Raw genomic sequence first — 109,817 nt, 5'->3', positions numbered from 1 at the left:
GAGAACGACGACGGCGTGGTAGAGCGATTCGTCGGCGTCACCCAGCGCGAGGAACTCGAATCGGCGCTCGAAGAAGCCGGCGCGTAGAAGCGTACTTCTGGCGTATTCGGTTCCGTGCCGGGATTTTTTCGGAGTGGCTTCGCTCGTTGTTAGCGTTCATCAGCCTCCGCCAGTCGCTGGTACCGTATTCATTTCGAATAGGGTTCATCGGCGTGAAGCTAGCTACTCCCGGTACCTAGGAATTGAAGCCCTCAGTCGTTGCTCGCTCCCTGTCGGTCGCTCGCGCCTCCCTCGCCCTTCATCCGCCAGGAATCCCCACACCTCCCCACTCGCGCGCCTCTGCCGGAGGCGCGCGAGTGCTTCCTGACCGCAGGGGCCCGGACAAGTCTGGCGTTTCGGAGGCTACGCAGACCACGGGACGCGCCGCGAGCGCCTCGTGCGCGAGCAGGCGGGGAGGCACGGGGCGCGGTGCGGTCGCGGTGCTGTGCGGTCCTCATAGGTACCGGGAGTAGCTAGCTTCTCGTGTCAAACACCCCTTTTCCCGCTGAGCACACGTCTCACCGCCAAACACGTCTACGAAATAAAATACGGAGGATCCCCGGTTCACTCCAGTCCCACCTTCTCGGCGTACTCCTCGAAGACCTCCCACGAGGGGTCCACCTCCGGGGGTTCGACGCGCTCGCCGTCCAGATACGCCCCCTCGCCCTCCCGAACCTCGCCGATTTCGGCCGCCGGAATGCCCTCGGCTTCCAGCGCCGACAGGACCGCCTCGACGCCCGACGCCTCGACAGTCAGCAGGAGCGTCCCCTCGCTGGTCGCGGTCCACGGGTCCACCTCGAAGAAGTCGCACGCTTCGCGAACGCCCGGCAGGAACGGCACCGCCGACGAGTCCACGTCGAGTCTGACCCCTCCGGCCCGCGCGAGTTCGACCAGCGCGCCGCGAAGGCCGCCCTCGGTCGCGTCGTGCATCGCCGTGACGGGTCCGGCGGCCGCCGCGGTCAGCGCGTCCCGGACCGGACTCAGGTCCCAGAACCGCTCCTTGGCGTCCGAAATCGTCTGTTCGGGGAGATCCACCGCGTCCTCGAACAGCGTCACCAGAAAGCCCGCGACTTCGAGACCCGGTCCCTTCGTGACGAGCAGTCGGTCGCCCGGAGTCGCGCCGTCGGGCCGCACGAGGTCGTCGGGGTCGCCCACCGCGAGCGCGGTCGCGCCGCCGACCCACGGGTACGAACATCCGCCGTATCGGGCGGTGTGGCCGGTCACGATGCTCACGCCGAGGTCGGTGGCCTCGCGGTCGAACGTCTCCCAGACGGTCCGGAACTCCGCGTCGGTCATCTCGGGCGGGAGGGTGAACGTGACCGCGAGGTGCGAGGGGGGAATCCCCGACACCGCGGCGTCCGAGAGCGCGACGTGGACCGCGAACCACGCCGCCTTCTCGAAGCCGAGCGCGGGCGTCAGCGAGAGCGGGTCGGCGGCGAGGACGACCGCCTGCCCGCCCACGTCGATGACGCCGAAGTCCACGCCGTGTCGCGGTCCGAGGGTCACGTCCCCGCGGTCGGCCCCGAGATTCGGGTAGATGTGCGAGTCGAAGAACTCCCGGTCCACCTTTCCGAGGTCGGTCATTGGCGGCGATTTCGGCGGCCGGGACAAATACGGTGGTGGTTCGCCCGAGCGTCGGAAGCGTCGCCTCGCGATACCCCGAGACGCCTCTCATCTCGGGACACCTCTCACCCCGCGACACTCGCGACCCACCACGCCAGCGTCCCGACGACGAGCAACGCTCCTTCGGGCCGGGAGAGTCGCCACCCGGTCCGGAACAGAACCACGACGACCACCATCTGTCCGCAGAGCCACAGCAGACCGGTCCACGCGTCGGGTGTCACGGAGACCGGACGAATCGCCGCCGTCGCGCCGAGCGCCGCGAGCAGATTGAACACGTTCGACCCGACGAAGTTCCCGGCCGAGACACCGTGTCGCCCGCGGGCCGACGCCGCGAGCGAGGTCGCCAGCTCCGGCGTCGAGGTGCCGACCGCGACGACCGTCGCGCCGATGACCCACTCGGAGACGCCGACGAGACGGGCGAGGTCGGCCGCCGACTCCACCAGCAGGTGCGCACCGACCACGAGGACCGCGAGTCCCGCGACCGCCCGGAGGAGGTCGTGCGACTCGAACGTCCGGTCGGCCACCACGGTCGCCGAGGACGTTTCGGGGCTGCCGTCGGCTTCCGCGCTCGAACTCCCGCCGTCCCACCGAATCAGCACCGCGACGTACCCGGCGTAGAGCGCGACGAGCGCGAGTCCTTCGAGTCTCCCGAGGCGTCCGTCGGCGACCAGCGCGGTCGTCAGAAGGGTCGCACCGACCAGCGCGGTGCCATCTCGAACAACGAACGTCCGGGTGGTCGGTAGTGGCGCGACGAGCGCAACGACGCCCACCAGCAGGCCGAGGTTGAACACGTTCGACCCGACGACGTTTCCGACGGCGATGTCGGTCCGGCCGACGACGGCGGCGTCGAGGGTCACGAGGAGTTCGGGCGTGGAGGTCCCGGCCGCGACCACGGTGAGACCGACCACGAGGTCGGAGACGCCGACACCGCGAGCGAGTCGCGCGGCCGACTCCACGAACGCGGACGCGCCGTACCACAGCGCGAGGACGCTCCCCGCGACGAGGAGCAGGTCGAACGAGAGACTGGGCACGCGCCGTCGTACGGTGCGCGCCCGGAAATCGGTACGGGTGGGTTGGGCATGTCCGTAACGCGGCGGCGCGATGTCCGATTCTTGCGGTCGGTTTTGCGCGCGAACGTCCCCCCGCCTACAATCGACTCAGTCCGCGGTCGAGGTCCGCGAGCAGGTCGTCAGTGCTCTCGATGCCGATGGGCGCTCGGACGAGACCGTCGGTGATGCCCGCGGCTTCGCGCTCGTCCTCGGGGACGTACGACGCCGACATGCTCGCAGGGTGTTCGACGAGGCTCTCGACGCCGCCGAGGCTGACCGCGAGCGTGAACACGTCGAGCGACTCGACGAACGCCCGCGCCTCCGCGCCGTCGCCGTCGATTTCGAACGAGACCACGCCGCCGTAGCCGTCCATCTGCTCGTCGGCGAGGTCGCGCTGGGGGTGGGAGTCGAGTCCGGGGTAGTGGACCCGTTCGACCGCCTCGTGGTCGGCCAGAAACTCCGCGACCGCCTGGGCGTTGCGCTCGTGGTGCGCCATTCGGGCCGGGAGCGTCTTCACGCCGCGAAGCACCAGATAGCAGTCGAACGGAGCCAGCATCGACCCGAGCGCGTACCCCTGCACGAATCGGAACTGCTCGGCGAGGTCGTCGTCGTCCGTGACGAGTGCGCCGCCGATGGAGTCGGTGTGGCCGTTGAGGTACTTCGTCGTGCTGTACGCGACGAGGTCCGCGCCGAGGTCGAGGGGGCGCTGGAAGTAGGGACTCGCGAAGGTGTTGTCCACCGCGAGCGGACAGTCGTATTCGTGTGCAATCTCGGCGATGGCGGCGAGGTCGCAGAGTTTGAGCAGGGGGTTGGTCGGCGTCTCCATCCAGACGAGCGCGGTGTCGTCGGTCATCGCTCGGGCGACGTTCGCGGGGTCGGTCGCATCGACGTACTCGACGCCGACGCCGAACCGGTCGAGGAACTCCGAGAGGAACACCCGCGTCCCGCCGTAGAGCGAGTCGAACGCCACGACGCGGTCGCCGGGCGAGACCAGTCCGAGGCACGCGGTGGCGATGGCGGCCATCCCCGACCCGAACGCCATGCCGTGGGTCGCGTCGTGGAGCGCGCCGAGTCGGCGTTCGAGCGCGTCTCGCGTCGGGTTTCCTAAGCGAGAGTACTTGTAGCCGTGGCTCGGGTCGCCCGCCCGGTCCATCGCGAACGTCGAGGCGAGGTGAATCGGCGAGACGAGGTCGCCGGTGCCGCCGGGTTCGAGATTCGGTTCCTCCCCGGCGTGAATCGCCGCGGTTTCGAAGCCGAGACGGTTGTCGTCGTGAGTCACGGGCCTACCTCGGTGGAAGTCCGGATATTCGTTTGGGTCCCGGAACGCCGGTAGCGAGTGCCGGGCGAACTCTCGTCACACCGTCACGGCCGCCTATTTCCTATCGCGATTATCCATTTATCACTGGGAAAATGCCGGTATCGGCAACGTCGCGACTCGGCGCGAACGCTTTTCGGGTCGGTCGCGACCGCGACCGACCCGAAAATCACGCGCCAACGGAGGTCCGCACGTAGATTTAAGTCCGAAGCCGGGACCAACCCTCCCCGGATGGGACACCGCGCACTCCTCGCGTACCGCCGCGACGACATTAGCTGTCGAAACGACACGGACCACCGCGACGACACGGATTCCAGCGACAGCGCCGACGCCGGAACCGACACCGAACCGAACTCTGACCCGACCTTCGACCTCCACCGCTCGCACTGGGGCGGAGCGAGTTTCGGCCTCGCCCGGCGCATCTCGGCCGAGACGCCGTTCGCGTCCGACACGTCGTTCGGCGTGACCCCCGACCCCGTCGCGACCGACCTCTCTCTCGCCGAAATAGTCGCCGAGCGCCTCGATTTCCTCCACCACGAGGCGTTCTTCCGGGTGGGCGACGACTACGAGACGACGCCGTTCCACGTCCTGTGGTTCGGTCTCGAAACCGACAGCGACCGAGTCGAGCGAAGCGAGACGGTCGGTCACGGCGCGCTACTCGAAGCCAGACCGTGGGGCGTCGAACCGCAACCGAACGCGGGCGACGACTACCTCCGAGGGTGGTTCCGCGGCACGAAGGCCGCAGTCGGTGAGATGGTAGACCACGGGGCCGTGACCCCCGAGGAAGCGACCGACTACCTCTCGGCGCGTGTCGAGTCGTGGGGTGACGACCGGGAGGTGATACTGCCGGAGTGAGTCAAGTGGGTGCGCGGCGGGGGGGGGGGGGCGGCCCCCCCCCCCCCCCCGCCGCGCACCGCTTTAGTGGGTTCGTCGCCTACCTCCGGCAGTGACAACTGCAGACGGCGACCCCGCCGACGGACTCGGAGACGCCGAATCCACAGCGCGGCCGACGCTCAACCGGCCGAACCCCGAGACGGCCCGCGACCGGGTAGCCACGGCCATCGCTACGGGCGACATGATAACCGTATTCGGGCGGTGTACCGTCGAGTACGACGGCCGGGCGTCGAGCCACCTCGGTCCCGGCGACCGACTCGTCGTTCTCAAGCCCGACGGCACGGCGCTGGTCCACACCGACGAGGGCCAACAGCCCGTGAACTGGCAACCGCCGGGCTGTACCCACGAGTCGAGCGTCGTCGAGGGGGAGTTTCGAATCCGGAGCCACCGGGAATCACCCGAGGAGGAACTGCTGGTCGCGTTCGACCGGATTCAGCAGGTCACGACGTTCGACGTGACCGACGCCGAGGACCGCTCGCTCTCGGGCACCGAGGAGGACCTCCGCCAGCGCATCCTCGACGACCCGGACCTCGTGGAGCGGGGATTCCGACCGCTCGCCACCGAGCGCGAGACGCCCGCCGGAGCGGTGGACATCTACGGACGGGACGCCGACGGCGCGACGGTCGTGGTCGAACTCAAGCGCAGGCGGGTCGGCCCCGATGCGGTGGGTCAGCTCTCGCGGTACGTCGAGGCGCTGGGCCGAGAGCTACACGCCGACGCCGAGATTCGCGGGGTTCTGGTGGCCCCCTCGGTGACCGAGCGCGCGAGGGGACTGCTGGCCGAGAAGGGCTTGGAGTTCGTTTCGCTGGGACCGCCGGAATGAATACTTTACCTTCGAGTAGTCGGATTTGACCGGAAGAGCATCGAAGGTATTCGATGGAAGACGCGGTAGAAAGCCCCCGGGCGCTGGACTCGAGGGCCTCGCTGCGCGCTTCAGTCGGTCGCTTCGCTCCCTCCTTGCAGTGCTTACTTCGGCCGCCTTCGTCCAGCGCCCGGCCCCTTTCAGTCCCACCAAAGAGGAGTGTCACCGGGCGTCCGACGTGGACTACTCCACGTCGCGCTTCAATTCCGCGAGCGCGTTCATCGCCTCCAGCGGCGTCATCGTCGCCACATCCACCTCGCGTAGCCGGGCCGCGAGTTCGTCTCTCGCGCCGTCCGTGACGGCTTTCGGGGCGGGTTCGGCGTCCGAGTCGTCGGACTGGTCGCTGGATTCCACGTCCGTCGCGTCGCTCTCGGCCAGCAGTCTCTTCGAGCGCTCGACCACCGGGTCGGGAACACCCGCCGAGCGGGCGACCTGCACGCCGTAGGAGGCGGTGGCCGCGCCGGGGCGAACGTCGTGGTCGAACGAGACTTCGTCGCCGGTCTGGTCCGCGGCGAAGTGGAGATTGAACGCGCCCGGGAGTTCGTCGGCGGTCTCGGTGAGTTCGTGGTGGTGGGTCGCAAAGAGGGTGAGCGCGCCGATTTCGTCGTGGAGGTACTCCGTGACCGCGCGGGCGATGGCGAGACCGTCGGTGGTGCTGGTGCCTCGACCCACCTCGTCGAGAAGGACCAGCGAGCTATCGGTGGCGCTCCGGAGAATGGCCGCGAGTTCGGTCATCTCGACCATGAACGTCGAGCGACCGCCCGCGATGTCGTCGCTCGCACCGACCCGGGTGAAGATGCGGTCCACGGGCGCGATGCGGGCGCTCGCGGCCGGAACGAAGCTTCCGGTCTGAGCGAGGACGGTTATCAGCGCGACCTGCCGCATGTACGTCGATTTCCCCGACATGTTCGGGCCGGTGACGACCGCGAAGCGGTCACCCGAATCGAGGTGGGTGTCGTTCGGCACGAACGAGCGCTGGGTGCGCTCGACCACGGGGTGGCGTCCGCCCTCGACGTGAGTCCCCTCACCGCCGATTTCGGGGCGGGCGTAGTCGCGCGTGGCGGCGACCTCGGCGAGGCCTGCCAGTACGTCGAGCTCCGCGAGCGCGTCGGCGACGGCTTGGACGCGCTCCGATTCCGCGGCGACCTCCCGCCGGACCTCGCGGAACAGTTCGTGTTCGAGGTCGTCGGCCCGGTTCTCGGCCCGGAGAATCTCGTCCTCGCGCTGTTTGAGTTCGGGGGTGTAGAACCGTTCGGAGTTTTTGAGCGTCTGTCTGCGGTTGTAGTCGTCGGGCACCGCGTCGAGGTTGGGGTTCGTGACCTCGATGTAGTAGCCGTGGACCGAGTTGTGCCCCACCTTGAGCGAGTCGATGCCGGTGCGCTCGCGCTCGGTGGCTTCGAGGTCGTCTATCCACGCCTTCCCCTCGCGCTCGGTCGCGCGGAGGCGGTCGAGTTCGTCGTCGTAGCCCGACTTGATGACGTTTCCCTCGGTGATTTCGCGTGCCGGGTCCGCTCGGATGGCGCGCCCGACGAGGTCCCGAACGTCGGCGAGTTCGTCGAGATTTTCGCGGAGTTCGGCCAGTTTCTCGGCCTCGAAGTCGGCCAGCGTCTCTCTGAGGTCGGGCACCACGTCGAGCGTGGCCTTGAGCGCCCGCAAATCGCGGGCGTTGGCTCGACCTCGCGAGATGCGCGCGACGAGTCGCTCGATGTCGTACACGTCCCGGAGATGGTCGCGCGCACGCTCGCGCTCGCGGACCCGGCCGGTCCACTCGTCGATGGCGTCGAGGCGGGCGTCGATTCGGTCGGCGTCGAGCAGGGGCCGCCGGAGCCAGTCCTTGAGCTTTCGGCTCCCGAGCGCACAGGAAGTCTCGTCGAGCACCCCGAGCAGGGTCACGTCGGCGTTCCCGTGGACGGTTCGGCGCTCGAACAGTTCGAGGCTGGAGACCGCCACCCGGTCGAGGAGCATGTACTCGCGGGGTTCGTAGCGCGTGAGGCGGTTCAGGTAGTCGAGGCGGCTGTCAGCGTCTCCGTCGTCATCGCTGTCATCGCAGGTCGTTTCCGCGCCGCCGCGGGTGTACTCGGCGTAGGCGAGCAGGGCACCGCACGCCCGGATTTCGGCGTCCTCGGCGAGCAGTTCGTCGGGCGACCCGAAGTAGGCGTTCACCCGGTCGGTCGCCCCCTCGGCGTCGAACGCCTCGGAGTCGTAGGGAGTCACCATGCAGTCCGCATCGAAGGGGTCGGCGGAGGCGTCGGGTTCCACGATGGCCTCGGCGGGCGCGAACCGACTCACCTCGTCCGCGATTGCCTCCTCACGCCGGGCGCTCGTGGCGTAGAAGTCGCCGGTCGAAACGTCGAGGAACGCGAGTCCGTACCGGCCGGGGTCCTCGGTCAGGCACGCCACGAAGTTGTTGTCGTCGGTGTCGAGGAGTTCGTCCTCGGTCAGCGTACCGGGCGTGACGATGCGCGTGACCGCGCGCTCGACCACGCCGGTCGCCTCGTCGGGGTCCTGCACCTGGTCGGCGACCGCGATTCGGTAGCCCGCGTCGAGGAGCGTCTCGATGTACGACTCGGCGCTGTCGATGGGGATGCCCGCCATCGGGTACGTGCCGGTCGAGTCCTCGCGCTGAGTGAGCGCGATTTCGAGCAGTCTGGCGGTGGTCTCGGCCGCTTCGCAAAATGTCTCGTAAAAATCCCCCACTTGAAACAGCACGAGCGAGTCGTCGTACTGCTTGCAGAGTTCGTAGTACTGGCTCAGCATCGGCGTGAGTTCGTCGCCGCGTTCGGCCATCTTCTCGGGTGGCCCCAGCGCCGCGTCCATGCGAGAAGTCACTCGCCGGAGGCGGTTATGCTCTCCGAATCGGCTCATGAAATCCGACGACAGGAACCACCGGCACAAACAAGTACGTGTACGTCCAGACGTACACGTATGGGAACGAAGAGCCTCACCATCACGGACGAAGCGTACGACCGGCTGAAGGAACACAAACAGGACGATGAGAGCTTCACGGACACGATTCTCCGACTCACCGGACGCGACCGAGACGTGATGAAGGGGTTCGGCGCAATGGGCGACATCGAGGGGTTCCGCGAGGCCGTCGGGAAAACGCGCGACGAACTCGACGCCGACCTCCGGGAGCGCGCCTGATGCTGGCGTTCGACACGTCGTTTCTGGTGGACTACCTCGACGGCGCGGACGCCGCCAGCGAGTTCCTCACCGCCCACGAGGACAAGCCGTTTTTCGCACCCACGCTCGCGCTCTTCGAAGTCTACCGGGGTGCGGCGCGAACCGGCGGACGCGAACAGGTCGAGCGAGTCGCGACCGGACTCGATTGGGTCGAACCGCTTCCATCGACCGACGCGGCCGCGCGAGAAGCCGCGCTCGTAGAGGCCGAACTCCTCGACACCGGGACGCCGATAAATCTCGGCGACGTTCTCATCGCGGGCGTCTGTCGGCAGAACGGAGCGAAAATCGTGACGCGCGACGGCGACTTCGACCGCATCAGCGGACTCGAAGTCGTCGAGTACTGACGGGCGAGTCGCATCGTCCAAGCATTTAGGTCACAGCATTCCGAGGAGCGGCAACAGCAGGCACAGCACCCAGAACACCGCGCCGAGCGCGACCAGCGGTGCTTCGCCCGCGCCGTCGCGTCGGGCACACCCCGCCGCGACGAGTCCGACCGAGACGAGGAGCGCCACCCGATGGACGGCGAGCCGAATCGACACCGAGTTCACGCCGAGCGCCGAGAAGTCGAGGACGAACGCCGCACCGAGACCCACGACCGCGAGCGTGAACGCCATCGTTCGGCCGAGCGGCCGGGACGCTCGGGCCGCGACGAGCGGGATTCCGAACGCCAGAACGGGATAGAGGACGCCCGCGAACACCTTCGGTGACGTGGTCGGCAACACCCCCTCCAGCGCGACGCCAGCGGTTCTGACACCGAGATACAGCGCCGCGAGCGAACCGGGGAGGAGTACCCGCTTGCCGTTCTTCGCGAAGACGGCTTCGGCCTCCGAGCGCGCCTGCTCGACGGAGTCGGGAAGCGCCCGCCCGAACGATAGGCCGACGACGATGCCCGCGAGCGCGAGTTCGACCGCGGTTATCCAGCCGTCGTTGCCGCCGCCGCGGTTGCCGTGGTACTCGCGGCGAACCTCGCTCACGTACGGTTCGTCGAGGAACTCCGACTCCACGATTCGGGCCGACCCCTGTACGCTCGTGACCGTGTGCCTGAGTCTGAACCAGTCCCAGTACTCGCCGTGGGCCTGCAGCGCGGTCCAGTCGTCGTCGGGGTTGGGCGCGTTGTACGCTCGGATATGCTGTCGCGTGCCCAGATAGTTCCCGGAGTGAAGCTGATAGTCCGGCGTCTTCCACATTCCGGGACCGCCGTGGGGCCCCGCGTCGATGTACGTGTAGCGAGTCGAACCGCGAGCGCTGCTCCACTCGAATCCGTCGTCGGTCACGACCACCGAGTGGGTGCTGGCGTCGGCCTCGGTCTCGTTGTCGTCAGTGCGGTTCCATTCGAGTCCCGTCTGGTCGGCCAGCGACCGCCGAACCTCGTCCTGGCCGCCGTGGATAACGAGATTAATCGCGAGCGTTCGGTCCTCGACCGACCGACTCTTGCTCGTGTAGGGCCAGAGCAGGCTCGCGTTCTCCCGCGGTTCGACGAGCGCGTCGGCAGGAGGTGAGGTCCCCGACTCGGTCGCCGACCCGAAGTGGTGAATCGAGCCGGGGAGTCCGACCACGAGACCGAAACCCACGAGCGCGAGCAGGGCGACTGCAGTTCGGACGGGGGTCATCGGTTCACGACCGGCTTCTCAGCCGGGTGTTAAGAATGTACCCCCGGAACTTCGAGGTCGATAACAGCGTTCCGCCCGCGTCCGTTCGGACGCGGGCGGAACGCCTAAATCGCGTCGTGAGCTACGGACGGTCGTGTCGGACGCTACATCGGAACCGTCGGAAACTCCGGACAGACCGGTCGGCCTCGAAGACAGCGACGAACTCGACGCCTTCGTCGCCGCCCACGACCTCGCCCTCGTGGAGTTCTACACGGAGGGCTGTACGCTGTGTCAAGCAATCGAACCGGTCCTCGGAAACGTCGCTCGCGCGACAGCGGCCGCGGTCGGGACGTGCAATCCGCGCGACGACACCGGACTCGTCGAGGCGTACGACGTGCGGAGCGTCCCGACGCTGTTGCTGTTCGAGGACGGCGACCTCGTGGACAGAATGGCGGCAGGGTTCCTCGGAGCCGAGGAAATCGTGGCGTTCGTGGAGAATCGGGGACGCGAGTGAGTATCGCGGGTCGGTACCGGTCGCCGTTTTTCGCCCGTCAGTTCCCATCGCGAATAGCCGACTCCACGGCCACCTCGGCGATGTTGCCGCCGTACTCCGCGGTTCGGACCAAACTGTCGAGGACGCGAGTCAGGAGGTAGGCGTCGGTCGGCGGTCGCTCGGACGCGGTCGCGCCGCGCTCGAACACCGCGCGCTCGATGGCTTCGAGGTCATCGACCGCCTCGTCGCGGCGGTCGAGGACGCCGTGAGCGTCCTCGACCGCGGAATCGCCGAGGACCGCCTCGGTGGCGTCCTCGACCACTCCTCTCGCGCTGTCGGCCGACTCCCGGATGCGCTCGGCTACCTCGTCGTCCACTGCCTCGTCGGCGTCGCGGTCGAGACGCCGGGCGACCGTCGCGATTCTGACGGCGTGGTCTGCCACGCGCTCCAGTTGGCGGGCGGCGAGATAGCAGTCGAACAGTTCCGAACGGCCCACGCCGAGGTGGTCGATTTCCTCGAAGTCGGTCAGCGACCGATTGAAGTGGCGCGCTAGCATCTCGAACAGGCGGTCGGCCTCGTCGTCGCGGCCCGCGACCTGCTCGGCCCCGCCCGCGGCGTCGGCGACCACCGCGTCGGTCGCGGTTCGGTGCATCGAGAGCGTGACGAACTGGAGTTGAATCACCGACTGTCTGACCGACACGTCGCCGGGGTCGAGGAGGTTTCTGACGACGATGCTGGCGTCGTCGGCCTCGACCACCTCGGTCCCGATGAGCGTCCGCGCGAGCGCGCTGGCGGTCCGGCGCTGGTCGTCGGTGAACGCCTCGACCGGGGTGAGCGCCACTTCGTCGAACCCGGCGGCGTACGTCGCTTTGAGCACGCGTTTGACGACTTCGGGGTCCGACTCCGCGATTTCGACCCGAGCGGTCGCGAGGTCGCCGCCGTCTGTCCGGGAACTCCGAACGACGAGCGAACCGTCGGTGTGGGTGTAGAGGTGGACCTCGCACCCGGCTTCGAGGTGGTGGGTCTCGGCCCATCGCTTCGGAATCGAGACCGTGTAGGTCGAACCGCCGACTTTCTGGAGTTTTCGGGTCTGCATCCCGGTGTCGCCCAGCACGGGAATCACCCGAACTTCCCGGTGATGTAGTCCTCGACGCGCTGGCTCCTGGGGTTCTCGAACACTTGGTCTGTGTCGCCGTACTCGACGAGGTGGCCCCCCGTGAGGAACACCGCGGTCTGGTCGGAGATGCGCGCGGCCTGCTGCATGTTGTGGGTCACGATGACCACGGTGTACTCCTGCGCGAGGTCGCCGATGAGGTCCTCGATTTTCGCGGTCGCGATGGGGTCGAGCGCCGAGGCGGGTTCGTCCATCAAGATGACTTCGGGGTCAACCGCGAGACACCGTGCGATGCAGAGGCGCTGTTGCTGGCCGCCCGACAGTCCGAGCGCGTTGTCGTCGAGTCGGTCGTTGACCTCCTCCCAGAGCGCGGCCTGCTTGAGCGACTCCTCCACGAGTTCTTCCTCGCGGGCCGCGTCGTCGCGTCCGGTGAGTTTCGCGAGCAGGCCCGTTCGAACGTCGCCGTGCTTGCGCGGTCCGTACGCGATGTTGTCGCGGATGGACTTCGGGAACGGGTTCGGCGACTGGAACACCATTCCGACTCGCTTTCTGAGTTCGACGAGGTCGATGTCGTCTTCGTAGATGTTCCGCCCTTCGAACGTGACGTCCCCGCTGACCGTCGCGGCTCGAATCCGGTCGTTCATCCGGTTCAGACACCGGAGGAACGTAGATTTCCCGCATCCGGACGGCCCGATGAGCGCGGTGACGCTTCGCTCGGGAATCTCGATGGAGATGTCGTGTAGCGCCTGCTCGTCTCCGTAGTGGACGTCGAGGCCGTCCACCGACAGCTTCGGGTCGCCCTCGAAGTCGTAGGCCGTCCACTCGGCGCGAAGCTCTTCGTCGCTCTCGCCGGTCGTCGTCGTTCTCGGTTCGTCGGTCATCTCGGGGTCGATGGATTTGGTTTCGCTCATGCGTTCAGTCTCCGTCGGAAGTAGATTCGAGAGGCGATGCCAATCGCGTAGAACGACAGGACGACCACCAGCAGGACGAACGCCGTCGCCCAGCCGAACTCCGCCGCGTTTTCGGCCGAGACGCCCGCCGTGATGGTGGCGTAGAGCTGATACGGCAACGCTGGCGCGCTCTGGAGGAGCGCGTCGTTCGCGACGTACGGTGCGGCGCTGGTGAACTCGAAGGAGCCGAGCACGTCGGGCGCGTCGTCACGGAGTCCGCCCGCCATTACGAGGAGAATCGGCGCGGTCTCGCCAGCGATGCGACCGACGCCGAGAATGACGCCGGTGAGGACGCCCGGCAGTGCGGCGGGGAGAACCACGCTTCGGATGGTCTCCCATTGGCTCACCCCGAGCGCGGCGCTCGCGTCGCGGTACTCGTCGGGGACCGCCTTGATAGCCTCTCGCGATGTGATGAGACACAGCGGCATCAGCATGAATCCGAGTACGAGCATCCCCGAGACGAGCGACGTGGAACCGCCGAGTCGGGGAACGAGGAACGCGTACCCGAACAGGCCGTACACGACGCTCGGGGTACTCCACAGCCCGTTGGTCGCGATTTCGACCGCGCCGACGAACCGGCCCTGTTCGGCGTACTCGGTCAGGAAGAGTGCGGCCGCCACCGCGACCGGAACGCCGGTGATGACCGCGCCGACGACGAGCCAGACGGTGCCGACGATGGCGGGATACACGCCGTTCACGATGTCGGGCTGGTAGGAGTAGCCGTTCGTGACGAACGGCCACTCGAACGGGACGAGCGAGAATCCTTGGGTCGCCGGGCCGACGCCCTTCAACGCGATGAACGCCAACAGCCCGGCGAGGACGGTGAGGATGCCGACCGCGTTGATTCCCACGAGCAGGTACGCCCCGGTCTGGCGTCCGCGACTCCCGTACCCCTCGTAGGCTTTCGCCGCGGCCCACGAGGCCACGAGCGTCGCCACGGCGAGTACGAGCGGCGCGACCATCGCGCCGGTGAACGTCGCCGAGAAGCCGACCGGCTCCCACGCGAATCCGGGGGCGAGAACGTCGCCGAGCACGAGCGCGGCTGCGCCGACGGCAACACCGCCAGCGGGAAGCGTCGAGCCGATATCCTCGGGCGTGAGCGCGACCGCGAACAGCGCGACGACGAACGAAACCGCGGCGAGCGCGAACCACCCGAGCGTCCCGAGTCCGAGCGTCTGAGACGCGACGAGACCCGCGACGACGAACGCGCCGACGCCGAACAGCGCCGCGGTGACGAGACCGGGGGTATCGTCGGGATTCGTTTCGAACGCGCCGGTTCGGGAGCCGACCCCGAGGACGACGACGCCGACGCCCATCGCGAGCGCGCCGAGCGCGAGGAAGTCGTACAGGCCGACCCCGAGGAGGGTTGTCTCCTCGGTGAGGATGCGCGCGACGCTCAAAAGCGATAGGACGAACGTTACGAGACCCACGCCGACGACTGCCGAGGCGAGTCGCTGTGCGGTGCCGGTCCGCTCGGCGGCCAGCGCCGACTCGTCGGTGTGGCTCATTCGCCACCACCGAGCTTTCGCTCCATGCGTATCTCGACGCGTCTGGCACCCACACTGAGAATCAGAACGGTCACGAACAGCACGACGCCCGCGGTGAACAGCGCGTTCATGTGAAGCCCGTCGGCGTTACCGTACTGACTCGCGATGAGGCTGGTGAGCGTCTCGGTGTTGTCGAACACGTCCTGAAGCGGGTCGGGGAGTCGCTGACTATGGCCGAGGATGACCGTCGCGGCCATCGTCTCGCCGACCGCTCGACCGATGCCGAGCAGGACGGCAGCCGAGACGCCCGAGAGCGCCGCCGGGAGCGTGATGGATTTCATGGTCTGCCACTCGGTACACCCCATCGCAATTGCGCCGTCGCGCATGCTCGCGGGGACCGACGTGAGCGCGTCGTCCGCGACCGAGACGACCGTCGGGAGCGCCATCAGGCCGATGACGAGACCGACGAGGAACAGGCTCCCGAGGTTGGCCATCTCCAAGTTCGTGAACAGGAACGTGTTGAGCGTCACGAACCCGAGGTAGCCGTACACGATGGACGGGATTCCGGCGAGGATTTCGACCGCGGGCTTGACCGTCTCGCGAACCAACGGCGGCGCGATTTCGGCCAGAAAGAGCGCCGCCGCGATGCCGAGCGGTGCCGCGATGAGTGTCGCGATGACGGTCGTCACGAACGTCCCCCATATCATCGGAATCAGCGAGTAGACGTGTTCGCTGGTGCTCCAGTACGACTCGACGCCGGGCAACAGCGTGACACCGAACACCGTGATTGGGTCGGTGAAGCCGAACAATCGGACACCCATCAGTTGTAGCACCGGCCAGGCTTCGAGGAACACGTAGACCGTGATGAGGCCGAGAACGACGACAGTCGAGACGGTACCGAGGAACGTCAGCGCACGCGCGGTCTCGGCTTGGTGAGCGAACCAGCCGTAACCGGTCGCGGCGACGAAGCCGACGAGCGGGACAACCGCCATCGTAGAGTCCAGTACGAACATGACGAAGGCAGCGAGCAAGCAGACGCCCCCAACTGCGAACAGGGCCGCGACGTCGCGGTCGCTCTCGACGACCCGTCGAACGCGCGCGTCTCGGTCGAACAGCGATGAATCGGTCATTTATTGAATCACTGGAAACAAATACTGGGCTGCGTTCGGTCGCGCGGTTCAGTTAGTTGGCTCGGGCAGCAGTCCGAGTTGCTCCTCAAGTTCCTCGTCGGCAAGGGGGAGGTAGTCTGCCGTCTCGACGAACATGGTCTGACCGTAGTCGTGGAGAAGCATCCGGATGAACGACGCCTCCTTCTCGGAGGTCCCGTCCCACGTGTACGTATGGAGCGCACGCGAGAGCGGGTAGTCGAGCGTCCCGAAGTCGTCGGGGTACTCGTAGAGGGTGCCGTCTATTTCGAGGTCGATGGCGGGCGTGGAGTCGTCCACGAACGCGAGCGCGATGTACGCGAGCGCGTTGTCTGCCTCGGTGACGACGGTCTTGACTTGTTGGTTCTGGCCGTGGCGGCTGTCGACGCCCGGCATGTCGGCGTCGGGGTCGCCGAGCACGTTGTTCCGGAACGAGGTGTCGGTGCCGGAGCCTTCCGCGCGGCCGATGGCCTGAATGTCGCGGTCCGGGCCGCCGAGTTCCGACCAGTTCTCGACCTCGCCGCGGTAGATGTCCTGGATGTCCGAGAGCGTGAGTTCGGTCACGCCCGCGTCGTAAATCTCCTGACTCACGACGATAGGCTGGGCGTCGATGGCGACGATGTGGTCGGTGAACGGTTCGAGTTCCTCCTCGCTCCGGTCGGGGAACTCGGCGCTGACCGGCGCGCTCGCGTCGCCGATATCGACCTGCCCGCGCTCGAGTTTTTCGAGGCCGACGCCGGTGTGGTTCAGGCCGATACTCGTGTAGAACGGGGGCGTTCCCGGTTCGCCGCTGGGTTCGAAGCCGTAGAGGCCCGCCCAGTAGTCGGCCATGTTCTTGTCGGTCTCGATGTCGTACTGTCCGGGACCCCAGTACTCCTCGTCGTCGGCGGGCGCGTTGCCGTTCCAGAGCGACCCCGCCTGACTCGTGATGGGGTACACCGTCGAGGAACCGTCGGCCGTCAGCGGCGCGATTTGGCCGCCCTCGTCGGAGGACTCCTCTTCCTCCTCGGTCGGCTCTTCGGTCTCCTCGTCACTTCCGGAGTCGTCGCTTCCAGAATCGTCGCTCGCCTCGGTCGTGTCTTGACCGCCCGAGCCACCGGAACATCCCGCCAGCGCCGTCGCACCCAGAGCCCCGGACGCTGCGAGGAACTTCCGCCGTGATACTATGTCGCTCAGACGCTCCGAATCTTGCGTCATCGGATGAACGGGTGGGAGAGACTACTAAAGCGGTTTATAATAGCTGAATAATCGGGTACGTCCCGGTACGTTCGAATCAGATGCGAACGGAGCCGTACGAACCACACTATGCTGACTATATTCCAGTATGGAGACCTGTATATACCACTGACGGAAGCTATAATGGGCAGTCGCGGAAAACGCGGCTACATGAGCCACGAAGACGACGGCAAACCCATCGTCGGCCGGTCGGTCGAAGACGCCGTGGACGAAATCGTCAGCAGGGACGACGCCTACGACCCCGATGTCGTGCGGGCGACCCTCGACCGCGTGGCGACCGACGACGTCGTGAGCCACGACGCCGTAAGTGAGGCGCTGGGGGACGCGTCGATGGCCGTCTCGACCGCCGAGACGCGCACCGAACTCGCGGGCATCGCGCTCTCGGACGCCCGGGACGAAGCCGAATCGGTGTCGGACCTCGACACCGTTGCGGCGCGACTCGACGCGTTCGAATCGCGGGTGGAGTCGGTCGAAAACCGGGCGACGCTACTCGGTACCGACCTCGAACGGTTGGTCGAACGCGCCGGGGAAGACGGCGCCGTGTTCAGTGTGGCGACCGGAATACGCCGACTCGCGTCGAACGCCGAGCAAGTCCAGCGGGCCGCCGACGAACTCAAACTCGACCTCGAATCGTTCGAGGAATGGGCGACGGATTCGGAGACTCGGGTCCGCGAACTCGAAGCGGACGCCGACGCCGTCGAGCAGTCGCTCGGCGACCTCGCGGCCGCGATAGACGAGATGGCGGCCGCCGTCGAGCGAGACGCTCCCGAATCGGGAGCCGAACCCACCCAAACCGGCGCGACGTGGGCCGACGTGCGACTCCGCCACCGAGTAATGGCGCTGTTGCTCGCGGACGTTCGGGCCGAACTCGCCGACCTCCGGACGTGGAGCGAGCGCGAAGGCACCGACGCCGAGGGACGCAGGGCCGACCTCGACGACTCTCTCGCAGACCTCGACGAGCGACTGGACGTCTTGGGCGCGCGATTGGACGACCTCGACGTTCGCCTCGCCGACCTCGCGCGACCGGAGTGGACCGACCGCTTCGGCGAGCAGGTCGCGGCGTTCGAAACCGCGACAGACGGCTTCGAACCGCCGCTCGACTGGGCGGAGGTCGAGGCGACGTTCGGCGAGCATCGGCCCGAACCCGAGCGCGACGGGTCGCACGAAACCGGAGATTCCGGCCGTCGGTGAGCGGCTTTTCCCTCTGTGGTCCGAAGGCGACCCATGACCGACGCCGACGAGACGCTGGTGATGTACTCCGATTACGTCTGCCCGTTCTGCTACCTCGGGAAGGCCGCGATGGAGCAGTACCTCGCGGAGGCCGAGAACCCGCCCGAAGTCGAGTGGCGCTTCTACGACCTCCGGGCGAGCAAGCGCGACGAGTCGGGCGACATCGACCACGGGGCCGACGACAGCAAGGACGACGCCTACTTCGCGCAGGTCCGCGAGAACGTCGAGCGACTCAGAGACGAGTACGGCGTCGAGATGGTCCGAGACTTTTCGCGCGACGTGGACTCGTGGGACGCCCAGCAGGCCGCGCTCTACGTCCGCCGCGAGTACGGCGAGGAGTCGTTCGCGGCGTTCCACGACGCCGTCTTCGAGGCGCTCTGGCAGGACGGCCGGGACATCGGCGACTCGGACGTACTCGCGGAGATTGCGGCGGATGTCGGTCTCGACCCCGACGAGATTCGGGCCGCGACCGAGGACGCCGACCTCGAAGCCGACCTCCGGGAGCGGTTTGCGCGGGCACAGCAGGCCGGAGTGTCGGGCATCCCGACGTTCGCCTACGACGGCCACGCCGCGAGAGGGGCGATTCCGCCCGCGCAGTTCCGGCGACTCGTGGACGGCGTGTGAGAGAAGGTCGTTTCGTGATGCAGAGTTTTGAGTGACGCTTCGTGAATTTTTGCCACCAATCGTTTCGTGAATCTTCACTTCCGAATGGGAGCGAGCGAACGAAGTGAGCGAGGGAGTCTTCTAGGTACCGGGAATAGCTAGCTCTGTTCTCGTTCGCCGTTTTGTTGTTTGTTCGCCGTTTGCTGTTTGTTGATTCCGGTTTCATTTGCTCGTGTTTTCGAGTGAAGCTAGCTACTCCCGGTACATATGAAACCGCACAGCACCGCCACCGCAGGCCACACACCTCCCCAACCGACTGCGTTTCTCGGTCAGTCGCTCCCGTCGGTCGCTCCTTCCCTGCAATACTCATCCCTCGCACGAATGATGGCGCTCCACAAGGGAGCGCCAGCGCGCGCCGGGATGCTTGGCGAGATTGAAAATCGAAGGGAAGCCGGGTTTCGAGCGAGACCGCTCACACACCCTTCATGCTCGCCCGAACCAGATTCCCTGTGAGAAGCGCCACACTCGTCGCGAAGAAGAGCGCGCCCACCGGCGAAGCGAGGTCGGCGAACAGCCAGTAGACCGGGGCGGCCACCTCAGGGACCATCGACGCCGCCACGAGTCCGGCGATAGCGGGACCGCAGAAACAGAGCGCGGTCGGTGCGGCGATGGCCGCCGACCCCGCGGCGGTCCCCGCCCGGCCGTCGGTCGGGGTCGCGCGCCACCGGGCCGCGAACAGGGCGGCGTTCAGGCCGACCAGCGCGGCGAGGAGTCCCACGAGGAGGACCGTCCCGACCGAGAGCACGCCGCTGACCGGCGTGGTTCCGATTGCGTCGTGGAGGTGGAACTCCACCGCGGGCCAGTAGACGAGCGGGTCGGCGACCCGCGCGGTCGTCACGAAGTCCTCGGTCAGATTCGCGCCGCCGGGGTCGGGTGAGAACGTGACCATCCCCATCGAGAAGCCGAACAGGAGCGACGCCGCGAACCCGATTCCGGCCCCGAACCACTTGGCGGCGCGGTCGGCGAGCACGTCGCTGAGCAGGTCGCTCGCGTCCGTCCAGACCACGTACCCCACGGCGACGGGCGTGGCGACCGCGAGCAGGGAGCCGAGCGGATTGGTCAGCGGACTCGGAACGAGGACCGGGTAGGCGACCCACAGGCCGAGCACCATTCCGAGTCCGGCGTACCGCGGGCGTTCGGGCCAGCGCCACCGCCCGACGGCGAGGCTTCCGACCAGCGTGGCGAGTCCGACACCGAGCGTCGGCGGGCCGTACCACGCCCGACCGATTGGGGGTTGGCTCGCCGCCAAGGTTTCGACCGACGAGAGGTGGACGAAACCGATTGCGCCGACCACGCCGAGCAGGACGCCGTCGAAGACCCCGACCAGCGCGAGTTCGGGGGAGACGTATCGTCTCGCGTACGCGCTCGCGGCGACGAGGAGGACACCGACCGTGAGCATCCCGAGTGCGACCCACGGTAGAAGCGGCGACCCCGGCCAGCCGCCTTCTTCGGGGGATGTCCGAGGTCTGCGCCGGTCCGAGAATCCATGTCAGAATCTCGGTTTCAGAGGAGTATGTATCCGTTGGAATCGGCGGCGACTTCCCGATTCGACGTCCGGGGCGTACTTCGACGCCCTCGAATCGCCGAAAAGCACGTCAAACTGGGAGTGGACGGTTCGGTATGAACACCACCGACTCGCTCGCGACCTCGCTCGACGACTTCGACCGGCGCGACTGGCAGACCGAGACCGACTTCGAGCCGGTTCGCTTCGCGATGGTCGGACTCGGGTGGTGGACTCGCGACGAAGCCATCCCGGCGGTCGCCGACTCGGAGGTCTGCGAGACTACGGTGGTCGTAAGCGGCGACCGTAAAAAAGCCGAGGAAGCGGCCGAGGAGTTCGACGTGGCTCACGGTCTCACGTACGAGGCGTTCCACGACGGCGAAGCGACCGACGCCTACGACGCGGTGTACGTCTGCACGCCGAACGCCCTCCACCTCGAATTCGCCGAATCGGCCGCCGACTTCGGGAAGGCGGTCCTCTGTGAGAAGCCGATGGAGGCCAGCGCCGAGCGCGCCCGCCGGATGGTCGAGACCTGCGAGGACGCCGACGTTCCCCTGATGGTCGGCTACCGGATGCAGACCGAACCCGCGGTCCGGCGAGCGCGCGAACTCGTCCGGTCGGGAGCCATCGGCGACCCCGCGGTCGTCCACGGCCACATGTCCCAGCGCCTGTTGGAGATGATTCCGAACCCCGACCAGTGGCGACTCGACCCCGACCTCGCGGGGCCGGGCGCGTCGGTGACCGACCTCGGCGTCTACCCCATCAACACCGCCAGATTCGTCCTCGACGCCGACCCCGCGGAGGTCTCGGCGTTCGGCTACTCAGAAGACGAGGCGTTCGCCGACGTGCCCGACGAGCGCGCGACCTTCCAGATTCGGTTCGACGACGGGACGCTGGCGGCGTGTTCGGCCAGCCAGAACGCCCACGAGTCGAGCCACCTCAAGGTGGTCGGCACCGAGGGCGAACTCGCAATCGAACCCGCGTTCATGGGCGACGCATATCGGGGGTTCGTCCTCGAAGTCGAGGGGACGCGCGCTGACGTGGACTACGAGCAGGTGGACCAGATGTTAGAGGAGTTCGAGTACTTCGCCCATCAGGTTCGGACCGGTGGCGAGATTCACCCAGACGGTCGGCACGGACTCGTGGACGTGGAGACGATAGAAGCGGTGTACGAGAGCGCGGAAAGTAAAGAGACAATAGAGGTCTCGACGTGAAGCCTACACGTCGAAGCTCTCGTCGATGTGTTCAGCCATTTCGTCGTCCCTGTGTGTCCGTATTTCTCGGTCGGACTTTTCGTTCGCCCACTCCAATACGTTCGTCACTTCGACTTTCGGCACTACTGAACTGTCGATCCGCTGGTAGTCCTTTTCGCGATACTGGACGTTCAGAAAAACGATGACTGGAATATGTTCGTCACCATCGTAGACGTGTTCGAAGTAGGTACAAAACAGACGCCACGTTCCGGCACGGGCGGTCCACGTGTACTTTCGGCCGGTTAGCCGTTTGTAGAGCTTCGAACGCGGGGCGTGGGTTTCGATATCGGAAACGGTACGGCCTGCAATTTCTTCGATTTTCGACTTTATCTGTCGTTGGTGGTTCTTGTCCAAATCGCAGACGTTCTCGGAAAACACGGGAGGGAGATAGACGGCGGGCTGTGTCATTAAGAGAGCACACGGCACCGATATCGTAAAAATTACGCGACTTACAGCTCCGATAAACTTTCGACGACTTCCTCAGTATCCATCAGAACACCGTCCTCGTCGAGTTTAGCGCGAGTCTCTTCGTCTACGTCGTCGCAACTCCCACTTCTGTCCGTAGTTTCGCTTGGAGAATCGTCGTCGAGAGAACTCATTGTTTCGATGAACGTACTTTACCCACAAAAGGATACCGGTAATTCACTTAAAAATGTAGCGTTCACCCGAGCACGTACCGGAGCATCGGGTACTTCTCGACCAGCGCCTCGCCGCCGAGTTCGTACTTTTCGATGAGCGCGTCGAGTCCCACGATGCGGCCCGCGCCGAACGCCGCGACCGCGAGGAACACGAGCATGTACGCGAAGTCGCCGTTGATGATGCCGTGGGCCACGTCCCAGTTGCCGAAGTAGAACATCAGCATCATGAACGCGCCCCAGAACGCGGCGAGTCTGACGAACGCGCCGACGATGAGCGCGAGACCGATGAGGAGTTCGCCCCACGGCACCGCGACGTTGACGAACTCCACGAACCACGCGGTGTTACCCATCGCCGCGAACACGCCCGCCATCGGACTGGCGTCCGGGACCGCGCCAACGAGGTAGCCCTGCGCGCTGAACGGTTCGGCGGCCACGATTTTGTCCCATCCCGAGTAAAGGAAGGCGTAGCCCATCATGAGTCTGAGCGCGAGGACGAACCACGCGCTCAGGCTGTGGGCCTTTCCGCGGACCGTGATGCCGCCGATGGTGCTCTCGAACTCGTTCGCGCCGCCTTCGATTTGGGTAGTGGCCATTGTGGTTCACCTACATGTAAACCATGGCTCCGATGGGGCATATAAGGGGAGAGCGATTCCCAGAATCGGAGAATCGGGAGAGGGCGGCCGAATCGGCGACTCTTCGAGTCGCCGATTCGGAGAGTGGAGTGGTCGCGTTCAGTCGGCGTTCACGGGACACGACTCCTCGGCGTACTCCACCTCGGCGACCGACTCTATCGGGTCGTCGCCGCAGACCGGACACTCAGGATTCTTCCGGAACTCGACCTCCTCGAAACTCATCGCCATCGCGTCGTAGAACACCATGCGACCGTCGAGGAGGTCGCCCGCACCGAGCAGGCACTTCACCGTCTCGGTCGCCTGAATGCACCCTACGGTCCCCGGGAGTACGCCGAGGACGCCCGTGGTGGCGCAGTCGGCGACCATCCCCTCGGGAGGCGCTTCCGGAAAGAGGCACCGATAGCACGGTCCCTCGGTCGTGAAGGTGGTGACCTGTCCCTCGAATTTGTAAATCGCGCCGTGGGAGAACGGCGTTCCCGAGAGCGTGCAGGCGTCGTTGACCAGATAGCGCGTCCGGAAGTTGTCGGTCGCGTCTACCACGAAGTCGTAGTCGGCGAGTAACTCCTCGACGTTGTGGGGTTCCACGCGCGCGTGGTGTGTTTGTACGTCCACGTCGGGATTGAGGTCGGCCACGAAGTCGGCCGCGGATTCGACTTTCGGACGGCCCACGTCGCCGTCGCCGTGGATTATCTGGCGCTGGAGATTGCTGAGTTCCACGTCGTCGTCGTCGGCGACGCCGAGCGTCCCCACGCCCGCAGCCGCGAGGTACTGGATGACTGGTGAGCCGAGACCCCCCGCGCCGACGACCAAGACGGAGGCGTCCAGCAAGGCCTGCTGGCCCTCCGGTCCCACCTCGTCCATGATGATGTGCCGGGAGTAGCGGTCGAGTTGGGTCGGGTCGAGCGAGAGACTCATACCCGACAGTTGGGCGGTTTCGGGTATAAATCCGCGGACTGGCCCGACCGTAGTTTCGCGACTCCGAACTCACAAACAGAGGTCGAACGGAACGTCCACGCTCCGGAAACAGGACGTCCGTGCCTCTCGACGCTCACAGCCAATAATAGACAAATAAAAGCAATATTATTTGCTGTATTATTTTATTTCTACTATATAATTTTTTATATCTTCTTCTAATCCATAATTATATTACTCTTTAATTCATTGCAGAAAATGCATGCGAGAAAAACAGACCAACGAAGACGAACAGTCCAACGACAGCTCGTTCTCCCGACGACGAGTCCTCAGCACCGGTGCGACCGGAGTCGCTGCGCTCGGTATGCCCGGTCTCGCGGCTGCGAACTCTAGGTTCAAGGAGTCCGACGCGTCCGTGTTCGACGCCGAGAACTGGGAGGTCACCGCCGACTCTCCCGACTCCCACGTCGATACCCGAGTGTACGTCGGCCCGCACAAGAACGCTCAGCCGTTCCACGCCGAGGGAAACGACGAAGTTAGCGCACAGGCCACCACGCTCAGCCAGAAGATTCGTCTCGGTACGATTCCGGACGTCGTGCCCGTAATCGGCGGCTCGGACCTCTTCATCAAGGTGTCGGCGACGTTCGGCCTCACCGAAGTCAGTGCGGACATCTCCGTGTGCGTGGACGACGCGTGCCTGTCGATTGCAGGTGCCGGATTCACCTACAGCGAGTCAGAGGTGTGCATCGACGGGAAGGGTACCATCAAGGGCATCCCGGTCGAACTCGAAGGCTGTCTCACGTTCAACCCCTCGCTCAACCCTGTCGGCCTGGAAGTCGGCGGCAGCGTCACCGGCTGCCTCGGTCGCAACCTCTGCGACACCGACTGGTCGCCCAGCAACGGTTGGGACTACGGCCGCACGTGCGGTCTCTGCAAGACGTTCTCGGTTTCGGCGACCCTGTAGTCGGACCGAACGAATCGCTTTTTTATCGAGGCGCGGCGTGAGACCAGCCGGAGCTATTTAATACCAATGATGAACATCGGATAAAAATTCATAATGCAGCGCGTCGAACGTTCTATTCGAATATGTCCACCGCTACGACAGCCCCCGACTCGCACCAGCGAACGCTCGCCGGAATTGTGGTCCACCCGTTAGCATTCCTCTTCGGCATCTTCGGCGCGGGAATCATGTACCTCCTCTCGGACGGCGGATTCTCGAAGTCGAACGCCCGCCACGCGCTGAACTGGCAACTGTTCTTCCTGATTAGCGTGGTAGCCCTCGGTGCGGTCTTCTTCACCATAAACTCCGACCTCATCGGAGTCATGACCGGGTTCCTCATTATGGGCCTGTTCTTCGCGGACTTCGCGTTCTGCCTGTGGGCGACGGTCAAGGCCATCGGTTCGGAGTCGTGGGCGTACCCCTTCTCGCCCGACATCGTGTAGTCCGTCAAATCCGGTCAAGTCGAATCCGATTTTCGACCGCGACGACCGCCCACGGTCGCGGGCAGTCCTTTGCTGTACTGGCGGTTCAGATTTATATTAACTGGGAACGAACTGCCGAGCATGGTCGAGGTTGACCCGCTCGTCATCGCAGGTCTGGTCGCCCTGTTCGGAATCGGAACCGTGGTCGGTGCGCGCAAGCCGTACGGCAGGTACAAGACGATTACCGACATCATGACCGATTCCGAGGGAATAGACGCACCCGGTGAGGAGACGACCCTCCGCGGCCCGGTTTCGGTTACGGACCCCGCGGTTCCGGAGCGACCCCCGCCCGAACCGGCCGACGAGACCGACGACCCGGCGGCACTCTGGGCGTGGCGGGTCCGGCGCAAAGTAAACACGGGCGGTGACCGAAGTGGGACCCGTTGGAAGACCGTCGAAAGCGGGCTATCGGTCGGCGACTTCACGGTCGAGCAGGATTGGGAACACGTCGAAGTGGACGGCGAGTGGCTCACCGACGCCGAGACCGGAGACGAAACCGACGACCCCTTCGATTCGCCGAATCTGTATCTCGGCGACCCCGAAAAGAGCGTTCCGCTCGGAGAACTCGACCCGTTGAACAGACTCCTCGAACGATTGGGCGTGACGGGCGACGACGGAATGCTGTCTGATTGGGAGTTCACCGTGAGTGCCGGACGGAAAACCATGACTCCGGACCGGTATCAGGCGACGGTGATACGCGACGGCGACGAACTGCTGGTCCGGGGAGAACTGGTCGAGACGGCCGACGGATACGCTCTCCGAGGGACCGACGAGACGCCGCTACGGGTCGTCGTCGGACGTCTCGAAGAGAAAAGCGAACGACTCCGCGCCGAAGCGCTCAAACGAGCGCTGTTCGGAGTCGGACTGATACTCGTGGGTGGGGCCGTCGCGCTGACTGCCCTGTGAGCGAAGGTCCGAAAGCGACGTTCGGCCGCGGCTATCGGACCGTCATTTCGTAAAAAGATGCGCTCGAAACGGCCGCCAGTCTACTTCGCGCGACCCTGACCGCTGTTGTTGCTCGGGCGGTTGTGCTCGGTGCCCTTGCCCTTCTGCTGGAGACCGCGGTTGTCCTGTCCGGCGCTGGTCAGTCCGCGGAACGCACGACCGTTGTGCTGGGGTTCGGCAATCCAGCCGAGGTCGTCGTCGTTCTGGATGGCCGGGTGCTCGGGGTCGAGCAGAATCACTTCGAACCACTTCTGGCTCCCGTCCTCGCCGACCCAGTAGGAGTTGAGCACGCGGAGGTTCCGGTACTTCCGGCTGGTGCGCTCCTCGGCGATGCGCTGGAGGTTCTTGCGTCGGTAGATTCGGTTGACGCCGGTGCGCTTCGACCGGCGGCCAGCCTTGAAGCGCTGCTTGCGGGCCGACCCCTTGCGAACGCTGGCTCGCGCTACGACGACGCCCTGCTTGGCCTTGTAGCCGAGTTCGCGAGCCTTGTCGAGGCGGGTCGGGCGCTCGATGCGCTCGATAGCGCCTTGCTTGCGCCACTCTTGCTTTCGTTGCCACTGGAGTTCGGCGAGGTCGCCGTCGCCGGGGTCCTTCCACGCGTCCTTGATGTGCGAATAGAAGCTCTTTGCCATGGTGTATCACCACGGGCGTTGTGTGGTTCAGCCCGCGCGGTGCGCGAACGCACTGCGCGGGCCACATTCCGTCCCGTCGGCAGCGTGCGCGCAGTTCTGCGCGCACGCGGCCGACAGGTGCCCGCTGGTGCCCGTCCGCCAGCGAGTTACCCAGATTTCTCGTTGTTCGGCTTTAAGGGCTTCGTCTTCGGTTGCAACCGTTTTCTACGCTCCCATCGACCAACAGGCCGTTTCCGAAATATAGCTAGCTGATAACTAAGGACGTATTCCACCTATCGAAAGGTATGACGCACACTCAAGCGCATTGTCAGCACAGGGTCGACCGACATCGACGACGAAACGGAGGCCGATAGCATGGCGATTCTCGAACTCGCCATCGCGTTCTTCGTCCTCGCAATCATCGCGGGCGCACTCGGGGCTGGCGGTGTCGCGGGGCTGTCGATGGACATCGCCAAGTGGCTGGTCATCGCGTTCCTCGTCTTGGCGGTACTCTCGTTAGTCCTCTAAGACGTACTCGCGGACGGTCTCGAACGCGCCGTCCGCGATGTCGGCCGCGAGCGCCGCGGCATCCACGTCGCCGACGAGTCGCGGGTACTTCCGGTGGAAGTATCGAGCCACGTTCCGCACGTCGCGTTCGAGGAACTCCGCGGCGTTCTCGTGGTCGGTCGGCGTGGCTTGGGGCCAGTCGAAGATGGTGATGCCCTCGCTACTGACGAAGACGTTGTACTCGCTCATGTCGGCGTGGACGAACCCCTCGTCGTAGGCCGTCGCCATCTCTGAGAGAATCAGGTCGAGGACCGGAACCACCTGCTCGTCCTCCAACCTCGTTCGCGATAGCTCGACGCCGTCTATCTTCTCCATCACGATGGCGTGGCGGTTGTGGTCGATTGGCCGAGGGACCGATACGTCGGGATAGAGCGCTTCGAGCGCGCCGTACTCGCGCTCGGCCGCCTTCCGCGCGGTGTAGAGCCACGAGACGTGTTCGCGGTCGGAGGTGTAATCGCGCTCTTTCATCACTTCGCGGAAGTTGGTGAACCCCTCGCGGTGGTACTTGAGCGCGAGCGGCTTGTAGGACTGGACCTCGTACACGTCGCTCTCCTTGCCGACGCCGAGCGGCGCGCCGAACCCCTCGACGGACTCGCGCTCGGCGAAGGTGTGGAGCGCGAGCGCGTCGTACCCCTCGAATTTGAGCTGGTAGCCCTCGTACTGAATCGTCTTGCGCTGGACGAGGTCGCGGGCGAGACACCTGTCGAGCCGATACGCGACGTTCTCGGGCGTGAGCCGCGAGAACTCCGGAATCTTCTCGCGGGCGACCCACTCCGAAAACCGCATCCCCTGCTCGATGCCCGACAGCAGGTGGAAGTCCTCGGGCTCTAACTCCGCGAGCATGCCCGCGACGTTCTGGACCATTACCCGCGAGTAGACGCCCGGCGGGTAAAAGCCCCGCGCGTCGGCGTCGGTTCTTGCGAAAGCGGACCCGAATCGTCCCGAACCGCGGTCGTCTCGCTGTGTGCGTCGCGTTTCGAGTCACCACCCGCCCGACGTATAAATGAAATAACGCGATAGCAAATTCGGTTTGGCGGGAGAACCGCCCGACTCTCTCCACCAATCTGAGAAAGGCGTAGCCCTTCGAAATCGTCGTTTTCGGGGTGCAGGAACAGAACGGCGGTTCGGCCGTCGGGCTTCAACGAGCCGTTTCGAGGGACCGGTGTGTCACCGACCGAAGGTTCCGGTGAACTGCGTCGAGTCGCGAGTCGTCGCGTCGAGCGCGCCCTGTACTTCCGGTCGGAGCGCCCCCGCCTCGACACCCAGTTCCTCGTCGAGCACGTACAGCGTGAATCGGTACTCGTGAGTGTCGCCCTCCGGTGGACACGGCCCGCGGTACCCGAGTTCGCCGAAGTCGTTTTCGCCCTGTCTCGCGCCGTCGAGGTCCGGAACCGCCTCCGATTGGGGTACGTCCTCCGAGATTTCGACGGTGTCTGGCGGCACGTTCCAGAGGAGCCAGTGGGTGAACGTCCCACCGGGCGCGTCGGGGTCGTCTACGACCACCGCGAGCGCCGCCGCGTCGTCGGGCACGTCGCCGACGGTGAGTTCGGGCGAGCGGTCGTCGCCTTCGCAGGTGTACGCCTCGGGAATCGACTCGCCGTGAGTGAACGCCGAGGTTCGGAAGGAGAGTTCGGACATGGGACTCCCTCGTCGGGGAGACGGCGCGAGAAGTGATAGCCGTGGTGGCTGTCAATTTCGAAGTCCGGAACAGTCGCGGCGTTCAGAACAGGTCTGCGTCCGCCGACCCGTCGTCGCCGTTTCCGGGTATCGCTCTCGCGATGGCGTCGGCGAAGGTGTCGATACCGCGAGTCTGGTACCACACCCGTCCGGGTCCGGTGAACTCCATGACGAGGCCCTCGCCACTGAGGAGCGTGGATTTCAGCCCGCCGACCCGCCGAGCGTCGAACTCGACCGACCCCTCCCACGCGACGACGTGTTCGTTGTCTACGACGTACGACTCCCCGTGGTCGAGGTCGACGGTTTCGATGCCGCCGAACGCTTCGACGAAGACGTTCCCGGTTCCCTTGAGCGCGAGCGGCGTGATGCTCGCGCCCGCCAGCATCGACTTGAGTCCGCCGAACTCCGAGTCGATGTCGATTTCCGGGTCCGAGGCGAGATACGCGCCGTCGACTGCGTACAGGGTGTCGCCGTCGAGTTCGAAGTGGGTGATGTCCCCGGGCGTTGGCGGCGAGAGCGTCACCGTTCCGAGTTCGCTCTCGGCGGTAAATTCGTTGGCGAACATCGACTCGCCGCCGAGCATCGACTTGGCGGAACTCAGGATGCCGTCACGGCTCGAAGTCGTCTCGATTGCTATCGACGGCGTATGGCTAACCATCGCTCCGGGTTCGGCCATGATAGTTTCTCCGGCGGTGAGTTCGACCACGAGGTGGGCGTACGAGGGTCTGTGAGTGAGTTCGAATTCCATGGTGGTTCAGGACGGCGTCTCGTCCGACGTTCGCTTGTCTCACTACCGGCGTAATACTTTCGGGAAAATCGGGCGCGTTCGTCGCTACGCGTCGTCGTTCGAGGGTTCGTTCGTCCGGTTCCGACCGAACAGGCTGGCGCACACGTACGCCCACGTCCGAGTTCGCTTGGCGCGCTTGTCTCCGAGTCGCTTCGGATTCATGGTTGTTTAGGCACGCCTAAAACACTTAATGCTTGCGCTCGATTTCGGGGCGTCGGATTCGGAGACAGCCATTCGCAATCCACAAGTCCTCCTCGCGCGAACCCCCGGTATGGCGCTGTCCGACCGCGAGTGGCGGCTTATCCGCGAGGAGTCGTGGGACGGTCCCCTGAACATGGCGCTCGACGAAATCGCCGCCGAAACCGCGGCCGACGGCGGTCCGCGAACCGTGCGAGTGTACCAGTGGGACCCGAGCACGCTCTCGCTCGGCTACCGTCAGGACCCCGAAACGGTCGCGTGGGAGTTCTGCGACCGCGAGGGAATCTCCGTCACCCGGCGGCCGACCGGTGGCGGCGGCATCTACCACGACCGATACGCCGACATCTCCTACTCCATCGTCGCGCCCGCCAACGAACTGCCGGGCGACCTGATGGACACCTACGAACTGCTCTGCGAACCCATCTTCGACGCCTTCGAGCGACTCGGTATCGATGCCCGATTCACCGGCGAGAAACTTCCCGCTATCCACCAGCCAGCGTGTTACCTGCGGGAACTCCACCCCGCCCACGACGTGGTCGCTGGCGACGAGGCGCGGAAAATCAGCGGGAACGCCCAGTACCGCCGGAAGGACGCTATCATTCAGCACGGGTCGCTGAAGTTCGACCTGAACGCCGACCGGCATCTCGGGACCTTCTCGGCCCCCGACACCACGCCAGCGGAGTTCCGCGAGCGCGTGACGACGATGCGAGAGCAAGCGGGGGTGAGCCGTGAGAAGGCCGTCGAAGCCGTCGAGGAAGCCCTCCGCGAGTGGGCCGACGCCGAGGAGGGGTCGTGGACCGACGACGAACTCGAACGCGCCCGCGACCGAGCGGAGACGAAGTTCGCGAGCGAGTCGTGGGTTCGGGACCGCGAGGACCCGACGGAGTGAGGCGACTACTCGTTACGAGAGCGGTCCGGTGAGTCCCGAGGCGGCTTGAATCCGAGTCGTTCGAGGAGTTTACGAACGGATTTCGGAGCTTTGTGGGACCGATGGGCGCTCGGCTCACGGTCAGAAGCATCGGACATCTGTGTTCGAGAACCACGATTCTACCGGACAGTAAGACAGTTATCCATTACAACCCGAACGTCTCGTGTTCCTCACCGAACTCGTCGGTGATGGCCTCGTGAATCTCGCTGACCGGCGGGGTGTCGCGAGTTGGGTCGAGCGGGTGTTCGCCCACCCACTTGTACCGAACCCTGCCGTCCGAATCGAGGAGGAAACACGACCGGCGCGACCGGGCCGCGACCTTGAACACCCGGTAAGTCACGCCGAAGGCGTCGGAGATGTCGAGGTCGCGGTCGGCGTAGAGGGGGAACCCTAAATCGAGGTAGTCGATGAATTTCCTGTGCGTGTACGCCCGCGACCGACTGACGCCGACGACTTGGACCTGGTCGCCGCTGGCGAACCAATCGTAGTCTCGAAACGAACACCACTCCTCGATGCAGTCGGGAGTGAAGTCGTTGGTGTAGAACGAGAGCAACACCGGCGTCTCCTCGAACAGTTCCGAGAGCTTCGTCTCGGTCACCTCGCCGTCGGGGTGGACCAGCGGCGCACCCACGTCCGGCGCCGTCTCGCCAACCTCGATACCGCGAGAGTCGCCCATAGCGGGGGGTATCACCCGACCGTCTTAAAAATTCGCTCCGAGACACCTTCGAAGCCACTATAGCCCCCGAATGCCTGCCCGCACACATGAAAGTCGGAGCGCACGAATCCATCGCTGGCGGCGTGTACAACGCCGTCGAGAGCCAGGTCGAGGACGGCGGCAACTGCGGCCAAATTTTCACCCACTCGCCCCAGGTGTGGCAGGACCCGAACATCGGCGACGACGAGGCCGAGCAGTTCCGGTCGCTCTCGACCGAGAACGGCGTCGGTCCGTGGGTCATCCACTCGTCGTACCTCGTGAACCTCTGTACCCCCAAGGACGGTCTCCGCGAGAAGTCCATCGACAGTATGCAAAAGGAGGTCGATGCGGCCGCCAAGCTCGACGTTCCCTACGTCAACGTCCACCTCGGCGCACACACCGGCGCGGGCGTCGAGAACGGCCTCGACAACGCCGCGAGCGCGCTCGACGAACTCGATATCCCCGACGGCGTGACCGTCCTCGTCGAGAGCGACGCCGGGTCGGGAACCAAACTCGGCGGCGACTTCGAACATCTCGCCGCGGTCCTCGACCGCTCCGAGCAGGACTTAGACGTGTGTCTTGACACCGCCCACGCCTTCGCGGCGGGCTACGACCTCTCCAGCGAGGAGGCGGTCGAGGAGGCCGTCGCGGAGTTCGACGACGTGGTCGGTCTCGAACACCTCCAGTGCGTCCACCTCAACGACTCGAAACACGAGTGTGGCACCAACAAGGACGAACACGCCCACATCGGCGAAGGGTACATCGGTGATGAAGGAATGTCCGCCTTCGTCAATCACCCCGACCTCGAAGACGTACCCCTCGTCCTCGAAACGCCCCACGAGGACGGCCGGGGCTTCGCGTGGAACATCGAGCGCGTGAAAGAACTCCGAAACGGAAACTGAGCGTCCCGGCAGCGACGAGAACCGAGCGTCCCAGCTATTTTACGGATATCGCGAGAAGAGACGGTATGCGCGCACAGTCCAGAGTCCTCCAAGCAATCGGCCTGCTCGCGTTCGTCGTCGGCTTCGCGGGCTACACCGTCTTCGGCTGGCGGTTCGGCGGGAACGCAGACAGCGCGGTGACGTTCGCGCTCGCGGTCGGCGCAGTCGCGCTCGCAATATTGACGCTCCGAAATCGGTGACGCTTACGGAATCACGAAGAACAGCGCCCAGAGCGCGACCATCCCGGCGGCGAGCGTGGCCGCGATGTCCTCGGTGCGCCACGCGACCGCGGCCGCGACCGCGGCCGCGAGCAGGCGCGGGTTCGCGGGTGGGAGCGACATCGACCCCTCGACGTAGACTAAGTCCGGCGCGACCAACGCCGCGAGGACTGCCGCGGGGACGAACCGGAGCGCGCGCTCGACGCCCTCGGGAACGTCGTCGAGACGGCCGAACAGCGCGATGAACGAGAGCCTGAGCGCGTAGGTCGCGACGCCCGCCACGACGATGATGGCCCAGAGCGTGACCGGTCCGTAGTCGGTTCCCGGCATCTACGCCACCTCCTCCACCAGCAGGCCGGTGGCGATGCCGACGACGGCCGCGGTTATCAGTCCGAGATTGTACGGGAGACCGTTGGCGACGATTGCGACCGTTCCGCCGACGACCGCGGCCGCCACGGTCGCGCGGTCGGTGACTGCCGGGATGAGGACCGCGAGGAAGACGAGCGGGACCGCGAAGTCGAGGTGCCAACCGTCGGGAACGCCCGACCCGAGCGCGATTCCGGCGACGGTGGCAATTTGCCAGACCACCCAGAGCGGGACCGCGATGCCGAGGTAGTACCACCGGCGGGACACGTCCCCGTTGCGTTCGAACTTGAGGAGCGAAACCGCGTAGGCCTGGTCGGTCAGGAGGTACGACAGGAAGCCCTTCCACTTGGCGGACTGGCGCGCGAAGTACGGTGCGATAGACGCGCTGTACATCACCATCCGGAGATTGATGACGAACACCGTGAACACGACTACGACCGCGGGCGCGTTCCGACCGATGAGTTCGGCCGCCGCGAGCTGCGAGGCTCCGGCGAAGATGACGACCGACATGGCGAGCGCCTCGATTGGAGGGATGCCCGCGCCGACCGCGGCGACGCCCGCGACCATGCCGAACGGGGCGACGCCGAGCAGAATCGGCGCGGCGACTCGAACGCCAGATAGAAAGTCCGCACGTGGAGACGACACTACGAAATCGTAGGCGGTCGGCGGGGTATCAACCTTGGCTTCGCGGCGAAGTACAGAGGCGTCGCGCTACGCCGGAAGCCCGCGAACGCAATCGCCGGGAGAGACGCCGTTCGCTTCGGCCCATCCGGCGTTCGTCTCGACCACGAACCGGCCGGGTCCGGAGGTCGAGTCGTACGTCAGGTAGTACGAAATCGCCGATTCGGGCGCGTCGAGCGTCTCGATTTTCGTGATTTCGCCGTCGCTGGAGACGAACACCACGTCGAGCGCGAAGTTCATGTTTCGCATCGCGATGCCCTTCGACCCGGCTTCGTCGTACGCTAGCACGAGGCCCTCGTCGGGAGCGAGCGACCCGGTGCGACTCAGACCGACGTATCGCTCGGTGAACGTCTCCGCGACTCCGACTTCGAGGTGACCCTTCTCGGTGCCCTCGCAGTCGGTGACGCGAATCTCGCGGTCGGGAGCGACCTCCCCGCCGACCGGGAGGAGTCCGGTGTGAAATAGGACTACTGCCGCGACCACGACCACGCCTGCGACTCTGAGGGCGTACCGCGCGAATTCCGTTCGGTTCACAGCTACCTCTCGCGGGAGCACCGCCTAATCTCTGTCGTCAGAACTCCGCGAGCGATTCGAGCCACCGCGAACGACCGCAGAAGTCCGGGCTTTGAATCGCCCCACTTTTCCACCCCCGGTTCGTAGGTCGGCCGACAACCGTGCGACAGTTCTCCGCCGACTACCTCCGGGACACGCGCCGAGGAATGTGGGACGACCGCGAGGCGCTCGCCGACCTCGAACTCGGAGGTCGCGAACGCGTCCTCGACGTGGGATGCGGCACGGGCGAACTCGCCCGCGTCCTCGCCGAGGAATCGCCCGGCGAGGTGGTCGGGTGCGACGCCGACCGCGCCCTCCCCGTGGTGGCAGGTGACGCGCTCCGACTCCCCTTCCGCGACGACGCCTTCGACCTCGTGGTGTGTCAGGCCCTGCTCATCAATCTCCCCGACCCCGCCGCCGCGGTTCGGGAGTTCGGTCGCGTCTCGTCGGACCTCGTGGCCGCGGTCGAACCCGACAACGCCGCGGTCTCGGTCGAATCCACCGTCGAGACCGAAACCGGCCTCGCGGCGCGCGCGCGCCGGGCGTACCTCGACGGCGTCGAGACCGACGTGACCCTCGGCGGCGAGGGCGTCCGGGAAGCGTTCGAGGAAGCAGGTCTCTCCGGAATCACCACCCGGCGACACTACCACATCCGACGCATCGAACCGCCCTACGCCGAGCGCGACCTCCAATCGGCCCGCCGAAAGGCGAGCGGTGAGGGACTGGCCGACGACCGCGAGACGCTACTCCGTGGTGACCTCTCGACCGAAGAGTACGACGACCTCCGAACCGACTGGCGCGAGATGGGCCGGTCGGTCGTCGAGCAGATGCGAGACGGCGAGTACCGCCGGGCCGAGGTCGTTCCGTTCTACGTGACCGTCGGGTCGGTGTGAAAACTGATTCGCGCCCGAGATTTTACATACGAAAGCGCGACCAGACCCCCCGTGACCTGAGACTCGCCGCGCGAGGGTCGAGGCGGGTGCGCCGTGCGCCCTCGCGCGAACGACCAATGCACGGCCTGTTCGCCACGCCATCGACGCCCGTCAGCGAGTCGCTTCTACACCACGTCGCCGCGGACGGTTGCCCCTTCCTGGCGCTTCCGGTAGGACTCGACCGCCTCTGCGGCCTCCTCGGTATCGCCTTCGTCCATCCCCAACATCTCCAGCGCGTCGGGGAGCGTCGGGAAGACGAGTTCGCCTTCGCGGAGCTTTCGGAGCGCCTCGTCGCTCCGCTGGCCCTCGGCCCAGAGACACACCCCGCGCGGGTCGAGAATCTGCTCGTAGGCTTCGCGAGCCATCGCGCCGCGGAGCCGTTGGGTCACGTTGTCCTCGAAGCTCGAATTACACACTTCGAGGTGAATCGGTTCGCCTTCGGGTAGGAGGTGGGCGGCCAGACACTTCTCCGGTGCGGCGTGACCGCTGTCGTTGGCCCGAATCAGGTCGGGATACTCGTCGGCCCACTCGGCGCGCACCGTCTTGCCGACGCCCTCGACACCGTGGGACTTCCGGAATTCGGCCTCGCGGTCGGCATCGCCACCGAGCAGGATGTCTTTGGTGACGTACACGTCGAGGCGGTCGATGGGGTCGAGACCCAGCGCGGCGTCGCCGTACACCCACAGCTCTCGGACGGGAACGGGCATGGTGTCTCCTTCCACGCTGGCGAGAATCTCCTCGACGCGCTCGATGGCCTCGTCTCGGTTCATCGGTCACGAGTTCGTCGCCGCGGGGCAAAACGGTGACGTTCGGACTGAAGTCTCGAATCGAGGCCTCAGTTCTCCGCGGGCACGGCCTGTTGGTCGTACTTCTCGCGGAACTCACTGAGCAACTGGCCCATTTTGGCGTACCAGTCGTTGAGCATCCGCTGCATGTCGTCGGCGACCTCGTCGGGGTCGGTCGGCCGGTAGACGTGGTAGTAGCCGCCCTGTTCGTAGTTGACCTGCTCCTTCTGGACGAACCCCGTCTGGAGGAGTCGCTGGATGGAGCGATACGCGGTCGAGCGCTCGCGGTCGACGCGGTCGGCGACCTCGTCGATGGTCAGCGGTGCTTCGCTCTCGACCAGCACGTGGAAACACTCGCGGTCGAGTTCCTTCAGGCCGTGGATGCACTCCAACAACCCCTCGCACTCCATGTCCTTCTGGAGATATTCGGCCATCGAATCTGCCATCTGTATCTGCCCGCGGCTAAGAACCACGCACGTAAAATGTTTTGCATGCATTGCACAACACTGCTCCGCGGGTGGCGTCGGCTCAGTCGCTGGCCGACGCCGACGCGTAGAGGTAGTTCCCGATGCCGTCGGAGAACACGATTTTGAACAGGTCGGTTCCGACCGCGACCGGCACGGGGACGCCGATGAGGTAGAACAGCGCGGGCATTCGAATCAACCCCCCGCCGGCGCCGAGGAACCCCGACAGCAGGCCGGTCGCGAACGCGACGTCCAGTATCACCCAGAGCGACACCTACACGCCGCCGCGCAGGGTCAACATCGGGGGAATCCGGTACGACTGAATCTTCTTCGCGATGTCGGGAATGTCGTTCGTGTCGGCGTGCGCGGTAGCGTCGTGTTCGACGCCGCCGCCACCGTCGCCTTGAGCGATTGGCAGGTGAAGAACGCGCCGATACCGCCCAACAGGACCACGTAGGTAACGCTGATGATGGCGTCGGCGGAGCCGTCGGCTTGGAGACCGACGACGGCTTGCTTTCCGATTTCGAGTCCCGCAGTGGTCCCGAGTATCATCGCGACGCCGAGTTTGTAATCGACTTGCTCGAGGTCGCGGTGTTTGAGCGTCGCGATGACCGAGGTCCCGAATAGCACGCCTATCATGAGTCCGAAGACCACGAACAGGCCGAGCAACGCCGCACTCATACCGAACAGTTCGAACATCAGTTCTCACCGACCACCGACTGTTTTACCGCCGGGCCGACCGCGCGTTCTAACGCGCCGTATCTCAGATAGAGAACTGCGACCTCCACCACCACGAGTCCGACGAGTCGCATCGCTTCGAAATCGACCGTGAGCGGTCCTTCGGCCGCTACCATGCGCGTTCACGTCTGTTAGGGCCGCGAGCCAGTTATGTTCGAATCATACTATTCTGTCTGATTTCGTCTACCCGTCTAGTGCCAGTATCGGTTTTTGGGAGCCTCACGCACTATTACATTCGTCGAACTCCTGTGTGATGTATACGAATACGCCATCTCTTCGCGGGTTTCGACAAGGTACTCACCGATACCGATAGCTTCGTCGTATCCTTCTCGGCCGGTATTGGAAGCTTCTTTCAAGATTGCCCAGGAGACCAAGCCCGAACACTCACAAGGCCAGTTGGAGCGCGAGGACGCCGTATCCGCCGCGGGCGCGAACCCGTTCGCGCCCGACGACCCCACGCCGACGACCCACACCATGAACAGCCTCGCAAATCCGGCGATGAGAAGCGTCAGCAGTGCTGTTGGCTCGACCAGCGCGTTGGAGAGCGGAGTCGTTCGATTAGTCGCTCGCGGTGGGTGCGACGCTCGTCTCGGCGGTTCTGGCGCGCCAGAACGCTTGGACGTACGCGCCGACGAACATTCCGGCAATGGCCCACAGAATCGGGACGTTCCCGACGCCGAGGCTGGCGTAGGCCGCGCCCGGACAGATGCCCGAGACGCCCCACCCGACGCCGAATATCCCGCCGCCGACGAGGACGTTCCGGTCGAGCGACTTGAGTCGGCGGGTGTAGGGCTTGCCGGTCAGCGGCGCGCGGTCGAGGACTCGCGTCCCGAGCGCGAAGGTGAACGCGCTGACCACCGCGGCCCCGCCCATCACGAAGACGAGCCCGAGGTCGTCAAACTGGAGGAAGTCGAGGACGACCTCCGGGCGCGCCATGTGGCTGTAGCCGAGACCGAATCCGAATATCAGCCCGCCGAGAAGTATCACCGGCATGAACAGCGGGTGTCGCCCGTCGGCGTCTCCGCGGTCGCTCGCGGCGCTCACGGCGACACCCCCGCGGCCTGGACCAGCTGAGCGGTCCCGATGGCGACCGCCATGAACGTCGCGACGTTGACGAGCGAGGTCTGAGAGACCGACCCGACGCCGCAGACGCCGTGACCTGAGGTACACCCCTTGCCGAGTCGGGTGCCGATACCGACGAGGACGCCCCCGCCGAACAGCCGCCACCACTGGACATCGGTCGTCCACGCGCCGCCCTGAAAGGCGAGCGCGTAGACGCCAGCCCCGAGGACGATGCCGACCGTGAACACGATTCGCCAGTCGCGCGAACCGAGGTACTTCGGCCGATTGAACCGAGGGAGGTTCGAGGCGTACGACCACGTCGATTCGAGAAACGTGCTCGCGCCCGCGATGATGCCCGTTCCGAGGTAGATGACCGCGACGCCGAGACCGATGAGGAGTCCGCCGACTGCGTATCGCTCGACGCCGTTCGGGAACAGTTCGGCCGCGGTCACGAGGGGTATCAGTTCCATGCTCGTTGGAGGTGTTTCGGGAGACGACTCGGTTTCGGTTCAGTCACTGGTCAGCGCGTCCTGACTCGCCGCGCAGTTGTTCGGACCGAGTTCGAGTTCGAACGCCTCCTCGTCGTCGGTGTCGCGCTGGCCGAGGTTGGTCGCGATGATGTCCTCGTAGTTGGCTGGGCGAGGCGGCATGTCCGAGAGGACGAGGTCCACGAACTCGGCTTCGTCCATCGTGAGCGCGTCCATCTCACCGGTGAGGTCACCGATAGTCGCGGTGTAGGTGCCGTCTTCGGCGGGCGTGGCCGCGTCGCTGAAGTGCGCACCGCCGACAAGAGTGTCGTCGTCGAGCGCGAGGACGCGCTCCTGAAGCGACTCATAGAGCTGTCGGGCCGCGTCGGGCGCGCCGTCGTCGCCCTCTTCGAGGTCCGGGCGGGCGACGGACTCGATAAAGAGACCGTCGCCGGTCAGGAGAACCGCATCGTCAACGAGGTAGGAGGTCATCCCCGAGGTGTGGCCGGGGGTGTACACCGCCTCGATTGTCGCCTCGCCGACTTCGAACACGTCGCCGTCGTCCGCGACAGTTACTTCGTCCGCGTAGGTGACGCCGCGTTCGACCGAGGTCGCCGGAACGACTCCCTCCACGCCCGCGTCGGCGAGCGTTCGCACGCCCGAGACGTGGTCGGCGTGAATGTGGGTGTCGATGGCGTACTTCAGGTCCGCACCGAGCGCCTTGGCGTCCTGTCGGTACGTGTTTGCGAACGTCCGAAGCGGGTCCACGACCGCGGCCTCGTCGCCCGACACCACGAGGTAGCCCAGACAACCGCTCGACGGGCGCTGGTACTGGGCGACGAGCGCGTCGCCGCCGTGGTCGAGTTCGGTGTACTCGTAGATGGACGCCCACCCGTTCATGCCCTCGGCGAGACTGACCGCGTCGCGACCCGCCTCGACCAGCATGCCCGCGATGTACTCGCTCGACCCCCCTTTGGCACACACCACGACGAGGGGGTCGCCCTCGGGGATTCGGTCGAGGTCGTCGCTGACGCCGTCGAGCAGTTCGAAGTACGGGACGTTGACGATTTCGACCGAGTCGCCGTCCACGTGCCACTCCTCGAACTCCCCCGACGCCCGAACGTCGAGGATGGTGACAGGCTCTCCGTCGTCGATTCGGTCTTTCAGCGACTCGGGTCCGATGGATTCCACGTCCACATCGGTCGTGGGAAACGCGTCTTCGTTCATTGTTGTCGGTCGCGTCTACCGGACGGTCGGCCATAAAACTTTGCATAGTAATTCAAAAATTGTGCAATACTACTCCGGGCGAGTGGCATACGGAGATATGAATAACCTCGATTTTTGGCCTATATCGGCCATTCTATCGGTGTTTGCGTAGCGCGCTCGTGACACACACCGGGCAATCGAGTACGAGTTCCACAAACCGACGGTTTTTGTGGTCGCAAAAGGTATTGTGCTACAAGCCCAATATCTCGCGCAGATAGAATACAACATGAGCACGGAATACGAAGTCACCGAGACGCGCGACGTGAGATGACCCTCGAACTGATGGACTACGGAGACGATTTCTACGACGGCGTGCGGACCGGCGTGGGCGCGGCCACCGCGCTCGAACACATGGCCGACGCCGACATTCAGCTTCTCGTCTGAGTTTTCGCTCGTCCCCGATTCGGTGCGGCGCGACGGTAGTTTTGTGCCGATTTGACTACAGCAATCAATTCCAGTACGGGACCGGTCGAGTCCGAGACCCGTAAGATAGGCCGAGCTGACGCCACCCCGACAGTTTCGCCGACCGAGGTATATAAACACCGAGAACAATCAACCCCCACGCTCACCCGCACACAATCCCTTTTTGACGTATGGACTCCGACAGGACCCAATCCTCTGAGGGACTCGACTCGATTCACACCGCGAGACACGACTGGGAGGCGAGCGATTCGGTGGTGGTGACGGTCGCCCGAGCGCTCGCGGACTGTGACGCGGTGGACCCCGCCGAACTGCCGCCGCTGTACGAGTCCATCGACACCGATGCGCTCGACGCGCTGTTTCGCAGGTCCGGACACACCGACAGCGACCGAGACGCCTTCGTTCGGTTTTCCATTCCCGACTCGACGTATCTCGTGACCGTCCGCGCCGACGGATACGTGTGCATCGCCGAGCGTCTCGACTCGGTCACTTCGTAGCGACCCGCAGTCCTCCGACCGCCCCAAATTAATAATAAACATGTTCCGAATCACAGCTCTTATTATCTAGTGCTCTAATCTTATCAATATATGGTGCAACACACGCGACGACGAGTACTCGGGACGGTCGCAAGCGCGCTCGCCGCCGGTTCGCTCGCGGGGTGCGTCGGAGAGTCAGTCTCCAGCGTCGCTGGCGGCGGCGACTCCGAAGACGGGGACGCGACCGCGCAGGCGTCGTTCTTCGTGTTCGGCGACTTCGCGTCCGCGGTCGCGGGCGACGCCGCGACCGCCGAGACGCTCGTTCCGGTCGGCCAGCACGGTCACGGGTGGGAACCGGGACCGAAGATTCAGGGCGACGTGCTCGAATCCGACCTGTTCGTCCACGTGTTCGAGGGATTCCAGCCGTGGGCCGACGACATCGTGACGAACCTCCGCGAGGACGACGCCGAAACCGCAGTCGTCACGGCCGGAGCAGGCGTGGACCTGCTCGACGACGGACACGACCACGGAGGCGAAGACGACCACGACGAAGAAGGCAATCACGACGACGAACACCACGACGAAGACGAAACCGAAAGCCACGACGACGAACATCACGACGAAAACGAAACCGAAAGCCACGACGACGAACACCACGACGAAGACGAAGACGAAGACGACCACGAACACGACGAGGACGGCGAGGACCACGATGACCACGCCGGAAAAGACCCTCATTTCTGGCTCGACCCGATGCGGGCCGCGCAGGCTGTCGAGAACATCCGGAAGGGGTTCGCCGACATCGACCCCGACAACGCCGACGCCTACGCCGACAACGCCGCGGCGTACGAATCGCGACTCGACGACCTCCACGAGGAGTTCGAATCGGCGCTCGATGGCGCGTCGAAGGACGTGGTCCTCGTCGCGGGCCACGACGCCTTCGGCTACCTCGCCGACCGGTACGGCTTCGAAGTCGAGGCGCTGACTGGCGTCTCGCCCGACGACCAGCCCACGCCCCGAGACATCGAAGACGCCCAGCACATCATCGAAGAGCACGGCATCGAGTACGTGGTCGCCGACCCGTTGGAGTCCCAGTCGGCCGCGAACCAGCTCGTCGAGGAGACCGACGCGACCGAGGTGCTTCCGATGACTTCGATTCCCGGCCGAATCGACGAGTGGACCGACGAAGGGTGGGGCTACGTCGAGGTCATGCAGGAAATCAATCTCCCGACGCTGAAGACCGCGCTCGGGGCGGAGTGAGAGCCGTGTCCGCCACTGACGACCACGACGACCGAAACGCATCGGACCCCGTCGTTAGCGTCGAGAACGTCACGTTCGGCTACGGCGGCCAGCCGGTCCTCCAAGACGTGTCGCTCGAAGTCGAGTCCGGCGCGTTCCTCGGCGTGGTCGGCCCGAACGGGTCGGGCAAGTCCACGCTGCTCGAACTCGTCCTCGGTCTCCGCCGCCCCGACTCGGGCGAGGTCCGCCTGTTCGGCGAGTCCTCGGCGTCGTTCGACGACGGCGAGCGAGTGGGCTACGTCGCCCAGAACGTCGCGGGCGCGGTGCGGAGCATGCCCGTGACTGTCAAGGAAGCGGTTCGAATGGGTCGGTATCCCCACCGCCTCGTCGGTCGATTCACCGAGTCAGACCGGCGCGCGGTCGCCGACGCGCTCGACCGCGTGGACATCGCCGACCTCGCGGACCGACGGGTGGGTCGGCTCTCGGGCGGTCAGCGCCAGCGGGTGTTCATCGCACGGGCGCTCGCGGCCGAGGCCGACCTGCTCGCGCTCGACGAACCCACCGTCGGGGTGGACGCCGAGTCCCGCGAGGCGTTCTACGACCTGCTCGCCGACCTCAATTCGGACGGCCTGACCGTGATTCTCGTGGAACACGATATCGGCGTCGTGACCGCACGCGCGTCGGAAATCGCGTGTCTGAATCGCGAGCTCTACTACCACGGCGACCCCGAAACGTTCGCCGACGCGGGCGCGCTCGCGGAGGCGTACGGAACGAATCAACGCATCCTTCACCACGACCACTGACATGCTCGAACTCAGCACTCTCACGAACGTCGCGCTCCTCACCGGCTTCTTCGAGTGGTTTCTGACCGACGCCTACGGCACGGTGATGGACCTGCTCGCCGAGGTGTCCGGCGTTCGCGTGTTCGGCTACCCGTACATGCAGCGGGCGTACCTCGCGGTCGTCTGCATCGGAATCGTCGGTCCGCTGGTCGGCACGTTCCTCGTCCACCGCGAACTGTCGATGATAGGCGACACGCTCGCGCACACCGCGTTCGCCGGGGTCGCGGTCGGCCTGTTCGTCAACTCCGCGTTCTCGCTGTCGGTGAATCCGCTCGCGACCGCGCTCGTGGTCGCGGTGGTGACGGCCCTCCTCGTGGAACTGCTGGTCGAGTACACCGAGGCGCACTCGGACACCTCGCTCGCCATCGTGCTGACCGGCGGATTCGCGGTCGGGAGCGTGCTCATCACCGCGACCGACGGCGGCATCTCGGTCGGCATCGACGCCTACCTGTTCGGGAGTCTCGCCACGGTGTCGAAATCGAGCGTGGGTCTCCTGCTGGCGATTACCCTCCTCGTCACCGCGCTCGTCGCGGCGACGTACCGCCCCCTGCTCTACGTCACGTTCGACGAGACGGCGGCCCGCGCGGCGAGCATCGACGTGGCGCGCTACAATCGGCTGATGGTCGTGTTGACCGCGGTCGTGGTCGTGAGCGCGATGCAAATCATGGGCGTCATCCTCGTCGCCGCGATGCTCGTCGTTCCGGTCGCTGCGGCCGCCCGGACCGCCCGGACGTTCAAGCAGTCGCTCCTGCTCGCAGTTCTGGCCGCGGAGTTCGCGGGCATCGTCGGCGTGACGATTTCGTACCACTACGGGGTGGCCGCTGGCGGGTCCATCGTGCTGGCCGCAATCGGTGTGTACGCGATGACGCTGGCGGGCGGCGTCGTTTCGGACGTTCGAAAGCGAGTGGTTCCGAACGGTCGCCGCGGCGACCGTTCGGAACGCGTCGTGGAGGCCGACGGCGGGGACGAGCGAGAAACGTAGATTCGAGGCCGTTCGGTAGCTGTCGGGCTTCGGAATCTGCGATTCCGAAGCCGCGTTTCCGGAGATTCTATATCGCGATAATCAATTTACGAGTCCCGAGGCGAAACCGTCAAACGCCCGGAACCGAAACTCTCTGGCGATGGACTGCGACAAATGCGGCCGCGAGGCGGTCATGCACGCCGCCTACTCGGGGTTGCACCTCTGTGAGGACCACTTCGTCTCCTCGGTCGAAAAGCGAGTCCGCAGGCGGGTCCGGGAGGACAACCTCGTGCCGGACGACGCCACGCCCGAGAACCCCGAGACGTGGGTCGTCGGCCTCTCGGGAGGCAAGGACAGCGTCGTCCTCACCGACATTCTCTATCGGACCTTCGAGAAGGACCCCCGCATCGAACTGGTCGCGCTGACCGTCCACGAGGGCATCGAGGGCTACCGCGACGAGAGCGTGGCGGCGTGCGAAGAGCTCTCCGAGAATCTCGGCATCCGCCACGAACTCGTCTCCTACGAGGAGGAGTTCGGCGTCCGGATGGACGACGTGGTCGAGTCCGACCCCGAGAACATGGCGGCCTGCGCGTACTGCGGGGTGTTCCGCCGGGACGTGTTGAGCCGATACGCCGAGAAACTCGGCGCGGACAAACTCCTGACCGGGCACAATCTCGACGACGAAGCCCAGACCGCGATGATGAACTTCTTAGAGGGCGACATCGCGCAAATCGCCAAGCATTTCGACGCGAGCCTCGGCGGGTTCGACGAGCGCGAAGGGGGCGCGCCGTCCGCGAGCGCGGACGGCGCGCCCACGCGTGAGGAGGGCGACCACTTCATCCCGCGGGCCAAACCCCTCCGCGACGTGCCCGAAAAGGAGGTCGCGCTGTACGCCCACCTCGAAGACCTCCCGGCGCACATCACCGAGTGCCCCCACTCCAGCGAAGCCTACCGTGGCGAGATTCAGTCGCTTCTCTACAAATTGGAGGAGAACCATCCCGGAACACGCCACTCGATTATGGCCGGATACGAGGAACTGGCCGCGCTGGCCGCAAAAGAGTTCGGCGCGCGCGAAGAGGGGAGAGTCGAACTGAGCGAGTGCGAACGGTGCGGGTCTTCGACCACGCGAGACCTCTGTCGGAAGTGTTCGCTGCTCGATTCGATTCACGCAGCGTAGCGCGGTCGCTCGGAGCGAAACGAATCAAAAACACCCCGACGCGGTGTCGGACGAAGGCTCCGAATCCCTCAGCGGATGACGTCGAGACCGTTGTTCGTCTCGACTTCGTCCTGCCCGCCGTCGCTCTGTGCGCCCCACGAACTGCCGCTGGACCCGCCGCTTGCGGACCCGCCAGTGCCGCCGAGGCTACTCCCGCCCTCGATGCGCTGGCTGGAGTCGAACGAACTGTCGTCGATTTCGGACATCTGCGAGCGGGACTCGTTGGCCTGCTGTTGGGTGCTCGGACCGAGCACCTGTGCGCTCTGGACGCCGGTCATGATGGCCATGACCCGCACCTTGCCCTTGTAGTTGTTCTGGATGCGCGCGCCCCAGATGACGTTCGCGCTGGCTTCGAGTCGCTCGGTGATGTTCGAGGCGATGGACTCGGCCTCTTTGAGCGTGAGGTCCGGGCCGCCCGTGATGTGGACGAGTCCGCCCGACGCGCCGCGGTAGTCCACGTCGAGAAGCGGGTGGTTCATCGCGTCCCGGACGACCTCCTCGGTCTTGTTCTTATCTTGGGTCTCGCCGACCAACATCACCGCGACGCCGCCCTGATTCATGATAGAAGTCATGTCGGCGTAGTCGAGGTTGATGAGGCTCGGCTGGGTGATGGTCTCGCTGATGCCCTTCACCGTCTCGGCGATAATCTGGTCCATCACCGAGAACGCCTTGCCAATCGGGAGGTTCGGCACGTAGTCGAGCAGACGGTTGTTGTCGAGGACGATGATGGAGTCGGCTTCGTTGCGAAGCTTCTCCAGTCCTTCCTCGGCCTTGACCGTCCGCGCGCGCTCGACGTTGAACGGCGTCGAGACCATCCCGACGACGATAGCACCCTGTTCTTTGGCGATTTTCGAGACCACGGGGGCCGCACCCGTGCCCGTGCCGCCGCCCATGCCTGCTGTGACGAACACGAGGTCTGCCTCGCCGAGTACCTCCTTGATGGTACCCTGGGCCATCTCGGTCGCGCGCTCACCCATCGAGGGGTCGCCGCCCGCACCGAGACCGTTGGTCAGGCTCTTGCCGACCAGAATCTTCGTGTCGGCCTCAATCATCTTGAGGTGCTGTTTGTCGGTGTTGATGGCGACGGTGTCGGCACCTTCGACGCCAATGTTGTACAACCGATTGACGGTGTTGTTGCCCGCGCCACCACAGCCGACGATGACGATTCGGGGGTCGCCGAACTCGTCGCCGTCGGTGGACGCGTCCATCTCTCGGCTCTCTTCTTCAGCGTTCGTTAGGGCCTCCTGCACGATATCCTGCATGATTACACCTTCGCCCACGACCGTTTCCCAGTCGTCTGGTCGGTCGTTTCCTCTTGTTCGTTCAACATGTCTCGAACGGCGGCCCGAATCGCCTCGCTACGATTCGGGAACTCCCCCGTCTCGACCATCTGTTCGACCTCCTCGATCTGCTGCTTTGGTATTCGGAGTGTCACACGCTCCATAGTTCATATTCCCCTTTGTGGTAAGACGGCGCACGGACGCCGCGCACCTGTCTTACACGTATAACCGGGTAAACACCGCGTTTACCCGGTTTCAACCGGTGTGTAAGACGGCCGTCTTACGTAGACAAACCCACATAGTCAGAAGTTAAATAGTTAACGGCCGTTAGCACCGAAGTGTCTTACGACCGGTCGAGAACGTCCGCGGCGGGCGTCCGTCGGCCGCATCCCGGACAGAACGACCAGTCCGAGCGCACTTCGTCGCCGCACTCGCAGAACACCCGCCGTGCGGCCTTCTCCCCGCAGTTCGGGCAGTACACGTGGTCGTCGGACAGCGACTCGCCGCACTGGCCGCAGTCGTGTGAGGACTCGGCGGGTCGCGAGCGACCCGCCGAGCGGCCCGCGTCCGACACGCCCCGAGAGTCAGCCTCCGCGTCGTGTGCCCGGACGGGCGCGTCGGTTTCGAGCGTGACGTTTACGTTCACGTCCTGCGCGCCGCCCGCACGAGCGGCCGGACGCGCGGCCTCCCGCTCGGCGAGCCGGTCGGAGACGAGTTCGTCCACGCGCTCGGCCAGAATCGCGTCGAGGCTGTCGTCGGTCGCGCTCGACGCACCGGTCGGCCCCTCGTCGCGGTCCGAACTCGGGTCGGTCTCGCCGTCGAGGTACGCCCGGAGCGCCTCGCGCATGACCTCGCTCTTGGAGTCGTCGAGCGCCTCAATGCGCTCGATGAGGTCGTCGTCCGCGCGGAAGGTAATCTTGCTCATTCGACTGTTCGTGTCGAAGTACGAACCCCTCGGTACTTCAATCTTCCCGAGATGTCTGACGCGGGTGACACCCGCACGAACGTTCGCGCCGGATTGCATCGCGCTCCAGTCGGGCAGTTCGCGCGCGAGCGGAAATCGAATAATAACCCTTAAGTCCGACAGCGGCCCTACTTCGAAATGCATCCGCCCTTAGCTCAGACTGGTAGAGCAGTCGACTGTAGATCGACTTGCCCCCCGTTCAAATCGGGGAGGGCGGACTGATTCTCTCGGCGCAACGCGAAGGAGCGAAGCGACCGAGCTGCGCCGAGGTATCAGCATACTCCGAGCCGATTTGAGCCTGTGAGTCGCATGCCCGCGCAGCCGTAGGCGAGCAGGAACGTCTCACATCGTTCAAATCGGGGAGGGCGGACTTCTTTCCCAGTCGTTCCGTAGTCGAGAACGGTACTCGTTTTACAATTCGTCTTCCACGGAGTCGTCGGACTTCGCCGACCCCCCACCCGACTGCGTCCGCAGATACCGGTACCCGCCGACCGCCACGCCCACACCGACACCCATACCCGCAACCCCGGTCACCCACGGCGGCGACCCCGAGTCGAAGTCGAGCGACCCGGACCCTGTCTCCGGAATCTCCGCGGTGTAACGGTGGACCTCCCCGGCGTCTATCGACCGCGAGGCCGTGGCGTCGAGGCGGGCCGCCTCGTGGTCGGAGACGAGGGCTTCGAGGGTGTACTCGGTCGCCAAGTCGCCGACGACGCGGACGCGATACGTGCCGGGCGAGAAGCCGTAGCGGTAGCGCATTCGGCTGTATGCGCCCGCTCCGCGGTCCATGTAGGTCGCCTCGTCGCGGCGGAGCGGCCGGTCGTCCGGTCCGACGACCGTCATCGACACGTCGGGCGAGTCCACGAGGAAGAGCGCGAGACAGAACATTGCATCTCGGAGGCGGTCGCCGCTCCGCTCGACCAGCGTGGAGGGGACCGGCGCGGACTGGGCCGCCACCACGCGGTCGCGGCGATTGAACACGAACTCGTCGTACGTGTCGTTGTACCGTCGGACGGTCGGCCGGTCGCCGCTCGTGTCGATTTCGACAGTTCGGGGCGACTCCGCTCGGGCGTACCGGCTCGCGGCGTAGTTCGGGTCGTAGACGAGCAACCGAGTCACGTCCGAGTCCCGACGGTAGTCGTAGACCAGCACCTGATGGGCCAGGCGCGACCCCGCGTTGAACAGCGTGATTCCCGCGGTTCCGAACTCGTCGAGTACCGACGTGACGCGGTCGATTTGAGTCTCGTAGCGTATCCACTCGGGGTGGACCATGCTCCGGCGGCCGATCCACGAGTGGATGTTCAGAAACTGCGTGAGCTGATAGAGGTCGATTTCCTTGCTCACCGGCGCGGCGTCCGACTCGCCGACCGGTTCCTCGGGGTGGGTAAGTTCGCTCGCGACCGCCCGGTCGAACGGGAGGGTCGCGGGGTTCTCGTAGTACTGCTGTGCCGCGAACACCATGCCGTAGCAGTGGCCGTTGGTCGCCGACTGCTGATTGACCGAGACGTAAATCTGCTTTCCGATGGCGTCGAGGAGCGCGTTCGGGAGGCCGAGCACCTCCACGCTCATCGCGGTCCGAGCCGGTTCGCTCCATCGCTGGCCGACGACCCGCCGGACCTGCTCCTCGGCGACCTCCTCGTGGTCGTGTTCGGGATAAGTCGGCTCTCGGGTGGACCAGTTTCGAAATCCGAATCCGTGAATCGCGGGGTCGAAGCCGTCGCGGCGTCGGGCGCGCATCGGGGGCGCTCGGACGTTCTCGGGCGCTCGTTCACGCACGCCCGGGGATCCGCGAGCGCCGCCCACCAGCGAGACGGCGGCCGTCGCTTGGAGAAATCGCCGTCGCGTCGATGTGGGCCGCATTCGAGTGAGTCCACGTGCAGTGGTCACTTATCTCTAGGGAGTCCGAGAAGACGCGGCTCAAACGCTCCAGATAGCCGCGATGCCGAGCGTCGTGACGACCGCCAACAGGAGTTGGAGGGGCGCGCCGACCTTGATGTAGTCGGTGAATTTGTAGCCGCCGGGGCTGTACACCATCAGATTCGTCTGGTAGCCCATCGGCGTCATGAACGCGGTCGAGGCCGCGAACGTGACCGCGAGGACGAACGCAAAGGCGCTCGCGCCGATTTCGCCCGCGGTATCGACCGCGATGGGGAGCAGGAGGACCACGCTCGCGACCGGCGTGATGACGTTCGCCAGCAGGCCGGTCAGGAGGTAGAACAGCGCGAGAGTCGCCAGAACCGGAAGCACACCCGCGGCGGCGGTCACGTAGCCCGCGACGAACGCCGCGGCCCCGGTCTCCTGCATCGCGAGTCCGAGCGGGATGACGCCCGCGAGCAGGAAGATGACCTCCCAGTTGACGGCGTCGTAGGCGTCAGCGGGTCGAATCACGTCGGTCACGACCATCGCCACGACGCCCCCGAGCGCCGCGATGGAGATGGGGAGGAGGCCCGCCGCCGCGACCGCGACCACGCCCGCGACGATGCCGACCGCGAGACCGGCTTCCCGGCGGTCGATTGGGTCGGGTTCGGCGCGCGCGCCGTCGCCCACGGTCTCGGTCACGACGAGGTCGCCCGTCTCTTCGAGGTGGTCGAGACCGACCTGCGTGGCGTGGAGCAGGAGGCCGTCGCCCTCGGTCAGCACCACGTCGGCGACGTGTTCTACGAACAGTTCGTCGCCGCGCCGGACCGCGAGAACGGTCGCGTCGTATCGCTCGCCGAGTTTCGTCTCGCCGACCGCCCGCCCGTCGAGGTCCGACCCGGCGGCGACGACCACCTCCGCGAGCGTCCCCCGACCCTCACCGAGCGCGAGTTCGGCTTCCGTCACTTCCGCGCGCGGGAGTCGTCTGAGGTCGGCGCGCTCGACGAACGCCCGGACCGACTCGTCCTCGCCCCGGACGGTCAGCACGTCGCCGCCCTCGATTTGTCGGTCGGTCCGAGTGGCGACGAACGCCTCGTCGCCGCGAATTATCTGGAGGACTTTGAGGCCGTTCGTCCGGGCGTCCGAAATCGGCTGGCCGACCAGCGGCGACCCCGGTGGGACGTACACTCTGGCGAGTCGCCCCCGGAGGCCGAACTCCTCGGTCAGGTCGTGAGGCGGAATCCGAGACGGGAGGAGCCACTGTCCGACCGTGAGGAGGTACGCCGACCCGACCGCCAGCACCAGGATTCCGAGCGGCGTGAACTGGAACATCGAGAACGGCGTTCCGGGCACGCCGAGGTCCGCGGCGACCGAACTCGCCAGCACGTTCGTCGCGGTGCCGACGAGGGTGAGGGTCCCGCCGAGCATCGCGGCGTACGACAGCGGAATCAGGAGCTTCGACGGAGAGGTGTGGCTTCGGTCGGCGAGGTCAGTCACCATCGGGATGAACAGCGCCACGACCGGCGTGTTGTTGATGAACCCCGCGAGCGGCCCCGTCAGGCCGACCGTCGCGGCGAGGAGTCGGTCGCGGTCGCCGTCCGTGAATCGGGCGACGAGGTGTTCGAGTCGGCCGACGATTCCGGTTCGCTCGACCCCGGCGCTCAGGATGTACATCCCGACGATGGTGATGGTCGCGGGGTTCGAGAAGCCCGAGATGGCCTGCTCGGCCGAGACGTGCGTGAACTCGCCGAACACGACGAGCGAGACCACGACCGCGATTGCGGTGGTGTCGGTCGGAATCGCTTCGGTGACGAACAGCGCGACGGCGACGGCTACGAGTCCGAACACGACCGCGATGTCGAGCGTCAACGCCGCGCCTTCGGCTGGCATCGTCCGAATATCGAAGAAGGGTCACGTCAGCCTTGCGGTGGCCGTGCGGACTGCGGTAGTTCGGCGAACTCCGACGATTTACGCCAGTCCGAACGTCTCGGGGTCGCGTTTGCCCAACACGTCCAGAACCGCGTCGTAGAGGTCCCACGCTTGGGGGCGACTCCGACCGCGACTCTCCCGGTCGCCGACCCACCGATACCGAACGACGCCGTCGTGGTCCACGAAGAAGCACGCCCGGCGCGCTCGCGGCGCGACCCCGAACGCCCGGTAGGTCACGCCGTAGGCCTTCGCTATCGAGAGGTCCCGGTCCGAACAGAACGGGTAGGTCACGTCGAGGTAGTCGATGAACTCCCGGTTGGTGGTGGGTCGAGCGCGGTTGACGCCGACGACGCGAACGCGGTCGTCGGCGCTGAACCAATCGTACTCGCCGAGCGCCGCGCGCTCGGCGAACGTCTCCAGCTCGAAGTCGGTCGGCTGAAACACCAGTAGGACCACGCTCTCCTCGCACAGCGACGACAGCGACACCTCCGAGACCGTTCCGTCGGGGGCCGCCAACCGCGCGGTGAACGCCGGGGCTTTCGAACCGACGTCGGGAGCGGCCGAATCGTCCATCGTTCGAGCTATCTTCGGGCGGTCGCTTAAAGCTACGTCAGACGCCGACTCCGACTGATTTATGCGATTCGACTCGGTAGGCCGTCTCCATGGTGTCGCCACTCCTCGCCGATTCGCTGGTCGTCGTGGCGCTGGTCGGGTTCTACGGCGGTCTCGCGCGCGACCTCTCGGCGACCGCCGACTTCCTCGACCCGCGTCTCGGCGTCGGTCTCTCGCTCGGCGCGTACGTCGCGGGCGGGGTCGCCGCGCTGTTGGCGCTGGCGACCGTCGCGGTGGAGGTTTCGCGGGCCGGACCGAGCGCGGTCGGTGCGGCCGCGACGGTGCTCGGACTCGCGGCCGCGTTCGCGGTCGCGTTCGGCCTATTCTTTCGGGTCGGTATCGCGGTGTACGCGGTATTGGTCCGGGTCGGACTGAATCTGACCTGAGGCCTCGGACACTTGCGCGAACAGTGTCGGTTGCTGTCACGTCAACGTTTAACCGAGCTGATTGCGTGGTGTCTCGTATGCAAACGCGCGTACCCGAGTCCGAGTTCGCGGACCGTCTCGAAGCCGTCCGAAAGCGAATCGCCGACACCGGAGCCGACGCTGGCGTCTGGTTCGGCGCGACCAGCATCGAGTACCTGACCGGGTTCGGCCACATCCAGACCGAGCGCCCGGTGGTCCTCGCGGTCGCCGCCGACCGCGTGGAGATTACCGTCCCGCGATTGGAAGTCGAGCGCGTCGAGACCAACCCCCGAATCGACGCGGTCCACCACTACTTCGACTACCCCGGCGGCGCGCCGATCGAGGTAGCGGCCGAGATGCTGTCGGGTCTCGGCGCGGACTCGGTCGCCACGGACGCCGACGGCGCGCCGGGCGTGATGGGCTACGAGGGACCGAAGCTCTCGGAGTTCGTCGAGGTCGAGACCCAGAGTTGGGTGGACCGGATGCGGTGGGCGAAGTCCGACGCCGAAATCGACCTGATTCGCGAATCGGCAAGATGGGGCAACCTCGCCCACCGCTACCTCGCGGATTACACCGAGGTCGGCGCACACCCCGCGACCGTTAGCCAGCGCGCGTCGATGGAGGCTTCGCGCGCCATGCTCGATACGCTCGGCGATGAGTACGTCCCGCGTACGCGCGCAGACGGTCCCGCGATGGCAGGCTACATCACGGGCGAGCAGACCGCCCTTCCGCACGGCCACACCGCGAACCGTCGCCTGCAGGAGGGCGACGTGCTGGTCACGGGTGCGAGCGCAAACGTGGACGGCTACCACTCCGAACTCGAACGCACGATGTTTCTGGGCGACCCCACCGACGAGCAGGCCCACTACTTCGAGCTCATGCTGGAGGCCCAGACCATCGCTATCGACGCGCTCGGGCCGGGCGTCTCCATCTCCGACGTGGACGAGCAGGTCAGCGACTACTTCGAGGAACAGGGCGTGTCAGACCTCGCACAGCACCACGTCGGCCACAACATCGGACTCGGCGGCCACGAACCGCCGTACATCGACCGCGGGTGGACCGTCCACTGCGAGGAGCAGGAGGGCCGGGACCCCGCGGACGCCGAGATGGAAGTCGGCCACGTCTACACCATCGAACCCGGCATCTACACCGACGAGTACGGCTATCGCCACTCGGACACCATCGCAATCACCGAAGACGGCGTCGAGTGGCTGACCTACTTCCCGCGAGATTTGGAGTCGAATATCATCGACGTGGAGTAATCTGTCGTCGTTTCAAAATCTCGATTTTTGTTCCCGGCGCGCGCGAGCAACGCGCGCGAGGGATGAGGACCGCAACGAAGTGAGGACCGCAAGAGGCTGGGGAGGTATGAGGTGCGGTCTTGATTGGCTCAAGGGGTAGCTAATCATCTCAGCTGGCGTCCTGTACGACGATGCTGTCCCACTGCACTTTAGCGCAACTGTCGCATTGCATCTCGCGACGTTCCCTCGGAAGCCCGGCCGAATCGCTCATCAATCTATAACCGCGATACAGAAACCGCTCGCGAAATCAACCAACCGAGATAGAGAACAAAAAGAAGGTCACGGTAGAGTCCGAACGTCTCGACCATGACCGACTCGACACGTCGGCGATTCCTCGCCACGACTGTCGTCGCCGCCGCGACCGGCCTCGCCGGGTGCGCCGCGAGCCTCTCGGGCAACGACTCCGAACCGACCGACGACTACTCGCTCCCGGCGGCCGAGTCCAGCCTCGAAATCGGGATGGGCGGCCGGAACGTCTTCGACCCCGAAATCGCCCACCTCGAAGTCGGCGGCACGGTGACGTGGACCAACGATTCGGGCAACCACTCCGCGACCGCCTACCACCCCGACAACGACCGCGACCGCCGGATTCCCGACGACGCCGACTCGTGGGACAGCGGCGTCATCAGAGAAGTTGGCGGCACGTTCGAGCGCACGTTCGACGTGCCTGGCGTCTACGACTACTACTGCACGCCCCACGAACCGCTCGCGATGGTCGGGACGCTCGTAGTCGGCGACCCCGCTCCCGCCGACCAACCCGGCTTGGAACCGCCCGGTGACGACTTTTCGAGCGCGACGACCGACACGCTCGAAACGCTGAACGCGAAGGTCCGATCAGGGTTAGAATAGCAAATTTGTTGTTGAACGCGATGAAGGATAGCGGAGAGAAAATATCGGATTTTGTTCGTCACAGTCGAGAATGGCAAGCGGTTAATTATCAACGGTCCGCTTAAACAATCATCAGAGTATAGTATAATTTATAAGTAATAGAGTTACTTAACCATCATATTATATAATTTACCACTTATATTTTGAGTAGGGTTTGGAGGAAGGAGAATAGTACGATACTTAGTGTGAGAAGGAGAATTGGGAATCCAAACTCGTTTCTCATAATAAGCGGAACCGATAAAATAGCGAGTGCCAAGGCAGCGATAGAAGAACGTATTGAACGAAGATGTACATAATACATCTCTGTTTCTGTATCCATGTATACTGAAAGAGTGGTGTGCGATATACGATTTTCTATCTGTACTGGTCCGCCTCGTTGTCAGAGAACATCCTCGGGATCCGATGGGTCAGCAATACTCCAGTACGTAGAAGCCCCAAGTTTAAGATTCAACGAGATACCACCTCTTCCTCCCTCAATACTCTGTATAGTTCCTGTAGGTTCGTAGCCGAAAGTATGCGAGTACGAACCCCAGAGTGTCGTCGGTTCACCTCCGTCCCGCAATCTGAATTGCCCGGTCAAACTGACCGTTGCCTTAGGGATTGCATCACAGGTAGCAACACCGCCATCTTGATTAACGATATCAACAGTCCCAGCGAGCGCATTCGAAGCAACGTCAGACTGAGTAAATCGGGCGGTATGATCTGTAGACGCAGTTACTGCGGGTTCGCCAACATCGGCCCAATCGCTATCGTTGAATCCAATTCCAATGGCGTCATCGACGAACCAGGAATTCCTGAAAGTGGTGGCACAACCCCGGAGTATCATACTGACGCCAAGTACCACGTCACCATCGTAAGTACTGAGCGAAGTAATAAGTTCAGAGTTAGATTCCTTTGGGTCCTTGTACGAGTACTGGGGAGTAACGTCTGAATCGTCGTCGGGGATTTCGTTCACTTTGAAATCTTGACTTTTTTGGACGATGGGGTTCAGTCCAAAACCTTCGAAACCGTCTTTAGCACCTGCAGCGCCGTCGTCTTTAACGGCGTTGTGGAACTTGTTATTAATTGCCTCCAGAGGAAGACTCTCTGCTTTGTCTTTCGCGTTAACTGAACCAACGGTGCCAAGTGCGGCTGCTGCCGCTCCTGCGGACATCAAGAACTCTCGTCTTTGTTGCATTCCATTTTCTACTAAGTATGAACCATATATAAATAAGTCTATTAGATAAATTTATAAATTATTTTATAAATACATTTAATGAAATATCAATAATATATTATGAATAATTTTTATAAGTTATTTTATAGATATGTTTTTAATCAATTAGGGAGAAGACAGAGTTGATGGTCGAGGCGTTCGCGGTCGCGAGCGGAAAGGGCGGCACCGGCAAGACCACCACCACGGTCGCGCTCGGGATGGCGCTCGCCGACGAGTACGACGTGACCATCGTGGACGCCGACACCGGGATGGCAAATCTTCTCTTTCACACCGGCCTGACCGACGCCGACGCGACCCTCCACGACCTACTCGTAGCGGACGGAAACGAGGACGGTCGAGACGACGTGACGGTCGAGGACGCCGTTTACGACCGGTTCGGGATGCGTATCGTCCCCTGTGGCACCAGCCTCGACGCCTTCGAGGCCGCCGACCCCGACCGACTCCGCGAGGTGGTCGCCGAACTCGCCGCGGACGCCGACGTGCTCCTTCTCGACTCGCCCGCCGCGCTCGGGTCGAAAAGCGCGGTGCTTCCAATCGTCCTCGCCGACCGCGCGGTGGTCGTGGTCCAGCCCACGATTCCGGCGCTCAGCGACGGTCTCAAAGTCCAAGAGTACGCCCACTCCTACGGCACCGACACCGCGGGCGTGGTGTTCAACAAGGTTCACGACCCCGACGCCGCCGAGAGCGTGGCCGAGAAGGCCGAGCGTTACTTCGACGGGCCGACGCTGGCGACCGTTCCCGACGCCGACGCCGCCCGGTCGGCCCGGCGCGCGGGCGAACCCCTGCTCGCACACGCACCCGAGAGCGCTGCCGCCCGCGCCTACCGCACGGCGGCCGCGGACCTCGACGTGCGAGCGGGCGAATCGGACGACGTGGCAGACCGCTTCCGGAGCGCGGTCGTGCCCGAGTCGCCATGAATCTGCCGCGGGGCACGCTCGTCCGGTCGCGGGTCGTCGGCGACCCGGCCGCGGCGCTCTCGACCGCGCTCGACCGCGAACTCACGGGCTACGCCGTGTTCGAACCGCAGGACGCGCTCTTACTCGACGCCGACAGCGAGGGCGTCGTCACCTTCGACGACGGGGTGCCGGTGTGTGCGTACCACACCGGCACGGGTCGCGGCGGTGCGAACGCGCTCGCCGACCTCGCGGTTCCGGGACCGTACAGCGTCGAACTCCGCGAACTCCCGGCCGACGACCGCGAGGCGGTTCGGGGCGAGTCGGACCTCCGAGTCGCGCCCGGAACCGCGGCCGACCGACTCGCGGGCGACCCCGACCTCGCGGAGCGAACCCGCGCGGCGGCCCCGTCGGAACGGGGCCGCCGCGACGAGACCGGCGGCGAGTCGATGGACGCCGTCGAGGCGTTTTTGGACGACGACGAGAAAATCGACGCGATTCGGAACCGCGCCCGCGAGGAGGCGAGAACGCGGGCCGAGCAGTGGGGGTTAGATAGCGAACTGGAATAGCCCGACACGCTCCATTCCAAGACCACTAAACCCCGTTCCCGACGACCCGATGACAAGAGCTTTTGTGCAGGTGTCAGTACGTCGGGGTGTATGACCGCCCTCGAACTACGGTCCCTCCACAAGCGGTTCGGCGACGTGGTCGCACTCCGCGGAGTCGACCTCACCGTCGAGTCGGGCGAGGTGTTCGGCTTCCTCGGCCCGAACGGCGCAGGCAAATCGACAACTATCGACATCGTGCTCGACTTCCTCAGGCCGACCAGCGGGAGCGCCAGCGTGTTCGGTCTCGACGCCCAATCGGAGGCCAAGCGAATCCGGCGTCGAATCGGGGTGCTTCCCGACGGCTATCACCTCGACGGCCACCTCACCGCGCGCCACCATCTCGAATTCGCCATCGACTCGAAGGACGCCGACGACGACCCGGCGGCGCTTCTCGACCGCGTGGGTCTCGGCGACGTGCTCGACCGGCGGGTCGGCGGCTTCTCGAAGGGGATGGCCCAGCGACTCCTGTTGGGAATGGCGCTCGCGGGCGACCCCGACCTCCTGATTCTGGACGAACCCTCGACCGGACTCGACCCGAACGGGGCGCGTCGGATGCGCGAAATCGTGCGCGAGGAGGCCGACCGCGGCGCGACCGTCTTCTTCTCGTCGCACATCCTCGGGCAGGTCGAGGCGGTCTGTGACCGCGTCGGCATCCTCGCCGACGGCAACCTCGTCGCGGTCGATACCATCGACGAGCTACAGGACGCGGTCGGGTCGAAAGCGACCATGACCGTCACGCTCGACGGGTCGCCCGAGGGCGTTCTCGCCGAGGTCCGGAACCTCGGCGGCGTGTCGAACGTCTCGCTCGACGGCGACGGAACCACCGTGTCGCTTTCGTGTCCCGACCACCGAAAGGTCGAGGTCGTGGACGCGCTCCGGGGCGACGGCGCGACCGTCCTCGACATCGAGACGAGCGACGCGTCACTCGACGACCTGTTCGCGGCCTACACGGAGGAACGAGCATGAGCTGGCGCATCGTCGCCGAGCGAAACGCCCGCGACCCGTACCGCTCGCGATCGCTGTGGGTCCACCTCGGGGTGTTCGTCGTGCTGTTCGGGGTGGCGGGCTACCTCACCTCGTCTCAGTCGGGGGCGCTCGCCGGAGCGCTCGTCGGTCTCGTCGCGTTCTTCGTCCCGCTGGTCGCGCTCGCGGTCGGCTACCAGTCGGTGGCTCAGAGCCGACAGAACGGCGGCCTGCGCGTGGTGCTGTCGTACCCCCACACCCGCCGGGAGGTCGTCGTCGGAACCGCAATCGGTCGCGCGGTCGTGATGGCGCTGCTCGTGACCGCCGGGTTCGTCGCGGCCGCGCTCGTCTCGCTCGTCGGCGGGGGAGTCCCCGAAATTGGCCCGCTCGCAGTTGCGTGGGCGCTCGGCGTGCTCCTCGGGGCGTCGATAGTGAGCTTCGCGGTCGGACTCTCCGCGAGCGTCCGCACCACCAACAGGGCCGCGGTCGGTGCGTTCGGGACGTACCTGCTGTTTCTCGGTCTGTGGGGCCAGCTTCCGGGGCTGGTGCGGTACGTCCTCAACGGCTTCTCGCCGCCGCAGGGACCGACGCCCGAGTGGGCACTGGTGTTCAATCAACTGAATCCGATTACCGCGTTCCAGGTGGCGGGCCGCGAACTCGTCTCGGGGACGCCGCTCCCCGGCGACGCGTTCTACACGACCGCGTGGTTCGGCGTGCTGGTGCTCGTACTGTGGCTCGCCGTGCCGCTCGTCGCGGGGATGGAGCGATTCGAACGAAGCGACCTGTAGGCGGGGTTTTCGACAGTCACTCGACCGGCCGAACGACCGCCGTCCACGCCACCGATTGCGCTTCGCCGGTCACCCGCACGTCGAACGCGACCGCGAGGACGTGGGTCTCGCCCGCGCGCTCTTGGACGACCACGCCTTCAGCGGACTCGCACGGCCCGAACTGTCGGTCCGGGCCGTCCGGACAGTTCGAGTCCCGCCACGCCTCCGCGGCCGACCGATTGTACTCCACCCGATACACGGTTCCCGACTCGACGCGCGACGACCGGAGCGCGTCGAGTCGAGGCTCCAACTCCGAACGCACCTCCTCAGTCGCGGCCTCACGGTCGTCCCACGCGAAGTTAGTGGGCACGTCGGCGGTCGAATCGTGGACCGCGCGCGTGAGCAATCGGTCGGCGTTCTCCGCTGGCGCGTCGAACCCCTCGCTCGCAGTCACGTCGGCGTGGTAGCCCAACTGGACGTACGCCATCACGACCGGTGCGAGCGCGACCGCGACGAGCGCGGCCGCGACGAGGACTAACTGGGCGCGGTCGGTTCCTTGTTTCATGTGGGACTGTTTGTCTCGTTGGAGTAGTCGATTCAATAATTGCAAATAGCTATGAATAGCCAATCACGATATGGGAGGGTGACGCCGGTTCTTGATGCGCTATCGGCCGGTCCACGTCATTTTTGATTTGGGCAGGTACAGTTCATCCCCTATCACATATATAATTTCTCTTAGTTTCAATAATTTATTGAGTAGATGGAACGAGTATGTGAGTTTCCGGAGAGTTAAGATATGCGATGGAAAAATGTGCGTAACTCTGCGTATGCCGCACCGTACCGGTCGTAGAATACGCAGTGACCTGACTGAGGAATGTGAACGAGCCGCCCATCGTGTAGATCCGCTGCAATATCTAAATCCACGGCCCGCTGTTCCGGGTCAGCGTCGGCTTTCAACACCAGTGCCGGACACGTGATCTGCGGAAATGCCTCCGCCAAGTCGGGATATCCTTCTCGAGCTATCTCGGCGATATGGGGACTACACTCGGAATCTGCAACCGCCAAGCGACGAGCTAACTTCGGTTCGCGGTCGGTGTAATCGGTCGCGATGTCCGTGACCGACTGATCCTCCCAATCACGTACCTGTTCACGGACTGTGGTCGCTCGCTCGTCAGGGCCCATCTCCGGGTCACCGTACATTCCAGCAGGATCCTCGAGGACGACCGCACGCGGGAGATCCGGATAGGTGGCGGCGGCCCAAGCCACGGTTGAACCGCCCATCGAGTGTCCGAGTAAAATCGGATCTGTGAGGTCGAGTGCGGTCACCAAGTCCACAAGGTCGGAAACTCGGTTCTCGATTGCGTAACCCGTCTCGGGACCATCAGATTGGCCATGTCCGCGAGCGTCGTACAACACAATCTCATACTCATCGGCGAGGTCCGTCGCCAACTGTGTCCAGCACCGTGAATCGTTGTAGAATCCGTGGGCCAAAACCAACGGTGGCCCGTAGCCCGTTCGGTAATACTGCAACTCGATTCCATCTGTGTGGACGGTGTCTGAAGTCCACCCATCGGGAGATTTCATACCACATCGCTATCAAGAATCAAAATAAATCCAACGGATGGGCAGAGCAGCGTATCGAGATCACGTCCTCACGCATACCACACCCAAATCGTCACGTCGCCGTTCGCGGTCGTCACGGTCGCCGACCCGACCGCGACCCCCGCGGGCTTGCGGAAGCCGACCGCCCCGTGGGGCGTCGTCACCCGGAACAGCAGATTGTCGGGGAGGATACGCGCGACCCGGCGTTCGAGGGCGTCGCGCTCGCGGTCGAAGGCGTCGGGCGAGGCCGCGACCTCCGCGAGTCGAGTCGCTTCCCGGTGGCGCGGGGACTCACCAGCGAGGACGGTCGCACCGTCCTCGGCGTAGAGGTCGAGTTGGGCGCTCCGGTCGTCTGGCGGCGAGACGCCGAGCGCGAACCCCATCGCGACCGCGAGAATCAACACGACGCCGACTCCGGCCTCCACGACCGACAGCGAGAGCTGAGCCTTATTCATCGACGGTCACCGCCACCATCTCCTTTCGGGTCTCCGTGGGGTAGTAGGTCACTTCGACGCTTCCGGCCGAAAGCGCGCCGTCCGATTCGAACGAGAGCGTCGTGGTCTCGAACCCCGAGAGGTCGATTTCGAACTCGCCCGACAGTCCCGATTCGTTCCGGAGGACGACCCGGTCGTTCGCCCGGACTGCGGTAACCGTAGTCCCGTCGGACGGATTCAGTGCGATGTCGGCGCTCGACGACCGGCGCGGGAGCGTGAGTTCGGGGTCTGACGCCGAGAGGTCGGGGTCGAGCGTCACCGACTCGCGCTCCTCGACCAAAACGATTCGTCGAATCGTGGTCCCGCCGGTCGAGTCGCCCGCGTCAACGAGCGTCCGGTCGCCGAGGCGAACCCGTACGTCGCGGTCCCCGACGACCGGGAACAGCGTCCGGAGTTCGGAGGCGTTCACGCCCTCGATTTTGTCGGCGGCGAAGACGTTCTGGCGGGCGGTCAGCGGCGACTCCGCGCCGACGAATCGCTCCGAGAGCGCGACCGCGACCCGGCGCTGGTCGGCGTCGCGTTCCCCCGCGACGAACGCTCGGTCGGCCATCCCGAGGCTGACGACCGTGACCGTGGTCACGAGGAGCAGCGCGACTGCGAGCGCGGGGAGGTTCATCTGCGCGCGGTTCACCGTCGCTCACCCGATTCGAGTTCGACCGTCAGGCCCTCGGGCGCGCTCCGAACGACGACGAGCGCGGAGTCCCGACTCGACCACTCGCCCTCGACCGATTCGACCGTCTGCGGGAGCGCGAGGCGAACCCGTCCGCCGACGTCGTCTCGGGGGTGGTCGAGGACGAGCGTCCGATTGTCGGCCCGAATCGAGTACGCCCGTCCGCGGAGCGTTTCGGGGAGCGACACCTCCGTTCGGGCCTCGACGCCGGTCCGGGTCGCAGCGCTTCTCGCGACGCCGGGTACCGCCTGCTGGACGCGCTGGGCCGACTGGGAGAGGACGCGCTCGCCGACCTCGGCACCTGCGGCGGTCCGGTAGTCGGGGACGACGCCGCCGTACAGCGTGGCCCCGAGGACCGAGATGTAGAGGACGACGATGCTCGCTTCTAGCGCCTTACCGACGACCGGCGAGACCCCGCGAGTTCGCGGGTCTGCCCGCCGACGCTCACCCATGTGCCACCCCCAGTCGCATGTCGTGGACGACCACGTAGCCGACTCGCTCGCCGGGGAACCGAGCGACCACGCTCCGTTCGTCGTCGCCGTCGAACCGCTCGGTCGTCACAGTCGCGTTCATCGACTCGAACTGTCGTCGCCATGCGTCCGGATTCGCGGTTTCGATTGCGACCCGGAAGGTGTCGTTGCCGAGACGCTCGCGCTCGTGGGTCACGTTCGTCCGGAGTCGAAAGGAGCCGCCGCCGGTCGCCGAGACCGACGCCGACCCGTTCAGTTTGGGTGCGCCGACGACGAGAACGCCCTCGTCGTCCTCCCCGTCGTCACCACCGCTCCGAGACGCGGTAATCGGCGGCGGGGTCCGCATCTGGCCGCCCGTCTCGGTGCCGCGGACGACCGCGCCCGCGAGGAACGTGACCCGGCGGTCGCCCGCGGAGAACACGAGCGCATCGACGCCGACGGTCCGGACGACTCCAGAGTCGTTCAGCACCCGAAGATTTCGCTCGACGGTCCGGACCTCGCCCTCGGTGAACGACACCTGTTCGCGGTGGACACCCGTGGCCTCGACAGGTTCGAGCGCCGCGTCGAAGTCGGCCGCCACGCGGTTGGCGTCGGCGGTCGCGGCGTTCTCCTCGACCACGGTTCCGATGCCCGCGGTCAGCGACCCGAGCGAGACGACGACGATTCCGAGCAGGAGCGCGACGCCGACGACGTTGGACTGGGCGCGGGCGTCGGAAAGTCGCCGTCGCGCTTCGCTCCGGCACAGTCGCCGAGACACTCGTGTCCGACGTGCCGATGGCACGTCGGAGCGACTGTCTCGGCTCATACCATCCCCACCCCCGCGAACACGAAGTGGGCGACCGCGACCAACGCGGCCGAGTGGAGCAGCGCCTCGTAGCGACCCCTGCTCGCGTACCCCGCGAACCACCCGCAGGCGAGCATCGTGGCTTGGGTCACGACGTAGAAGCGGTGTCTATCGCGGGCGGGGTCGACCGCGTCGGGGTCGAGCGCCATCCCCGAATCTGCGGTCGAGACCGACGACAACTGCGAGAAACTGTCGAGGACGTAGCCATCGACCGCGACCATAATGGCGACCACGAGCAGGGCGGTCGTCCACCCGACCGCGACGTAGACGAGCATGTTCGAACGGAGCGCCTTTCGCTCGTGGTACAGTCTCCCGATTTCGACCTGTAGCGTCTCGAAGACCGCCTCGGCGTCGCCGCCCGAGTCGAGCGCGCCCGTCACGAGACCGATGGTCTGGTCGGCGAGCGGCGTGCCGACCCGGCCGACGAACCGCGAGAGCGCGTCGGCCCGGAGCTCTCCCTCGCGGGTGGTCAGGTTCGCGTTGAACGCGAGGTCGGCCACGTCGGGGTTCAGCGCACCGAGGTCAACGTCTCGGGCGACCCGCTCGACGGCTTCCGAGAACGGTCGGCCGAGGCTGACGTGGCCCGAGACGGCGTGAACGAAGTCCTTGATTTCGCGGTCCTTCGCGTCGTCGAGGTTGGCCCGCCGGAGCGCGACCAGTCCGACCGGGAGCGCGAACGCGACGTAGCTCAGAAGCGCCACGTCCACCGGTCCGTAGCCGACTCGCCGGAGAAGTCCGCCGAACGCGAGCGCGACGGGCGCGAACGCGCCCGTCGCGCTCGCGGGGTTGTGGAGCGACGTGGCGAGCGTCTCGAGGAGACCCGGCGGTCGGTCGTATCCGCGCCCGGACTGGTCGGGCGGTCGGAGCGTCTCGACCAGCATCGCCGCGCCCGCGCCGACGACGAGGATGAACACCGCGCTCCCGTAGACCAGAAGCCCGCGAGTCGAGGTGGTGCCGAGCGGCGTCGCGACCGGTTCGCTCAGTCCGGGCGCGAGGACGCTCATCACCGTCAGCACGATGACCAGCAGGGCGGGCATCACGAGCAGGACGATGAACATCTCCGCGATGAGTTCGAGGAAGTCGCCCGCCTGCTCGCGAGTCCGGGACTGGCGATGACTCAGCATTCGGCTCTCCATCTGGAGGTACTGAGCCAGCGCGTCGGGTCCCTGCTCGGCGTGCTCGCGGAACTTCACGAGGAACGGAGCGAGCGCGTCCCGCGAGGGCGTATCGCGCGCGACGATTCGAAGCCCCTCGCCGAGGCTTCCGGTGAGGGTCGCCTTGTTGAGGGCCTTCCGGAACGCGACCGCGGTCTCGCCGTAGGCCTCCTCGCGGTCGGCGACCTTCCGGAGCATCGCCGCGCCGTCGTCGCTCCCCGACGCGAGCGCGTGGAGATACCGGACCGCGCCGGGCAGGGTGCGCTCGATGTTCGACTGGCGGGCGCTCGCGGCCCACTTGAGGTAGAGACTCCCGAGCGCGACAGTGGCGCGTTTCGCGGCGAGTCCGACTGCGCCTCCCAAGACGACGGCCGTCGCGGACCGCGAAACCGCCGGGAAGCCGACGACTTCGAGACCGGGGACGCCTCTGCGGACGAACGCCGCGACCGCGCCGAGCGTGGTGTCGGGAACCGCGGCGACAACCGCAAACGACCAGACGCCGACGAGCGCGAACGCGACCCACGACAGGCCGTACGTTCTGGAGAGGTACACGTCGAAGCTCGCGGTCACGGTGGTCGCGCGGTAGCGCTTGCGGTCGGCGTCGTGGCGGGTGCTGTCGGCGTGGCGCGAGAAGATGGCGTAGAGCGCGCGGTCGAGGACCGAAAGCGGGCGGACCGAGTTCGAGTTAACCGCCGTGTTCACCGTCCGGTCCTCCGAGTAGCGTTCATAACGCGAGTTCGTTCGTTTTTATATTTAAAATAAAGGAATTATATTCGTGATTGAGAGAGTACAGAATACTCACTGCCCGCTAGTCTTCCACAACGGAGACGCTCACTCGCCCGTGTTGGTGGCTCGCCCGATACTGATTCCGACGACGACGCCACAGACGAGGACTCCCCAGAGAAACAGCATTTTCGCATACATGTAGTCGGTCGCGAAGATATCTGACTCCTGCGGTGTGAACAGGACGAGAACTGTGAGAACACCGAATACGGACTGCCAACCGCTTCGACCACTGAAAACAGTTCGTCCGAGGAGACGAGGAAACTGCACGAACCCGACCGAGACGACGCCCAGCAGCGCCGTGGCGAGTATCCCGACCCAGAGTTCGTCGTAATATTGCGCCGTCGCGCCCCCGAGAAGGAGGCTACCGAGAAACGCCAGTATCGACCCGACCTTCGAACGGAGAGGCATGCGTTCGAATTGCGCTCGAAAAGTTTAATTCTTTTATGAATGCCTCCAGAATAGCTCGTTCGGAGGGTACGAGATGGGCGTCGGTAACGTCGTTGCTAGCCGAGAATAGCAGAGGTCGAAATCGGTACAGGAGAGGAGTATTCGAAGCCACCACGTCGGAAATTAATACAAAAAGCGAAGCTGTATCCGACGTATGAAAGAGGATTCGAAGCACGCAGTGGCGGCCGCACTCGGTCTTCTCGTAGCGTTCGCGGTGGGTATGCCAATCGCAACTTCAGGCCCTCTCCGGCCGGAGATGTACTATCGAATCGACGTGGTTGGTGCGCTGGCTCTCGCGTGGATTTTCCTCGCCGGTACGTTTCCGGGGAGTGAGACGAACGACTGAAAGTTCAGCAGGGCCGCACCGGACGATTAGTTCGACACGCCGTAGTAGCGAAGACACCCCACGAGTGCCACCCCAACCCCGAGTACGACGCCGTTGATGCGTCTGCGCGGGGCGAACAGTATCGCGGCTCCGGCGACGGTCAGACCGGCGGCTATCCAGAAGACGGCCTCCCACCGCTCGGACGGATTCACGAACGGTTCGACCATCGTAAGCACTCCCGCGAGAACGAGGAACGCACCGGACACGATACCGGTCCCGTTGACTGATTCGTCCGAAGGGGTGTAGAACAGGAAGACGGCGATTGCGCTCAGACCGAGAACTATTGACACTACTCCGGTCCAGAGCGTGTCCGTCGTCTCCGGCGACGTTTGGTTCATTCCGGTGGTCGTTTCTTTCGCGTTCGGAAAATATGATTTGCGGAGTCGGACCCGATTTCAGACACTCTCCCGCTTCGCCCGCTCCACCGTCGCGGCCTCGTTCGTCTGCAAGTCCGAGAGGAACGCGAACAGTTCTTCGAAGTCGTCCATCCCCTCTCGCTCCAGATACTGGACGTACCGGTGCTTCCGGTGGAACTCGGCTTCCACCTCCGCCACCGTCCTGTCGGTGCGCTCGGCGAGGCGGTCGAAAAAGCGGAGGCGACGGGCGCGCCCGTCGCCTCCGCGCTCCGAGTTCGGGTGGTCGGACGCGTCCGAACGGTCGGACGCCAGATGAAACTCTCCGTGCGTATCGCGCCACGCGACCGTGTTCCAGTACACCGTCGCGTCGTCTTTGCGAATCGTACCGCACCGCGCGCGCTCCGAATCGAGACTCTCGAACTCCGATTCGGTGAGGAGTTCGACCACCTCGCCAACGTAGCGTTCGCCCTCGACTCGCCGAGGGAACACCACGAGGTCGAGTTCCCGGAGGAGATACGGCGGCAAGCCCTGCTCGACCACCCGATTCACCAACTTCTCAACGTCCTCGGCGTGTGTGGTGCCGATGACGCCGTGGCCGGTGTTGAGCGTCTCGGCGAAGGTCTCGAAACTCGCGGGCGTGTTTATTTCGGCGATGACCTCCACGTCCGGGTTGAGGTAATTGCACTCGGTCATGAGGTCGGCCATCGTGACACGCTTGTAGTCGCTCTCGTGGTCGCGCGTCGTGAGTGAGACGCCCGTTTCGTGTGGAAGCCGAACCTCGCGCGAGCCTTCGTCGATAGAGATGGGTCGGTCGCGGTAGGGGATGAACGGCATATGCGCATTCATCAAGGTGGTCTTTCCGGCCCCGGTCGGTCCGGAGTAGAGGACGACGCCGTGGTGTTCGTACGCCTGCCAGAGCAGGGTCACGATTTCGGTCGAGAGGCTCCCCGATTCGAGCAGGTCGACGGGCGTCATCGCTTCGGGGGCCTGCTTGCGAATCGAGATGTGGGGGCCGTCCTCGCTGATAACGCCGAGCGCAACCGCACACCGGATGGTCGTGCCGTCGGGCACGCCCTCGGGTCGGAGGTTCACCTTCGCGCTCGGATTCGAAGCGTTGAGTTCGGTGCCGTCGGCGGCGGCCATCTGCGTGACGACGTTGACGAACTCGGTCTCGTCTTCGAATTCGAGGTTCGTCGGGACGCGCTCGCCGTGGCCGATTTCGCGCCCGCGCGGAACTACTTTGATGCGCTCGCCCACTCGGTTGGCCTCGATGTCTTCGAGGAGGTCGTCGCGTATCGGTATCGTGAGTTTGCCGTGGCCCACGAAGTCTCGCATTACGTAGTACACCAGGTCCGAGAGCCGGTCGGTCGAGAAGCGGTGATTGACCGGCGGGACCGCCAAATCGTACTCCGCGAGCGCGGTCCGGGCGCGATAGGCGGCGGCGTCGAGCCACGCCCGCGTGTTTCGCGCGGTGAGCCGCCGCGAGAGGAAGGTTCGTGCGCGCTCACGCACGAACCCCGCCCTGTCTTCGACTACGCCGTCAACGTTGGTCTCCCAGATTCGGTCCTTGCACTCGGCAATCAGTTCCTCGTCGCCCGGCAGGAGGTCGGGTTCTTGGACCGCGTACTTCGTGGTAAACGAGTCGTTCGCCAGCAGGTGTTCGCGGTAGACCACGACCGGAATCCGGAAGGTCCGGAATTCGACGGTGTGGGTCTCGACGCGTTCGCTCGCGAATCGCTCCAGAAAGTCGGCGTCGGCCGGAAGGTCGGTGTCGGCGGGCGCGTAGTCGTCGGTGTGGACCACCAGATTCTCGCTCGCGGTGTCGGCGACTTCGATGCCGTCGTCGAGCGCGAGCGGCGTGAGGTCGCCGAGACACCGCAGATTCCGGAGCGCGTAGTACTCGACTCGCCTGCGCGCGCCGGGCGGGAGGTCGGTGAGTCGGTCCACGATGCGCCGGTACTTCGCGTCGAATCCGGCCGCCATGCGCTCGGTCGCGCCCTCGCGGGTGAGCGGCCGGGCGAGATTCGCGGTCGAGAAGTGGTCTTCGACACGAGCGAGCGCGTCGTCGCCCGCGGGCGAGAGAAACGGTTCGCGGACGAGGTAGTCGAAACCGTCGTCGGTCTCGCGGATGGTGGCGACCACGTCGGGGTGGAGTTCGGTCTGGTCGCGGACGCGGGGGGCGTACCACGCGTCGGGGTCGTCGGGCGGGAGTGGCGGCGGGACGCGCGGCGTGTCGGAAGTGTCGAGCGGCGTGTCGCTCGCGGTCGAGGTCTCGGCCATACAATTGGTTCGCCATTCTATTTTACTTAAATTTTAGTAATACAACGAAGTGGCCGGGGTGCAAAACGCTTAAATTATCATAGAATCACTATCGGAAGAGCCATGCGCCAGACGCTCCTCGCCGATTGCGTCGCTCGTTCGCACCCGTTGAGCACCGTTTTAGACCCGGACGAGAACACAGCACTTCCAGCAGACCACGGCACCGAATCGACGATTGGCGACTGGTCCGACGTGTTCGACTCCGAAGACGCGTTTCGCGAGCGCCTCTCGCTCTCGGGCCACACCGTCGCGAGCGTCCGCGAGCAGTTCGAGACCGGAGGCGAAGAACCCGAATCGATTCCGTCGGCGTTCGAAACCGCAGAGCGAGTCGTAGACCGCGCGGTTTCGCCGGACGCTGGGGACACCGAAGCCCTCCGAGACCGACACGAAGGTCGCGCGTTCGTCCACCTGCTCGCCCCGTTGGTCGAGGCCGGAGCCGCCGGTCTCGAACTCGAAGGCGACTTCGAGCGGTCGGCGGTCGAGTCGCTCGAAAACTGCCTGTTCGAGCGTCTGAGCCAGGTCTTCCGTCATCCCCTGTTCGTCCTGTTCAAAGCGTATCAGCGCACGGCATACCCCGAGACGGACTTCTCGGAAGCGACCGACTCGACCGCAGTGTACGAGGAGTTCGTCGCGGAACACCGCGAGACCGACTACGAGCGAATCTTCGAGACGTACCCGGTACTGCTGAGACTCCTCGGAGTCGTCACCGACCAGTGGCGGCGGTCGGCCGAGCGTCTTCGGAAGCGTATCTCTGCCGACAGGGCCGCGCTCGAACGGACGTTCAACGACGGGACCGAACTCGGGCCGGTGGCCGACGTGGAACCGCTGTCGGAAGACTCGCACGGCGACGGCGAAATCGTGTTCGCGGTTCGATTCGCCGACGACTGTTCGGTCGTCTACAAACCGCGGTCGGTCGGGGCGGCAGTCGCGTTCAATCGACTGCTCGGGTGGACGAACGAACGCACGGAGGGTCCGGACCTCTACGCGCCGACGGTTCTCGACAGAGGAAGCTACGGGTGGATGGAGCATCTGTCACAGCAGCCGTGTGAGCGTTCGGACCAAGTCGAGCGATACTACAGGCGGATGGGCGAACTGAGCGCGTTGGGATTCGCACTCGGCTCGACCGACCTGCACCACGAGAACATCGTCGCGGTGGGCGAGACCCCGGTACTCGTGGACCTAGAGACGATACTCTCTCCGCGATTCGAACGCCCGTCCTCGGCGTCACCTGCGGTATCGTCGTTCATCGAAGGCTCGATACTCGATACGCTTCTCGTTCCGTTTTCGAAGCACACCGGCGCGGACAATCACGAGCTCATGACCAGCGGACTCAGCGAGCTGACGAACGAGACGCGGGAGACGAAGCGACCCAACTTCCGGAGACCGAACACGGACGCGATGGACATCACGTTCGATAAGGTGTACCACTTCGACGGTGAGAACCTCCCTCGCCTCGACGGTGAGGTCCGGGGGGTATCGGAGTATCTCGCCCCGTTGAAACGCGGATTCCGCGACGTGATGGCGGCAGTTCTGGACCACCGCGACGAACTGGCGAGCCCGGACGGGCCGCTCGCCGCCTTCGAAGGCACCGAGATACGGTATCTCGTCCGCCCGACGGGTGCGTACGCGTCGCTACTCGCCGAGCGTCGATACGCTTCTCGGCTCCGGTCGGGAGTACGCCAGTCGCTGACGATGGAGTCGCTCTACGAGCAGTTCGTTTCGGACGCCGAGAACCCGGGACTATCGGACCTCGTGACGTGCGAGAAGGCGGCGCTCTTGGACGGTATCGTCCCGCGGTTTACCGCCGAGGCGACCGGGCGCGAACTGAGAGACGGTCGCGGGAATCCGCAGGGCGTGTTCACGGACGACTCGCCGGTCGAACACGCATCCCGGCGAATCTCGTCTCTCGACGCACACCAGGTCGAGACGCAGTTGCGGCTCATCGACCTCACGTTAACCGATTCGCAAGTGTCCGACCCCGTTTCCCCGCCGTCGGAGGGACCCTCACGGTCGGTGTCCGACGCGGATTCGCCGCGGGAGTTCGTCTCGGCGATTGCGGACTTGTTGGACGAGACGGCGACGCGGTACTCGGACGGGAGTCTCCGGTGGGCGGAGTTCGCGCGTTCGTCGCCGACGGACCACGTACTCCCGCGTGAACCCGGACTCGGTCTCTACGAGGGGTACGCCGGGGTCGGCGTGTTTCTCGCGGCCGCGGCCGCGGTGTACGACGACGACCGACTGGCCGAGCGTAGCAGACGCGTGTTGCAGTCCGTTCGAGAGGCGTTCGAGAACGAAACCGACCGAGCCGAAACGCTTCGAATCGGCGGTGTGACCGGAACGGGGTCGGTCGCCTACGCGCTGGTGACCGCAGGTGAACTACTCGGTGACGCCGGCCTCGTAGAGAGCGCGCGCGAGGTAGCGAATCGGACCTCCGCGGACGAAATCGCCGAGGACGTCGCGCTCGACGTGATGGGCGGTTCGGCGGGCGAACTGCTCGCGCAGTTAGCGGTGTACGAGCGGACCGGCGACCGGGGTGCGCTCAGACGGGCGCGCTGGTGTGGCGACCGCCTGCTCGAAGCGACGAGCGAAACGTCGGCGGGGTTTCAAGTCCCGACGAGCGAGGAGACGGAGACGCGGTTCGCGTTCGCACACGGCGCCGGGGGTATCGGCTACGCGCTCTCGAAACTCGGAGGCGTGACCGACGACGAGGCGTACGCTCGCGTCGGGCGGGACGCGCTTCGGTTCGACACCTACCTCTGGCAGCGCGAGAGCGACGCCGACGACGAAGGCACCGGCGAATCGGGGAGTCACACCGGAACCGTCTGGGGGTGGTGCAACGGCACCGCTGGCGTCGGAACCAGTCGCGTAGGCGTTGCTGACGCCGGAATGCAATCGGTCGGGGACTTCTCGGTCCTCCGGGAGAGCCTTCGACCGGAGTTGAGTCAGGAAGACTCGCTGTGTTGTGGGTCCGCCGGTCGGGCGCTCTTTCTGCTGGACGCTGGCGACGTGCTCGAAGACGAGTCGCTCACGGAACGCGGCGAAGAACTGTTCGAGAACACGCTCGATAGAGCCGAACGCGAGGGGCGGTTCCGACTCGCGAACCACCTCCCGCTGCTTCCGAAGTTCGGCCTGTTCACCGGGCTGACGGGTCTCGGGTACGTCGCGCTCTCGCTCGACGCGCGAGAACGCGACTGCGAGATTCCGAACGTGACGCGATTAGAGTAGCGTTTCGAAGACGGTGAAAAATTCAGTTTTGGACCGACGCTACATACACGCCAGCGAACCGTGGACGCACGTACCCCTGTGCGACGACGATTCCGGTTTCGGCTCGTCGGTTTCTGGTTCGTACTCCGCTTCGACGGCTGTGATGGTATCACGTGACATTGCATGAGAATCATGCGCTTCAAAATATATAAATGTTTTCGATTTATAGTGCGGAAAGATATCGGAACAGTTGGCGATGGCTTCGGAGAGTCGGCCATCGGCCTCGGAACCACGAGAGTGTGACCGGAAGACCGAACTTCTAAGTTATCAATCGCGCTACCTACCCGTGTGGACAGCGACAAACTCCGTCCGGTCGTCCTCGCGCTCCTCTGCGTACTCGCGCTCGGGGCCGCCGCGGCCACCCTGAACTCGACGGTCGAGACCGACTCGGGCGGCGGCTTCGGCGTCGGCGACCCCCAGACGGGGACCGGAGCGTCGAACAGTAGCGACACCGGAGCGAGCATCGGGAACAGCTCTGACGCCGCAGCGTCGGTCCCAATTGACCTGCCGTGTTACCCCGTCCTCGACGAACTGTGGGCTATCGGACTCATACTGGCGGTGTTCCTGCTCGGGGCGGCCCTCGCCTACCGACGATTCGGCGGCCTCGGCTTCGTGGCCTACGTCGGTCCGGTTGGGCTCCCGGTCGCGTTCGCTCACGCGCTCCTCACGCTCTGCTCGGACCCCGGTCCCGGGGAGCTAACCGCTGGACTGATCGGGTCGAACAACAGTTCGCTCCCCCCGGGCGGGAGCGGCGCGGCCGGGTCGGGGTCGGGAACGACGCTGACCGACCCGTCGGTCCTGCTCCTGCTCGGTCTCGGGGTCGCACTCGTCGCGGCGGTCGCGCTCCTGTTCGTCTCGTCGAGCGGCACCGACCCCGACGACCCCGAGGAAGTGTTCGAACCCGACGCGGACGAGGACGTGGCCGCGGTCGGACGTGCGGCGGGCGCGGCCGCCGACCGAATCGAGGACGCGACCGACGTGGCGAACGAGGTGTACCGCGCGTGGCACGAGATGACCCGTCACCTCGACGTGTCGAACCCCGAATCGAGCACGCCCGCGGAGTTCGCGGCCGCCGCGGTCGATGCCGGGATGGCGCGCGAAGACGTTGCCGAACTCACCGCGCTGTTCGAGGAGGTCAGGTACGGCGGCGAATCGGCGACCGACGACCGCGAGCGCCGGGCGCTCGACGCGCTCCGGAACATCGAAGCCGAGTACGCCGACGTGGACGGCGAGACGAGGCGCGACGAACGCGACCAAGGAGGCGAGCCGTGAGTACCCGCCCGATTCTGACCGGAATCGGTGTCGTCGCGGTCGCGCTCGGCGTGCTGATGGTAGTCCAGCCGAGTCTCGCGACAGCAATCTCCGCCGACTACGCCGCGGTCCTCCTCATCGGCGCGCTCGCGCTCGTGCAGGGGGTTCGAATCGCGCAGTCCCGGCGCACCAGCGAGATTCGCGGCGCGGAGACCCCCGACGTGGAGACCGTCGAGACGATGCCGACGCCGGGAGCCGAGTTCGACGAGCGAGTCGCGAGGATGCGGTCGGGACCCCGCCGGACCACCATCCGCGAGCGGGCCGACCTCCGCGACGCGCTGCTCGACGCCGCGGTGTCGGCGGTCGCGCACGCCGAGAACTGCTCGCGAGAGGACGCCCGCGAGCGAATCGACGCCGGAACGTGGACCGACGACGTGCACGCCGCGGCGTTCCTCGGCGGCGACGACGCTCCGAACCCGCCGTTCCGGTCGAAACTTCGACTCGCGTTCAGCACCGAGTCGGTCCACCAGTTCCGACTCCGCCGGGCCGCCGACGCCGTCGCTCGGGTGGCGGGCGTCGAATCGAACGACGAAGTCGCAATGAGCGCCGAAGAAGACACCACGGAGGTCGAGTCGTGACGACGATTCGAACGACGAACCGGTGGCGCGGGGTCAGCGCGATCGCGCTCCTCGCAGGCGGTCTCGGCATCCTGTTCAGCAGTCCCCTCGTCCTGCTGTCGGGCGTGGTCGGCGTGGCGTTCGCGGCCTACGCCCGGACCGCGAGCGCGCCCGCGGTCGAACTCGACGTGACTCGGACGCTGAGCGACGACGACCCGCTTCCGGGCGACGAGGTGACGGTCCAGTTGACCGTCGAGAACGTCGGAAGCGCCACGCTTCCCGACCTCCGAATCGTGGACGGCGTCCCCGACGCGCTCGCGGTCGTGGACGGGTCGGCCCGCCTCGGGACCGCGCTCCGGCCCGGCAAGACCGCCCACCTCACCTACGCGGTCGAAGCCGAGCGCGGCGACCACGCTTTCGACTCGCCGCTGGTCGTGGCGCGGGACTTCAGCGGCGCGACGGAGGTCGAGACCGCCGCCGACTGCGAAACCGCATTGACGGTCGTCCCGAAACTCGGAACCACGGTGGACGTGCCCCTGCGCGCTCAGACCACCCAGTACACCGGTCGGGTCACCACCGACACGGGCGGGTCGGGCATCGAATTCTACGGCACGCGCGAGTACCGCCGAGGCGACCCGCTCGCGCGAGTCGATTGGAATCGACTCGCGCGCACGGGCGACCTCACCACCGTCGAGTTCCGCGAGGAGCGCGCCGCGAGCGTGGTCGTGGTGGTGGACACCCGCGACGCGGCGTACCTCGCTCGCGGCGAGGGCGAGCGAAACGCGGTCCAGTACGGCGTCGATGCGGCGGGCAAAATCGCGACCAAGCTCCTCGACGCGGGCGACCGCGTGGGCCTCGCGGCGCTCGGCCCGCGGACGTGCTGGCTCGGACCGGGCGCGGGCCACGACCACCGGGCGAGGGCGCGCGACCTGCTGGCGACTCATCCGGCGTTCTCGCCGGTCCCGTCGGACGAGACGTTCTACCCGACCTCTCGGCTCAAGTGGCTCCGGAAACGACTTCCGGCGTCGTCGCAAGTGCTGTTCCTCACGCCGCTGTGCGACGAGTTCGGCGTGAAGACCGCGCGGCGACTCGACGCGCAGGGCCACCTCGTGACCGTGGTCAGCGTCAATCCCACCGCCGCGGGGACGCCCGGCGAGCGACTCGCCCGGACCGAGCGCACCCGGCGAATCTCGGCGCTCCGGTCGAGCAACATCCGGGTCGTGGACTGGGACCCCGACGACCTGCTCGGGGTCGCCTTAGAACGGACCGCCCGGAGGTGGCGGGCGTGACCGCCGAAATCGACCGCTCGCCCGCGCTCCTGTCGGCCGCGCTCTCGGTGTCGGTCGCCGCGATTTCGGCGGGCACGACCGCGTTCACGTCGTCGGTCGGTCTCGCGGTCGGCGGCGCGGGCTTCGTCCTCGTCGCGGCCGCGGTCGTCCGCGGGTCGCGCCGAGCGGTCACGCTCGGCGCGACCGCCCTGCTCGTCGGCGCGCTGGCTGGCGGCCTGACGACCGCACTCGCCCACCTGCTCCTGCCGGGCGTCATCGCGGCGGTCCTCGCGTGGGACTTCGGCGAGCAGGCCATCAACGTCGGCGAGCAGTTGGGCCGCGAGGCCGACACCGCGCAGTTGGAGGCGACCCACGCCGCCGCGAGCACGGTCGTCGGCGTCGGCGGCGGCGGACTGGGCTACGCCATCTATCTGGGTTCGTCGGGCGGCCAGCCGGTGACCGCGCTGGTGTTCCTGCTGGTGGCGGTCGTGGTGCTGACCTCGGCGCTCCGGAACTGACCTGCGCCAGCGTCCCGTCGTTTGTCTGTGTCCGATACCGCCACTGTCGCTTCGCGGCGTCCGTACCGAATCCGAAACGAGGCGTCGGGGGCTACGTTCGACTGCCGAGTCGATAGATGTAGCGACCGAAACGGTCCGTTCGAAGAGGGGTGTGTGGGCGATTTTTTTGCCGCGGGAGCGTATCGGTTCGCATGGAGGGACTCCGCTGGGTTCGGATGACCGACGACGAAATGAGCGACTTTCTCGGACGCGGGGGGACGGGCACCCTGTCGTTTTCGACGGCAATCGACGACCCGCCGTTTTCGATACCCGTCTCGTACGGCTACGACGAGGACGCGAACGCCTTCTACTTCCGACTCGCGTTTCCGGAGGGAGCGACGAAAGAGGGCGTCGTGGACCGTCCGGTCTCGTTCGTCGCGCACCGCCGGACCGACCGCGGGTATCGGAGCGTCGTCGCGGCGGGAACGCTCGAAGAGGTGACCGATATGCCGTACGATTCGAGCGCCGTGCAGGGGATGTGGGCCGTCGAGATACCCGAAATCGACATCTTCGACCGACCACCGGAGGACGTGGCGTTCCGCCACTTCCGGCTCGCCCCCGAGACGCTGACGGGGCGAAAGGAAGTGCGGTCGAACGAGTCGTAGAGGCACATCGACGGCCGGAATGGCTCTCGACTCGGTTTCGAAGACCGATGCGGGGTCCGGCGTGGAGTCAGTCGTACTCCAGCCGTCGCAGTTCGTACCGGTACGTCCGGCGGTCTTTTTTCACCACGAGATACTGGCCCTCTCGGGTTCGTTCGAGAGAGTCGAAGTGTTCGCCGAGATTCCCCGGATTCAGCGAGTCGGCCGGGTCCTCGACTTCGAAGTGGAGCGTGGCGGTCTCGCCGCGGACGTCGTCGGCCTGCTTGGCTTCGACCGCGAGCGACTCGCCGCTGTTTCGAACGCCGACGTTCCCCGTGAGTTCCCACGTGTGGTCGGTGTAGCGTACTTCTCTCCCCGCGATGTCCCCCCAGTGGGTCTCGACCATGAGTTCACTTGTCCGCGAGAGTCTATCGACTTTTCGGCGGGCAGAGAGCGGTCGAATCCGGCGTCGTTCGCCACTCACCCCCGCGACTCGCGCCGAACTCGCCGGAGTTGGCGCTCGACCTTCCGGGCTTCGTCTTCGGCGTTCGGGTCGAGGTCCCGGAGTTCGCGCTCCTCGTTTTGCTCCGAATCTGATACGTCCGCCCCCGTATCGTCGTCAGGCTCCATGCTGGCGGGTGGTCTCGGAACTGATATAAAGATGTGCCAACCGCGGTGAAAGTGAAATTCGGGCGAAACCGACTACGCCGCGCCTTCCACGGTCGGCACTTCCACCTCGTCCAGCACCCGGTCCACGATTGCGGCCTTCGCGACGTTGTTGACCTGCGCGTCGGGCGTCAGCACGACGCGGTGGGCCAGCACGGGGTGGGCCACGCGCTTGATGTCGTCGGGCGTGACGAACTCCCGGCCCTGCATCGCGGCGCGAGCGCGGGCCGCTTCGAAGAGTCGCTGGGTCCCGCGCGGCGAGACGCCGACTTCGACCCGGCGGTCCTCGCGGGTCCCGCGCGCGACGTTCGCCATGTACTCCAGCAGGTCGTCGTCCACCCGGACCGATTCGGGGACGCTCCGGAGGTCGGTCACGAGCTGTTCGTCGAGCACCGTCCCGATGGAGGGACTCTGGGCGCTCCGCCCGGCCCGCCGCCGGAGGAGTTCGTACTCGCCCTCGGTGTCGGGGTAGCCGATGGAGGACTTGACCGCGAAGCGGTCCACCTGCGCCTCGGGGAGCGGGAAGGTGCCCTCCTGCTCGACCGGGTTCTGCGTGGCGATGACGAAGAACGGTTGGGGGAGGTCGTGGGTGTCGCCGTCCACGGTGACCTGAGCCTCCTCCATCGCTTCGAGGAGCGCGGCTTGGGTCTTGGGCGGCGCGCGGTTGATTTCGTCCGCGAGGACGACGTTCGCGAAGATGGGACCCTCGTTGAACTCGAACTCGCGGGTCTCCTCGTTGAAGACGTGCGTGCCGGTCACGTCCGCGGGGAGGAGGTCGGGCGTGAACTGAATGCGCGAAAAGGAAAGCCCGAGCGCGGACGCGTAGCTTCGGGCGGTCAGCGTCTTGCCCGTGCCCGGCACGTCCTCCAGCAGGACGTGGCCGCCCGCCATCACGCCCAACAGTACGGTTTCGAGAAACTCCCGGTCGGCGATGACCGCGCCGGAAATCGCGTCGAGGACCGACTCACACTGCTCGCTCGCCTCGGTTACGTCCATACGCTACGTCCGAATGCCACTCGCTTGAAGGTGACGGTCGACTGAGGTTTGGGCGGTAAATCGAAACCACTAAGGCGGAGACGGCGGTAGATTGGGGCGAGCCGAGATAGCCTAGCCCGGCCAAGGCGGTAGATTCGAAATCTACTGTCCTCACGGACACGGGAGTTCAAATCTCCCTCTCGGCGCTTCTTCCAACCTCACATCGAACAGGATGTTCTCCGTTCAGAACAACAGCGAGAAGTTGTGCATCCCGAGGAAGCCGTACCACGCGCCCGCCGAGCAGTAGGTCACGACCCGAAACGCCGCGGGGTAGTCGTCGGGTGCCCACGAGTCGGGGAGAACGCGGGCGAGCAGTTCGGCGCTCTCGGCCAACAGCGCCACGCCCGCGACGGCGACGATCACGGTGACGAGGACGCCGGTCACCATCCCGAGTTCGGCCATCATGGTCCGGGTGAACCACATCGACTCGTACACGTCGTCTCTGAGAGAGAGCACCGTCACGGTGCTGACGGCGTCGAGCGCCTTCCCGGCCACCAACACCGCGAGCAGTCCGGGCCGGGTCGCGCCGACGGCGTACCGGCCGCTCCCCGCGACGTACACTCCCGGTTCGGAAACGCCCGGTTCAGAGACTCCCGAGTCGGAGCCGTTCGACACGTCCGGCCCGACGCCAGTTCCCGTCTTTGTTATGCGCCGGACAAAACCCGAGAGGATTTCGACTACCTCGATTCAGGCCCGAGTTATTCGAGGCGACCGCGAGGTAACGACTCGCTACTCGGTCGCGACGGGCCGACCGGCGGTTCGGGCAGGCCGACCGTCGAATCAGGCGTTGAGCCGCCAGATTTCGTAGTTGAGCAGGGTGGCGAACCCGACCCACGCGAGATACGGCACGAGCAGAATCGCGGCCCGCCTATCGACTCGCACCGAGGCCCACATCGTCGCGAGGATGGCCGCGAGCAGCGCGACGATGACGACGAGACCGCCGAAAATCTCGCGCGACCCGAAGAACACGAGCGTCCAACTCGCGTTGAGGAGCAGTTGGACGCCGAACGCCCCGAGCGCGAACCGCCGGATTCGACTCGTTTCCCGATTCGTCCCGCCGCCCCGCCAGACGAGGTAGAGCGCCACGCCCATCAGGAGGTACAAGGTGGTCCACACCGGGCCGAACAGCCAACTCGGCGGCGTGAACCCCGGTTTGGCGAGGGTGGGATACCACGTCGCCACGTCCCCGGCGGTCAGTACCGAGGGGACGATTCCGGCGAGTTCGCAGAGCAGGATGCTCCCGAGGAGTGCAGGCCACGCGATTGGTTTTCGTCGAACGGCGTCGATGACGCTCATGCGTCGAGATACGGTTTTGTGGAGAGTAAAAACCGGGGTTCGACGTGTAGGTCGTGAGGGAGTGGAGTTTGAAAGTCCTCGTCTGATATTCAAATAAGACGACCACTCCGACGAAGACCAGCTCGAAAGCCCCCGTCCAGTGACAAATAAGACGACTACTACAGCAGAAGACACCTCGAAAGCCCCCGTCCAGTACCAAATAAGACGACTACTACAGCAGAAGACACCTCGAAAGCCCCCGTCCAGTACCAAATAAGACGACCGCTACGAGAGGGACCACCTCGAAAGCCCCCGCCCGGTCGCGGTCGCTCAGCGACATATTTGCGCCTCACCGCACCGACAGCACCGGCGCAAATAGAGGTCGCTGAGACGACCAAGCGTTGCGCGACCGGGCGGCCCCTTTCAGTCCCACCCGGCAGAATGTGTCACCGGCTGTTTCCGATGGTTTGTGTCACCGACCGTTCCCGGCGGAATGCGTCACCTGCTGTTCCCGATAGAATGTGTCACCGGCCGATATCCCGACCGATTCGGCCGACGGCGGCGACCGCTGTCGCCGCCGTCGGCCGAACCGGGTCAGTCGTCGGCGACCGGGGCGTCGAGGTCGGCGTCGGAGTCGGTCTGGTCCAGCAGTCGGTCGAGTGCGTCCACCATCGCGGTGACGCTCGCCCGAGTGATGTCGCCGTCGCTCGACCGGACCGTGACGGTTCGGTCGTCGCGGCTCATCTCGACTTCGACCGTGACCACGGCGTCGGTGCCGCCGGTGATGGCGTCCACGTGGTACGATTCAAGGGTCGCGTCGGCCGCCGAACCCACGGCTTCGCGGACCGCCGCGACCGCGGCATCGACTGGACCGTCGCCGGTCCCGGAGGCGACGCGCTCCTCGCCGCGAACGTCGAGTCGCACGCTCGCGGTCGGGAGCGGGCCGCCGCTGGTCGCGGTGAGCTCCCGGAGTTGGATGTGACGGTCGCGCTCGCGGCCCCGGACGTCGTCGGCGATTGCGAGCAGGTCGGCGTCGGTCACGCGCTTGCCGCGCTCGGCGAGTCGCTGGACGCGGGCCACGACCGCCGCGAGGTCGTCGTCCGCGACTTCGACGCCGTGTTCGGCGAGGGTGGCCCGCGCTCCGGCGCGGCCGGTGTGCTTGCCGAGGACGAGGCGGCGCTCCCGACCCACCTTCTCGGGCGGGTAGGGTTCGTACATCCGGTCGTCTTTGAGCGTGCCGTCGGTGTGGATGCCCGACTCGTGGGCGAACGCGTTCTCGCCCACGACCGCCTTGTTGGGCGCGAGCGGCACGTCGGTCGCGTCGGCCACGACGCGGGCGAGGTCGTAGAGTTGGGTCGTCTCGGCGGTCTCGACGCCGTAACAGTGGTCGAGCGCGATGGCGACCTCCTCTAGGGCGACGTTGCCCGCGCGCTCGCCGATGCCGTTCACTGTGGCGTGGACGAGATCCGCGCCCGCCGCGATGCTGGCGAGCGCGTTCGTCACTGCGAGGCCGAGGTCGTCGTGGGTGTGAGTGCCGGTCGGCCCGAGCGCCGAGAGTCTGGACACCGCCTCGTAGGTGTGTTCGGGTCCGGCGTGGCCTACCGTGTCACAGTAGCACACGCGGTCGGCCCCGGCGTCGAGCGCCGATTCCATGAGCGTTTCGAGGAAGTCGAGGTCGGCGCGAGAGCCGTCCTCGCCGAGGACCTCGACCCAAAGGCCGTGGTCGCGGGCGTAGGCCACGAGGTCGGCGGTCGTCTCGACGACCTCCTCGCGGGTCGAACCCACCTTCCCCTCGACGTGGCGGTCGCTCGCGGGGACGACGAGACCGATGCCGTCCACGTCGCAGTCGAGCGCGGCGTCGATGTCGGATTCGACTCCGCGCGCGAAACTGGTAATGCGCGCGTCGAGACCCAGGTCGGTGACCTTCCGAATGGTCTCGCGCTCGCCCTCGCCGGTGCAGGCGCTTCCGGCCTCGATTACGTCCACGCCCGCGGCGTCGAGCGCGGCGGCTATCTCGGCTTTCTCCGCGGGTGCGAGCGAGATGCCCGGCGCTTGCTCGCCGTCGCGGAGCGTCGTGTCTAAGAGCTGTACGTCCCGGTCTGAGAGTGGAGTGCTATTCGGGAAGCCCCCGAATAAATCGTTCACGGGTCATGCGAAACCACGACAGGGTCTCTCGCGTCGAGGGGGTTAAAGGGGCCTTTGTGACAGAGCCACCTGTCGGACCGGCAGTAGGCATATTACGATGCAATACGTTGTATTGCGCATGGAGAACGTCACCACTCGGATGAGCGACGAGGAACTCGACCTCGTGGACAGACTGGCCGAACAGCACGACGGAAGCCGAAGTGACGCGATTCGGGCGGCGCTCCGGGCGGGCGCACGCGAAGAACTCGTCAGGGTTGCACTGGATCGATACCGAGACGGCGCGGTCGGCATGCGCGGAGCAGCAGATATCGCTGGCCTGACCGTCGCCGAGATGATGGCCGAGGCGAACGACCGCGGCGTCCTCCTGAACTACGACGAGACCGACCTCGAATCCGACGTGGAAAATCTGCTATGAGCGAGGACGCGACCAGACGGGTGTTCGTGGACGCCAGCGTGTTCATCACGCTCGCGGAAATCGACTACACCGACCTGCTCGCGGGATTCGACGGTGAGGTGGTCGTCCCGTCGGCGGTCGTTCACGAGGTCTCGGACGACCCGGCCGCGAGCCACCTCGCCACCGCGACAGAAGACTGGCTCCGAATCGACAACGCGGTCGAAACCGCCGGGATGGAGTCGGTGGTACACGCCGCGACGCACTTGGACGCGGAACTCGACGACTACGAGGGCGACGTGGCGCTGCTCGCGTTCGGCACGACCGCTGAGAATCCGGTGGTCGTCACCGACGACAAACCGCTTCGGAACGCCTGCAAGGCGCTCGGCGTTCCGCTCTCGGGGTCCGTCGGCGTCCTCGTCGCGTCGGTCGAACGCGGGACGCTCGCCCCGGCGGAGGCGAAGGACGCGCTGGTCGCGATGGACGAGGTGGGTGCCCGCCTGAGCGCGCGCCTGCTCAGGCGCGCGGAGAAGCTAATCGACCGCGCCGGCGAGTGAGTCAGCGTTCGAGCCGGATTTGGTCGCCGATTTCGACTCCGTTCGCCGCCCCCGCCGGAAGCTCGATTAAGCGGTCGGCCTCGGCCTTCGCCATCCCGGTCCACGCCGAGAGGCGCGCTTTCTTCTGGACTTCGCCGTCGCGAAGCCACAGCACGTCGAGCGCGAAGGGGACGAACACCATGTGCACGTCTCGGCTCGCCACGCCGTCGAACTCGAAGACGAGCGCGTAGTCGTCGGGAATCGACCGCCGGAACATCAGGCCCTTCGCCCGCGAAAAGAACGAATCGGCGGTCTCGATTTCGGTGGCGAGGGTCTCGCGCTCGCCGTCGGACTCGCGTATCAGTCGCACGAGAGGAGGTGTTCGCGGCGGCGAGAAAAGCGTTTTGTTGGCTCCGAGGCCGGGGTTCGACGGGCGGCGCTCGGTGACACGTACCACCGGAAATCGGCCGGTGCATCAGCCGGCGGAAACAGCCGGTGACACGGTCCACCGGAAACAGCCGGTGACATCTTCAACGTGGGCGGGACTGAAAGGGGCCGCCCGGTCGCGTCCAGTTTAGTCGTCTGAGCAGGCTCTATTTCGGGGCGGGCGGTGCGGAGAGCCCCGAAATATCCTGCTCAGCGACCGCGGCCGGGCGGGGGCTTTCGAGGTGTTCGCCGCGGCCGGTACTGTCGTTCGTAGCGACCGGGCGGGGGCTTTCGAAGTGTTCACCGCGGTCGGTACTGTCGTTCGTAGCGACCGGGCGGGGGCTTTCGAGGAGAACGGCATCAGTTGATTGCGGTCACTGAAGGCCAGACAAACTGTTCCAAAATCTCGGGCATGTCCTAGCCACACGTTTTTATCCGAGAACGCCCCACCCACCAGACGATGACGAAGACGCCCGCCGGAACCACGGTCGGGGTGGACGACCCTTACGACCACGTCGGGGTCTGCGACCACCTCACCGACGAGGGGAAGTGCCGGTACGCCTTCGAGCACCCCCAACACGACCCCGAGTTCGCCCGCGAGCGCAGGGAGGACGACCTTCGATGCCCCGCCGCCGACCCCGATGGCGACTGGGACTGGGACTCGTGCCCCCACTTCCGGTGCCGAAACCGCGACCGCGAGTGTGTCCGATGCGGACTGGGCGAGCGCCGGATGGCCCACTCAGACGAACGACCCCTGCTCGAAGAACACCACCTCTCGTACGCCGGTGAAGGAGAAACGCTCGGCCACGAAATCACGGTGTTCCTCTGTCGGTGGTGCCACGCCAAGGTCCACAAGTCGTGGGCGCGCATCGACGACGACGCGAACCCCGACCCGGAGGCCATCGCCGAAAAGGAAGGTCGCCGGAGTCGAGAACAGCGCGAGACCGCATTCGAGTCGGCCGCCGAGCGATACGACCCGGACGGCTGAATAGCGGCGAGCGACGACGCGAGTAGTGCGTTTTTGCGCCCCGGGCGCGAAGACCTGAGCATGAACCACCCCACGGAACTCGGCCACATCCACCTCAAGGTGCGCGATGTCGAGCGCGCGGTCGAGTTCTACACCGACGTGCTCGGTCTCGACGTGGTCGAGCGACCGGGTCGCTTCGCGTTCCTCTCGTTCGGCGACCGCCATCACGATGTCGCGCTTCAGGAGGTCGGGGCGGAAGCCTCGGGTCCCGGCGGCGGCGTCGGCCTGTATCACGCCGCGTTCGAAGTCGAGGACGCCGAGTCGCTCGCGGCGACGTACCGGCGTCTCCGAGAGCGCGGCGTCGAGGTCGCGCCCGTGGACCATCGAATCAGCAAGGCGCTGTATTTCGACGACCCCGACGGGAACGGTCTGGAGGTGTACCTCGACACGCGCAAATCGAACGACCGGTGGGAGTGGGGCGGCGAGAACGTCCGCTTCGACCCCGAGACGTTGGTGGAGTGAGTGGTGTCGGAGGAAAATTCCCGCGGAGTCGCTACGACCGCAAGTGACGCACCCAGTAACAGCCAGAAAGCCCCCGCCCGGTCGCGGTCGCTCTGCGGCATATCTGCACCTCTCCGCAACACCCGGTGCAGATAGTGGCCGCAGAGACGACCAAGACGAGCGCGACCGGGCGGCCCCTTTCAGTCCCACCCACCGCGAAACTGTCACCGGCCGTTTCCGGTGGATTGTGTCACCGGCTGTTTCTGGCAGTTGCGTCACCGGTCGTCACCCGATGGATGCGACCGCTTCGCAAGCTAATTCCCGAGCGTCCGAACCGAGAACAGAACCCCTAAGCGCGGACCGGAAAAATTCTCGAACATGCAACGCGACCCACAGGACTTCGGGCGCGTCCTCTCCTCGATGTGTACGGAGCCACACCCCGACGCCCGCGATGCCGCCCGGCGGTTCCTCGCCAGTAATCCGGGCGACCCGACGACCTACCCCGCGGTCGCCGAACTCGAACGCGAAGTCGTCGAGACGCTCGGCGAGGTGACGGGGCTGTCCGACCCCCACGGCTACGTCGCCAGCGGCGGGACCGAAGCGAATCTGCAGGCCGTGCGCGCTGCGCGAAACCTCGCCGAGACCACCGACCCGAACGTCGTCGCGCCCGAGAGCGTCCACTTCAGCTTCCGGAAGGCCGCCGACGTACTGGACGTCGAATTGCGACTCGCCCCGGTCGGGAGCGACTTGCGGGCCGACCCCGCGAAAATCCGGCGACTCGCAGATGAAGACACCGCGCTCGTGGTCGGCGTGGCGGGGACCACCGAGTACGGCCGGGTAGACCCGATTCCCGCGCTCGCGAACGCGGCCGCGGCCGTGGATGCACTCCTGCACGTCGATGCCGCGTGGGGCGGATTCGTCCTCCCGTTCACCGACTGGGCGTGGAGCTTCGCCGACGCATCGGTCGATACGATGACGATAGACCCGCACAAGATGGGCCGCGCGCCGGTTCCCGCCGGAGGATTTCTCGCACGTGACGAGGCGATTCTCGACGCGCTCGCGGTGGACACACCCTACCTCGAATCCACCTCGCAGGCGGCCCTCACGGGGACTCGAAGCGGCGCGGGAGTCGCGGGCGCACACGCCGCGCTCTCGGCGCTCTGGCCCGACGGATACCGCGAGAACGCGGCGCGCGGCCGAGAGAACGCCGAGTGGCTCGCCGACGCGCTCGAATCGCGGGGCTACGACGTAGTCGCTCCGGTGCTTCCGATTGTCGCAGCCGACATTCCCGAGACGACGGTCGAGGCGCTCCAAGCCGAGGGGTGGCGCGTCTCCCCGACCGGGGACGGGGAACTCCGGGTGGTCTGCATGCCCCACGTCACCCGCGAGATGCTCGAATCGTTCGTCGCGGACCTCGACTCGGTGTGACCTGGAAACATCTTTTTCCCGCGCTCCGTCGTGGTAGCGCCATGACCGACGCCGCGACCGACGAGCGGTCGGGGTCCGAATCCGCAGACTCCGGCCTCGGGGACACAGCACTCGAAGGTTCTGACCCCGAACACCCGGAACCGCCGGACCCGCCCGAGGGCTACCGCGAGCCGACCACGTTCAGCTACCCGACGCCGTGGTTGCTCGTCGGGTCGTTCGCGCTGCTCGTCGGAGCGGCCGCTGGATTCGGGGCGCTGATGGCAGAGATTCGGGGCGTGACCTCCTTGGAAATCAGTTTCGGCCCGAACGGAATCGCGGTGGTCGCGCTTCTCGTCGTCGGGACCGTCGTGGTCCACGAACTGATTCACGGTCTCGTCTCCCGAGCGTTGGGGTATCGGGTCCGGTACGGACTCGCACTCAACATGGGCGCGGCCTACGCCGCCGCGTTCGGCCAGTTTCAAACTCGGCGCGACAATCTGCTCATCGCGCTCGCGCCGGTGGTGGTGTTCACCGTCGTGCTGGTCCCGCTGTTGGCGGGACCGCTTCGAATCGCGCTCGCGGCGTTTCTCGTGCTGGTCGTCAACACGTCGGGTGCCGTGGGCGACCTCTATCTGGCGTACCGGCTGGCTCGGATGCCGGAGGGGACGCTCCTCTACGACGCCGACCTGCGCCACTCCTACGTGTACGTCCCCGAGTAGACCGCGTACGACCGGTTCAGGCCGATGTGTTCGGCATCGTATCGGTCCGTTTGCCGCCCGGACCGCGCCATTTCTCGCGCGAAAAATGTATACTTTCGAACTGCTTTTCGGCCGAAGGCGGAACAGCTAAAACCACAGTTTGTCATCTTTGAAGCGTGTACAGCGTCGGCCTCCCCCTACTCGCGGAGATTCCCGGTCTCGGGTCGTTCGAGTGGATTCAGTACGTCGTCGAGACCGCGACGGGGTGGGTCGGCCTCGCGATAATCTTCGTCTACTCGTTTCTCATCGCGTTCGCGCTCCCGGGCGTGAGCGAGGTGGTGCTGGCCGCGCCGCTCAACCTCGGACTTCCCGAGTGGCTGAAGCTCACGCTCATCATCTTCGTGAGCGGGGTCGGAAAGGCCGCCGGGAGCCTGCTGGCGTTCCACATCGGACAGGAGGCCAAGGAGTCGGGGATAATAATCGACGCGCTCCGACGCTCCCGGTTCGACGTCATCGAGTGGTCGGAGAAGAACACGGTCAAGATAGCCCAGAAGTGGGGCTACCTCGGGATGGCGCTCGCGCTCTGCGTGCCCTTTTTCCCCGACACTATCTCCATCTACGCCTTCGCGGTCCTCGAAGAGGACTACGCGAAGTTCGCGCTGGCGTCGTTCGTGGGGAGCGTGGGGCGACTCCTCGTCACGCTGTTTCTCGTCGGCTCGACGGTTATGCTCATTTGAACCCCGATTCGGGTCACCCGGCCCGTGGTTCCGCAACGAGCCGCGATTCCGCAACGTCTGGTCGGCGACATCGGACGGTCCGACGACCGGAATCGCAAGGCGCACGCCGCGACGGCGCGCCGTCGCGGCGTGCGTCCGTCCCGTAGCCTTTTAACGCTCACGCCCCGAACTGGCGGATAATGACCCCTCAGGCTGTCCAGCAGGAGGACCTCGCGGTCGTCATCGGGCTGGAGGTTCACGTCCAGTTGGAGACGAACACGAAGATATTCTGCGGCTGTTCGACCGACGTGGCCGACGACGAACCGAACACCCACACCTGTCCGGTGTGTCTCGGCCTGCCGGGCGCGCTCCCGGTGCTGAACGAGGCCGCGGTCGAGTCGGCGGTCAAAGTCGGGAAGGCCATCGACGCCGACATTCCCGAGGAGACCACCTTCCACCGAAAGAACTACTTCTACCCCGACCTCCCCAAGGGATTCCAGATTACCCAGTACGACGCCCCCATCTGTCAGGACGGCCACCTCGAAATCGAGGAGGGCGGCGAGCGCCGGACCGTCGGCATCGAGCGCGCCCACCTCGAAGAGGACCCCGGAAGCCTCCAGCACCAAGGCGGCAACATCGACACCGCCGACTACACGCTGGTCAACTACAACCGGGCGGGCGTCCCGCTGATGGAAATCGTGACCAAGCCCGACTTCCGGGGTGCGGGAGAGGTCCGGGCCTTCCTCGCGAAACTCGAAGAGGTCCTCGAATACCTCGGTGTCTTCGACAGCCAGCGCGACGGGAGCCTCCGCATCGACGCCAACCTCAGCGTCGTGCCCGAGAGCGAGGTCGGCGACGACGGCGCAATCGACGACGAGACGCTCGAAGCCGCCAACCGAACCGAGGTCAAGAACATCTCCAGCCACAAGGGCGCGGAGAAGGCGCTCTCCTACGAGGCGACCCGACAGAAGAACGCGGTCCAGCGCGGCCGCGAGGTCGAACAGGAGACCCGCCACTGGGACGAAGCCCGAGGCATCACCGTCTCGATGCGCTCGAAGGAGGAGGAGAAAGACTATCGGTACTTCCGTGAGGCCGACCTCCCGCCCCTGCGAGTCAGCGACTGGAAGCAGAAGTTGGAGATTCCCGAACTCCCGGACGCCCGGCGAGAGCGGTTCCAGTCGGAGTACGGCCTGAGCGAGGAAGCCGCGAGCAAGCTCACCTCGACCAAGCAAGTCGCCGACTTTTACGAGGACGTGGCGAGCGAGTACGACCCCGACCTCGCGGCGACGTGGGTCGCCGACAATCTGTTGGGCGAACTCAACTACCGCGACATGGAGATTACCGACGTGGCCGACCGCCTCGGGGAGTTCAAGCGCCTCGTCGCGCTCGTGGCCGACGAGGAAATCACGACCAAGAACGCCGAGGAGGTCGTCCTCCGCGAGATGTTAGACGACGGCGACGACCCCGAGACCATCATCGACCGCGAGGGTCTCGGCAAGGCCGACGAGGGCGCAATCGAGGGCGCGGTCGAGGACGCCATCGCCGAGAACCCCGACGCGGTCGAAGACTACCACGCTGGCGAAGGCGGCGCGCTCAACTTCCTCGTCGGGCAGGTCATGCAGAAGACCGGCGGGAGCGCCGACCCCGGCTCGGTGAACGGCCTGCTACGGGAGCGACTCGACGAATAGATTCGAGCGGCGCGTGGAGCGAACAGGCGGTGCGTGGGCGGACTCGCAAGGGGCGCGCCGCGCTCGCGCCTCGACCCCTCGCGGCAGTTCTCAGGTCACGGGAGCGTTTGGCCGCGTTCTCCGATTTAAACCTTCGCGAGCGAGGTTCGAGTCCCGGTCAGTCCGCCGTGGTCGGCTTGGACTCTTTCTCCACGACGCCCTCGCGCCACCGGCCGAGTCTGAACCACAGCACGCCGACGACGAACGACCCGATGGCCGACGCCGACCACGACCACCAGAGACCGGTCACGCCCCACCCGAGACCGGAGATGGAGACGCCCGCGAACGCCACTGTCCCCTGATACGCCAGCAGGACCGCGAGCGGAATCCGGAGTACCCACCGCGAGAGGAACGAGAGCGCCATCGCGACCAGCGTATCGCCCGCGCCGCGGAAGCCGCCCTGCACGACCATCAGGCCGCCGAAGAATGCGAGGAACGGCCCGATGATTCGGAGGAAGACGACGCCCTCCGCGACGACGCCGGGGTCGTCGATGAATATCCGCATCGCCTGGGCGGGGAACGCGAACATGAGCGCCCCGGCACCGAACAGGACCACCATCGTCCCGGCGGTGGCCTTCCACGTGACTTCGGCCGCGCGGTCGGGCGTGTTCGCGCCGAGGTTCTGGCCGACGCCGGTCGCGGCGGCCTGCCCGACCGCGCCCGAGACGGTCCACGACACTGACATCAGCCTGACGCCGACGCCGTACGCCGCGGTCGGAATCGGGCCGAACCGGGCGACGAGCGCGGCCATCGCGACTGCGGCGAAGCTTCTGGCCGCGCCGTCGATGGTGGCGGGGTACCCGATGCTCACGAGCTTCTTCATCACGGGCCAGTCGGGACGGAGGTCTTCGAGCCGAAGCTTGACCCCCCAGTCGCCCTTGAGGAGGATGGCGACCCCGAGCAGTGCGACGAGGACGCGCGAGATGAGGGTCGCGACCGCCGCACCCCGGGTGCCCCACTCGGGGAACGGTCCCCAGCCGAGGATGAAGAACGGGTCGAGAATCACGTTCAGTCCGGCGGAGAACACCATCAGCCACATCGCGGTCTTGGTGTCGCCCGCGCCCCGAAGCACCGCCCGGAAGACGAAGAAGAGGAACGTGAACGGGATGGCGACGAACAGTACCTCGATGTACGCCAGCGCGTCGGTGTACACCTGCCCGCGCGCGCCGACGAGCGTGACGAGCGGTTCGCGAAACGTGAACCCGATTGTCGCGAGAGTCAGCCCCGCCGCGACCGTTATCATGAGGGTCTGGGCCACCACGTTGTCGGCCTCGCGGTCGTTGCCCGCGCCGACGTGCTGGGAGACGAGCGCGACCGACGCCGCGGTCAGCCCCATCGCGACCGAGACGAACATCCACGAGGTCGGAAACATCAGCGAGACGGCCGCGACCGCCTCGGGACTCACCCGGCCCACCCAGAACATGTCCGCGAGGTTGTAGAACGTCTGGAGGAGGTTTCCGGCCACCAGCGGCCACGCGAGGCTGGTGAGTTTCGGGGTGATGGCCCCGGTAGTCATATCGACGCGGCTGTCTGCCTGTTTCGACACGGCTCTCATCGGTCAATCGGGTAAGAGGTGCTTAAGCGCGTGGATTCTCGGGCAGGGTTGCCGGGTCTTTGAACGGGTCAAACTTTATCAGTATCGGGTTGGGTATCGATAACGCGTCAATTGAACCTCTCCCGTTCCCGGTTTTGTATCTCTCCCGTACACCCTGTTTCGTATCTCGTGGTCGGTTTCAGTAGTCGTCGGATTCGGTATCCCCCTCTTCGTTGGATCTCACTGGCCGGAGCAATAGCTTCGTTCCTATCGCAAACAGGTATCCCGCCGTTCCGAAGACAAGTGCGAAGCTCAGTGCGGCGATCACCGCTAGCAAGGTATTCATGCCGTAAGAGTACAGCGAGTAGGTCGTCGTGAGCGTGGTTGGCGACGTTGTTGCTCCGGCACAGCAAAGGTTTCTAGCGACAAACGAGTTTGTCAGTCCTCCAAAGAGAGGACCGAACGAGATGGTCCAACTCGCGAGCAATCCCTCTTGTCGATATCCGATAGCCCCAGAGAGAATGACCCAGCCGATGACGACACCGACTCCGGCTACGGGCCGACTATTCAGGAGAAAGAGAGGATAGAACACCTCAATGAGTCGCGGTGTTAATTCGGGTGCCAGTCGGCGAACGAACGAGACGCCGACGAACGACACGAGACTGAGACCGATAGTGGCGAGGAAAACCCATTTCAGTGAGTTCCAGCCTCGACCAAAGAGTATTGAGGTGAAAAACGTACTCGGCATTTCAGAATCGTGATTCATTCGCTTCGGGAATATGTGTTACGAAGATTCAATTTTTCCGTTCTCACGCTCGGCGAATTGCTCATGTCCCTAGATCATCGCCAAATGTGATTCCGTAATCTGCGATTTGGTAGGCACCGGTTCCACAAGAATCGGTTCCGATCCAACCATCGTTACAGCCCGTATCGTAGGCGTAATAGTAGTCTGTCGTAATATTCGTGATCCACGCGTACTCGCCGTCGTACCAGTACGTTGGCCCGCCGGAATCACCGTCACCCATGTCGACCCACGTGTACACTCCATGGCCGTCGTCGAAGTTCGTACACGTGAGACTCTCTTCGTAGTTGACCGAAGCAAGCCGCCCGTTCGTTTTCCCAGTGTTCACTCCCATGTGATTGAGCATCGGACGGTCACTTTTGGACTTCGAAACCCAGCGATCCAACGTCGCTTTGGTGACGAGACCCCGAATTGGTGGGTAGACATCGTTGTCGTCGATTGTGTTGTCCACGGAAACGTCAGAGTACGGGGTGATTCTAATAAAGTCACCCTTCTTATCCGCGAATTCGACCGTTCCAATGTTCTGTACCGTCCCATTGAGATCCGTCACTCTAGCCGTCCGACCTTCGATATCAGAACTATTGTCATCACAACTGCTCCAGAACACATGTGCACAATGTAATAACTCGTCGGAATTTATGGGACAGCAAACAGTTCCGTAAGAGCTGGTTTCCTTGCACCCGACAGCCTCACCTCCTTGAATGTTTGTGTTCGTCTCGGTGTTTGTACAGTTTCCCTTCCTCTTGTTCTCAGGTCTTTCACCGACCGTGACGGGTACTTCGTCGAATCGGTTCGGAAGTACGTTTGAAAGGGTCTCAAGTTCGTCTTTCTCGGTTGTGACCTGAATCTGCAGTCCACTCTGGCCGCCATAAGTCTCGGGCGAGCGCACAAGACCGATAGAAAATATAGAAGAGTTATTACGGAACTGCTTGCTAAATCGGTCCCTAGCTTGTGCGGCGTGCTGAGTGTGTTCATACCAGTCTTTTTCGACGCTCATGTATTCGTAGACTTCTCCGCCAGCGATGAGCTTTGGTACTTGTGTCGTCTGGGGAGAGGAGGCTCTAGCATAGGTCGCCGTTCCAGTGACACTGGCGGTGATTCCGAGCGCTTTTAGAACTTTTCTCCGAGATGGTTTTTCTGACCCCATATTACCATATAATATAGTATAAAATGAAAAAGTTACTATTTTTATTATTGTTATTTAACGTATTCTGCTTCCTGAAGAGTCCACCGTTATTTTGATCTCGCTCACGCGCGGGTGCGTGAGCGCGCCTTGTCCCGCCGCCCGCTTGCGATTTTTCTCCGGCGAAAGCTTTACCCATCCCGTTGTCCTACCGGGAACACGATGACCGACCAGCGACACCCGGAGCGACACCTGAACTCGGGGCGAACCCCGAGCTCCGGGCGACCTTCGGGAGGTGAGGCATGGAACTGATAATCACGGAGAAGGACAACGCGGCGCGGCGAATCGCCGACATCCTGAGCGGCGAGTCCGCCGAGGCCGAGCGCAAGAACGGCGTCAACGTCTACAAGTGGGGCGGCAAGCGGTGCATCGGCCTGTCGGGCCACGTCGTCGGCGTGGACTTCCCCGACGAGTACAACGACTGGCGCGACGTGGAGCCAGTCGAGCTAATCGACGCGCCCATCGAGAAGAAGGCCACGAAGGAGAACATCGTCAGTACCCTCCGCGTGCTGGCCCGGAAGGCAACCCAAGTTACGATTGCGACCGACTACGACCGCGAGGGCGAACTCATCGGAAAGGAGGCGTGGGAAATCGTCCGCGACGTGAACGACGACGTGCCGATTCACCGGGTCAGATTCTCCTCGATTACCGAAAACGAGGTCGTGGACGCCTTCGAAGACCCCGACGAACTCGACTTCGACCTGGCGGCCGCCGGGGAGGCCCGACAGGAAATCGACCTCATCTGGGGTGCCGCACTCACTCGGTTCCTCTCGCTTTCGGCCCGACAGTTGGGTGACGACTTCATCTCGGTGGGTCGGGTGCAGTCGCCCACGCTCAAACTCATCGTGGACCGCGAGCGCGAAATCGAAGCCTTCGACCCCGAGGACTACTGGGAACTGTTCGCCGACCTCCTGAAGGCTGAAGAGGACGAAGACGCCGCGTTCGAATCGCAGTACTTCTACCTCGACGAGGACGACAACGAGGCCGAGCGCGTCTGGGACGAGGAGACCGCCGAAGCCGTCTTCGAGGCGCTCGAATCCGCGACCGAGGCCGTGGTCGAGCGCGTCTCTCGTCGGACCCGGACCGACGACCCGCCCGCGCCGTTCAACACCACGCAGTTCATCCGCGCCGCGGGGAGTCTGGGCTACTCGGCCCAGCGCGCGATGAGCATCGCCGAGGACCTCTACACCGCGGGGTACATGACCTACCCCCGGACCGACAACACCGTCTATCCGGACGACTTGGACCCCGAGGAACTGTTGGGGACCTTCGCAGAGAGCTACCACTTCGACGAGGACGCCGAACTGCTCCTCGAAGCAGACGAAATCACGCCCACCGAGGGCGACGAGGAGACCACCGACCACCCGCCGATTCACCCGACCGAGGACATCCCCACCAAGGCCGACTTGAGCGACGACGAGTGGGAGGTGTACGAACTCGTCGTCCGGCGCTTCTTCGCCACGGTCGCGGATTCGGCGGAGTGGGAACACCTCAAAGTGGTGGCGGGCATCGAAGCTGACGGCGACACCCACAAACTCAAGTCGAACGGCAAGCGCCTGCTGGAGGAGGGCTACCACGCGGTGTACCCCTACTACAACACCTCCGAGAACTACGTACCCGACGTGACCGAAGGCGAGACGCTGGCCGTCACCGACACCCGCATCGAAGACAAGCAGACCCAACCGCCCCGGAGATACGGCCAGTCGCGGCTCATCGAGACCATGGAGAAGATGGGGGTAGGGACGAAATCGACCCGCCACAATACCATCGAAAAACTCTACGACCGCGGGTACGTCGAGAGCGACCCGCCGCGCCCGACTCAGATTGCGAAGGCCGTCGTGGAGGCCGCAGAGGAGTTCGCGGACCTCGTGGTGAGTGAGGAGATGACCCGCGAACTCGAACAGGACATGACCGCCATCGCGGAGGGCGAAGCCGACCTGAGCGAGGTGGCCGACGAATCGCGCGAGTACCTCCAGCAGGTGTTCGAGGACCTCCGCGAGTCGCGCGAGGAGGTCGGCGACCTGCTCCAGAAGTCGCTGAAGGCCGATAAGATTCTCGGGCCGTGTCCCGAAAGCGGCCACGACCTGCTGGTCCGCCAGAGCCGTCGCGGGTCGTACTTCGTCGGCTGTGACGGTTATCCGGACTGCGAATACACCCTGCCGCTTCCGAACACCGGCAAGCCGCTCATCCTCGACGAGACGTGCGAGGACCACGACCTCCACCACGTCAAGATGCTCGCGGGCCGCCAGACGTTCGTCCACGGCTGTCCGCTCTGCAAGGCCGAGGAGGCCGACGAGGAGGAAGACGAAGTCATCGGCGAGTGTCCCGAGTGCGGTGCGGAAGAAGGCGGCGAACTCGCAATCAAGCGCCTCCAGAACGGCTCTCGGCTGGTCGGGTGTACTCGCTACCCCGATTGTGACTACTCGCTCCCGCTCCCGCGCCGGGGCGACATCGAAGTCACCGACGAGCGGTGCGAGGAACACGACCTACCCGAACTCGTAGTTCACAGCGGCGACGACCCGTGGGAACTCGGCTGTCCCATCTGCAACTACAGGGAGTTTCAGGCCCGCGAGAGCGAGTCGGGGAGCGACCTCGAAGCGCTCGACGGACTCGGCGCGAAGACCGCAGAAAAGCTCGCGGACGCGGGCATCGAGAGCGTCGCGGACCTGAAAGAGGCGGAGGTCGAGACGGTGGCGTCCGAGGTGCAGGGCGTGAGCGAGGACAGGCTTCGGGGCTGGCAGGCGAAGGCGGACTAGTCGTTCCACCGAATCTCGTCCCACCCTTCGAAGTGTTTGATTCGAAGTTCGAGTTCGAATCGTTTCCAGCCACATCTCTCGTGCAGAAACTGGACGAGCGAACCAAACTCGGAGTTATCGAGTTTGATGCCGCGGTCGCCGTAATCGAGCACGAAGTTCTGTGATCGAACGGTTTCGTACGCCTCTTTTGCGGCCCCACCCCTGTGACGCGGATACGATGCGCGGTCGAGAATCACGTCCCGTGGACGCGGATTACCGTATGCGTGGTCCGACACTAACACGCGTAAAATCGCACAAATGAGGTCCGTGTCGCTCATATTCGAATAACATTATAGACAGGATATAAATATTCCTACTTTGATGTAGCTAACATCTGACTCTGATAATGGTAGAATAGGACAACAGTTATAGTGTTGTGAGACATTTGTCTTCGTATGAGCAGTGAATCCGAGGACGCCGCCGGACGAGGCGAAACCGGGACGAGCATGCGCGAAAAGCGACTCGCGTATCCGAGCGGTTGGCTCTACCTCTGTCAGCACGAGAGCGTGCACTTCATCATCGACGCGCTGCTTCAAGTCGACCCGAAAAAGGAGTTCAACAAGACCGAACTCGCCGACTTTGCGGGCATCAGCACCCAAAGTGTCAGACGGCACATCGATAAGCTCGTCGAATTGGGCGTCGTCGCCGAAACTGCCGGAGGGAAACGGTATCACTACAATCTGGAGAGCGAGGTCGGAAAGCGTATCGCGGAACTCAACGGCGAGATAAACGCGATTGGCGCGGGTCGCGCGGACCCGACCGACGAGTAGCGTGCCACCGAACGCGAGAAACGACGCTCACGGACGTTCCGACCTGTTGTCCGCCTCTCACCACTCACTTCCCGATTCGAAGCTGTTTTAGCGCCCCCTGAGGTTAGGTCGAACAATGACCGCTCCGTGGGACGACTGGGACCACATCGTGAAGCTAGACCCCGACAAGACGCTCGTGGAAGGCGAGACGTTCGAGGACGTGTGCGCGACCGGGACCGACGCGCTCGAAATCGGCGGCACGCTCGACATGACCACCGAGAAGATGACGCGAGTCATCGACGCCTGCGCGAAGTACGACGTGCCGGTGTATCAGGAGCCGAGCAACCCCGCGGTCGTGGTGGACGACGAGGGTCTCGACGGCTACCTCGTGCCAATCGTCCTCAACGCGGGCGACGTGTCGTGGGTCACGGGCGCGCACAAGGAGTGGGTTCGAATCGACGACGTGGACTGGGAGCACACCGCGACTGAGGCGTACATCGTCCTCAACCCCGATTCGAGCGTGGCACAACTCACGGAAGCCGACTGCGACCAGCGCCCCGAGGAGGTCGCGGCCTACGCCGAAGTCGGCGAGCGACTGTTCGGTCAGGACATCGTCTACGTCGAGTACTCCGGCACGTTCGGCGACCCCGAGGTGGTGGCGGCCGCGGCCGACGCGCTCGAAGACGCGACCCTGTTCTACGGCGGCGGCATCCACGACTACGATTCGGCGTACACCATGGCTCAACACGCCGATACTGTCGTCGTCGGTGACCTCGTCCACGACGAAGGCGTAGACGCCGTCCGCGAGACCGTCGAGGGCGCAAAGGACGCGAAGAAGACGACCGCCGAGTCGGTCTGAGCGGGCGGGGCGAGTCGGTCCGAGCAGCGGTGGTTCTCCGCACGAAAACGCGTCTCGGTCGGTGTTCGTCGTTCGTGAATGCAAAATAGTATCATTCATGTATTCACAGCGCCAACATCGAAAGATGAGCGCCATCGAAACGACCGGCTTGACGAAGTACTACGGCGACACTCGCGCCGTCGCGGACCTCGACCTCACTGTTCGAGAGGGCGAGGTGTTCGGCTTCCTCGGGCCGAACGGTGCGGGCAAGACCACGACGATTCGGACGCTGCTCGGGTTCCTCTCGCCGACCGACGGGAGCGCGACCGTCTTGGGCAGGGACGCGACCGACGAAGCCGAACTCATCGAGGCCAAGCGCCACATCGGCTACCTGCCGAGCGACCCCGGCTTCGACGACGGCGTGACGGGCCGACGGCTGATTCGGTACCACGCCGAACTCAAGGGCGACGAGCGAAGCGCGGAGCTGTTGGAGCAGTTCGACCCGCCAGTCGAGCGCGAAATCGGCGAGTACTCCCGTGGCAACAAGCAGAAACTCGCTATCGTGCTGGCGTTCATGCACGACCCCGACCTCGTGGTGATGGACGAGCCGACCTCGGGTCTCGACCCGCTGATGCAGGACCGCTTCTACGAGTTCGTTCGGGGCGAACGCGACCGCGGCAAGACCATGTTCTTTTCGAGTCACATCCTGAGCGAGGTTCGGAAAGTGTGCGACCGCGTGGGCATCATCCGGGACGGGAGCCTCGTCGCGCTCGAAGGCGTCGAGGAACTCCTCGACAGGAGCGGCAAGCGCGTCCGAGTCAGCGTCGAGGGAGCGCTCGACGCCGACGACTTCGACCTCGCGGGGGTCGGCGACCTCGAACTCCGGGACGGCGACGCCTCGTTCGTGTTCACGGGCGAGTACGACGACCTGCTCGGCCACCTCCAAGGGTACAGCATCCGCGATTTGGAAATCGAGGAAGCGCCACTCGAAGACGTGTTCATGCAGTTCTACGGCGGCACCGACTCGCCGGCGGTGTCGGCGCGCGCCGAGGCCGCTGGCGAGTCGCGGGGAGATGTCGGCGAGACCGCCGCCGAGTCGCAGGAAGGTGACGGCGATGCTTGAAATCGTCCGGTACGAGGCCGAGCGCCGCATCACGGGGTCGCTCGTGCTGTCGGTGTTGCTCGCCGCGATGTCGCTGCTGTTCGTCGCGCTGTTCCCGTCCATCACGACTTCGGGCGCGGACTTGGACGCCTACATGGAAAGCCTGCCGCCAGCGATGCGCGCGGCGTTCGGCGCGTCAGGCGCGTTCTCCATCACCACAATCGAGGGGTTCCTCGCGGTCGAACTCTATCAGTTCTTCTGGCTTCTGATGCTCGGCATCTACCTCGCGTATCAGGCGGGCGGTCTCATCGCGGGCGACGTGGAGCGCGACCGGATGGACGTCCTGCTCGCCGCGCCGGTCTCGCGCCGCCGGGTCGTGGTCGAGAAGTTCCTGTCGCTGGTGCCGGGCGTCCTCGCGCTCAATCTCGTGGTCGGCGCAGTGGTGTACGTCACCGTCGCCGCCATCGGCGAGTCGATAGCCATCGCAGACCTCGCGATGGTCCACTTGCTGTCGATTCCGTACCTGCTCGCGTGCGGGGGAATCGGTCTCCTACTGTCGGTCGCGGTGAGCGACTCGGACATCGCCAAGCGTGGCGGTCTCGGAGCCATCTTCGGGCTGTTTCTGCTCGACACCGTCAGTCAGTCGGCCGATATCGGTTGGCTCGGCGCGATGAGTCCCACCCGGTACTACGACCCGACCGGCGTGCTGGTGGGCGGCGAGTACGACCTCGCGGGCGCGGCGATTCTGCTCGCGATGACCGCCGCGCTGGTGGCGGTCAGCGCGTGGTGGTTCCGCCGGAGGGACGTCTGAGATGCGGGCCGCAGAGCGCCGAGAGCGGAGGGTTCGATGAGGGGCTTCGACGACGACGAGCGCGAACGCATCCGGCGCGAACTCAGAGAGACCGGACGGGACCTGTTCGCACGCCACGGACTAGAGAAGACGACCATCGCGGACCTCACCGACCCGGTGGGCATCGCCACCGGCACGTTCTATCGGTTCTACGACTCGAAGGACCGACTCTACTACGAGGTGCTTCGCGAGGAGGGCGAGCGACTCGCAGAGGAGATAATCGGGAAGTCGCTGGCAGTCGAAGACGACCCCGAGGACGCCATCGTCGCGTTCCTGACCCTTCTCTGCGACGAGATGGAGACGAATCCGCTGGTCCACCGCCTCGTCGTGGACGACGACCTCCGGAGGCTGACCGAGCAGTTCACCGACGCGGAGATGCAGGCCGAGCGCGACGAGTCGATGGCGTACCTCACGCCGTTCATTGAAGCGTGGCAGGACGAGGGAAAACTTCGGGCGGGTGACCCGGAGGTGCTGGCTGGCGTCCTCGGGATGGCGAAGTTCGTTCCCTACCACCGCGAGGACTTCCACGACGACGAGTACTACCGGGACGTTCGCGAGACGTTCATCGAGACGCTCGCCGCGGGGTTGGTTCGGGGCGTCGGGGAGTAGCTTTTTTGGTGGCTGCTAGCACACCTCGGATACGGTTATCGTGGCTCTCGGCCGAGTTCGTTCCACGGAAATGACCGCGTTTAAGACCGACCCGCGAGAACCAAGCGGTATGCAAGACCGCACGTACACGGCCGACGCCGAACCCGGCGACACCGTAACCGTCGCTGGCTGGGCGCACGAAATTCGAGACCTCGGCGGCATCGCGTTTCTCATCGTCCGGGACAACTCCGGCAAGATTCAGGTCAAGTTCGAGAAGGACGAGATGGACGACGACCTCGTGGAGACCGGCCTGAACGTCTCGCGCGAGAGCGTCGTGAAGGTCACGGGCGACGTCGAGGAGGAACCGCGCGCGCCGACCGACGTGGAAATCGTCCCCGAGTCGCTCGAAGTCATCGCGCCCGCCGACCCCGAACTCCCGCTCGACCCCTCGGGGAAGGTGGACGCCGACCTCTCGACCCGACTCGACAACCGCACCCTCGACCTCCGCAAGGAGGAGACGAAGGCAATCTTCGAGATTCGCGCGGAAGTCCTTCGGTCGGCCCGCGAGGCGTTCCGCGACCTCGGCTGTACCGAAATCAACACGCCGAAAATCGTCGCCACTGGGACGGAAGGCGGCACCGAACTGTTCCCCATCACCTACTTCGGCGAAGAGGCGTTCATGAACCAGTCGCCCCAACTGTTCAAGCAGTTGATGGTCGGCTCCGGACTCGAACGCGTCTTCGAGGTCGGACCCATCTTCCGCGCCGAGGAACACAACACCCCGCGCCACCTCAACGAGGCGACCTCCATCGACTTCGAGAGCGCCTTCTTCGACCACGAGGACGCGATGGACGCCTGCGAAGCCGTCGTGAAGGCGGCCTACGAGGGCGTGGCCGAGAACTGCGAAGACCAACTCGAAGCGCTCGGCTACGACGACTTCGAGGTTCCGGACGGCGACTTCCCGCGACTCACCTACGAGGAAGTCATCGAGCGCATCAACGCCACGGGCGAACTCGACGAGCAGTTGGTGTGGGGCGACGACCTCCCCACCGAGGGCGAGAAGGCGCTCGGCGAGGAGGTCGGGTCGCACTACTTCGTGACCGACTGGCCCAGCGAAATCAAGCCGTTCTACATCGCCGACTACGAGGACGACCCCCAGCTCTCGAAGGGCTTCGACCTGATGCACCCGAACATGGAACTGGTGTCGGGCGGCCAGCGTGAACACCGCTACGAGCGACTCGTCGAAGGCTTCGAACAGCAGGGCCTCGACCCCGAGGCGTTCGACTACTACACCAAGATGTTCAAGTACGGCATGCCGCCCCATGCCGGATGGGGACTCGGCGGCGAGCGTCTGGTCATGACGATGCTCGGACTGGAGAACATCCGCGAGGCCGTCATCTTCCCGCGAGATAGGCAACGCCTGTCGCCGTAGGACTGTTCAGAGTCGCTTCGCGGCCTCGGCGTCGTTTTCTGTATCTTCGACCGAGAAAATACCCGACTCACCGAAGCGGATTATAAACGTTATACGCCCCGCCCCGAAAGCCACGGCCATGACTAACGAGTCGGCGCGGGCGTTCGTTCCCGGCCACGTCACCGGCTTCTTCAGCGTCCACGAGGCCGAGGACCCCGAGCAGGCGGGGTCGCGCGGCGCGGGGCTGACGCTCTCGGAGGGGGCGACCATCGAGGTCGAACGCGCCGCCGAGACCGGGATGCAGTTGAACGACGACTTCGCCGCTATCGAGGCGGTCACGCGCGTCCTCGACGCGCTCGACGCGGAGGCGCGCGTGACCGTCCGGACCGACCTCCCCGTCAGCGCGGGGTTCGGCGTCTCGGGCGCGGCCGCGCTCGGGACCGCCCTGACCGCGAACCGGGTGTTCGAGTGCGGGCTTTCGGAGAACGAACTCATCGCCATCGCCCACGCCGCGGAGGTCGAAGCTGGAACCGGACTCGGTGACGTGGTGGCCCAAGCGCGGGGCGGCGTGCCGATTCGACTCGACCCCGGCGCGCCCGAGTACAACCGAATGGACGGCGTGCCCGCCCGGACTCGCGTGGAGTATCTCACGCTCGGCGAGCGTCCGACCGCCGAGGTGCTGTCGGGCGACACCCGAGGCCTCTCGGAGGTCGGCGTGGACATGCTCGTCAGTCTCGTGGAGAAGCCGACCCTGCCGTCGCTGATGGCCGCCTCGCGGAAGTTCGCGGAGGTAGCTGGCCTGCTCACGCCCGAAGTTCGGGCGGTCATCGAGGACGTGCAGGCCGAGGGCGGCGAGGCCGCGATGGCGATGCTCGGCGAGACGGTGTTCGCACTCGGGACGGGGCTGACCGACGCCGGATACGATGCCCGCGCTTGCGAGACGCATCCGGCGGGCGCGACGTTGGAGGTGGAGTGAACGACGATGACTCGACGCACTATCACGACGGACGCCACCGGACGAAGTGAGCGGTCGCCCGAACTCGCCACGGTCGGAGTGCAGGCGATTGGCGAGGGGGATTCGGCCGCGGCCGCTCGAGAGGGCGCTCGCGACCGGGCCGCGACCGTTCGGGAGTCGCTCGCCGAGGTTTCGCCGAGCGAGCGAATCGACACCGTGGAACTCCGAGTCGAGGATTCGACGCAGGCGTTCGACCCTGACACCGACGCGCCGTACCGCGCAATCGAGATGCGGAACTCCGACCGGAGCCGGTCGTCGTCACCGAGTCGGTCGAAGTCGTGTACGAACTCACCGGCGACTGATTCGGAGTCGAGTCTCGAAGTTCCGCCCCGTCGAGAGCGCGAGAGATAGGTCGATTTTTCCGACTCCCCCGCGGAGGGTCGGCCATGACCGACATCCCGGAGGACCACCCGCGTTACCAGTCACTCCTCACCCGTCACCGAATCGAGGAGGGCGTCGAGAAGGGTATCACCAGCAAGCAGGGCCTCATCGCCGAGGGGAGGGGCGAAGCCTTCGACTACCTGCTCGGCGAGGAGACGATTCCGAGCGCCGACCGGGCCGAGCGCACCGCGGCGGCCCGACTCCTACTCGCCGACCGCCCGGTGCTCTCGGTCAACGGCAACGTCGCGGCGCTGGTGCCCGGCGAGACGGTCAAGCTCGCCGAGGTCGTGGGGGCCGACATCGAAGTGAATCTGTTCAATCGAACGCCCGAGCGGATGGAGGCCATCGCCGACCACCTTCGGGACCACGGCGCGAGCGACGTGAAGGGTCTCGCGGCGGACGCCCGGATTCCGGGGCTGGACCACGAGCGCGCGAAAGTAGACGAAGACGGCATCTTCGCCGCCGACGTGGTGGTCGTGCCGCTGGAGGACGGCGACCGGGCCGAGGCGCTCGCCGAGATGGGAAAAGTCGAAATCGTGGTGGACCTGAATCCGCTCTCGCGGTCGGCCCGGACCGCGGCGATTCCGATTATCGACAACATCATCCGAGCGGTGCCGAACATCGCAGAACACGCTCGCGACCTGCAAGGTGCGAGCGACGAGGAGTTGGAGCGAATCGTCGGCGAGTTCGACCGCGAGGCGGCGCTGGCGGAGGCCGAGCGCGCGATTCGGGGAGGTGACCTCCGCTGACACTGTACAAATCTGTTCGATAGACACCCTTATTGTGTATGACACGGCGTAACACACTGATGGACGCGGTTGTGCCCATCCTGAAGCGTCTGTCATCCCGGGCTTGCACCCCGACACCACTGCTTTGTCACGCTCCTCCGGAGTCGATTCGTCCGCCAGTCACTCGCACCACGCCGAGCGCGTGTTCGGTGTGGGCCGTCTCGTCCGCGCGCGCTCGGAGCGCGCGCCGAGCAGTCGCTACTCGCTCGTCCAGAATCGCCCACGGCGGTCGGTCGTAGCCGTCCATCCCGGTCGGCGACGACGCGACGACCAGCCCCCGGAACGCCAGATTGACCGGGCACCCGAACCATTGATTCGTCTGGGCAGCGTCGAGGAGCGCGAGCGACCCGCCGGGTGCGAGCATATCCGCCCACCGATTCACGGCACGCCCGGGGTCACCCAGCATCCCGACGACGAAGGTGGCGAGAATCGCGTCCGGCGACTCGCGAAACTCGATTCCCGTCGCGTCGGCTTGCACGACGTGGACGTTCCGCCAGTCCTCACGCTCGATTCGGTCGCGAGCGCGTTCGAGCATCCCCCGAGTGAAGTCCACGCCGACGACCCTGCCCGCCGGACCGACGCGCTCGCGGAGGTGTTCGAAGTTCGCGCCCGTGCCACATCCCATCTCGACCACGGTGTCACCGGGTTCGAGCGCCAGCGCGTCCGCGGCGTGCGCGCGCAGTCGCCCGAGTCCGGGCGTCGCGCGCGCGAGGAAATCGTAGAGGTCGGCCCACCGGCCGTAGAACTGCTGGGCCGCGGCGGTCGAGTCGTGTGCCATGCGAGCGCGTACGGCGTTCCGGGACAAAAGGCTGAGCGCGGGACGACTGCGACGGAGGCGGTCGGCCGTCGTCCTGATGACTCCTCGCGTCGTAACGCCCACGCCACGACGGTCGCACTCACCGAGAACGAGGTGGACAAAGAAGTGGTAGACAGCGACGGGACCCGTCTCGGGACCGTCTCCGAGGTTCGCCACGGCAGGGCGCACGTCACCGCCGACCGGCACGTGGTCGAGGAGTTCTGAGTCGGCGACGAGGACGCTCCAAATCGGCTACAACAGACTCCGAGCCATCTCCGAAACCACCTCGGCGTCGTCGCCGAGCAGGTAGGTGATGGGTTCGATGCCGTACCCGCCGGTGTGGTAGAGGACCGTCGCGTCGGGGTGCTCGCGCAGGGCCGCCCCGACCACCGCGTCGAGGTCGTCGTACTCGGCGTCGAACTCGGCGACCTCGTGGCCGCGCGCTTCGAGCGCGGCCACGAGGTCGGGGTCGTATCGAACGTTGAGCGCGGCGCGCGCGTCGCTTCCGTTCCGTCGGGCCGCGAGCAGGAGCGACGCGACGTGTTCGCTCACGCCGAACTCGGGGTCGGCCGGGATGGTCGCCTGGCCCTTCACGTCGAAGATGCGCCCCGGCACGCCCGCCACGTCGTCGATGCCGTCGGCGTCGGGCGTGCACTCACAGAGGTTCGACCCCACCGCGGGGATGAGCGACGCGAACCCGCTCGCGCTCTCGACGATGGTCAGTCCCCGGCGGAGCGACGACCGGACCCGCTCGGTCACGCGGAGTTCGCCCTCGGGGTCGTGGACGTTGAAGTCGCCGCCGTGACCCGAGAGTTCGGGCATCGCCGTCTCGTGGAGTTCCGCGAGGAGGTCGCGGTCCTCCAGTCGCCGAACGAGAACCTCGATTTCGACCAGCGCCTCGACGCGACTCATCGTTCCCTCCGCGAGTCCGCTGCTGACGCGAGTGACCAACTCCCGGACGCGCTCGTCTCCGAGAACGCGGTCGTTTCGCTCGACCTCGCCGTTGGCGTACTTCGACACCGCGCTCTGGCTGATGCCGAGCAACTCGGCGACCTCGCTCTGAGTCAGGCCGCGCTCGCGGAGGTCCTCGGCCAGCATCGACCGGACCGTGGGAAGGAACTCCTCTACGACGACTTCCTCGACGAATCTCATGTCCGGTCGGCCTCCGTCTCCGACCCGGCCTTCTGGTCGCCGCCGAACTCGTGGTCGCTCTGGATTCGGGAGGCTTGCGGCCCGGACTGGTCCTGATACTTCGACCCGCGCTCGGCACCGTAGGGTCGGTCGGCCGGGTTTTTGAGTTCGGTGAACGTCAACTGCGAGACTCGCATGCCGGGCGCGAGCGCGACGGGTGCGGTGCCGAGATTCGAGAGTTCGAGGGTTATCTGACCCTGATAGCCGGGGTCGCAGAGTCCGGCGGTGGCGTGGACCACGACCGCGAGCCGTCCGAGCGACGACCGGCCCTCGACGTGGGCGATGAGGTCGTCGGGAATCTCGACGCGCTCCTTCGTCGTTCCGAGGACGAAGTCGCCGGGGTGGAGGATGAACTCCTCACCCTCCTCGACCACGGTCTCGGTGACGTACTCGGATATCTCCTGTTCGCTGTCGGGATGGATGCAGGAGATGTTGGTGCGCTGGAATTCCAGGAACTCACGGCCGAGTCTGAGGTCGATGCTCGCGGGCTGAATCTGGAGGTCGAGGTCGTCGAGCGGTTCGACCGCGAGGTCGCCCTCCTCGAGTCGGTGGAGGATGTCGGCGTCCGAGAGTATCATACTCGGGGGTTCGCGCGAAGCGGTGTAAATGGACCGGCTTTTGCGCGAGACCGTCCGGGGGCGATTGGAGGTATCGCGTTCTGCGTTCGCGCTCAGGCGAGACCGAAGAGGAAGACCACGAACGCGACTCCGCCGCCCGCGAACGCCGCCGCGCCGGTCGGAAGGTCGCGAGCGTGCTTCAGTCCGAACGACCAGACGTACCCCTGCCAGCACGCCCCGACCAGCGACAGCAGGGCGGTGTCGCCCTGCGCGCGCTGGCTCATCGACTCGATTTGCGAGGCGAGGCGTTCGGGGTTCGAGGTCGCGAGGTCGATACCGCCGAGTCCGGTGTACAGCAGGCCGAGACCCACGACGGCGACGACCGCGCTCGGGACCATCCCCCACGCCGCAACCGCGAGGGTGTCCGCGAACGACCCCGTCCCGCCGAACGCCGCGGAGGCGACGTGGAGGGCCACGGCGTAGAGCGGCCAGCCGAACAGCATCCCGACGAACACCAGCGGGAGTATCTCGCTGAAGGCGTCCCAGACGAGGTCGCCGACTACCACGGTCTGCTGTTTCGGCTCGTCGCAGTCGGCCTGTTGCATCTCCTCGGCTTCGGTGTCGGCCTCGCCGTCGCAGACCCAGTCGGGCGGGCGGTTCTCGTTGGGTATCTCGGTCGTCGCGGTCAGGCGTTCGCTGAACAGCCATCCGAACGCGCCGACCGAGGTGGTGATGACCACCGCGACGAGGAGGACGACGACCGCGGCGCGACCCAGACTGAGTCCGGGCGTGCGGTCGGCGAAGAAGTCGTCGGGGCGGAGGAGGGCGTCGAGGACCATACCGGAAGCGACCGCCGAACCTCATTAATTCTGTTGATTTTCTGTCTTTTCGGGGCGGGCGGCCACCGCGAGTAGCCACCGATTTAACGCCGGGGAGCGTCCCCCGGCACATGAAACAGGCCATCGTCGCCCGGACCGACATCGGAATGGGGAAAGGGAAACTGGCGGCCCAAGTCGCCCACGCCTCGCTGTCGGCGTACGAGGAGACGGGGAGCAAGGCGCGAAAGCGGTGGAAGGGCGAGGGGCAGAAGAAGGTCGTGTTGAAAGGAGACAGCGAGAGCCAACTGTTCGAACTCGCCGAGAAAGCGCGGGCAGAGGGCCTGCCCCACGCCATCGTCCGCGATGCGGGCCACACCCAACTCGACCCCGGGACCGTGAGCGCGCTCGCGGTCGGTCCCGCGGACGACGACCTCGTGGACAAAGTGACCGGCGACCTCTCGCTGTACTGATTTCCTCGGAGCGTTCGTCTCCGTAGTCGTAACCGTCGCTTCGCCGACCACACCTCCTCCGAGTTCAGTCGCTGTTCGTCGCAGGAAGCCAGATACAAGCCGACCGACCACCAAGACCGAGCGAATGCGCGAGTCGTACCCAGTCGAGCAGGCGGTCGGCATCGAACGCTTCGTCAGCGACACCGACGGCATCGGCGGTCGCATCCGAGTCGAGGACGCCGACTTCCGAGTGCGCGAAGTCGAGCGATTCGACGCCGAACCGACCGACGCCGACCCCGGCGCGTACCCGTATCTCGTCGTCCGGGGCACCCTCCACGGGTGGGACACCAACGACTTCGCGAAGCGACTCTCCGACGCGCTCGGAATCAGCCGCGAGCGCGTCTCGTGGGCCGGGACCAAGGACAAACACGCCGTCACGACGCAACTGTTCAGCCTCCGGAAAATCGACGCCCGGGACCTCGACGACGTGGCGATTCGCGGAGCCGACATCGAAATCCTCGGACGCGCGGGGCGGGGACTGGAGTTCGGCGACCTCGCGGGCAACGCCTTCGAAATCGTGGTCAGAGACGCCGGGAATCCGGAGAACACTGCGGCGATTCGAGAGGAACTCGAAGCGTTCGGCGGCGGCAAGCCGGGTACCGTGGGCGTCCCCGACTTCTTCGGCCAGCAGCGATTCGGGAGCCACCGCCCTGTCACCCACGAGGTCGGCCTCCACGTCGTCCGCGACGAGTGGGAGGAGGCGGTCCGGGCGTACGTCGCGAATCCCTACGACACCGAACCCGAAGGGACCCAGAGCGCCCGCCGCGAGGTTGCAGACGCCTTCGACGACCGCGACTGGCGGGCCGCGCTCGACGCGCTCCCGCGGCGTCTCGGCTTCGAGCGCGCGATGGTGAATCGACTGGTCGAGCGCGACGGCGACGACCCCGAGGACTTCCGGGCCGCGCTCGAAGCCGTGCCGTCGAACCTCCAGCGGTTGTTCGTCAACGCGGCCCAGTCGTACGCCTTCAACCGAATCCTGAGCGAGCGACTCGCGCGCGGTCTGCCCTTCCACCGGCCGGTCGCGGGCGACGTGGTGTGTTTCACCGAGCGGGTCGATGGGCTGACCGTCCCCGACACCGACCGCCTGCAGGAAGTGACCGAGAATCGGGTCGAGACGGTCGCGCGCCACTGCGAGCGCGGGCGAGCCTTCGTGACCGCGCCGCTGGTAGGGACCGAGACCGAGTTGGGAAAGGGCGAACCCGGAGAAATCGAGCGCGAGGTGCTGGCTGACTTGGACCTCGAACCCGGCGATTTCGACCTGCCGGGGGAGTTCGACTCGACCGGGACCCGGCGACCGATTCTGGTCCGGACCGACCTCGAAGCGAGCGTGACGGACGATGCGGTGACGTTCGAGTTCGCACTTCCGAAGGGGTCGTACGCGACGGTGATTCTGCGGGAGTTCATGAAGACCGACCCGGCGAACGAGTGAGTTCGATTTCTGTTCGGGTGACAACCGTGATACACCGCCCGTCGGAGACGACTGCTATCGGCCCGTCCACGACGGCCGTTTCGGCGGCGACACGGACCACGGGACGCGCCGCGAATTCGCTCGCACAGCGAGCGAATTCGCATGCGGGGAGGCACGGGGCGCGGTGCTGTGCGGTGCGGGGCGGTCTCATAGGTATCGGGAGTAGCTAGCTTCACGCCAACTGAGTCGTTTCTGGCTCTGGCTGAAGTAGAGCGGTCGAATTGCTTCTGCGTGCTGTGAGTCGGCCGACACCGTTTCCGACTCGCTCGTAGCCTCAAACCATATCCCGACCGGCGACGTACGCTTTCTGCGACCAATCAGGGGGATTTCCGAATGAGCTACACACCGGCGACGAGAAGCGAGCGACTCCAGCGCCAGATAGACGACGCCATCGCCGACGGGTGGAAGATAGAGACCGAGACGCCCGAGCGAATCGTCCTCGTGAAACGAACCGTGGGCGACCTCGGGGTTCACATCGTCCTCGCCATCCTGACCGCGTGGTGGTCGTTCGGCCTCGTGAACGTCGTCTACGGCGGGTACAAATATCTGAACGACTCCCAGCGCCGCGTCCTGCGCGACGACCGGGGCTGTCCCGAGTGCGGGGTGTCGGTGCCCGCGGGCGCGAACTACTGTGCGAACTGCGGGACCGACCTCGCGGAGACGACCCCGGAGTGAGTCGGCGAGGGGGACTAGGTCTGTGAGATGACCGAACGACCACCGGGAGGCGACCCAAAACACCGAGGTTAAACCCCGCGCTCGGCTACGAAGATTCATGGAGTGTCGGCAGTGTGGGTCATCGCTCGAACGCCCCGGCGACTACTGTCTGGTCTGCCGGTCGCCCAACGCCGACGCCGTGGTGCTCGACCTCGCGCGCGACCACGCCACGCTCACGATGCTCGACGGCGAGGCGGTCGTGGGCGAAACCGGGGTGACCACCACGCCCGAGGACGGCGGCGAGGCGGGCGTGGTCGAGCTCCGGAACTTCGCGGGTCGAATCGCCGACGAGGTCCGACGCAAGCGCCCCGAGGAGGTGTACGCCGGGGGCGACCGCGAGGTGCTCCGAGCGACTCGCGGGCAGTTGCGCTACTCGTTCTATCGCGTGACCGACGACGACCCGGTCGAGGGGGTCCTCTCGCGGCGCGGCGACCCCGCGCTGAAAGTGGTGGACGCCGCCCCGAGCGAGAAAATCGGCGGGAGTCACTCGACGCTCATCGCCGGACGGACGGGCCGGAAGGTGATTCACACCGTCGCGGGCCACCCCCACGTCAAGAAGATAATTCCCGGCCCCATCGACGCTGGCGGGTCGGGGAGTCGGACCGGCGTGCGCGCGAAGGCGACCCGTGCGGGCGAGAACGGCAACGTCCGCCTCCTGTTACGGGACGGGTCCAGCGTGCAGGAGAACCGCGTGGTCACCACCGCGAAGGACCGCGAGATGGGCGAGCGAGTGCGAGCCGATTTGAACGACGTGCTCGCGGAGGCGGAGTTGCAGTAGCGATACGCTCGGCCTATTCCTCGAAATCGCGGCGTAACACAGGAGTACGTGGCGCGTAGCGTCGAACGCCGGGCGTTACGCCGAGCGCGAGAGGACGAAGTCACGGCCTTCCGCCCCAATCTTCTTGGACGAGGTAATTACATCTAATTACGAAATGGTGAGCCACTACGACGCGGTCCTCGCGGCGATACCGCTGCTTTCGGGGGGCGGCTTTCTGGTCGGCCAGCTAACGGGGTTGCCGGGCGCGATTGCGGGGCTGGTGGCCTCGGTCGCGGTCATCGGCCACGAACTGTTCAATCCGCCTATCGAAGAGGGGTGAGTCGTGGGGGGGGGCCCCCCGGGGGGGGGGGGGGGGCCCACCACGGAAGAGGGGCGGGGGGAGGAAGGAGG

At 65.4% G+C, this 109,817-nt stretch carries 121 protein-coding genes, 2 tRNA genes and 2 pseudogenes (1 of these 125 running past the window's edge); 63 read left to right on the top strand and 62 right to left on the bottom strand.

Annotated elements, in window-relative coordinates:
- Nucleotides 1–87 carry the 3' portion of a thioredoxin domain-containing protein gene (locus tag EKH81_RS06155; protein WP_132057197.1) on the top strand. 180 nt of this gene lie to the left of the window's left edge, so 87 of the gene's 267 nt are visible here — the last part of the coding sequence; its start codon lies off the left edge, out of view; the stop codon is at nt 85–87.
- Between the two features lie 516 nt (nt 88–603).
- On the opposite strand, the gene EKH81_RS06150 is transcribed toward EKH81_RS06155, so the two are convergent.
- The 3 genes from EKH81_RS06150 to EKH81_RS06140 all read right to left on the bottom strand — a co-directional run bounded on the left by EKH81_RS06150 (nt 604) and on the right by EKH81_RS06140 (nt 3,990).
- A complete protein-coding gene (locus EKH81_RS06150; protein WP_132057195.1) occupies nt 604–1,623 on the bottom strand; it encodes an AIR synthase family protein in 1,020 nt (339 codons plus the stop codon).
- Between the two features lie 104 nt (nt 1,624–1,727).
- Nucleotides 1,728–2,693, bottom strand: a complete 966-nt coding sequence (locus tag EKH81_RS06145; protein WP_132057193.1) for a calcium/sodium antiporter — start codon at nt 2,691–2,693, stop codon at nt 1,728–1,730.
- A 115-nt stretch (nt 2,694–2,808) separates the two neighbouring features.
- Nucleotides 2,809–3,990 carry a trans-sulfuration enzyme family protein gene (locus EKH81_RS06140; protein ID WP_132057191.1) on the bottom strand — a complete coding sequence of 394 codons (1,182 nt, stop codon included), beginning with the start codon at nt 3,988–3,990 and terminating at the stop codon, nt 2,809–2,811.
- Nucleotides 3,991–4,257: 267 nt separating this feature from the next.
- Here EKH81_RS06140 and EKH81_RS06135 point away from each other — a divergent pair, with 267 nt between their 5' ends.
- The gene (locus tag EKH81_RS06135) at nt 4,258–4,881 is read left to right on the top strand and encodes a DUF6735 family protein (RefSeq protein ID WP_132057189.1); all 624 of its coding nucleotides are present in this window, start codon (nt 4,258–4,260) and stop codon (nt 4,879–4,881) included.
- 91 nt (nt 4,882–4,972) lie between these two features.
- Nucleotides 4,973–5,743: an endonuclease NucS gene (gene nucS / locus EKH81_RS06130; RefSeq protein WP_132057187.1), complete on the top strand. Its 771-nt coding sequence runs from the start codon at nt 4,973–4,975 to the stop codon at nt 5,741–5,743.
- Nucleotides 5,744–5,965: 222 nt separating this feature from the next.
- Here nucS and mutS read toward each other — a convergent pair whose 3' ends face one another.
- Nucleotides 5,966–8,599, bottom strand: coding sequence for a DNA mismatch repair protein MutS (gene mutS / locus EKH81_RS06125; RefSeq protein ID WP_132057185.1), 2,634 nt, complete (start codon nt 8,597–8,599; stop codon nt 5,966–5,968).
- Nucleotides 8,600–8,707: 108 nt separating this feature from the next.
- On the opposite strand from mutS, the gene EKH81_RS06120 reads away from it, so the two are divergent.
- Nucleotides 8,708–8,926, top strand: coding sequence for an antitoxin VapB family protein (locus tag EKH81_RS06120; RefSeq protein ID WP_132057183.1), 219 nt, complete (start codon nt 8,708–8,710; stop codon nt 8,924–8,926).
- On the top strand, nt 8,926–9,309 hold the full coding sequence (locus tag EKH81_RS06115) for a type II toxin-antitoxin system VapC family toxin (protein WP_132057181.1): 384 nt from the start codon (nt 8,926–8,928) through the stop codon (nt 9,307–9,309). The genes EKH81_RS06120 and EKH81_RS06115 overlap by 1 nt, the downstream gene beginning before the upstream one ends.
- A 30-nt stretch (nt 9,310–9,339) precedes the next feature.
- Here the strand turns inward: EKH81_RS06115 and EKH81_RS06110 are convergent, their stop codons facing one another.
- Nucleotides 9,340–10,575, bottom strand: coding sequence for a hypothetical protein (locus tag EKH81_RS06110; RefSeq protein WP_132057179.1), 1,236 nt, complete (start codon nt 10,573–10,575; stop codon nt 9,340–9,342).
- Between the two features lie 133 nt (nt 10,576–10,708).
- Here EKH81_RS06110 and EKH81_RS06105 point away from each other — a divergent pair, with 133 nt between their 5' ends.
- Complete coding sequence (locus EKH81_RS06105) at nt 10,709–11,068, top strand: thioredoxin family protein (protein ID WP_132057177.1); 360 nt, start codon at nt 10,709–10,711, stop codon at nt 11,066–11,068.
- A 37-nt stretch (nt 11,069–11,105) separates the two neighbouring features.
- On the opposite strand, the gene EKH81_RS06100 is transcribed toward EKH81_RS06105, so the two are convergent.
- Genes EKH81_RS06100 through EKH81_RS06080 form a run of 5 tightly spaced genes read right to left on the bottom strand, consistent with a single transcriptional unit; the run spans nt 11,106 to nt 16,940 of the window.
- Entirely contained in the window at nt 11,106–12,161 is a 1,056-nt protein-coding gene (locus EKH81_RS06100; RefSeq protein ID WP_238392133.1) for a phosphate uptake regulator PhoU, read from the bottom strand.
- A gap of 5 nt (nt 12,162–12,166) precedes the next feature.
- Nucleotides 12,167–13,072 carry a phosphate ABC transporter ATP-binding protein PstB gene (gene pstB / locus EKH81_RS06095; protein WP_132057175.1) on the bottom strand — a complete coding sequence of 302 codons (906 nt, stop codon included), beginning with the start codon at nt 13,070–13,072 and terminating at the stop codon, nt 12,167–12,169.
- Nucleotides 13,069–14,619 carry a phosphate ABC transporter permease PstA gene (gene pstA / locus EKH81_RS06090; protein WP_132057173.1) on the bottom strand — a complete coding sequence of 517 codons (1,551 nt, stop codon included), beginning with the start codon at nt 14,617–14,619 and terminating at the stop codon, nt 13,069–13,071. The genes pstB and pstA overlap by 4 nt, the downstream gene beginning before the upstream one ends.
- A complete protein-coding gene (gene pstC / locus EKH81_RS06085; RefSeq protein WP_132057171.1) occupies nt 14,616–15,728 on the bottom strand; it encodes a phosphate ABC transporter permease subunit PstC in 1,113 nt (370 codons plus the stop codon). Before pstC ends, pstA begins: the two co-directional genes overlap by 4 nt.
- Nucleotides 15,729–15,776: 48 nt before the next feature.
- The gene (locus EKH81_RS06080; RefSeq protein WP_132057169.1) at nt 15,777–16,940 is read right to left on the bottom strand and encodes a PstS family phosphate ABC transporter substrate-binding protein; all 1,164 of its coding nucleotides are present in this window, start codon (nt 16,938–16,940) and stop codon (nt 15,777–15,779) included.
- A 189-nt stretch (nt 16,941–17,129) separates the two neighbouring features.
- On the opposite strand from EKH81_RS06080, the gene EKH81_RS06075 reads away from it, so the two are divergent.
- Together EKH81_RS06075 and EKH81_RS06070 are read left to right on the top strand one after the other, a co-directional pair.
- Complete coding sequence (locus EKH81_RS06075) at nt 17,130–18,170, top strand: halo transducer protein (protein ID WP_132057167.1); 1,041 nt, start codon at nt 17,130–17,132, stop codon at nt 18,168–18,170.
- Between the two features lie 33 nt (nt 18,171–18,203).
- Nucleotides 18,204–18,833 carry a DsbA family oxidoreductase gene (locus EKH81_RS06070; RefSeq protein WP_132057165.1) on the top strand — a complete coding sequence of 210 codons (630 nt, stop codon included), beginning with the start codon at nt 18,204–18,206 and terminating at the stop codon, nt 18,831–18,833.
- A 451-nt stretch (nt 18,834–19,284) separates the two neighbouring features.
- Here EKH81_RS06070 and EKH81_RS06065 read toward each other — a convergent pair whose 3' ends face one another.
- Nucleotides 19,285–20,271 carry a hypothetical protein gene (locus EKH81_RS06065; RefSeq protein ID WP_162224509.1) on the bottom strand — a complete coding sequence of 329 codons (987 nt, stop codon included), beginning with the start codon at nt 20,269–20,271 and terminating at the stop codon, nt 19,285–19,287.
- A 221-nt stretch (nt 20,272–20,492) separates the two neighbouring features.
- Here EKH81_RS06065 and gfo6 point away from each other — a divergent pair, with 221 nt between their 5' ends.
- On the top strand, nt 20,493–21,587 hold the full coding sequence (gene gfo6 / locus EKH81_RS06060; protein WP_132057161.1) for a D-xylose 1-dehydrogenase Gfo6: 1,095 nt from the start codon (nt 20,493–20,495) through the stop codon (nt 21,585–21,587).
- A 3-nt stretch (nt 21,588–21,590) separates the two neighbouring features.
- Here gfo6 and EKH81_RS06055 read toward each other — a convergent pair whose 3' ends face one another.
- From EKH81_RS06055 to ubaA, 4 genes are all read right to left on the bottom strand, one after another.
- Nucleotides 21,591–22,034, bottom strand: a complete 444-nt coding sequence (locus EKH81_RS06055; RefSeq protein ID WP_132057159.1) for a type II toxin-antitoxin system RelE family toxin — start codon at nt 22,032–22,034, stop codon at nt 21,591–21,593.
- Between the two features lie 41 nt (nt 22,035–22,075).
- A complete protein-coding gene (locus EKH81_RS06050) occupies nt 22,076–22,225 on the bottom strand; it encodes a hypothetical protein (protein WP_162224508.1) in 150 nt (49 codons plus the stop codon).
- A 62-nt stretch (nt 22,226–22,287) separates the two neighbouring features.
- Nucleotides 22,288–22,857: a DoxX family protein gene (locus tag EKH81_RS06045; protein WP_132057157.1), complete on the bottom strand. Its 570-nt coding sequence runs from the start codon at nt 22,855–22,857 to the stop codon at nt 22,288–22,290.
- A gap of 138 nt (nt 22,858–22,995) precedes the next feature.
- Nucleotides 22,996–23,811, bottom strand: coding sequence for an SAMP-activating enzyme E1 (ubaA, locus tag EKH81_RS06040; protein WP_132057155.1), 816 nt, complete (start codon nt 23,809–23,811; stop codon nt 22,996–22,998).
- 259 nt (nt 23,812–24,070) lie between these two features.
- On the opposite strand from ubaA, the gene EKH81_RS06035 reads away from it, so the two are divergent.
- The 3 genes from EKH81_RS06035 (at nt 24,071) to EKH81_RS06025 (ending at nt 26,196) form a co-directional block, all read left to right on the top strand.
- Nucleotides 24,071–24,772 carry a hypothetical protein gene (locus EKH81_RS06035; RefSeq protein WP_132057153.1) on the top strand — a complete coding sequence of 234 codons (702 nt, stop codon included), beginning with the start codon at nt 24,071–24,073 and terminating at the stop codon, nt 24,770–24,772.
- A 122-nt stretch (nt 24,773–24,894) separates the two neighbouring features.
- The gene (locus tag EKH81_RS06030) at nt 24,895–25,251 is read left to right on the top strand and encodes a magnetosome magnetite crystal formation protein family (RefSeq protein WP_132057151.1); all 357 of its coding nucleotides are present in this window, start codon (nt 24,895–24,897) and stop codon (nt 25,249–25,251) included.
- 120 nt (nt 25,252–25,371) lie between these two features.
- Nucleotides 25,372–26,196: a hypothetical protein gene (locus EKH81_RS06025; protein ID WP_132057149.1), complete on the top strand. Its 825-nt coding sequence runs from the start codon at nt 25,372–25,374 to the stop codon at nt 26,194–26,196.
- 80 nt (nt 26,197–26,276) lie between these two features.
- Here the strand turns inward: EKH81_RS06025 and EKH81_RS06020 are convergent, their stop codons facing one another.
- Nucleotides 26,277–26,867, bottom strand: a complete 591-nt coding sequence (locus EKH81_RS06020) for a 50S ribosomal protein L15e (RefSeq protein ID WP_132057147.1) — start codon at nt 26,865–26,867, stop codon at nt 26,277–26,279.
- Nucleotides 26,868–27,227: 360 nt separating this feature from the next.
- Between EKH81_RS06020 and EKH81_RS06015 the strand changes: the two genes are divergently transcribed.
- On the top strand, nt 27,228–27,374 hold the full coding sequence (locus EKH81_RS06015) for a DUF1328 family protein (protein WP_132057745.1): 147 nt from the start codon (nt 27,228–27,230) through the stop codon (nt 27,372–27,374).
- Here the strand turns inward: EKH81_RS06015 and EKH81_RS06010 are convergent.
- The 3 genes from EKH81_RS06010 to EKH81_RS06000 all read right to left on the bottom strand — a co-directional run bounded on the left by EKH81_RS06010 (nt 27,363) and on the right by EKH81_RS06000 (nt 29,838).
- Nucleotides 27,363–28,277, bottom strand: coding sequence for a serine/threonine-protein kinase RIO2 (locus EKH81_RS06010; protein ID WP_132057145.1), 915 nt, complete (start codon nt 28,275–28,277; stop codon nt 27,363–27,365). The two genes, EKH81_RS06015 and EKH81_RS06010, sit on opposite strands and share 12 nt — an antisense overlap.
- A 303-nt stretch (nt 28,278–28,580) precedes the next feature.
- Nucleotides 28,581–29,051, bottom strand: a complete 471-nt coding sequence (locus EKH81_RS06005) for a YbhB/YbcL family Raf kinase inhibitor-like protein (RefSeq protein WP_132057143.1) — start codon at nt 29,049–29,051, stop codon at nt 28,581–28,583.
- A gap of 82 nt (nt 29,052–29,133) precedes the next feature.
- Nucleotides 29,134–29,838 (bottom strand): TIGR00266 family protein, encoded by a 705-nt coding sequence (locus EKH81_RS06000; RefSeq protein WP_132057141.1) that lies wholly within the window; start codon nt 29,836–29,838, stop codon nt 29,134–29,136.
- Between the two features lie 310 nt (nt 29,839–30,148).
- Here EKH81_RS06000 and EKH81_RS05995 point away from each other — a divergent pair, with 310 nt between their 5' ends.
- Nucleotides 30,149–30,964, top strand: a complete 816-nt coding sequence (locus tag EKH81_RS05995) for a lipoate--protein ligase family protein (RefSeq protein WP_132057139.1) — start codon at nt 30,149–30,151, stop codon at nt 30,962–30,964.
- A gap of 184 nt (nt 30,965–31,148) precedes the next feature.
- On the opposite strand, the gene EKH81_RS05990 is transcribed toward EKH81_RS05995, so the two are convergent.
- A complete protein-coding gene (locus EKH81_RS05990; protein ID WP_132057137.1) occupies nt 31,149–31,679 on the bottom strand; it encodes a redoxin domain-containing protein in 531 nt (176 codons plus the stop codon).
- Between the two features lie 86 nt (nt 31,680–31,765).
- Between EKH81_RS05990 and EKH81_RS05985 the strand changes: the two genes are divergently transcribed.
- Together EKH81_RS05985 and EKH81_RS05980 are read left to right on the top strand one after the other, a co-directional pair.
- A complete protein-coding gene (locus EKH81_RS05985) occupies nt 31,766–32,599 on the top strand; it encodes a deoxyribonuclease IV (RefSeq protein ID WP_132057135.1) in 834 nt (277 codons plus the stop codon).
- Nucleotides 32,600–32,664: 65 nt separating this feature from the next.
- Complete coding sequence (locus EKH81_RS05980) at nt 32,665–32,838, top strand: hypothetical protein (RefSeq protein ID WP_162224507.1); 174 nt, start codon at nt 32,665–32,667, stop codon at nt 32,836–32,838.
- A 3-nt stretch (nt 32,839–32,841) separates the two neighbouring features.
- Here the strand turns inward: EKH81_RS05980 and EKH81_RS05975 are convergent, their stop codons facing one another.
- From EKH81_RS05975 to EKH81_RS05965, 3 genes are all read right to left on the bottom strand, one after another.
- Nucleotides 32,842–33,186, bottom strand: coding sequence for an AzlD domain-containing protein (locus EKH81_RS05975; RefSeq protein WP_132057133.1), 345 nt, complete (start codon nt 33,184–33,186; stop codon nt 32,842–32,844).
- Nucleotides 33,187–33,867, bottom strand: coding sequence for an AzlC family ABC transporter permease (locus EKH81_RS05970; RefSeq protein ID WP_238392132.1), 681 nt, complete (start codon nt 33,865–33,867; stop codon nt 33,187–33,189).
- A gap of 66 nt (nt 33,868–33,933) precedes the next feature.
- Nucleotides 33,934–34,437, bottom strand: a complete 504-nt coding sequence (locus EKH81_RS05965; RefSeq protein ID WP_162224506.1) for a DUF192 domain-containing protein — start codon at nt 34,435–34,437, stop codon at nt 33,934–33,936.
- A gap of 140 nt (nt 34,438–34,577) precedes the next feature.
- Between EKH81_RS05965 and EKH81_RS05960 the strand changes: the two genes are divergently transcribed.
- A complete protein-coding gene (locus EKH81_RS05960; RefSeq protein ID WP_132057129.1) occupies nt 34,578–35,348 on the top strand; it encodes a class I SAM-dependent methyltransferase in 771 nt (256 codons plus the stop codon).
- Nucleotides 35,349–35,512: 164 nt separating this feature from the next.
- Here the strand turns inward: EKH81_RS05960 and EKH81_RS05955 are convergent, their stop codons facing one another.
- From EKH81_RS05955 to EKH81_RS05930, 7 genes and pseudogenes are all read right to left on the bottom strand, one after another.
- Nucleotides 35,513–36,157, bottom strand: a complete 645-nt coding sequence (locus EKH81_RS05955; RefSeq protein ID WP_132057127.1) for a DUF7095 family protein — start codon at nt 36,155–36,157, stop codon at nt 35,513–35,515.
- 65 nt (nt 36,158–36,222) lie between these two features.
- Entirely contained in the window at nt 36,223–36,618 is a 396-nt protein-coding gene (locus EKH81_RS05950) for a helix-turn-helix domain-containing protein (RefSeq protein ID WP_132057125.1), read from the bottom strand.
- A gap of 85 nt (nt 36,619–36,703) precedes the next feature.
- Nucleotides 36,704–37,335, bottom strand: a pseudogene (locus EKH81_RS05945) (TSUP family transporter); the annotation flags it as partial.
- Nucleotides 37,335–37,490: a DUF7512 family protein gene (locus EKH81_RS19265; protein WP_202935068.1), complete on the bottom strand. Its 156-nt coding sequence runs from the start codon at nt 37,488–37,490 to the stop codon at nt 37,335–37,337. The gene EKH81_RS19265 and the pseudogene EKH81_RS05945, both read right to left, overlap by 1 nt.
- Nucleotides 37,491–37,932: 442 nt before the next feature.
- Nucleotides 37,933–38,367, bottom strand: coding sequence for a DUF6691 family protein (locus EKH81_RS05940; RefSeq protein WP_132057743.1), 435 nt, complete (start codon nt 38,365–38,367; stop codon nt 37,933–37,935).
- A 47-nt stretch (nt 38,368–38,414) separates the two neighbouring features.
- Entirely contained in the window at nt 38,415–38,906 is a 492-nt protein-coding gene (locus tag EKH81_RS05935; RefSeq protein ID WP_132057123.1) for a YeeE/YedE family protein, read from the bottom strand.
- Nucleotides 38,907–38,945: 39 nt separating this feature from the next.
- Nucleotides 38,946–40,130 (bottom strand): MBL fold metallo-hydrolase, encoded by a 1,185-nt coding sequence (locus EKH81_RS05930; RefSeq protein WP_132057121.1) that lies wholly within the window; start codon nt 40,128–40,130, stop codon nt 38,946–38,948.
- Nucleotides 40,131–40,433: 303 nt separating this feature from the next.
- On the opposite strand from EKH81_RS05930, the pseudogene EKH81_RS19260 reads away from it, so the two are divergent.
- The 6 genes and pseudogenes from EKH81_RS19260 to ncsA form a co-directional block, all read left to right on the top strand.
- A pseudogene (locus tag EKH81_RS19260) lies at nt 40,434–40,553 on the top strand (DsrE/DsrF/DrsH-like family protein); the annotation flags it as partial.
- Between the two features lie 209 nt (nt 40,554–40,762).
- The gene (locus tag EKH81_RS05925; protein ID WP_132057119.1) at nt 40,763–41,086 is read left to right on the top strand and encodes a HalOD1 output domain-containing protein; all 324 of its coding nucleotides are present in this window, start codon (nt 40,763–40,765) and stop codon (nt 41,084–41,086) included.
- 90 nt (nt 41,087–41,176) lie between these two features.
- Nucleotides 41,177–42,325 (top strand): metal ABC transporter substrate-binding protein, encoded by a 1,149-nt coding sequence (locus tag EKH81_RS05920; protein ID WP_132057117.1) that lies wholly within the window; start codon nt 41,177–41,179, stop codon nt 42,323–42,325.
- Between the two features lie 5 nt (nt 42,326–42,330).
- The gene (locus EKH81_RS05915; RefSeq protein WP_132057115.1) at nt 42,331–43,107 is read left to right on the top strand and encodes a metal ABC transporter ATP-binding protein; all 777 of its coding nucleotides are present in this window, start codon (nt 42,331–42,333) and stop codon (nt 43,105–43,107) included.
- A 1-nt stretch (nt 43,108) separates the two neighbouring features.
- On the top strand, nt 43,109–44,128 hold the full coding sequence (locus EKH81_RS05910) for a metal ABC transporter permease (RefSeq protein ID WP_132057113.1): 1,020 nt from the start codon (nt 43,109–43,111) through the stop codon (nt 44,126–44,128).
- A 139-nt stretch (nt 44,129–44,267) separates the two neighbouring features.
- The gene (gene ncsA, locus EKH81_RS05905) at nt 44,268–45,284 is read left to right on the top strand and encodes a tRNA 2-thiolation protein NcsA (protein ID WP_132057111.1); all 1,017 of its coding nucleotides are present in this window, start codon (nt 44,268–44,270) and stop codon (nt 45,282–45,284) included.
- Nucleotides 45,285–45,352: 68 nt separating this feature from the next.
- On the opposite strand, the gene ftsZ is transcribed toward ncsA, so the two are convergent.
- The 3 genes from ftsZ to EKH81_RS05890 form a co-directional block, all read right to left on the bottom strand.
- On the bottom strand, nt 45,353–46,585 hold the full coding sequence (gene ftsZ / locus EKH81_RS05900; RefSeq protein WP_132057109.1) for a cell division protein FtsZ: 1,233 nt from the start codon (nt 46,583–46,585) through the stop codon (nt 45,353–45,355).
- A 2-nt stretch (nt 46,586–46,587) separates the two neighbouring features.
- On the bottom strand, nt 46,588–46,767 hold the full coding sequence (locus EKH81_RS05895; protein ID WP_132057107.1) for a ribbon-helix-helix domain-containing protein: 180 nt from the start codon (nt 46,765–46,767) through the stop codon (nt 46,588–46,590).
- Between the two features lie 179 nt (nt 46,768–46,946).
- Nucleotides 46,947–47,528 carry a double zinc ribbon domain-containing protein gene (locus EKH81_RS05890; protein WP_132057105.1) on the bottom strand — a complete coding sequence of 194 codons (582 nt, stop codon included), beginning with the start codon at nt 47,526–47,528 and terminating at the stop codon, nt 46,947–46,949.
- Between the two features lie 183 nt (nt 47,529–47,711).
- Between EKH81_RS05890 and EKH81_RS05885 the strand changes: the two genes are divergently transcribed.
- Nucleotides 47,712–47,785: transfer RNA gene (locus EKH81_RS05885), tRNA-Tyr, on the top strand.
- Between the two features lie 193 nt (nt 47,786–47,978).
- Here the strand turns inward: EKH81_RS05885 and EKH81_RS05880 are convergent.
- From EKH81_RS05880 to EKH81_RS05870, 3 genes are all read right to left on the bottom strand, one after another.
- Complete coding sequence (locus tag EKH81_RS05880; protein ID WP_132057104.1) at nt 47,979–49,427, bottom strand: hypothetical protein; 1,449 nt, start codon at nt 49,425–49,427, stop codon at nt 47,979–47,981.
- A gap of 57 nt (nt 49,428–49,484) precedes the next feature.
- Complete coding sequence (locus tag EKH81_RS05875; protein WP_132057102.1) at nt 49,485–51,314, bottom strand: SLC13 family permease; 1,830 nt, start codon at nt 51,312–51,314, stop codon at nt 49,485–49,487.
- 78 nt (nt 51,315–51,392) lie between these two features.
- Nucleotides 51,393–51,926 carry a redoxin domain-containing protein gene (locus tag EKH81_RS05870; protein WP_162224505.1) on the bottom strand — a complete coding sequence of 178 codons (534 nt, stop codon included), beginning with the start codon at nt 51,924–51,926 and terminating at the stop codon, nt 51,393–51,395.
- An 89-nt stretch (nt 51,927–52,015) separates the two neighbouring features.
- Here EKH81_RS05870 and EKH81_RS05865 point away from each other — a divergent pair, with 89 nt between their 5' ends.
- The 3 genes from EKH81_RS05865 to EKH81_RS05855 all read left to right on the top strand — a co-directional run bounded on the left by EKH81_RS05865 (nt 52,016) and on the right by EKH81_RS05855 (nt 54,519).
- Nucleotides 52,016–52,351: a hypothetical protein gene (locus EKH81_RS05865; RefSeq protein ID WP_162224504.1), complete on the top strand. Its 336-nt coding sequence runs from the start codon at nt 52,016–52,018 to the stop codon at nt 52,349–52,351.
- A gap of 77 nt (nt 52,352–52,428) precedes the next feature.
- Entirely contained in the window at nt 52,429–53,631 is a 1,203-nt protein-coding gene (locus tag EKH81_RS05860; protein WP_132057100.1) for a M24 family metallopeptidase, read from the top strand.
- A gap of 345 nt (nt 53,632–53,976) precedes the next feature.
- Nucleotides 53,977–54,519, top strand: coding sequence for a plastocyanin/azurin family copper-binding protein (locus tag EKH81_RS05855; RefSeq protein ID WP_132057098.1), 543 nt, complete (start codon nt 53,977–53,979; stop codon nt 54,517–54,519).
- 418 nt (nt 54,520–54,937) lie between these two features.
- Here the strand turns inward: EKH81_RS05855 and EKH81_RS05850 are convergent, their stop codons facing one another.
- Nucleotides 54,938–55,711 (bottom strand): hypothetical protein, encoded by a 774-nt coding sequence (locus tag EKH81_RS05850; RefSeq protein WP_238392131.1) that lies wholly within the window; start codon nt 55,709–55,711, stop codon nt 54,938–54,940.
- A gap of 188 nt (nt 55,712–55,899) precedes the next feature.
- Here EKH81_RS05850 and EKH81_RS05845 point away from each other — a divergent pair, with 188 nt between their 5' ends.
- The 4 genes from EKH81_RS05845 (at nt 55,900) to EKH81_RS05830 (ending at nt 59,026) form a co-directional block, all read left to right on the top strand.
- Entirely contained in the window at nt 55,900–56,691 is a 792-nt protein-coding gene (locus EKH81_RS05845) for a nucleotide-binding protein (RefSeq protein WP_132057094.1), read from the top strand.
- Complete coding sequence (locus EKH81_RS05840) at nt 56,688–57,236, top strand: DUF8054 family protein (RefSeq protein WP_132057092.1); 549 nt, start codon at nt 56,688–56,690, stop codon at nt 57,234–57,236. Before EKH81_RS05845 ends, EKH81_RS05840 begins: the two co-directional genes overlap by 4 nt.
- A 90-nt stretch (nt 57,237–57,326) precedes the next feature.
- A complete protein-coding gene (locus tag EKH81_RS05835; RefSeq protein WP_132057090.1) occupies nt 57,327–58,241 on the top strand; it encodes an ABC transporter ATP-binding protein in 915 nt (304 codons plus the stop codon).
- On the top strand, nt 58,238–59,026 hold the full coding sequence (locus tag EKH81_RS05830) for an ABC transporter permease subunit (protein ID WP_132057087.1): 789 nt from the start codon (nt 58,238–58,240) through the stop codon (nt 59,024–59,026). The genes EKH81_RS05835 and EKH81_RS05830 overlap by 4 nt, the downstream gene beginning before the upstream one ends.
- A 16-nt stretch (nt 59,027–59,042) precedes the next feature.
- On the opposite strand, the gene EKH81_RS05825 is transcribed toward EKH81_RS05830, so the two are convergent.
- The 8 genes from EKH81_RS05825 to EKH81_RS05790 all read right to left on the bottom strand — a co-directional run bounded on the left by EKH81_RS05825 (nt 59,043) and on the right by EKH81_RS05790 (nt 65,433).
- Nucleotides 59,043–59,570, bottom strand: a complete 528-nt coding sequence (locus tag EKH81_RS05825; protein ID WP_132057085.1) for a DUF7261 family protein — start codon at nt 59,568–59,570, stop codon at nt 59,043–59,045.
- Between the two features lie 224 nt (nt 59,571–59,794).
- The gene (locus EKH81_RS05820; protein WP_132057083.1) at nt 59,795–60,589 is read right to left on the bottom strand and encodes an alpha/beta fold hydrolase; all 795 of its coding nucleotides are present in this window, start codon (nt 60,587–60,589) and stop codon (nt 59,795–59,797) included.
- 68 nt (nt 60,590–60,657) lie between these two features.
- Complete coding sequence (locus EKH81_RS05815; protein ID WP_132057081.1) at nt 60,658–61,062, bottom strand: DUF7262 family protein; 405 nt, start codon at nt 61,060–61,062, stop codon at nt 60,658–60,660.
- Nucleotides 61,055–61,732: a DUF7263 family protein gene (locus EKH81_RS05810; RefSeq protein ID WP_238392130.1), complete on the bottom strand. Its 678-nt coding sequence runs from the start codon at nt 61,730–61,732 to the stop codon at nt 61,055–61,057. Before EKH81_RS05810 ends, EKH81_RS05815 begins: the two co-directional genes overlap by 8 nt.
- Complete coding sequence (locus EKH81_RS05805; protein ID WP_132057079.1) at nt 61,729–62,223, bottom strand: DUF7266 family protein; 495 nt, start codon at nt 62,221–62,223, stop codon at nt 61,729–61,731. Before EKH81_RS05805 ends, EKH81_RS05810 begins: the two co-directional genes overlap by 4 nt.
- Nucleotides 62,216–63,046 (bottom strand): DUF7289 family protein, encoded by an 831-nt coding sequence (locus tag EKH81_RS05800; protein ID WP_238392129.1) that lies wholly within the window; start codon nt 63,044–63,046, stop codon nt 62,216–62,218. The genes EKH81_RS05805 and EKH81_RS05800 overlap by 8 nt, the downstream gene beginning before the upstream one ends.
- On the bottom strand, nt 63,043–64,941 hold the full coding sequence (locus EKH81_RS05795; RefSeq protein WP_132057077.1) for a type II secretion system F family protein: 1,899 nt from the start codon (nt 64,939–64,941) through the stop codon (nt 63,043–63,045). The genes EKH81_RS05800 and EKH81_RS05795 overlap by 4 nt, the downstream gene beginning before the upstream one ends.
- Nucleotides 64,942–65,070: 129 nt before the next feature.
- The gene (locus EKH81_RS05790) at nt 65,071–65,433 is read right to left on the bottom strand and encodes a hypothetical protein (protein WP_132057075.1); all 363 of its coding nucleotides are present in this window, start codon (nt 65,431–65,433) and stop codon (nt 65,071–65,073) included.
- A gap of 193 nt (nt 65,434–65,626) precedes the next feature.
- Between EKH81_RS05790 and EKH81_RS05785 the strand changes: the two genes are divergently transcribed.
- A complete protein-coding gene (locus tag EKH81_RS05785; protein ID WP_132057074.1) occupies nt 65,627–65,818 on the top strand; it encodes a hypothetical protein in 192 nt (63 codons plus the stop codon).
- A 26-nt stretch (nt 65,819–65,844) separates the two neighbouring features.
- On the opposite strand, the gene EKH81_RS05780 is transcribed toward EKH81_RS05785, so the two are convergent.
- Together EKH81_RS05780 and EKH81_RS05775 are read right to left on the bottom strand one after the other, a co-directional pair.
- Nucleotides 65,845–66,195 carry a hypothetical protein gene (locus EKH81_RS05780; protein WP_132057072.1) on the bottom strand — a complete coding sequence of 117 codons (351 nt, stop codon included), beginning with the start codon at nt 66,193–66,195 and terminating at the stop codon, nt 65,845–65,847.
- A 57-nt stretch (nt 66,196–66,252) separates the two neighbouring features.
- Nucleotides 66,253–68,493 carry a type II/IV secretion system ATPase subunit gene (locus tag EKH81_RS05775; RefSeq protein WP_132057070.1) on the bottom strand — a complete coding sequence of 747 codons (2,241 nt, stop codon included), beginning with the start codon at nt 68,491–68,493 and terminating at the stop codon, nt 66,253–66,255.
- Nucleotides 68,494–68,595: 102 nt separating this feature from the next.
- On the opposite strand from EKH81_RS05775, the gene lanM reads away from it, so the two are divergent.
- The 6 genes from lanM (at nt 68,596) to EKH81_RS05745 (ending at nt 76,094) form a co-directional block, all read left to right on the top strand.
- Nucleotides 68,596–71,757, top strand: coding sequence for a type 2 lanthipeptide synthetase LanM (gene lanM / locus EKH81_RS05770; protein ID WP_132057068.1), 3,162 nt, complete (start codon nt 68,596–68,598; stop codon nt 71,755–71,757).
- 327 nt (nt 71,758–72,084) lie between these two features.
- The gene (locus EKH81_RS05765) at nt 72,085–73,068 is read left to right on the top strand and encodes a DUF4129 domain-containing protein (RefSeq protein WP_132057066.1); all 984 of its coding nucleotides are present in this window, start codon (nt 72,085–72,087) and stop codon (nt 73,066–73,068) included.
- Nucleotides 73,065–73,685, top strand: coding sequence for a DUF308 domain-containing protein (locus EKH81_RS05760; RefSeq protein WP_132057064.1), 621 nt, complete (start codon nt 73,065–73,067; stop codon nt 73,683–73,685). Before EKH81_RS05765 ends, EKH81_RS05760 begins: the two co-directional genes overlap by 4 nt.
- Nucleotides 73,682–74,953 carry a DUF58 domain-containing protein gene (locus tag EKH81_RS05755; protein ID WP_132057062.1) on the top strand — a complete coding sequence of 424 codons (1,272 nt, stop codon included), beginning with the start codon at nt 73,682–73,684 and terminating at the stop codon, nt 74,951–74,953. Before EKH81_RS05760 ends, EKH81_RS05755 begins: the two co-directional genes overlap by 4 nt.
- On the top strand, nt 74,950–75,450 hold the full coding sequence (locus EKH81_RS05750; RefSeq protein WP_238392128.1) for a DUF7519 family protein: 501 nt from the start codon (nt 74,950–74,952) through the stop codon (nt 75,448–75,450). The genes EKH81_RS05755 and EKH81_RS05750 overlap by 4 nt, the downstream gene beginning before the upstream one ends.
- A gap of 191 nt (nt 75,451–75,641) precedes the next feature.
- Entirely contained in the window at nt 75,642–76,094 is a 453-nt protein-coding gene (locus tag EKH81_RS05745; RefSeq protein WP_132057058.1) for a pyridoxamine 5'-phosphate oxidase family protein, read from the top strand.
- Between the two features lie 67 nt (nt 76,095–76,161).
- Here the strand turns inward: EKH81_RS05745 and EKH81_RS05740 are convergent, their stop codons facing one another.
- The 3 genes from EKH81_RS05740 to EKH81_RS05730 all read right to left on the bottom strand — a co-directional run bounded on the left by EKH81_RS05740 (nt 76,162) and on the right by EKH81_RS05730 (nt 77,732).
- A complete protein-coding gene (locus tag EKH81_RS05740) occupies nt 76,162–76,476 on the bottom strand; it encodes a hypothetical protein (RefSeq protein ID WP_132057056.1) in 315 nt (104 codons plus the stop codon).
- 74 nt (nt 76,477–76,550) lie between these two features.
- Nucleotides 76,551–76,700: a hypothetical protein gene (locus EKH81_RS05735; RefSeq protein ID WP_162224503.1), complete on the bottom strand. Its 150-nt coding sequence runs from the start codon at nt 76,698–76,700 to the stop codon at nt 76,551–76,553.
- 72 nt (nt 76,701–76,772) lie between these two features.
- Nucleotides 76,773–77,732, bottom strand: a complete 960-nt coding sequence (locus EKH81_RS05730) for an AAA family ATPase (RefSeq protein WP_132057054.1) — start codon at nt 77,730–77,732, stop codon at nt 76,773–76,775.
- A 100-nt stretch (nt 77,733–77,832) separates the two neighbouring features.
- Here EKH81_RS05730 and EKH81_RS05725 point away from each other — a divergent pair.
- Nucleotides 77,833–77,917, top strand: a tRNA-Ser gene (locus EKH81_RS05725).
- 37 nt (nt 77,918–77,954) lie between these two features.
- Here EKH81_RS05725 and EKH81_RS05720 read toward each other — a convergent pair.
- The 3 genes from EKH81_RS05720 to EKH81_RS05710 form a co-directional block, all read right to left on the bottom strand.
- Nucleotides 77,955–78,386, bottom strand: coding sequence for a hypothetical protein (locus tag EKH81_RS05720; RefSeq protein WP_132057052.1), 432 nt, complete (start codon nt 78,384–78,386; stop codon nt 77,955–77,957).
- Between the two features lie 165 nt (nt 78,387–78,551).
- Nucleotides 78,552–79,067: a TspO/MBR family protein gene (locus tag EKH81_RS05715; RefSeq protein WP_132057050.1), complete on the bottom strand. Its 516-nt coding sequence runs from the start codon at nt 79,065–79,067 to the stop codon at nt 78,552–78,554.
- A gap of 573 nt (nt 79,068–79,640) precedes the next feature.
- Nucleotides 79,641–81,191, bottom strand: coding sequence for a 2-isopropylmalate synthase (locus EKH81_RS05710; protein ID WP_132057048.1), 1,551 nt, complete (start codon nt 81,189–81,191; stop codon nt 79,641–79,643).
- 118 nt (nt 81,192–81,309) lie between these two features.
- On the opposite strand from EKH81_RS05710, the gene EKH81_RS05705 reads away from it, so the two are divergent.
- The gene (locus EKH81_RS05705; RefSeq protein ID WP_132057046.1) at nt 81,310–81,606 is read left to right on the top strand and encodes a UPF0175 family protein; all 297 of its coding nucleotides are present in this window, start codon (nt 81,310–81,312) and stop codon (nt 81,604–81,606) included.
- A complete protein-coding gene (locus EKH81_RS05700) occupies nt 81,603–82,139 on the top strand; it encodes a PIN domain-containing protein (protein WP_132057044.1) in 537 nt (178 codons plus the stop codon). The genes EKH81_RS05705 and EKH81_RS05700 overlap by 4 nt, the downstream gene beginning before the upstream one ends.
- A 1-nt stretch (nt 82,140) precedes the next feature.
- Here the strand turns inward: EKH81_RS05700 and EKH81_RS05695 are convergent, their stop codons facing one another.
- Entirely contained in the window at nt 82,141–82,488 is a 348-nt protein-coding gene (locus EKH81_RS05695) for a DUF192 domain-containing protein (RefSeq protein WP_132057042.1), read from the bottom strand.
- 516 nt (nt 82,489–83,004) lie between these two features.
- Here EKH81_RS05695 and EKH81_RS05690 point away from each other — a divergent pair.
- The 6 genes from EKH81_RS05690 to gatB all read left to right on the top strand — a co-directional run bounded on the left by EKH81_RS05690 (nt 83,005) and on the right by gatB (nt 88,521).
- Nucleotides 83,005–83,532: a DUF7097 family protein gene (locus EKH81_RS05690; protein ID WP_132057040.1), complete on the top strand. Its 528-nt coding sequence runs from the start codon at nt 83,005–83,007 to the stop codon at nt 83,530–83,532.
- A gap of 60 nt (nt 83,533–83,592) precedes the next feature.
- Nucleotides 83,593–84,033 (top strand): VOC family protein, encoded by a 441-nt coding sequence (locus EKH81_RS05685; protein ID WP_238392127.1) that lies wholly within the window; start codon nt 83,593–83,595, stop codon nt 84,031–84,033.
- A 357-nt stretch (nt 84,034–84,390) separates the two neighbouring features.
- Nucleotides 84,391–85,440 (top strand): tyrosine decarboxylase MfnA, encoded by a 1,050-nt coding sequence (gene mfnA, locus EKH81_RS05680; RefSeq protein WP_132057038.1) that lies wholly within the window; start codon nt 84,391–84,393, stop codon nt 85,438–85,440.
- Nucleotides 85,441–85,481: 41 nt separating this feature from the next.
- Nucleotides 85,482–86,138: a metalloprotease family protein gene (locus EKH81_RS05675; RefSeq protein ID WP_132057036.1), complete on the top strand. Its 657-nt coding sequence runs from the start codon at nt 85,482–85,484 to the stop codon at nt 86,136–86,138.
- Between the two features lie 188 nt (nt 86,139–86,326).
- The gene (locus EKH81_RS05670; protein WP_368407700.1) at nt 86,327–86,854 is read left to right on the top strand and encodes a YqaA family protein; all 528 of its coding nucleotides are present in this window, start codon (nt 86,327–86,329) and stop codon (nt 86,852–86,854) included.
- A 179-nt stretch (nt 86,855–87,033) separates the two neighbouring features.
- Nucleotides 87,034–88,521 carry an Asp-tRNA(Asn)/Glu-tRNA(Gln) amidotransferase subunit GatB gene (gatB, locus tag EKH81_RS05665; protein ID WP_132057032.1) on the top strand — a complete coding sequence of 496 codons (1,488 nt, stop codon included), beginning with the start codon at nt 87,034–87,036 and terminating at the stop codon, nt 88,519–88,521.
- Between the two features lie 157 nt (nt 88,522–88,678).
- On the opposite strand, the gene EKH81_RS05660 is transcribed toward gatB, so the two are convergent.
- From EKH81_RS05660 to EKH81_RS05650, 3 genes are all read right to left on the bottom strand, one after another.
- Nucleotides 88,679–90,076 carry an MATE family efflux transporter gene (locus EKH81_RS05660; RefSeq protein WP_132057030.1) on the bottom strand — a complete coding sequence of 466 codons (1,398 nt, stop codon included), beginning with the start codon at nt 90,074–90,076 and terminating at the stop codon, nt 88,679–88,681.
- A gap of 217 nt (nt 90,077–90,293) precedes the next feature.
- Nucleotides 90,294–90,860: a hypothetical protein gene (locus tag EKH81_RS05655; RefSeq protein ID WP_132057028.1), complete on the bottom strand. Its 567-nt coding sequence runs from the start codon at nt 90,858–90,860 to the stop codon at nt 90,294–90,296.
- Between the two features lie 61 nt (nt 90,861–90,921).
- Entirely contained in the window at nt 90,922–92,043 is a 1,122-nt protein-coding gene (locus EKH81_RS05650; protein WP_132057027.1) for a hypothetical protein, read from the bottom strand.
- A gap of 278 nt (nt 92,044–92,321) precedes the next feature.
- On the opposite strand from EKH81_RS05650, the gene EKH81_RS05645 reads away from it, so the two are divergent.
- Nucleotides 92,322–94,835 carry a DNA topoisomerase I gene (locus EKH81_RS05645; protein WP_132057025.1) on the top strand — a complete coding sequence of 838 codons (2,514 nt, stop codon included), beginning with the start codon at nt 92,322–92,324 and terminating at the stop codon, nt 94,833–94,835.
- On the opposite strand, the gene EKH81_RS05640 is transcribed toward EKH81_RS05645, so the two are convergent.
- Nucleotides 94,832–95,152, bottom strand: a complete 321-nt coding sequence (locus EKH81_RS05640; protein WP_132057023.1) for a hypothetical protein — start codon at nt 95,150–95,152, stop codon at nt 94,832–94,834. The two genes, EKH81_RS05645 and EKH81_RS05640, sit on opposite strands and share 4 nt — an antisense overlap.
- Before the next feature lie 117 nt (nt 95,153–95,269).
- Here EKH81_RS05640 and EKH81_RS05635 point away from each other — a divergent pair, with 117 nt between their 5' ends.
- From EKH81_RS05635 to EKH81_RS05595, 9 genes are all read left to right on the top strand, one after another.
- Nucleotides 95,270–95,644: a winged helix-turn-helix domain-containing protein gene (locus tag EKH81_RS05635; protein ID WP_132057021.1), complete on the top strand. Its 375-nt coding sequence runs from the start codon at nt 95,270–95,272 to the stop codon at nt 95,642–95,644.
- A 115-nt stretch (nt 95,645–95,759) separates the two neighbouring features.
- Nucleotides 95,760–96,482 carry a phosphoglycerol geranylgeranyltransferase gene (locus EKH81_RS05630; RefSeq protein ID WP_132057019.1) on the top strand — a complete coding sequence of 241 codons (723 nt, stop codon included), beginning with the start codon at nt 95,760–95,762 and terminating at the stop codon, nt 96,480–96,482.
- 124 nt (nt 96,483–96,606) lie between these two features.
- Nucleotides 96,607–97,584 carry an ABC transporter ATP-binding protein gene (locus EKH81_RS05625; RefSeq protein ID WP_132057017.1) on the top strand — a complete coding sequence of 326 codons (978 nt, stop codon included), beginning with the start codon at nt 96,607–96,609 and terminating at the stop codon, nt 97,582–97,584.
- Nucleotides 97,577–98,374, top strand: a complete 798-nt coding sequence (locus EKH81_RS05620; RefSeq protein WP_132057738.1) for an ABC transporter permease subunit — start codon at nt 97,577–97,579, stop codon at nt 98,372–98,374. Before EKH81_RS05625 ends, EKH81_RS05620 begins: the two co-directional genes overlap by 8 nt.
- 36 nt (nt 98,375–98,410) lie before the next feature.
- Entirely contained in the window at nt 98,411–99,022 is a 612-nt protein-coding gene (locus EKH81_RS05615; RefSeq protein WP_132057015.1) for a TetR/AcrR family transcriptional regulator, read from the top strand.
- Between the two features lie 109 nt (nt 99,023–99,131).
- Nucleotides 99,132–100,433 carry an aspartate--tRNA(Asn) ligase gene (aspS, locus tag EKH81_RS05610; RefSeq protein ID WP_132057013.1) on the top strand — a complete coding sequence of 434 codons (1,302 nt, stop codon included), beginning with the start codon at nt 99,132–99,134 and terminating at the stop codon, nt 100,431–100,433.
- 118 nt (nt 100,434–100,551) lie between these two features.
- On the top strand, nt 100,552–101,388 hold the full coding sequence (locus EKH81_RS05605) for a pantoate kinase (protein ID WP_132057011.1): 837 nt from the start codon (nt 100,552–100,554) through the stop codon (nt 101,386–101,388).
- A gap of 6 nt (nt 101,389–101,394) precedes the next feature.
- Complete coding sequence (locus EKH81_RS05600; protein WP_132057009.1) at nt 101,395–101,778, top strand: SIMPL domain-containing protein; 384 nt, start codon at nt 101,395–101,397, stop codon at nt 101,776–101,778.
- Between the two features lie 35 nt (nt 101,779–101,813).
- On the top strand, nt 101,814–102,557 hold the full coding sequence (locus tag EKH81_RS05595) for a 4-phosphopantoate--beta-alanine ligase (protein WP_132057007.1): 744 nt from the start codon (nt 101,814–101,816) through the stop codon (nt 102,555–102,557).
- A gap of 127 nt (nt 102,558–102,684) precedes the next feature.
- Here the strand turns inward: EKH81_RS05595 and EKH81_RS05590 are convergent, their stop codons facing one another.
- The gene (locus EKH81_RS05590) at nt 102,685–103,374 is read right to left on the bottom strand and encodes a class I SAM-dependent methyltransferase (protein ID WP_132057006.1); all 690 of its coding nucleotides are present in this window, start codon (nt 103,372–103,374) and stop codon (nt 102,685–102,687) included.
- Between EKH81_RS05590 and EKH81_RS05585 the strand changes: the two genes are divergently transcribed.
- Entirely contained in the window at nt 103,366–103,617 is a 252-nt protein-coding gene (locus EKH81_RS05585) for a PRC-barrel domain-containing protein (RefSeq protein ID WP_132057004.1), read from the top strand. The two genes, EKH81_RS05590 and EKH81_RS05585, sit on opposite strands and share 9 nt — an antisense overlap.
- Nucleotides 103,618–103,644: 27 nt before the next feature.
- Here the strand turns inward: EKH81_RS05585 and EKH81_RS05580 are convergent, their stop codons facing one another.
- From EKH81_RS05580 to EKH81_RS05570, 3 genes are all read right to left on the bottom strand, one after another.
- Nucleotides 103,645–104,544: a thiamine-phosphate synthase family protein gene (locus tag EKH81_RS05580; protein WP_132057003.1), complete on the bottom strand. Its 900-nt coding sequence runs from the start codon at nt 104,542–104,544 to the stop codon at nt 103,645–103,647.
- Nucleotides 104,541–105,161: a dCTP deaminase gene (gene dcd / locus EKH81_RS05575; RefSeq protein WP_132057001.1), complete on the bottom strand. Its 621-nt coding sequence runs from the start codon at nt 105,159–105,161 to the stop codon at nt 104,541–104,543. Before dcd ends, EKH81_RS05580 begins: the two co-directional genes overlap by 4 nt.
- 92 nt (nt 105,162–105,253) lie before the next feature.
- A complete protein-coding gene (locus tag EKH81_RS05570) occupies nt 105,254–105,979 on the bottom strand; it encodes a Yip1 family protein (protein WP_132057000.1) in 726 nt (241 codons plus the stop codon).
- 110 nt (nt 105,980–106,089) lie between these two features.
- On the opposite strand from EKH81_RS05570, the gene pth2 reads away from it, so the two are divergent.
- From pth2 to EKH81_RS05545, 5 genes are all read left to right on the top strand, one after another.
- Nucleotides 106,090–106,428, top strand: coding sequence for a peptidyl-tRNA hydrolase Pth2 (gene pth2 / locus EKH81_RS05565; protein ID WP_132056999.1), 339 nt, complete (start codon nt 106,090–106,092; stop codon nt 106,426–106,428).
- Between the two features lie 124 nt (nt 106,429–106,552).
- Entirely contained in the window at nt 106,553–107,896 is a 1,344-nt protein-coding gene (gene truD / locus EKH81_RS05560; RefSeq protein WP_132056997.1) for a tRNA pseudouridine(13) synthase TruD, read from the top strand.
- 372 nt (nt 107,897–108,268) lie between these two features.
- Complete coding sequence (locus EKH81_RS05555) at nt 108,269–108,610, top strand: zinc ribbon domain-containing protein (RefSeq protein ID WP_132056995.1); 342 nt, start codon at nt 108,269–108,271, stop codon at nt 108,608–108,610.
- A gap of 97 nt (nt 108,611–108,707) precedes the next feature.
- Entirely contained in the window at nt 108,708–109,427 is a 720-nt protein-coding gene (locus tag EKH81_RS05550; protein WP_132056993.1) for a DUF2103 domain-containing protein, read from the top strand.
- Nucleotides 109,428–109,584: 157 nt separating this feature from the next.
- Nucleotides 109,585–109,746, top strand: a complete 162-nt coding sequence (locus EKH81_RS05545; protein WP_162224486.1) for a DUF8015 family protein — start codon at nt 109,585–109,587, stop codon at nt 109,744–109,746.
- Nucleotides 109,747–109,817 lie beyond the last annotated feature (71 nt).

It is taken from the genome of Halorussus amylolyticus, from assembly GCF_004143485.2.
GTDB classification, from domain to species: Archaea; Halobacteriota; Halobacteria; order Halobacteriales; family Haladaptataceae; genus Halorussus; species Halorussus amylolyticus.
The sequence above is the reverse complement of the archived record's forward strand: the minus strand, read 5'-3'. Positions and strand labels throughout refer to the sequence as shown.

Coding starts and splice junctions, on each gene's coding strand:
- EKH81_RS06150 (WP_132057195.1), bottom strand. CDS start 1,623: ATGACCGACCTCGGAAAGGTGGACCGGGAGTTCTTCGACTCGCACATC.
- EKH81_RS06135 (WP_132057189.1), top strand. CDS start 4,258: ATGGGACACCGCGCACTCCTCGCGTACCGCCGCGACGACATTAGCTGT.
- mutS (WP_132057185.1), bottom strand. CDS start 8,599: ATGGACGCGGCGCTGGGGCCACCCGAGAAGATGGCCGAACGCGGCGAC.
- EKH81_RS06120 (WP_132057183.1), top strand. CDS start 8,708: ATGGGAACGAAGAGCCTCACCATCACGGACGAAGCGTACGACCGGCTG.
- EKH81_RS06115 (WP_132057181.1), top strand. CDS start 8,926: ATGCTGGCGTTCGACACGTCGTTTCTGGTGGACTACCTCGACGGCGCG.
- EKH81_RS06110 (WP_132057179.1), bottom strand. CDS start 10,575: ATGACCCCCGTCCGAACTGCAGTCGCCCTGCTCGCGCTCGTGGGTTTC.
- pstB (WP_132057175.1), bottom strand. CDS start 13,072: ATGAGCGAAACCAAATCCATCGACCCCGAGATGACCGACGAACCGAGA.
- pstA (WP_132057173.1), bottom strand. CDS start 14,619: ATGAGCCACACCGACGAGTCGGCGCTGGCCGCCGAGCGGACCGGCACC.
- pstC (WP_132057171.1), bottom strand. CDS start 15,728: ATGACCGATTCATCGCTGTTCGACCGAGACGCGCGCGTTCGACGGGTC.
- EKH81_RS06080 (WP_132057169.1), bottom strand. CDS start 16,940: ATGACGCAAGATTCGGAGCGTCTGAGCGACATAGTATCACGGCGGAAG.
- EKH81_RS06075 (WP_132057167.1), top strand. CDS start 17,130: ATGAGCCACGAAGACGACGGCAAACCCATCGTCGGCCGGTCGGTCGAA.
- EKH81_RS06070 (WP_132057165.1), top strand. CDS start 18,204: ATGACCGACGCCGACGAGACGCTGGTGATGTACTCCGATTACGTCTGC.
- EKH81_RS06065 (WP_162224509.1), bottom strand. CDS start 20,271: ATGCTCACGGTCGGTGTCCTCCTCGTCGCCGCGAGCGCGTACGCGAGA.
- gfo6 (WP_132057161.1), top strand. CDS start 20,493: ATGAACACCACCGACTCGCTCGCGACCTCGCTCGACGACTTCGACCGG.
- EKH81_RS06055 (WP_132057159.1), bottom strand. CDS start 22,034: ATGACACAGCCCGCCGTCTATCTCCCTCCCGTGTTTTCCGAGAACGTC.
- EKH81_RS06050 (WP_162224508.1), bottom strand. CDS start 22,225: ATGAGTTCTCTCGACGACGATTCTCCAAGCGAAACTACGGACAGAAGT.
- EKH81_RS06045 (WP_132057157.1), bottom strand. CDS start 22,857: ATGGCCACTACCCAAATCGAAGGCGGCGCGAACGAGTTCGAGAGCACC.
- ubaA (WP_132057155.1), bottom strand. CDS start 23,811: ATGAGTCTCTCGCTCGACCCGACCCAACTCGACCGCTACTCCCGGCAC.
- EKH81_RS06035 (WP_132057153.1), top strand. CDS start 24,071: ATGCGAGAAAAACAGACCAACGAAGACGAACAGTCCAACGACAGCTCG.
- EKH81_RS06030 (WP_132057151.1), top strand. CDS start 24,895: ATGTCCACCGCTACGACAGCCCCCGACTCGCACCAGCGAACGCTCGCC.
- EKH81_RS06025 (WP_132057149.1), top strand. CDS start 25,372: ATGGTCGAGGTTGACCCGCTCGTCATCGCAGGTCTGGTCGCCCTGTTC.
- EKH81_RS06020 (WP_132057147.1), bottom strand. CDS start 26,867: ATGGCAAAGAGCTTCTATTCGCACATCAAGGACGCGTGGAAGGACCCC.
- EKH81_RS06010 (WP_132057145.1), bottom strand. CDS start 28,277: ATGGTCCAGAACGTCGCGGGCATGCTCGCGGAGTTAGAGCCCGAGGAC.
- EKH81_RS06005 (WP_132057143.1), bottom strand. CDS start 29,051: ATGTCCGAACTCTCCTTCCGAACCTCGGCGTTCACTCACGGCGAGTCG.
- EKH81_RS06000 (WP_132057141.1), bottom strand. CDS start 29,838: ATGGAATTCGAACTCACTCACAGACCCTCGTACGCCCACCTCGTGGTC.
- EKH81_RS05995 (WP_132057139.1), top strand. CDS start 30,149: ATGGCGCTGTCCGACCGCGAGTGGCGGCTTATCCGCGAGGAGTCGTGG.
- EKH81_RS05990 (WP_132057137.1), bottom strand. CDS start 31,679: ATGGGCGACTCTCGCGGTATCGAGGTTGGCGAGACGGCGCCGGACGTG.
- EKH81_RS05985 (WP_132057135.1), top strand. CDS start 31,766: ATGAAAGTCGGAGCGCACGAATCCATCGCTGGCGGCGTGTACAACGCC.
- EKH81_RS05980 (WP_162224507.1), top strand. CDS start 32,665: ATGCGCGCACAGTCCAGAGTCCTCCAAGCAATCGGCCTGCTCGCGTTC.
- EKH81_RS05975 (WP_132057133.1), bottom strand. CDS start 33,186: ATGCCGGGAACCGACTACGGACCGGTCACGCTCTGGGCCATCATCGTC.
- EKH81_RS05955 (WP_132057127.1), bottom strand. CDS start 36,157: ATGAACCGAGACGAGGCCATCGAGCGCGTCGAGGAGATTCTCGCCAGC.
- EKH81_RS05950 (WP_132057125.1), bottom strand. CDS start 36,618: ATGGCAGATTCGATGGCCGAATATCTCCAGAAGGACATGGAGTGCGAG.
- EKH81_RS19265 (WP_202935068.1), bottom strand. CDS start 37,490: ATGGTAGCGGCCGAAGGACCGCTCACGGTCGATTTCGAAGCGATGCGA.
- EKH81_RS05940 (WP_132057743.1), bottom strand. CDS start 38,367: ATGCCGGTGATACTTCTCGGCGGGCTGATATTCGGATTCGGTCTCGGC.
- EKH81_RS05935 (WP_132057123.1), bottom strand. CDS start 38,906: ATGGAACTGATACCCCTCGTGACCGCGGCCGAACTGTTCCCGAACGGC.
- EKH81_RS05930 (WP_132057121.1), bottom strand. CDS start 40,130: ATGAACGAAGACGCGTTTCCCACGACCGATGTGGACGTGGAATCCATC.
- EKH81_RS05925 (WP_132057119.1), top strand. CDS start 40,763: ATGGACTCCGACAGGACCCAATCCTCTGAGGGACTCGACTCGATTCAC.
- EKH81_RS05920 (WP_132057117.1), top strand. CDS start 41,177: ATGGTGCAACACACGCGACGACGAGTACTCGGGACGGTCGCAAGCGCG.
- EKH81_RS05910 (WP_132057113.1), top strand. CDS start 43,109: ATGCTCGAACTCAGCACTCTCACGAACGTCGCGCTCCTCACCGGCTTC.
- ncsA (WP_132057111.1), top strand. CDS start 44,268: ATGGACTGCGACAAATGCGGCCGCGAGGCGGTCATGCACGCCGCCTAC.
- ftsZ (WP_132057109.1), bottom strand. CDS start 46,585: ATGCAGGATATCGTGCAGGAGGCCCTAACGAACGCTGAAGAAGAGAGC.
- EKH81_RS05895 (WP_132057107.1), bottom strand. CDS start 46,767: ATGGAGCGTGTGACACTCCGAATACCAAAGCAGCAGATCGAGGAGGTC.
- EKH81_RS05890 (WP_132057105.1), bottom strand. CDS start 47,528: ATGAGCAAGATTACCTTCCGCGCGGACGACGACCTCATCGAGCGCATT.
- EKH81_RS05880 (WP_132057104.1), bottom strand. CDS start 49,427: ATGCGGCCCACATCGACGCGACGGCGATTTCTCCAAGCGACGGCCGCC.
- EKH81_RS05875 (WP_132057102.1), bottom strand. CDS start 51,314: ATGCCAGCCGAAGGCGCGGCGTTGACGCTCGACATCGCGGTCGTGTTC.
- EKH81_RS05870 (WP_162224505.1), bottom strand. CDS start 51,926: ATGGACGATTCGGCCGCTCCCGACGTCGGTTCGAAAGCCCCGGCGTTC.
- EKH81_RS05865 (WP_162224504.1), top strand. CDS start 52,016: ATGGTGTCGCCACTCCTCGCCGATTCGCTGGTCGTCGTGGCGCTGGTC.
- EKH81_RS05860 (WP_132057100.1), top strand. CDS start 52,429: ATGCAAACGCGCGTACCCGAGTCCGAGTTCGCGGACCGTCTCGAAGCC.
- EKH81_RS05855 (WP_132057098.1), top strand. CDS start 53,977: ATGACCGACTCGACACGTCGGCGATTCCTCGCCACGACTGTCGTCGCC.
- EKH81_RS05850 (WP_238392131.1), bottom strand. CDS start 55,711: ATGTCCGCAGGAGCGGCAGCAGCCGCACTTGGCACCGTTGGTTCAGTT.
- EKH81_RS05845 (WP_132057094.1), top strand. CDS start 55,900: ATGGTCGAGGCGTTCGCGGTCGCGAGCGGAAAGGGCGGCACCGGCAAG.
- EKH81_RS05840 (WP_132057092.1), top strand. CDS start 56,688: ATGAATCTGCCGCGGGGCACGCTCGTCCGGTCGCGGGTCGTCGGCGAC.
- EKH81_RS05835 (WP_132057090.1), top strand. CDS start 57,327: ATGACCGCCCTCGAACTACGGTCCCTCCACAAGCGGTTCGGCGACGTG.
- EKH81_RS05830 (WP_132057087.1), top strand. CDS start 58,238: ATGAGCTGGCGCATCGTCGCCGAGCGAAACGCCCGCGACCCGTACCGC.
- EKH81_RS05825 (WP_132057085.1), bottom strand. CDS start 59,570: ATGAAACAAGGAACCGACCGCGCCCAGTTAGTCCTCGTCGCGGCCGCG.
- EKH81_RS05820 (WP_132057083.1), bottom strand. CDS start 60,589: ATGAAATCTCCCGATGGGTGGACTTCAGACACCGTCCACACAGATGGA.
- EKH81_RS05815 (WP_132057081.1), bottom strand. CDS start 61,062: ATGAATAAGGCTCAGCTCTCGCTGTCGGTCGTGGAGGCCGGAGTCGGC.
- EKH81_RS05805 (WP_132057079.1), bottom strand. CDS start 62,223: ATGGGTGAGCGTCGGCGGGCAGACCCGCGAACTCGCGGGGTCTCGCCG.
- EKH81_RS05800 (WP_238392129.1), bottom strand. CDS start 63,046: ATGAGCCGAGACAGTCGCTCCGACGTGCCATCGGCACGTCGGACACGA.
- EKH81_RS05790 (WP_132057075.1), bottom strand. CDS start 65,433: ATGCCTCTCCGTTCGAAGGTCGGGTCGATACTGGCGTTTCTCGGTAGC.
- EKH81_RS05785 (WP_132057074.1), top strand. CDS start 65,627: ATGAAAGAGGATTCGAAGCACGCAGTGGCGGCCGCACTCGGTCTTCTC.
- EKH81_RS05780 (WP_132057072.1), bottom strand. CDS start 66,195: ATGAACCAAACGTCGCCGGAGACGACGGACACGCTCTGGACCGGAGTA.
- EKH81_RS05775 (WP_132057070.1), bottom strand. CDS start 68,493: ATGGCCGAGACCTCGACCGCGAGCGACACGCCGCTCGACACTTCCGAC.
- lanM (WP_132057068.1), top strand. CDS start 68,596: ATGCGCCAGACGCTCCTCGCCGATTGCGTCGCTCGTTCGCACCCGTTG.
- EKH81_RS05745 (WP_132057058.1), top strand. CDS start 75,642: ATGGAGGGACTCCGCTGGGTTCGGATGACCGACGACGAAATGAGCGAC.
- EKH81_RS05740 (WP_132057056.1), bottom strand. CDS start 76,476: ATGGTCGAGACCCACTGGGGGGACATCGCGGGGAGAGAAGTACGCTAC.
- EKH81_RS05735 (WP_162224503.1), bottom strand. CDS start 76,700: ATGGAGCCTGACGACGATACGGGGGCGGACGTATCAGATTCGGAGCAA.
- EKH81_RS05730 (WP_132057054.1), bottom strand. CDS start 77,732: ATGGACGTAACCGAGGCGAGCGAGCAGTGTGAGTCGGTCCTCGACGCG.
- EKH81_RS05715 (WP_132057050.1), bottom strand. CDS start 79,067: ATGAGCGTCATCGACGCCGTTCGACGAAAACCAATCGCGTGGCCTGCA.
- EKH81_RS05705 (WP_132057046.1), top strand. CDS start 81,310: ATGGAGAACGTCACCACTCGGATGAGCGACGAGGAACTCGACCTCGTG.
- EKH81_RS05700 (WP_132057044.1), top strand. CDS start 81,603: ATGAGCGAGGACGCGACCAGACGGGTGTTCGTGGACGCCAGCGTGTTC.
- EKH81_RS05690 (WP_132057040.1), top strand. CDS start 83,005: ATGACGAAGACGCCCGCCGGAACCACGGTCGGGGTGGACGACCCTTAC.
- EKH81_RS05685 (WP_238392127.1), top strand. CDS start 83,593: ATGAACCACCCCACGGAACTCGGCCACATCCACCTCAAGGTGCGCGAT.
- mfnA (WP_132057038.1), top strand. CDS start 84,391: ATGCAACGCGACCCACAGGACTTCGGGCGCGTCCTCTCCTCGATGTGT.
- EKH81_RS05675 (WP_132057036.1), top strand. CDS start 85,482: ATGACCGACGCCGCGACCGACGAGCGGTCGGGGTCCGAATCCGCAGAC.
- gatB (WP_132057032.1), top strand. CDS start 87,034: ATGACCCCTCAGGCTGTCCAGCAGGAGGACCTCGCGGTCGTCATCGGG.
- EKH81_RS05660 (WP_132057030.1), bottom strand. CDS start 90,076: ATGACTACCGGGGCCATCACCCCGAAACTCACCAGCCTCGCGTGGCCG.
- EKH81_RS05655 (WP_132057028.1), bottom strand. CDS start 90,860: ATGAATCACGATTCTGAAATGCCGAGTACGTTTTTCACCTCAATACTC.
- EKH81_RS05650 (WP_132057027.1), bottom strand. CDS start 92,043: ATGGGGTCAGAAAAACCATCTCGGAGAAAAGTTCTAAAAGCGCTCGGA.
- EKH81_RS05645 (WP_132057025.1), top strand. CDS start 92,322: ATGGAACTGATAATCACGGAGAAGGACAACGCGGCGCGGCGAATCGCC.
- EKH81_RS05640 (WP_132057023.1), bottom strand. CDS start 95,152: ATGAGCGACACGGACCTCATTTGTGCGATTTTACGCGTGTTAGTGTCG.
- EKH81_RS05635 (WP_132057021.1), top strand. CDS start 95,270: ATGAGCAGTGAATCCGAGGACGCCGCCGGACGAGGCGAAACCGGGACG.
- EKH81_RS05630 (WP_132057019.1), top strand. CDS start 95,760: ATGACCGCTCCGTGGGACGACTGGGACCACATCGTGAAGCTAGACCCC.
- EKH81_RS05625 (WP_132057017.1), top strand. CDS start 96,607: ATGAGCGCCATCGAAACGACCGGCTTGACGAAGTACTACGGCGACACT.
- EKH81_RS05620 (WP_132057738.1), top strand. CDS start 97,577: ATGCTTGAAATCGTCCGGTACGAGGCCGAGCGCCGCATCACGGGGTCG.
- EKH81_RS05615 (WP_132057015.1), top strand. CDS start 98,411: ATGAGGGGCTTCGACGACGACGAGCGCGAACGCATCCGGCGCGAACTC.
- aspS (WP_132057013.1), top strand. CDS start 99,132: ATGCAAGACCGCACGTACACGGCCGACGCCGAACCCGGCGACACCGTA.
- EKH81_RS05605 (WP_132057011.1), top strand. CDS start 100,552: ATGACTAACGAGTCGGCGCGGGCGTTCGTTCCCGGCCACGTCACCGGC.
- EKH81_RS05600 (WP_132057009.1), top strand. CDS start 101,395: ATGACTCGACGCACTATCACGACGGACGCCACCGGACGAAGTGAGCGG.
- EKH81_RS05595 (WP_132057007.1), top strand. CDS start 101,814: ATGACCGACATCCCGGAGGACCACCCGCGTTACCAGTCACTCCTCACC.
- EKH81_RS05590 (WP_132057006.1), bottom strand. CDS start 103,374: ATGGCACACGACTCGACCGCCGCGGCCCAGCAGTTCTACGGCCGGTGG.
- EKH81_RS05580 (WP_132057003.1), bottom strand. CDS start 104,544: ATGAGATTCGTCGAGGAAGTCGTCGTAGAGGAGTTCCTTCCCACGGTC.
- dcd (WP_132057001.1), bottom strand. CDS start 105,161: ATGATACTCTCGGACGCCGACATCCTCCACCGACTCGAGGAGGGCGAC.
- EKH81_RS05570 (WP_132057000.1), bottom strand. CDS start 105,979: ATGGTCCTCGACGCCCTCCTCCGCCCCGACGACTTCTTCGCCGACCGC.
- pth2 (WP_132056999.1), top strand. CDS start 106,090: ATGAAACAGGCCATCGTCGCCCGGACCGACATCGGAATGGGGAAAGGG.
- truD (WP_132056997.1), top strand. CDS start 106,553: ATGCGCGAGTCGTACCCAGTCGAGCAGGCGGTCGGCATCGAACGCTTC.
- EKH81_RS05555 (WP_132056995.1), top strand. CDS start 108,269: ATGAGCTACACACCGGCGACGAGAAGCGAGCGACTCCAGCGCCAGATA.
- EKH81_RS05550 (WP_132056993.1), top strand. CDS start 108,708: ATGGAGTGTCGGCAGTGTGGGTCATCGCTCGAACGCCCCGGCGACTAC.